Raw genomic sequence first — 110,445 nt, forward strand, 5'->3', positions numbered from 1 at the left:
ATCACGTCCGGGTCCCGGCGGTTGACCTCGCCGATCACCCGCTCCCAGAACACCACCGGCTTGGTGTGCGGATTGTCCACCCGGAAGATCCGCACCCCCAAGGCCATCCAGTGCCGCAGCACCCGCACCGTCTCCTTCACCAGACCGTCCATGTCCGCGTCGAAGGCGATCGGATAGATGTCCTGGTACTTCTTCGGCGGGTTCTCCGCGTACGCGATCGTCCCGTCCGGCCGGTGATGGAACCACTCCGGATGCTTGCGCACCCACGGATGATCCGGCGAACACTGCAACGCGAAGTCCAGCGCCACCTCAAGACCCAGCTCCCCGGCCCGCTGAACGAACCAGGCGAAGTCCTCCAGCGTCCCCAGCTGCGGATCCACCGCGTCATGGCCGCCCTCCGGCGACCCGATCGCCCACGGCACCCCCACATCCTCCGCGTCCGGCGTCAGCGTGTTGTTGCGGCCCTTGCGAAACGTCGTCCCGATCGGATGCACCGGCGGCAGATACACCACGTCGAACCCCATCGCCGCGATCGCCGGCAACCGCCGCGCCGCCGAACGGAACGTCCCGTGCGGCCGCTCCGCCGTCCCCTCCGACCGCGGGAAGAACTCGTACCACGACCCGTACAACGCCCGCTCCCGCTCCACCAGCAGCGGCATCGTGGGTCCGGCGGTGACGAACTCGCGGAACGGGTGGCGGTCGAGGGCCTCCCGCACCGCGGGCGCGAGCGCCGCCGCGTACCGCTCGGCGACCGGCAGCGAGTCGTCGAGCAGCGTCCGCGCGGCCTCCCGCACCACGGTGCGCGCCGGCCCGCGCGGCACCCGGCCCGCGGCCCGCTCCAGCAGGTGGCCGCCCTCCTCCAGGACCAGACCCGTGTCGATCCCGGCAGGGATCTTGATCTCGGCGTGGTGCCGCCAGGTGGCGACCGGATCGCTCCACGCCTCCACCGTGTACGTCCAGCGCCCCGCCACGTCCAGCGTCACGTCGGCACCCCAGCGGTCCGTGCCCGGGGCGAGTTCGCGCATCGGGGTCCACGGTCCGCGGCTGCCGTCGGGCCCCTTGAGGACCACGTTGGCGCCGATGGCGTCATGGCCCTCGCGAAAGACCGTCGCGGTGATCGGGAACGTCTCCCCGCACACGGACTTGGCCGGCCTGCTGCCGCAATCCACGCGCGGATGGACGTCCCGCACCGGGATACGGCCGATCGCTCTGGTGGACCTCACGCTGTACCTCCGCAACTGGGAAGGCGACCGAACACGGCGTCCGTCGCCCGTCGTTCACTGCCCGCCGAGGCGCGGGCGCTGACTGCTAACGCTCGGCGGCCAGGCGCGGTACCGGCCGGGTCGCCGCGAGCCGCGCGACACCGCTCGTCCGGCGGGACGCGCTGCGCCGCACCCGGGTCTCCACCGCCCCTCGCAGGTACTGCTCGGCGGCGTCCGCGGCCTCCCGGGCGCAACGTTTGCCCATCAGCACGCACAGGGTGTATCCGCAGTCCTCGAACGAGGAGCGCACCGCGACGTCCCCGGGGCTCGCGAGCATCGCCCGCTCCCACGCGCGGTAGCCGCGCAGACATCTGGCCACTTCGGTCCTGGCTGGTAGCAGCATGGCGCAGGTCACCTTCCGGGAGTGCGAGAGGTACGTCGCCCCGCCGACGAGCGGGGTCGGCCTTCAGGGGTCCTCGCACCATGCCCGTCCGGGTCGCTCACAGTGCAAGGACCCCTTGGGGCCCCTGCCTCACGAGCGGCAAGGACCCCCGAGCAGAGGTGCGGAACCGTCAAACCTCCCGAGGCCTTCACTTATGGTGCACGGCTCGCCACCCAACGTCCTGTTGGATCTTGGTCGTGGTGTGCTCGTGTTGCACGAATGGCGTAGCGGCCCCACTGTGGTTGTGACTCAGGAGCGATCGACGCTCACGCTTCGTGTTCGGGGCCCCGGCCGTGCGGCCGGGAGGAGCGGGAGCCTCGCCGGTGAGGAGCCAACGACGATGAAGACCGCAGTGCCCTGCTACTACCACCTCGACGTGGACGTGAGTCCGGAGCGGGTCGGACAGGTCAGGCGCATCCTGGCCGCCCACCTCCGGCACTGGGATCTGGAGAGCCTCGTCGAGCCCGTCTGCCGCGGAACGGAGATGCTGCTGAACGCGATCGACGAGCACGCCACGGACAAGCGCACCTCGATCGAGATGTGGTGGAACCGCCAGCATCTGATCACCGCCGTCGGCGGCGGCGACCGCGATCTGCGCCCCGACCAGGACCTGCGCGCCTGCCTGGAGCACCTCGCCGCCACCAGCGACGGCTGGGGCGGCTGCGCCACCGCCGCCGGCAGCACGGTCATCTGGTTCTCGCAGCGCGCCCGCGCCGGGGAACGCGTCCCGCTGGTGCCCACCCGGCCCGTCCCGAGGCTCCGCGAGATGCTCAAGGTGCCCCGCCTGCTGCCCGTGACGTCACTGGCCGCCTCCGCCGGCGGGACGGCCGACGTCGTGGAGGTCTCCCGGTGACCTCACGGACCGACCGGAGCGCAGGGGTGCCCGTCTGGAGCGGGCACCCCTACCCGTTGGGCGCGCACTTCGACGGGGAGGGCGTCAACTTCGCCCTGTTCAGCGAGGTCGCGCAGCACGTCGACCTGGTCCTCGTCGACGACGGGGGAGGCGCCCGCACCGTGCCGCTCAGCGAGGTCGACGGCTTCGTGTGGCACGCCTACCTGCCCGGGGTGCGCCCCGGGCAGCGCTACGGCTACCGCGTGCACGGGCCGTGGGCCCCGGCGGCCGGACACCGCTGCAACCCGGCCAAGCTGCTCCTCGACCCCTACGCGCGCGCCGTCGACGGCCAGATCGACAATCACGCCTCGCTCTTCGAACGCGCCGGCGACCGGCCCGACCCCCAGGACAGCGCCGGGCACACCCTGCTCGGCGTGGTCACCGATCCCGCCTTCGACTGGGGCGACGACCGGCCGCCCAGCCGCTCCTACGCCGACACGGTGATCTACGAGGCCCATGTGCGCGGACTGACCCGCACCCACCCCGACGTCCCGCCGGAACTGCGCGGCACCTACGCGGGTCTCGCGCACCCGGCGGTGACCGGGCACCTCACCTCGCTCGGCGTGACCGCGGTCGAGCTGATGCCGGTCCACCAGTACGTGCAGGACGGCGTCCTCACCGACCGGGGCCTGTCCAACTACTGGGGCTACAACACCATCGGCTTCTTCGCCCCGCACAACGCCTACGCCGCGGACGGCACCCGGGGCAGGCAGGTCGCCGAGTTCAAGGCGATGGTCAAGGCGCTGCACGCGGCCGGGCTCGAGGTGATCCTCGACGTGGTCTACAACCACACCGCCGAGGGCAACGAGAACGGCCCCACGCTCTCCTTCCGGGGCATCGACAACGCCTCCTACTACCGCCTGGTGGACGGCGACTTCGCGCACTACTACGACACCACCGGCACCGGCAACAGCCTGCTGATGCGGCACCCCTACGTCCTCCAGCTGATCATGGACTCGCTGCGGTACTGGGTGACCGAGATGCACGTCGACGGTTTCCGCTTCGACCTCGCGGCCACCCTGGCCCGGCAGTTCCACGAGGTGTCACGGCTGTCGGCGTTCTTCGACCTCATCCAGCAGGACCCGGTGATCAGCCGCGTCAAGCTGATCGCCGAGCCGTGGGACGTCGGCGAGGGCGGCTACCAGGTGGGCAACTTCCCGCCGCTGTGGTCGGAGTGGAACGGCCGCTACCGCGACGCGGTGCGCGACTTCTGGCGGGCCGAGCCCGGCTCCCTGGGCGAGTTCGCCTCCCGCCTCGCCGGCTCCTCCGACCTGTACGCGCACCACCGGCGCCGGCCGCGCGCCAGCGTCAACTTCGTCACCGCGCACGACGGTTTCACCCTGCGCGACCTCGTCTCGTACAACGACAAGCACAACGAGGCCAATGGCGAGGACGACCGGGACGGCGAGAGCGTCAACCGGTCCTGGAACTGCGGGGCCGAGGGCGACACCGACGACCCCGCCGTACTGGAGCTGCGCGCCCGCCAGCAGCGCAACCTCATCGCCACACTGCTGCTGTCGCAGGGCATCCCCATGCTGTGCCACGGCGACGAGCTCGGCCGCACCCAGCGCGGCAACAACAACGCCTACTGCCAGGACAACGAGGTCTCCTGGATCGACTGGCGGCTGACGGCACAGCAGCGCGAGCTGACCGACTTCACCCGCCACCTGGTCGCCCTGCGCGCCGCCCACCCGGTGCTGCGTCGGCGTCGCTTCTTCCGCGGCGAGACCGTCACCCACGCCGGGCAGCCGCTGCCCGACCTGGTGTGGCTGCTGCCGGACGCCCGTGAGATGACCGACGACAACTGGCGTCGCCCCGACGCCCACTGCGTCGGCGTCTTCCTCAACGGCGACGCCATCGCCGAACCCGACGCCCGGGGCCGGCCCGTCGTCGACGACTCCTTCCTGCTCCTGCTCAACAGCTACTGGGAGCCCGTCGTCTTCCACCTGCCCGGCGCCGAGTACGCGGAGCGCTGGACGGTGTGCGTCGACACGGTGAGCCCGCGCGGCGGCCCGGACGAGACGGAGCACAAGGCGGGCGCCGAGGTGACGGTGGAGTCCCGCAGCCTCCTGGTGCTGACCCGGCCGCCCCGCCGCGCGGGGTGACCGGGCCGGGCGCGGTCAGCGCTCGCGGTGGGAGGTGACCGTGAACTGGGCGCCGTCCGGGTCCCGCAGGACCGCCTCGTCGGCGGTCTCCGCCAGGACGCTGCCGCCGTGCTTCTCCGCGGTGCGGGCGCACGCCGAGACGTCCGCGACGGCGAAGTGGACCTGCCAGTGCGGGCGGATCGTCGGATCGGGGGCGGCCTCCAGCGCGCCGGACTCGATACGGGCCACGATGTCGCCCCGGCTGCGCAGCACCACCTCGCCGCCCTCGTAGTGCACCTCGCAGCAGCCGGGCCGGTCCGTCGCCCAGTCGAGGATCTCGCCGTAGAACATCGCCGAGTCGAAGGCGTCCCGGGTGTGCAGTCGGATGAAGGCGGGGGAGGCCTGCCGCCAGGCCTCCCAGTTGCCCATCAGGGACCCTTCCCAGACGCCGAAGGTCGCGCCCTCCCGGTCGGCCAGCAGCGCCGCCCGGCCCGGGGGCAGCGAGATCGGCCCCACGGCCACCGTGCCGCCGCGCTCCCGCGCCCGGGCCGCTGCCACGTCCGCGCTGGGCACGGCGAAGTACGGCGTCCAGGCCACCGCCATCTGCCACATCGCGGCGACGGCGGCGACGCCCGCGACCGGCACCCCGTCGACCAGTGCCGTACGGAAGTGCTCGCCCAGGGAGCCGCGACGCCACTCCCAGCCGAGGACGGCGCCGTAGAAGTCCTGGGTGGCCGCCAGGTCGCGGCTGGTCAGGCTCACCCAGCAGGGCGCGCCGAACACGGAGTGCGTGGAGACGGCCTCCGTCGCACCGGGGGCAGATGTCGGGTGATCGTTCATGGCACTCGCGTTCCTGATCTGTCGGCTGCGACCGGCTCTCCCCCCCAGTGTCCGGCCGGATGCCCGCAAGGCGCCCGCCGAGCGGCCCGGCGGCAAGGGGAGGGTGCCACGAGTACCGCGGGGACCCGCCCGCGAAACTGACCCGTCGGAGTGACGGGCGACGCCCGCCCCCGCGTCGGGGGCGGGCGTCCGGGAAGGCCTTCGCGCGGGCCGCTCACCGCGCGTCGGCGACGACCTCCTCGCGCAGCCGGGCGAAGCAGCCGCTCAGCAGCCGTGAGACGTGCATCTGCGAGATGCCCAGCTCCTCGGCGATGCCGCTCTGCGTCATGCCGCCGAAGAACCGCAGGTACAGGATGGTCCGCTCGCGCTCGGGGAGCGCACGCAGACTGGGGGCCACGGCCACCCGGTCGACGACCGTGTCGTAGCCGGGGTCGGGGTCGCCGAGGGCGTCCTCCAGGGCGTACCCGTCGGTGCCGGGCATCTCCGCCTCCAGGGACAGCGCGGAGAAGCACTCCAGAGCCTCCATGCCGGTGCGCACCTCGTCCTCGGTGAGCTGCGCGTACTCGGCGATCTCGGGGACCGTCGGCGGCCGTCCGGGAATCGTCTGCGACAGGTCCTTGACGGCGTGCCGCACCCGGTTGCGCAGGTCCTGGACCCGGCGCGGCACGTGCAGCGTCCACATGTGGTCGCGGAAGTGGCGCTTGATCTCGCCCGTGATCGTCGGCACCGCGTACGCCTCGAAGGCGCGGCCGCGGCCGGGGTCGTAGTGGTCGACGGCCTTGACCAGCCCGAGGGCGGCCACCTGGTAGAGGTCCTCCAGCGCCTCGCCGCGGCCGCGGAAGCGGACGGCGATCCGCTCGGCCATGGGGAGCCAGAGCCGGACCAGCTCGTCACGCAGCGATCGGCGTTCGGGGCCGTCGGGCAGACCGGCGAGACGGGCGAAGGACTCGGTGGTGTCGGGGGCGTCGTCGTGGGGGTGCTGCCTGGTTCTGACGGTGGTACGCATCGCGCGTGCCTCCCTCAGGGGGTGCCGGGGGATGGACGGACACCGTGGGAAGCGCGCGAACCGGGCGGAGAACATCCGCGGCGGCCCGCACGGCGGGATCCCACGGACGTGCCTCCTGTCCGAAGCACTTCCTGCTGATTCCCGCTGCAGGGGTTATGAAACGATTCTGCCCTATTTGTCCAGATCATTCTTGGCGTGTCCTGTACGCGATCTTGAGACCGGCTCGGATCCCGCCGGCTCTGCCGCAGAGGTTCCCGGAAGAGCTCGCCGACGCGCTCGGCGGCGTCACCCGACTGGACGCCGCCGACCGGGAGGCGCTGCGCGCCGCGCTCCCCGCCCTGACCGTCCGCGCCGGCGAGGGCTTCGGCCTGATCGGCCCGACCGGCGCCGGCAATACCACGGCGATCGGCTCCAACGCCCTGCTTCCCGCCCGCCGACGTGATGTGCGGCACGCCCGGGTGATTGCCTCCGACGGCCCGTCGGGTAATCGTGCCTGCGCAGCGCTTGATCGACGATCAAATGGGGTGAACCGCCTGGCCACAGCGCATTCCGCGCATTTGACAGTGCGCTGAGCGCACGGATAGGAAGCAGCCCGTAGAAGTCGAGAGGTGGACTGTGTACGAGCCGAACGTGGTCGAGGACTGGCAGGAGTACGACGAGCATGCCGGTCTGCGGGTCCGCGTCCACCGACTGGAGCGGGCGGAGCCGCCGCGGGGGCGCGACGACGCGGCGGAGGGGCTGACGTACTTCCGCCTCCGGGTGACCGTGGAGAACCGCGCGGAACGCAGCTTCGGCGTCCACCTGGAGGACGGGCAGATCGACGTGCGGCTCGGCGCCGACGGCGAGAGCGCCTTCATCGACTGGCGCAACTCGCAGTTCATCGAGGGCTTCGACGTCTACCCGCTGCGCCGGGCCACCGCCGTGCTCTACGCCGCCGGGCCGGAGGCAGCGCTCGGCCAGGTCGACGTCCAGATCCAGCTGCGGGTGGACGAGGAGTGGGCCGGGCGCCGGATGTGGGTGGGCGGCGTGGGCCTGCACGAGGGCGCCGCCGGCGCCACGGCGGGCGCCGGCCGGGACAGCCTGGCCCGCCAGGTCAGCAACTTCCTGCGGGACCAGGCCGAGGAAGGCACCGCCTGAGCCGTCCGGGGCGCAGGGGTCCTTTCACTATGAGCGTCTCACTATGAGCGTCCGATCAGGCCGCGCGACCCGGACGGGCGTAGTGAAAAGACCCCTCAGTGCGGGATGCCGTCGATGATCTCGCGGGCGCCCTGGCGCAGCAGCGCCACCGCCACCGAGGTGCCGAGCGTGGCCGCGTCGAGCCGGCCCGCCCACTCGTGGGCGTTCAGCCGGATCTTGCCGTCCGGAGTGAACACACAGGCCCGCAGGGACAGTTCACCGCTGCGGTCCACCCGCGCGAACCCGGCGATGGGGCTGTTGCAGTGGCCCTGGAGCACATGCAGGAACATCCGCTCGGCCGTGGCCTCCCGGTGGGTGGCCGGATCGCCGAGCCCGCTGACGACGTCGATGAGGTCGGCGTCCTCCTGACGGCACTGCAGGGCGAGGATGCCCGCGCCGATCGGAGGCATCATGGCCTCCGGCGACAGCACCTCGCTGATCACGTCCCGCCGCTCGATGCGCTCCAGTCCGGACACCGCGAGCAGCAGCGCGTCGGCCTCGCCCGCCGCCAGCTTCTCCAGCCGCCGGTTGGCGTTGCCGCGGAACGGCACGCACCGCAGCTGCGGATGGGTGGCGGCCAGCTGGGCGATCCGCCGCACCGACGAGGTGCCGATCCGGGTACCCGGCGGGAGCTCGTCCAGCGTGAGCCCGCCCGGGTGGACGAGGGCGTCGCGGATGTCGTCCCGCTTCAGGAACGCGGCGAACACCGTGCCCGCGGGAAGCGGCCGGTCCGCTGGGACGTCCTTGACGCAGTGCACCGCGAGATCCGCCTCGCCGGCCAGCAGCGCCGCGTCCACCTCCTTGGTGAACGCCCCCTTGCCCTCGACCTGCGACAGGTCCCCCATCCACTTGTCGCCGGTGGTCTTCACGGGGACGACCTCGGTGCGCACACCGGGCCGCAGGGCGGAGAGTTCGGCGCGGACCCGCTCCACCTGGGCCAGGGCCATGGGCGAGTCACGCGAGACGATACGGATCACTTCCGGAACGGACATGCGGGACACCATAGACCCTCCGGGAGGACGCCGTTCGCCGGACGGGGCGAAGCGGCCCGCCGCCTTGACAGGGGGCCGGGCGCGGTCCGGGGCGTGACCCGTCGGGGCACCCACCACCCCGGACCGGTTCCGTGCCGACTCCCGGGCGGGGGTCAGGCGTTGGGGTCGAAGGTGATCCCGGCCGGCTTCGCCTTCGTCAGGTTGGAGGCGAAACTGCCGTCCTTGATCCCGAAGTCGGCGCTGCCGAAGTCGTAGGAGGTCAACTTCTCGCGCACGCCCGCCGGGTAGCCGTTCCAGCCGACCAGGGCCGGGTACTGCCAGGCGCCCTTGTGGTTCTCCGGCGGCTCGTCGTTGGAGTTGCCCAGCCGGAAGCAGTGCGTCCTGATGCCGTCCTTGTGGTAGACGGCTTTCGGGTGGGTGCCCTCGAAGCGCACCGAGGACGCGGGGTGCACGGTGAACCCGCCGTGGTTGGAGGTCGAGACGTACTGGACCTTGCCGCTCTGCACCCACACCACGACGTGTTCCCAGTCGTTGCGGTGCCCGCCGATGCCGCTGCCCGCGAGGGCCTGGTCCTTCTCGAAGTACAGGGTGTACATGTACGCGCACCAGCCCTTGTCGCACTTGTAGCGCGAGTAGCTGTTGGTGTTGTCGAGGTCGGAGGCGTCCCGGCAGTCGCCGCTGAGCGAACCGGTCGGCTTCAGGCCGCCGTTGACCGTGCCGTCGGGGCCGATCGCGGGAGTGGGGTAGCAGCCGTCCGTGTCGTAGTCGAAGGCGGGCTGATACGTCAGTTCCGCCGCCTCGGCGTTGCGGGCCAGCGCCCGGGGAGGCGCGGCCCAGGCGAGTGAGGGCACCGCGAGGACGAGCGCCACGGCGCCGGTCAGACCGGTGAGCCATCTCCTGCGGTGGGCTTTGAACGTGGGTGACGCCACTGCGTCCTCCTCCAGATCCGGGCGCAGCCGAACGGCTGGGAGCCAAAAGGAGGTTCAGCTTCCACGCTTTTCATGTCCGCGCCAAGAGGGGGAGGCGTATCGGCGGTGAAGACAGGGCTGACACCGAGTCACCTGATGCCGTGTCATGCCGGTGTGTCCGGAAGGTCGGCCGCCGACTCCTCGGGCGTCAGGTCGGTCCGCAGCCGCAGCCAGGACGGCTGGCGCAGCAGCCCCGCCCGCGTCCGGGTGCTGAAGCGGACCTCGCCCACAAGGCGCGGCACCACCCAATGCGCGCCGGGCGCCGAGGGGGCCGGGTCGAAGGGACACGCGTCGGTCGCGGCGGCCCTCAACAGCGCGGCGAGCTCGCTCCGTTCGGCCTCGCTCCAGCCGGTGCCCACGCTGCCGACGTACCGCAGACGCCGTCCGGCCGCCCGCTGTCCGACGAGGACCGCGCCGGGCAGCCCGGTGAGCCGCCCCTTGCCGGGCTGCCAGCCGCCGACCAGGACGTCGGCGGTGCGCATGTTGCGGATCTTGATCCAGGCACGGGAGCGGACGCCGGGCTCGTACACCGAGTCCAGCCGCTTGCACACCAGCCCCTCCAGCCCGTGCGCACGGGTCGCCTCCAGCGCCTCGCGGCCGTGGCCGACCAGCGCGCTCGGCGTGGACCAGAACGGCCCCTGGAGACCGAGGCGCTCCAGTCTGACCCGGCGCCGCGTGTAGGGCAGGGCTGTCAGGGAGCGGCCCGCCAGGTGCATCACGTCGAACAGCACCAGGTGCACCGGGGTCCTCGCCGCGAGCCGTGCCGCCCTGGCCGGGGCCTGGACCAGCCCCATCCGCTGCTGCAGCAGCTGGAAGTCGGCGCGGCCCTCGTCGTCGAGCGCCAGCACCTCCCCGTCGAGCACGGCGGCCGTGCCGCCCAGCGCCTCACCCAGCGGGCGCAGCTCCGGGTAGGCGGCGGTGATGTCCTCCCCGGACCGGGCCCGCAGCACCACGCTCCCGTCGCCGGGCAGGTAGATCACCGCCCGCTGCCCGTCCTGTTTGGTCTCGTAGGCCCAGCGGGCGTCCTGTGCGACGGGTGGCAGGGCGCCGGGGGTGGCGAGCATGGGGGCGATGAACGGCAGCGTCACGGGTGAGATGTCACCGGGCCCGCGCCCCGGCACGCCCGCGACGTGCGGGGTTCCCCTGAACGGGGGCCGCCGCGCCCGGCGTGGCCCTTCGGTCGGCCCAGGTGCTCCCGCTCACCGAGGAGCCGGGCCGCCCGCCCGCCGAGCCCCGAGGCACGGACCGCTCCCGTCAGGCGAGTTGGGGGAGGGCCCCGCCGCCGGAACGATCCCTACTCTCGCGTAATATCGCGCGCCAGGCCGTCAGAGGGCGCGCCGGGCCGCCTTTGCGCGTGCCGGGCCGCCGGAGGAGGAACCGTGCCCCGGTCCGAACGCTCACCCCTGCTCCTCGCGGGGCTGCTCGCCACCGCGGGCATCGCGCACCTCGCGGTGCCGCGCCCCTACGACGCGACGATCCCGCGCGCGCTGCCCGGTCCGCCCCGCGCCTGGACCTACGGCAGCGGCGTCGCCGAGCTGGCGCTGGCGGCCGGCCTCGTGGCGCCCAGGACCCGCAAGGCGGCGGCGCTCGCCACGGCGGCGTTCTTCGTCGGCGTGTTCCCCGCCAACGTGAAGATGGCCGTGGACCGACGGCACCGCCCCGCCCCCGTCAAGGCGGCGGCGATCGCCCGGCTGCCCCTCCAGGCGCCCCTCGTGCTGTGGGCCCGCAACGTGGCCCGCCGGGCGGACCGGGCCGCCGCGGCCGGCGGCGCGATCCGTACCGTGTCGACGATGAAGGGACAGCCGTGAGCAAGGCTCCGCAGCCAGGTGACCGCGTGGAGGACTTCGCCCTCCCGGACGAGACGGGGACGGTGCGCTCCCTCACCGACCTGCTCGCCGACGGACCCGTGGTCCTCTTCTTCTACCCCGCCGCCCTCAGCCCCGGCTGCACCGCCGAGGCCTGCCACTTCCGCGATCTCGCCGCCGAGTTCGCCGCCGTGGGGGCGCGGCCCGTCGGCGTCAGCGGCGACTCCGTCGACCGCCAGCAGGAGTTCGCCGGCCGCCACACGCTCGGCATGACCCTGCTCTCCGACGCCGACGGCTCGGTGCGCGACCGCTTCGGAGTCAAGCGCGGCTTCTCCCTGGCCCCCACCAAGAGGGCCACGTTCGTCATCGGCCAGGACCGCACCGTCCTGGAGGCCGTCCACAGCGAACTGCGCATGAACACCCACGCCGACCGCGCCCTGGAGGCCCTGCGCGCCCACCGGACCTGAGGCCCCGGCCCCTGGCGGGGCGCGGTCGATGCGGCGGACCGAGGGGAACGTTCCGGACGACATGGAGCAAGTCGCCGCCGTGGCCGTCATCGATGCCCGGGGCGTCGCGACGGGCCGGAGCGAGGGCGCCCGGCTGCTCACCGACTGTCCGGCCGACGAGGCGCCGGGCCGGCCGGAGCCCGAGCTCCTCGCCGACGCCCTGCCCATGCGCACCGACGGGGCCTGGTCCGGCCCCGTCCTCGTACGGCACCGCGACGGAGGCCCGGTCGCAGTCACCGTGACCGCCTGCCCCGTCCTCGGCCCCGGCTGCAGGCTCGCCGGCCTGACGGTCACCGCCCGGCCCCCGGGACCGAGCCGACCCTCGCCGGACTCGCCTTCTGCGCCGCGCCGCGATCACCCAGCGCTGGGGCAGCTGCCGGACGACCCGCGGCAAGACGATCTGGTGCGAGCAGAACCTCCCGCCCAGCGCTCGGCCGGGGTTGACCGGCCGCCGATGCCGGGCAGGTAGCCCGCGGGCGGCACGCACGGCCGCACCCGACGACGACCATGGAGCACCTATGACGACGAAGTCCCCCGTGTCCGAGAGCGGGGCGTGGGAGGAGGCCGCCCGGGCGGCCGGAGTGGAGGTGAACCCGGTCGCCGGGCACATCGGCGCGGAGATCACGGGCATCGACCTCGCCGCCGGCCTCGACGAGGCGCAGACGAAGGCGATCCGGGCCGCGGTGCTGCGCTGGAAGGTCGTGTTCTTCCGCGGACAGAACCTCGACCACGCCGGGCACGTGGCCTTCGCCCGCCGTTTCGGCGAGCCGGTCGTGCTGCCGAGGCGCGGCAGCGCCTCCCCGCCGGGCGTGCCCGAGATCGAGACCACCGCCGACCGGCTGGAGCTGGGCGGCAGGTTCGGCATGGACCACGAGGAGTGGCTCCGGCGCCGCCGCCACAGCCTGCTGCGCGGCTGGCACTGCGACCACGGGGCCCGCGTCGACCCGCCGGCCGCGACGATCCTGCGCGCCGAGACCGTGCCTCCGTACGGCGGCGACACCACCTGGTCCAACCTGGCCGCCGCCTATGCCGGACTCTCCGCGCCGCTGCGGGAGTTCGCCGACGGCCTGCGCGCCGAGCACCGACTCGGCGTCGGCTACCAGCCCCGCCCGGGCGACGACGCCTACGTCCGCCACCTGCTTCAGCGCCAGGTGGCCTCGCTGCATCCCCTGGTGCGCGTCCACCCCGAGACCGGCGAGCGCATCCTCTACGTCAACGGCTACTACGTCGAGCAGATCACCGGGCTGTCCCGCCCGGAGAGCGCGGCGATCCTGGAACTGCTCCTCGAACAGGCGACCAGGCCCGAGTACACGGTCCGCTTCCGCTGGGAGCCGGGCAGCGTCGCCTTCTGGGACAACCGCGCCACCATCCACCTCGCCCCCTCCGACAACGCCCACCTCGACTTCCCCCGCACGATGCACCGGGTGATGCTCGCCGGGGACGTGCCCGTCGGCGTGGACGGGAAGCCGTCGCGACCGGTCACCGGGACCGAGCCGGGCCGCTGGTGAGGCCGGCGCCGCCCGGCCGGGGACGGGCGCTCACTTCAGCGCGTCGTCCCCGGCGGTGCGGGGCCGCCAGCCCAGCGCCGGGCCCGAGGAAGCCGAGCTTGCGCAGCGGGCGTGGGGCGGGCGGCACGGGCTCCTCCAGCGGGTTCGCGCACCGGTCCTGCCGCCGGTTGTCTCAGCCGGACATTGCGGGAGTGTGATCAGTTCAGCGGGATGACGACCTCGTCCTCGACCGGCGGGTGCAGCTCCTGCGCGCGGTTGCCGGTGGCCGCGTGGCAGCGCAGCCGGACGCTCTCGGGGGTGACGTCCAGGCGCAGGAAGCACTTGAAGAACGGCGGGGTGTACGTCGCCGAGCTCGGGGAGAACAGCGAGGTGTAGATCTTGCGCACGGGCAGCCGGAAGCGTGCCGTGCGGTCGGGGCGGCGCCCCGCGCCCAGCAGGCTCGCCACCAACCGGATCCGCCGGGTGAGCCGGACCGGGCCGCCCGGCGCGCGGGTGGGCGGGATGCCGAGCCGCTCGGCGACCACCGCCGTCGCCTCGGCCTCGGTGAGGGTGAAGAAGCGGGGCAGCCGCAGCCGGCGGCCGTACAGGCGGCTGTAGAAGGCGAGGGAGTCGCCGCGCAGCGGGTAGCAGCGGAAGTCCGACTCGGTGACCCCGCCGACGTCGACGCGCTGGATGGTGTGGGTGGCGTGCATGAACGCGCCGCCGCCGCCCGCGACGACGTACTGAAGGGTGCGGCCGTCCGCGAGGCGCACCGGGTAGCGCTGGTAGTTGTGGATGTCGCCGCCTATCGCCGCGACGTAGTGGTGGGCGGGGTCGCGGACGATCTCGTCGACCGTGCCGCCGCCCTCGATGAGGCAGGGGTGGTGTTCGCCGTCGACGTAGAGCGGGGAGCCGGTGATGAGGATCTTCGGGCGGGGCCCGCTCGACACCTCCCGCAGCCACGCGCCCTGTTCGGCGTCCACGGTGCCCAGCAGTCCCGTGTCGATGCCGACGATCCGCACCGGGCCGGCGTCGATCGCCCAGTACGGGCCGGGCTGTACGGCCTGTTGGCCGGGCGCGGACCGCAAGGCCCGTGCTTCTTCCAGGCGTTGACCGTCGCCGTGGCGGGGCCGGTGCCACAGCAGTGAGCGCAGCCAGGCCCGGGTGAGGGGCCGGGGTTCCGGCTCGGCGGGCAGGGGCGGGGCGTCGCCGCAGAAGACGCGCATGAACGCGCCGAGGTCCTCGTACCAGTCGTGGTTGCCGGGTATCGCGTAGATCGGCGCGGGGTAGTCCCGGTACGGCCGGAAGAACTTGGCGTCGTAGTCGTCCGCGCTGCCGACGGGGTAGATGACGTCACTGGCCAGCACCGCGAAGCTGGTGTCCTGAGCGACCTTCAGGAAGCCGGGCACGACCGCGTACTGGGGGTCGTCGCCCTCGCCGGTGTCACCGATGACCATGAAGGAGAAGCGGTCCGGGTCCGGGCGCCGGATCACCTTGTCGGCCGGCGCCCCGGCCGTCGCCCGCTGTGCCGTCCACCGCCCGCGGGTGCGGCCGGTGGGGTCGCCGAACCAGGACGCGAGCACGCCGTTGCGCGCCGCCCAGAGCATCCGGGGGTCCAGCCACGAGATCTTCTCGACCTCGCCGGGCATGAGTCGCTGGTACACGCCGCGTTCGGAACCGCCCCAGCCGGCGCCTTCGGCGGTGTCACGTGAGGAGTTGACCACCGGTGCACCGTAGCAATGATCTACGACCGCCCGAAGGGGCCCGCACGGAAGCCCCGTTCACCGCCCGACGGGGTCGTCCAGCACCCGGGCGATCAGATCGTGGACGAGGAACTGCCCGGGGGACAGGCGCTCTTCGAGCCGGTGCAGATCGGCGGGGCCGAACCAGTCGCAGGCGGAGCGCTTGTCCCACTCCAGGTCCGGCGCGGTCAAGTCGCCCTCGACCTCCGCGAGCCAGTCGGCCTCGTGCCGCAGACCGCCGCCGTCGTCGCCGGTCCAGGTGGTGACGCCGAGGAGGCGCCGCACCGGGCGCAGCCGCCACCCGGTCTCCTCCCGCACCTCGCGGGCGAGCGCCTCCAACAGGCCTTCGCCGGGCTCCACATGACCGCCGACGATGTCCCAGGCGCCGGGGAACAGGGCCCGGTCGGGGGCGCGTCGCTGGGCGAGGGCCCGGCCCCGCTCGTCCAGGACCACCGCGCCGACCGTCCACAGCTCACCCGCCGCGGGGGCGGGGATCTCCACGCCGGGGTCGACCACGACGTGTTCGCCGGTCTCGGGCATGGGCGACAGCCTGGACGCCACTGATCGCGAGCGTGGCCGGCACCGAGGGATATCCCTCGAAGCGGCGAGGCGAGGTGACATGGACTCGACAAGTCTGTCATTCTCCCCAGCGGCAGCCTCGCCCACCGACGCCCCCCACGGGCCGGCGTCCCGTACCCGGATCACCTCCGGGTGCGGGACGCCGCCGGCGCACCCGCGCCGGGGAACGCTCAGAACGTGCGGTCGAGCAGATCCAGCAGCGCCGCCCAGTGCCGCTGCGCGCCTTCCTCGCTGCAGGCGGCGGTGTCGGCCCGGGTGAAGCCGTGCCGGGCGCCTTCGTACACCTCGCACCGGTGCCGTACGCCGGCCTCGGTCAGCGCCTGCTCCAGGCGTTCGATCTGCTCCGGCGGCAGCGAGGGATCGTTGTCGGCGTGGCCGAAGTACAGCTCGGCGGTGACCTTGCCGGCCACCAGGTGCGGGCTGTCCGGCTGGTCGGTGGCGAGCCGCCCGCCGTGGAAACCGGCCGCCGCGGCCACCCGGCCGGGACGGTGACCCGCGGTCAGCAGCGCGAGGCGGGCCCCCATGCAGTACCCCCTCAGCGCGACCGGTCCGTCCGAGACGAGCGGGCTCTCCGCCAGCCACCCCGGATAGGCGTCCGCGCCCCGCATCGCCCGCTCGTCGGTCAGCTCCCGTATGACCGGACCGAGCTTCTCGAAGATCTCCGGACGCGCGGACGGGTCGATGAACTCGGGCAACTCGACCACGGGGGCGCGGCCCTGACGGGAGAACACGTTGGGGACCAGCACCGTGTGACCGGCCCCGGCGATCCGGTCGGCCATCGCCCTCAGATGCGGGCGCAGACCGAAGGCGTCCTGGTACCGCAGCACGCCGGGGCGGGGCGCCCCGTGGGCGGGGTGGGCGAGACAGGCGTCCGCGACGCCGTCCTCGGTCGGGACGTCCACCGAGGATCCCCGTACAGGGGTCATGCGCAGGCGCGCCTCTCTGTGCGGTGCGGGCCGGGCGGCGGCCGCCTCCGGAAGGGGTCCCGAGGGCGGCCCGCGCCCATCGTTGCGCGCACCATCCATGTGCCGGAGGGCGCCTCCACGGCGCACACCGACCTTTTACCCAGGTCACACGAAGGGCGCGCCCGCACTCACTCGAAGCGCGAGGCGTCGCCCGCTCCGTGCCGGATGATCTCCGCCTCGCCGCTGGAGAAGTCGATGACCGTCGTAGGCTCCGTGCCGCAGTCCCCGGAGTCCAGCACCCCGTCCACCACGTGGTCGAGCCGGTCCTTGATCTCCCAGCCCTGCGTCATCGGCTCCTCCTCGCCCGGCAGCAGCAGGGTGCTCGACAGCAGCGGCTCACCGAGCTCCGCGAGCAGCGCCTGGGTGACCACGTGATCGGGGATGCGCACGCCCACCGTCTTCTTCTTCGGATGCTGGAGCATGCGCGGCACCTCCTTCGTCGCCGGCAGGATGAAGGTGTAACTGCCCGGTGTCGAGGCCTTGATGGCGCGGAACACGTCCTTGTCCACCCGCACGAACTGGCCGAGCTGCGCGAAGTCCTGGCACACGAGGGTGAAGTGGTGCCGGTCGTCCAGCTCACGGATGGTGCGGATCCGGTCCACCCCGTCCCGGCTGCCGATGCGGCAGCCCAGCGCGTAGCAGGAGTCCGTCGGGTACGCGATGAGGGCGTCCGCCCGGATGGCGGCCGCGACCTGACCGATGGTGCGCGGCTGCGGGTTGTCGGGGTGCACGTCGTAGTACTTGGCCATTGTCCGAGCTTATGCCGTGCCGGCGGAAGCACACGCCCCGGAGTCCTGGCTCAGACTGCCGCGAAGCAGCGGGGGATCACGCACTCGCCGCGGTGGCGGCCTGCTCTTCGTGGTTACGCAGCATCGGCATGACGGTGGCGGGTGAGGGGTGTTGCCCCTCCTCCACGCCCCTGGCGGATCAATGCCCGTCGTGCTGCATCGCCTGCTCGCGAAGGGTGTCGATGAGCGTCGTGACATCGGGCCGGTCACGGCCGCTGATCGTGGCGACGCCGATGTGCCGGATCGGGCCCGGCGACTTGATCGGGACGATGCTCAGACCCGGGATCCCGGGGGCGAGCGCGATGGAGGGGATCAGGGAGATTCCCATGCCCGCGCCGACGAGGGAGCGGGCGAAGAAGTAGTCGGTGGTGGTCCCGCGGATGTCCGGATCGAAGCCGGCGTGCCGGGCGGAACGGCGCAGGTATGCCTCGGTCTTCAGACAGCCGAGCACCCAGGGTTCGGCTGCCAGATCGGCGAGGTCGAGCGCGTCGTGGTCGGCGAGTCGGTGCCCCTGCGGCAGGACGACGTGCAGGGGGTCCTCCAGGAGCGGCGTCCACTCCAGGCTGGAGCGGGGGCCCGGTCCGACGGGGAGCGGGCCGTCGAAGTGGTAAGCGAGGGCGAGGTCCACGGCGCCTTGACGGACGAGTGGAAGGGTGGCCTCTGGTTCGCCCTCCCTGACGTGGAGCACGGTGCGGGGATGGGCTGCCATGAGCTGGGGCAGAGCGGCGGGCAGCAGAAGCCTGCCGCCACTGGTGAAGGTGGCGACGGTGAGCTGGGTGCGGCCGGTGCTGAGCGCGGCGACCTGCTGTCGCGCATGTTCGAGCTCCGCGGCGACGGATTCCGCCGTGCCGACCATGATCCGGCCGGCCGGGGTGAGGGTGACGCCCCGGGTGCTGCGCGCGACGACCTGGGTGCCGAGGCTGCGTTCCAGGGCAGCCACTTGCTGGGAGACGGCCGAGGGGGTGAGGCGGAGAGCCGCGGCCGCCTGGTTGAAGCTGCCGTGCTCCGCCACCGCCCGCAGGACCCGGAGCCGCTGCACATCGATCAACAGTTTTCCTTCATACGAATGCAGGAAGTCGGGACTTCTGGTGATGACGATAGGTCTTCAAGCTGGGGGGCATGCAACAAAAGATCTGCGTCATCGGCGGAAGCCGGTACTTCGGAAAGCTCCTGGTAGAGCGCCTTCAGGCCGCGGGCCACCGGGTCAGCGTGATCAACCGCGGCTCCACCCCGCCGCCTGCCGGCGTCGAGCACCTCGTCGTCGACCGCAACGACGAGGCCGCCCTGACGGCCGCGCTCGACGCCCGCACCTTCGACGTCGTGGTGGACCAGGTCTGCTACACGCCGGTACAGGCCGCGGTCGCCGCCCGAGCGTTCGCACGCCGCACCCGGCGCTACGTCATGACCTCCACGATCGAGGTCTACGACCCCGTGACCGCCGCCCTGCCGGCCGTGCCCTCGGGGACACCCGTGCCGGAGGACAACGTGGACCCGACCACCTGGCAGGTGGCCATGGACCTGCCCTGGCACGACGACGCCTACCGGGAGACGCACTACGCCGAGGGCAAGCGGCAGGCCGAGGCCGTCTTCGCCCACGCCGGCAAATTCGCCTTCGCCACTGTGCGCAGCGCCCATGTGCTCGGCGGTGGCGCGCGAGAATTCACCGGCCGGCTGGCGCACTATTGCGGGCGCATCACCCGTGGCGAAGAGATCACTGTGCACGCGAAGGCGCTGCCCACGGTCTTCATCCACCACGAAGAGCTGGCGGACCTGTTGTCGTGGGCGACCGCAGCCGATTTCACCGGCCCGGTCAACGCCTGCTCCGACGGCCCGCTCGATGTGTACGACCTCGCAGAGATCGTCGCCACGCAGGCCGGCCGGGAGGCCGTCTACCGGGCAGTCCCGGCGGGTGAGGAGGCTTCGCCGTTCTCCTGCGACCGTCACTACGCCATGAGCAACGCCCGCGCGAAGGCGCTGGGCTTCTCCTTCTCCCGCACCACCGACTGGCTGCCCGGCGCCGTCACCGAAGCCCTCGCCGTATCCGCCGCTCCCACCGACTGAGGAACAAGGCCACCATGCGCTACCGCACCATCGCCCACACCGTCGTCAGCGCCATCGGCCTGGGCGCCATGCCGCTCTCCATCGAGCACCGCCCGGACGAGACGCGGGCCATCGCCACGGTCCACGCCGCCCTTGACGCCGGTGTCACCCTCATCGACACCGCCGACAGCTACCACTGGCACGCCGGCGAGGCGGGCCACAACGAGCTGCTCATCGCCCGCGCCCTGGCCCGCTACGGCGGCGACACCTCCCATGTCCTGGTGGCGACCAAGGGCGGCCGCGGCCGCCCCGGCGACGGCAGCTGGACCGTCACCGCCACCCCCGCCCGCCTCAAGCGAGCCGCTGAAGCCTCCGCCAAGCGCCTGGACGTCGACGCGATCGGTCTGTACCAGTTGCACAAGCCGGACCCGACCGTCCCCTGGGCGGAATCCGTCGGCGCACTGCGCGAGCTTCTCGACGCCGGCACGATCCGTGCCGCCGGCATCTCCAATGTCACCACCGCCCAGATCCGCCAGGCACATCAGATCCTCGGTGACGGGCTCGTCTCCGTACAGAACCAGTACTCGCCCGCCGTCCGCGACAGCGAGCCCGAGCTGCAGCTGAGTGAACGGCTGGGGCTGGCCTTCCTGCCCTGGAGCCCACTCGGCGGCATCTCCCGCAGTTCCCTCGACGGCCCCTCGCGTCCCACCTCCGCCGGCACAGCCTTCCACCGCATCGCCGCCGAACGCGACGTCAGCCCACAGCGGATCGCTCTGGCCTGGTTGCTCGCCCGCTCCCCGGCGGTGATCCCGGTACCGGGAGCCAGCCGCCCGGCTTCCATCACCGACTCCGCCAGGGCCGTGGAGCTCACGCTGAACACACAGGAGCTGGCGGAACTCGAGGACGTTCGGCCGGGCTGAGCCGAGGTGCGGGCCAGGACACCGGGACCGGCACCGGCGGGCCCCGCGCACCGGTATCGCGACCAGGTCCCTCAGGAACCGGCGTCGCCCAGCAGGTGCGTCCAGCTGTCCGCCAGCAGGGCGAGCGCCGCCGCGGAGTCCGTGTGCCAGCCGTGGCGCATCCAGTGCCGGGCCAGCTGGTCCAGCTGGCTCAGCGCCAGGAAGCCCCGCAGACGCCGAGAGGCCGGATCGAAGCGGTCCGCCTGCCGCAGCCCCGTCTCGATGTCGGCGACGACCTCGTCGAACCACCGGTCCACCACAGGACGCAGCTCCGGCTCGACCACCGCCGCCTCGTGCGCGGCGAGGACGTACGGGCGGATCCGGGGCCACCGCCGGGCCGTCGCCCGCAGCCAGTCCTCGATGCCGTCCGGGTCGCCCCGGCGGACCACCGCAGCCAGCTCCCCGCCCGCCGCTCCCGTCCCGCGCCCGAGCAGCTCGTCGAGCTCGTCGACCAGCGCCCTCATGAGCGCCGCCCGCGACGGGAAGTACGCGTAGAACGTCACCCGGGTGGTGCCCGCGGCCTTGGCGATGTCGTCGACCTTGGTCCCCGCGTAACCCCGCTGCTCGAACAGCTCCAGCGCCGTCGACAGCAGCAGCCGGCGGGTCATCTCCTTCTGTGCGGCGCGCAGGTTGGCCACGGCAGGCGCTCCAGGTCGACTGCGAAGGGCTCGCTGACCTGCGAGGTAGCGCTCCCGGTGGACGTCCACATCGTACGCCACGGGCCCTCGGCGCCCCGGCGGCCCGCACACGCGGGTGGGGCACGCCGCGGGGTGCGACCGGAACCGGGGACCGATCGCACCCCGCGTGCTCTCACGCGCGCGTGCGGACCGGGATCTCCTGCCAGCCGAACGCGATGAACGACGGCACCTGCCGCAGCCCCTCGGTCCCCGCCGCGAGACTCAGCTCCGGGAACCGTTCGAACAGCGCGGGCAGCGCGGTCAGCGCCTCCAGCCGGGCCAGCGGCGCGCCGATGCACCGGTGCACGCCGATCCCGAACGCCAGATGGTCGTCCGCACCGCGCGCCGCGTCGAACACGTCCGCGTCCGCCCCGTAGTGAGCCGGGTCCCGGCCCGCCGCCGCGTACGTCGTGATGATGGCGTCCCCGGCCGGGATCGTCACCCCGCCCACCTCCACGTCGCTCACGGCGAACCGCAGCGGCAGCGAGGCGATCGACGGGTGCACCCGCAGCGTCTCGTCCACGACCGCGTCCCAGCCGATCTCCCCGGCCCGCACCGCCGCCAGCTGCCCGGGCCGCTCCAGCAGCGCCACCACCGCGTTGCCGATCAGGTTCACCGTCGTCTCGAACCCGGCGCCGATCACCAGCAGCAGCGTGTACAGCAGCTCCTCGTCGCTGAGCCGGTCCCCGTCCTCGTCGCGCACCCTGATCAGCTCGGTCGTCATGTCGTCGCCGGGGTGCTCTGCCTTGTGCGCGATGAGCCCGCCGAGGACCGTGCCGATCTGCTCCTGCACGTACGCGGCGTGCTCCGGACTCGGGTCCGAGGTGTCCATGATGGCCGCGATCAGCCGGGCCACCGGTTCCCTCGACTCCTCGGGCACACCGAACAGTTCGCAGATGATCCGCATCGGCAGCGGATGCGCGAACCCGGCCTTCAGATCGACCACCGCGCCGTCCGCCGCACTGGCGTCGAGCGCGTCCAGCAGCTCGGCCGTGATCGCCTCCACCTGCTCCCGCAGCGCCTCGGTGCGACGGTGCGTGAAGCTCGGCGCGACCAGTTTGCGCAGCCGCGCGTGGTCGGCGCCGTACGTGGAGAGCATGTTGACCACGCCCACCCAGCCCAGGATCCACCCCCAGGTCGGGTGCTCGCCGATCTCCGGCCACAGCCGCCAGTGCCGCCGCGGATCCTTGCTGACCCGCGGATCGAGGATCAGCTCCTTGAGCGTGTCGTACCCGGTGGGCGCCCAGGCCGGGATGCCGCCCGGCAGTTCCACCGGGACGACCGCGCCGAGGGCGCGCAGCCGGGCGCTCTCGGCGGCGATGTCGGCGCCGAACGGGTCGATGACCCAGCGCTCGGTGCGGGCGGCGGGGTCGGTGCTGTCGGTCACGGTCACGACGGAACTCCTGACTGGTCGGCGGAGCGCGGGCTGAAACGGACGGGCAGTGCGGTCAGCGAGCGGTGGAACGGACCCGGACGCCAGCTCAGGCGCTCACGGGGCAGCACCGGGTCCAGGTCGGGCAGCCACTGGGTGAGCCGTTCGATCGCCTCGGTCACCAGGAGCAGCGCGTGCTGCCTGACCGGGCAGGCGTGCGGGCCCGCGCCCCACGACAGGTGCGAGGCGTCGTTCGGCAGCCGCCCGCCGGCGCCCTCGCGTTCGGAGAAGTGGCCGAGCGCCCCGTACGACACCACCACCGGCACCGCGTCGCGCAGCCACACCCCGTGGAACGACAGCGGGCGGCGCGCGTAGTAGACGCCGTAGTTGGCGAGCGGCGTCTCGTGGTGCAGCACCTCCACCACCGCGTCCGTCACCGGGCGGGCGCCGCTGGTGAGGGTGGAGTAGTAGGCGGGGTTGCCCAGGATCCGGGACAGCGTGTTGGACAGCAGGTTCGCCGTCGGCTCGTAGCCGGCGCCCAGGGTGAGGAACACCTGCCAGGTGACCTCCTCGCGGGTCAGCCCGGCGGGATGGTCGAGAAGCCGGCTCGGCAGGTCGTCGCCCCGCTGCTCCGCCTTGGCGGCGATCAGCTCCAGCACGTACCCGGCGTACTCCGCCTCGCCCTCGGCCGCGTCGGCGCCGCCCTCCATCATCTTGCCCAGGCCCAGATCGAGCCGGTCGCCCTGGCTGTCCGGGAGGCCGAACAGGTCGTTGAACACCAGCGCCATCAGCGGCCGGGAGAAGTCCGCGACCAGATCGGCCTCGCCGCGCGGCCCGATCCGGCCCGCCAGCAGCCGCACCGCGCGGTGCACCCGCGCCCGCAGGTCGTGCGGCTCCACCAGGTCGAACACGTCGATCAGGGTGGTGCGGTAGCGGAGATGGGCGGCGCCGTCGGCGAACAGGGCGTTGGGCCGCCAGCGCATCATGCCCAGCACCGGCGAGTCGGCGGGGACGCTGGTCTCCCACGCGCGCGGGTCGTGCGAGAACGCCTCCGTGTCGCGCAGCACCTCCAGCGCGGCCCGCCGGTCTGTGACGAGGTACGCCGGCACCCCCGGCGCGAGTTCCGCCCAGCCGACGGGGCCCTGGGCGCGCAGCGCCGCGTAGTAGCGGTGCGGGTCCGACGCGAAGCCGTCCTCCCACAGCCGCACGGGCACCGTCCGGGCGCAGTCGTGCCGGTCCGCGGAGCGGGCGCTCACCGGGCCTCCGCCGGGTCGCGGGCGATCAGGTGGTCCACGAGGGCCAGCAGCGCGTCGATCGAGGAGTTCGCGTCTCGCGCGTCGCACGTCACCATCGGCGTGTCCGCCTCCAGGTCCAGGGCCCGCCGCAGCCGTTCCTCGCCGTGGCGGGGCGCGTCGGGGAACGCGTTGAGGGCGACCGCGTACGGCAGCCCGCTCTCCTCCACCAGCCCCAGCACGTCGAACGACGCGTCCAGCCGGCGGCTGTCGACCAGGACGAGCGCGCCGAGCGCCCCGTAGGCGATGTCGTCCCACAGCGACCGGAACCGCTCCTGGCCTGGCGTGCCGAACAGGTACAGCACCACCCCGCCGGGCAGGCTGATCCGGCCGAAGTCGATGGCCACCGTCGTCGTCGCCTTGTCCCGCACCCCGGCGAGATCGTCCACCCGAGCGGACGCCTCACTGAGCGGCTCCTCGGTGTGCAGCGGCTGGATCTCCGACACCGAGTCGATCAAGGTCGTCTTCCCCACCCCGAAGGGGCCCGCGACGAGGATCTTCACGAGCGCGCGGGCGGTGTCGGGGAGGTGGACGGGGGTGCCGCGGGAGGCTGCGGTGGGCGTCTCGTCGCCCTGCGGAGGGGTGCGGGGTGGGGTGCTAGGGGTGCTTGAGGGCGCGGAGGCCATCGGCCACTCTCTTCAGCAGGTCGGGGTCGAAGCGTTCGGCGGGCGGGATCGGCTCGCGGGCGTGGACGAGGTCCCGGTCGGCGAGGTCAGCCGCCAGAACGCGCACCGCGGACACCGGCAGTCTGAGCAGCGCCGCCGCCTCGACCACCGTGAGCGAGCCGCCCTCCAGGGCGTCCAGCAGGGCGAGCCCGGCGGGGGGCAGCCCGTCCGACGGCCCGGCGCGACGCCCGCCGGGCGCGGCCCCCGGGCTGCGGGAGAGCACCGACAGCCGCTCCAGTTGGGGGCGGCTGGGACGGGCCACGCCGCCGGTCGACAGGTACGCGGGCACCAGGGGACGGCCGGCCGGGCGGCCGGTCATGCCGGAGCGGTGTCGTCGGCTCCTCGGGGCGCGGCCGCCATGGCCTTCTCGCCGAGCCGCGCCACCTGGGAGTGCACCCGGTGCGCCAGCAGGTCCAGGCGCACCTCGCCGTCCCCGTAGGCGGCGACGCAGGTGCCGTGGTCCGTCGGCACGATCAGGACGTAGCCGTGGTTCGACTCGATGACGATCTGGCGCACCTCGGCGCGCTCGCGGTCGGCGAACGCGGCCGCCGCCGTGCGGCACGCCCCCTGCACGGTGCTGGTGATGGCGGCCACCCGCTCGGCCGACGGCTGCGAGAGCGCGTCGGTGTACCCCGTCACGAGCCCGTCCCGGGTCAGCATGACGGCGGCGACCACGTGCGGCACCTGCAGGATCGGCTCCAGCACCCATGCGGTGTCGCCCGTGTTGCGGCTGGTCATCGGGCCGCGCCTCCTTCGTCGTCGGTGGTGTCGTGCTCGTGGGTCACGCCGCCGCGCCCGTCCCCGGCGACGGCCGGCTCATCCCGGCCGACAGGATCCGCCCCGGCGACGACGGAAGCCCGGTCGCCACGGATCGCCGCGGCCCCTTCGGCGCCGGCGGGAGTGGCCCTGACCGGGCTCTCGCCCGTGCGGTGGGTGTGGGCGGGGGGCGGCGTGCTCGGGGTTTCGTCCGTGTGCGCGGTGTGCGCGGTGTGCGTGGGGGCAAGGGTCGCGGCCTCGCCCGTGCGCCCGGCCTCGGCGGGAGTCGCTCCGGCCGGGGCCTCGTGGAGAGTCGCCCTCCCCGGGGTTTCGCCCGTGCGCTGGGCGTGGGCGAGGGCTGCCGTGTTCGGAGCTTCGTCCGTGTGCGCGGGTTCGGCCTGAGCCGTCCTGGCCGGGGCCTCGCCCGTGCGCTCGGTGTCGGCGGGAGTTGCCCTGACCGGGGCCTCGCTCGTGTGCGCGGGTTCGGCGGCAGCCGCGCCGGCCGGGGCCTCGCTGGGAGTCGCCCGGACCGAGGTCTCGCTCGTGTGCGCGGCGTGGGTGGGATTCGGTGCCGGGGTCCGATTCGTGTGCTCGGCGTGGGTGGCGGCCGTCTCGCCCGGTTGTTCGGCGTCGGCGCGGGACGGTGCGGTCGGGGGCTGGGCACCGTACATCGCGTCCGCCTCGGCGCGGGCCGCCGCTGTGCCGGATTGCAGTGCGCCCAGCGCGGCCGCGGCGTCCTCCGGGCGGCGCGCCGTCCACTGCGGCTCGGGCCGGCTCGTCCGCTCGGCCGTCTCCGTCGGTTCCGTGGGGACGGCGACCCGGTTGCGGCGGCGGCGCTGCGGCAGCCCGTCGGTGTCGTACGGGGCGTGGTCCTGAGGCGTCTCGGGGACGTCACCCTCGGGGCCGTAGGAGTGGGTGGGCGCCGCGCTCTTCCTGCTCGCGGTGCGGGTGGTGCGCGGCGCGCTCGCCGCCGGCGGGCGGGCCGCCGGGTCGAGCCGGCTGAGCAGGTGGCTGTCGACGCGCAGCACCGCGCGTACCCCGCCGTACGGGGAGGCGGAGGAGACGTCGACGCTCAGGTCGAACTGCCGGGTGAGGCGTCCGACCGCGGCGAGGCCCATCCGGGGCGGGTCGCCCAGGTCGGTCAGCAGAATGGGGGTGTCGCCGGCCACCAGCCGCTGCGCGCGCTCGCGTTCGTCGCGGGTCATGCCGAGGCCCGCGTCGTCGACGGTGACGCACACACCGTGGTGGACGTGCTGGAGACTGACCACGACGTCGGTCTCCGGCGCGGAGTGGCGCAGGGCGTTGTCGAGGAGCTCGGCGACGATGATGGCGACGGGCTCCACGGCGTGCGAGACCAGGGCCGTGCCCGGCTCGAGATGGTTGTGGACCTGCACCCGGTGGTAGCCGGCGAGCCGGGCCTGGCCGCCGGTGACCGCGTCCACGAGGTGCGACTCCTCGCGCGCCAGTCCCACCCAGGCCCCGCACACCACCGCGGTGACCTGGGCCCGGCGCAGGGACTGCTCGTTCTCGTGGTCGAGCTGGAACAGCGTCTGGGCCAACTCAGGGTCGTCGTAGCGCTGTTGCAGACCACGCAAAGCGTCCTGGAGTCGGTACAGGGCGGCCTGGATCTCCCGGGTGGCGCCGCGCATCCCGGCCTGCGCCGCCGCGTCGACGCGGGTCCGCTGGTCGACCACCTCCGCCTGGAGCGCCAGAAGCACGTTCTCCAGCGCGACGCCCACGGGCGTCCCGGCGGTCAACGGCTGGAGGGGCCCCGGCACCTCCACGTGCGGATGGGCCACCTGGCGGGCCGCGGCGGGCACGCGCCGCACCGCGAGATGCTCGACCTCCGCCACGAACGACCGGTGCGTGCCGTCGAGTTGCGTGCGCAACGCGGCGATCTCGGCCCGCTGCCGGTCCCGTTGCCGGCGTGACCGCAGCAGCCCGCCGCCGAGGGCGAGCGCGGACAGTGTCCCGACGGCGAGGCCGCCGGCCACCAGGTCCGGTAGTTCGATCATCGATTCGGTTCCAGGAAGGGTCGGGCGTGCCGGGGCGGGTGAGGGCAGGGGCCCGGTGTGACGGCCGGGTTACCGCAGCACAGTACACACCGTCACCGAGCGATCATGCCCGCTCCCATAAGACTTGGCTCCGAAAGTGACCGGTACTTGTTCGGTTCTGCGTCGACTGTCTGGATTGCCGTATGCGGTAAGCGACTTGACCTGGCCACATTCCGTCCGGAAACCGGTTCGGCCTCCCGGCCGGCCGACAGGGTTCTCAGCCGCCGCCTGACCCACCTCTGGACACCGACAGCGGCGTATCCGTCTGACGCAGCTCCTCCAGCAACTCGTTCTGGCCGGCGAGGAGTTCCGTGAGGATGCGGCGGGCCGCCCGCAGCAGTTCGGCGACGTCGCCGCCGGCGAGGGCGTAGCTGACGGTCGAGCCCTCGCGGATCGACACGACGATCCCGGAACGGCGCAGCACGGCCAACTGCTGCGAGAGGCTGGACGGTTCGATCTCGATCTCGGAGAGCAGGTCCCGCACCGCGACGGGACCGCCCTGGAGCAGTTCGAGGACCCTGATGCGCACAGGGTGACCGAGCATGCGGAAGAACTCGGCCTTGGCCTGGTAGAGGGGCACCTGCATGGCGATCGCACGCTCCCTGCCGCTTCGTGGTCCTGCGTGGTGTCGATCCTGGCGACTGAGGGCTCCGCACGCCCCGCTGATGCACTGATGTGGATGTGCCGAGTTGCAGAAATCTTCAACTCGCGGGCATGCGAAGCCGTCGCCGAACGCCGCCTAGACCTCCAGTTCGGCCTCGATCCGCTTCAACTGGTGGCGGGCCATGGCCAGGTTGGAGCGCTCGCGGTCCAGGACGAGGTAGATGAACAGGCCTGCGCCCTGACGGCCCTTGAGCAGCCGGATGAGGTGGTACTGGCTGCCGAGGGTGATCAGGATGTCCTCGATGTCGCTGGTCACCCCGAGGTGCTCCATGGTGCGGACCTTGGCGCGGATCACGTCGGTGTTGCCCGCCGCCGCCACGTTGAGGTCGAGCTCCTTGCCGCCGCCGAGGGTGCCCAGCGCCATGCCGCTCGTGTAGTCCACGACGGCCGCGCCCAGCGCCCCCTCGATCATGGTCATCGTCTCCTTCAGGGAGATCTCCACATTCGCCAAGGCGACTCCTCCTGCCCGTTGCACGGGACCGGGCTCCTCCGGCCCCGCTCGTGCCCCGAACGTACGAAGCGGGCGGTGCCCGGCGGCGCAGGGCTCCGGGACTGGCGCAAGACGGTTCGGAACAGAGAGATCTCAAGTCGCTTTCTGATCGTGAACCAGCGAAAAACGTCCGAACCGCCTGTGCCGCTGCTTGCGGCGGGGCGGGGGAGCGGGCAGGGTTCCGTCCCGTGGCCACCTTGCTGATCGTCCATCACACGCCGTCGCCGAACTGCCAGGCGATGTTCGAAGCGGTCGTCTCGGGCGCGACGGCACCGGAGATCGAGGGCGTCCGCGTGGTGCGCCGCGCCGCCCTCGCCGCCACAGCTTCCGACGTCCTGGAGGCCGACGGCTGTGTGCTGGGCGCGCCGGCCAACCTCGGCTACATGGCGGGCGCCCTCAAGCACTTCTTCGACCAGATCTACTATCCATGCCTCGACAGCACCCGGGGCCGCCCCTTCGCCTACTACGTCCACGGCGGCAACGACGTCACCGGCGCGGTGCGCGGCATCGAGGCGATCACGACGGGTCTGGGCTGGCGCCGCGCGGCCGAACCCGTCCTGGTCACCGGGGAACCCGGCAAGGCCGACCTGGAGGCGTGCTGGGAACTGGGCGCGGCGACGGCCGCGGGGCTGACGCAGTGACCGTCAGCCCGGCGGTCGACGTGATATGCGGCCCCCTGGGCCGAGGCCCCCGCAGCGCACGCGGCGCACGCGCCTGTCAGTCCCAGAGCGGATACGTCACCACCCGCTCGAACTGGGCGGGACGGTCCCCGGGGTACTCCAGGGTGATCCGGCCGTAGCGCTCCACCCCGGCCCGCTTCTCCCAGAGCTTCGGCTGGTCCAGCCGGACGATCACCCGGTAGGAGCGGAAGGTGCCCGCGGCGCAGTACGGCTTGCAGTCGTTGACGGCGTTGACGCCCGTGGCCCGGGCCGAATCCGCGTCCCAGCGGTCCCATTTCAGCGAGAGGAGGCGGCTGTTGCCGTCGCCGCAGGCCAGGATGAAGTCATGGGGCCGCACCTGCGGGTCCCACAGGCAGTCGACCAGGACGGGCGTCGCGGTCTGCCGCGCGGCGGGCGGCGCGACGGCGGGGGCGGCCGAGGCCGTGCCGAGCGTCGCGGTGACCCCCAGCGCGACGCCGAGCATCACCGCTGTTCTCGTCCTGTGTCCGCCCATGTCCGCTCCCGCACGCCGTCCGGGAGGCGGCCGTCCGCGTCCCGTGGAGGTTCCGTTCCGACGCTACGACGGCGCGCGCACGCGGGCCACTCGAACGGCCCAGGGCCGCCCGGTCCGCACCTCGCCGCCCCGGCGGGCCCGGACGGGCACAGGCGGCGCGCAGCGGCCGAAAAGATGTGCCGGTCAGGGTGAACTCCCAGTGGGCAATGGCCATTTCCAGCCGTTGTCTTGGCAGTCTCATGACAAAAAGAGGCACTCGGTGTCACGCTGCTGCCGGACGTTCACCGTTCCTTCACGCGGACCTCGTCCACACCACCCCCCACCTCTCGCCCCACCTCACCACCTGTCACTCACCCCCCACCTCTCGCCCCACCTCACCCCGCGTTCCTCCTCCGGGCGCCCACAGACCCGCCCGCCTGCCGTGCCGCGCGTCCGGGCCGGATCCGACCCGTCGGCCCGCCCCCGTATCGGCCCACACCCCGGGCCGACCGTCGCAGAAGGAGAACCCCCGTGCCCCGGCGACACCCCACACTCCACCGGCGCAGACGTGCCGCAGTCCTCGCCGCCACGACCGCGGGCGCCCTGCTCACGTTCGGCGCACCCGCGGGCCCGGCCGCCGCCGCCCCCGCCGACCCCGGCCCGGCCAAGATCAACGCCGTGCCACGCGACGGTGCCGCCCCCGTCGCCCTCACCCCCGCCCGCCGGTCCGCGCTGGTGCGCGGCGCACAGGCCGCGGCCGGCGCCACGGCACACCGGCTCGGCCTCGGCGACCGCGAGAAACTCGTCGCCAAGGACGTCGTCCAGGACGCCGACGGCGCCACGCACACCCGCTACGAACGCACCTATGCCGGACTGCCCGTCCTCGGCGGCGACCTCGTCGTCCACGTCCGCGACGGCCGCACCACCGTGACCAAGGCGAGCGATGCCGCCCTCACGCTGCCCTCCCTCACCCCCAAGCAGGCGGCAGCGGCCGCCACCGGCCAGGCGCTCGCCAGCGCCGGGAAGGCCGACGTCGCCCGCGCCGAGGCCGGCGCGGCGCCCCGCCTCGTCGTCTGGGCGGGCCGCGGGAAGCCGGTCCTCGCCTGGGAGACGGTCGTCGAGGGCGTCCAGCGGGACGGCACCCCGAGCGAGCTCCACGTCGTCACCGACGCCGCCTCCGGCAAGGAGATCCTCGCCGCCGAGCACGTCCACACGGGCACCGGCACCGGCCAGTACAACGGCGCCGTCGACCTCGGCACCACCCTGTCCGGCTCGACGTACCAGCTCGTCGACCCGGGCCGCGCCGGCCAGCGCACCTACGACCTGAACCGGGGCACCTCCGGCACCGGCACCCTGTTCACGGACGACAACGATGTCTGGGGCGACGGCACCCCGGCCGACCGGCAGACGGCGGGCGTCGACGTGGCCTTCGGCGCCGCGGCCACCTGGGACTACTTCAAGGACGTACACGGCCGCAACGGCATCCGCAACGACGGCGTCGCCGCCTACAGCCGCGCCCACTACGGCAACAACTACGTCAACGCCTTCTGGCAGGACACCTGCTTCTGCATGACCTACGGCGACGGCGCCGGCAACGCCAAGCCGCTCACCTCGCTCGACGTGGCCGCCCACGAGATGAGCCACGGCGTCACCAGCGCCACCGCCAACCTCACCTACGCGGGCGAGTCCGGCGGCCTCAACGAGGCCACCTCCGACATCTTCGCCGCCGCCGCCGAGTTCCACGCCGGCCTCACCGCCGACGTACCCGACTACCTCGTCGGCGAGAAGATCGACATCAACGGCAACGGCACCCCGCTGCGGTACATGGACAAGCCCTCCAAGGACGGCTCCTCCCGCGACTACTGGAGCTCCACCCTCGGCAGTGTCGACGTCCACTACTCCTCCGGCCCCGCGAACCACTTCTTCTACCTCCTCTCGGAGGGCAGCGGCGCCAAGACCGTCAACGGCGTCGCCTACGACAGCCCCACCTACGACGGCAAGCCCGTCACCGGCATCGGCGTCGAGAACGCCGCCGCGATCTGGTACCGGGCGCTGAGCACCTACATGACGTCCTCCACCGACTACGCCGGCGCCCGCACCGCCACCCTCCAGGCCGCCGCCGACCTGTTCGGCGCCTACAGCCCCACCTACCTCGCCGTCGCCGACTCCTGGGCGGCGGTGAACGTCGGCAACCGCATCGCCCTCGGCGTGAACGTCGCCCCCGTCGCCGACCAGACCAGCGGCATCGGCCAGGCCGTCTCCCTCCAGGTGGACGCCTACACCACCAACGCCGGCGCCGCCCTCGCCTACGAGGCGAGCGGCCTGCCCGACGGGCTCTCCATCAGCGGGACGGGCCTGATCTCCGGCGTACCGACCACCACCGGCACCAGCGCGGTCACGGTGACCGTCACCGACGCCACCGGCGCGTCGGCAACCCTCGCCTTCGACTGGCGCGTCGCCTACGTCTACGCCTCCTCGGCCCGCGTCGACATACCCGACGCCGGCACGGCGGTGGAGTCCCCGATCACCATCAACGGCCGTCCGGGCAACGCCTCGTCGGCCACCGAGGTGTACGTGAACATCGTCCACACCTACCGCGGTGACCTCACCGTCGACCTCGTCGGCCCCGACGGCACCGTCTACGCCCTGCTCAACCGCAGCGGCGGCTCCGCCGACAACGTCGACCAGACCTTCGTCGTCGACGCCTCCGCACAACCGGTCGACGGCACTTGGAAGTTGCGCGTCCAGGACCGCGCGTCGATCGACGTCGGCTTCATCCAGCGCTGGCAGCTGACTCCCTGACACATCGTCAATTCGACGACGGCCGCCCGGGCTCGCCGCCCGGGCGGCCGTCCGGTCCCGCCAGCTCCGCCAACGGCGTCCCCCGGGCCCACAGCCTCAGCCGGGCGCCGTCCATGAGATACGTGCGTCCCTGGCGCGCGGCCCACACCTCGTCGCGGCGCGAGAACGTGCCGCGGTGCACGACCAGCCGCACCCGGGGCCCGGACCGCGCCCGCGACCGGCACGAGCAGGCTTCCTCCTCGTCCGGCAGCGGCTCGGCCACCGGCCGGAACACCACGTCGAGCAGCCGCCCCCGGCCGTCCCGCGCGGCGAGGTGCGGGACGTCGTGCGCCGACGGCGGCAGCACCCGCCAGCCGTCCCGGCGCAGCATCCGCGCCACCGCGAGCACCAGCGCCTGCGGGTCGAGTTCCGCCAACTCCTCCGCCGTGTACCGGCCGCCGCGCCACCGGGCCGGCCGCCGCGACCGGCGGCCCGCCACCCCGGCCGTCGCGCCCAGCACCACGACGGCCAGCACGGGAGCCCACACCCCCACCGCCCGGCCGGCCAGCGCCAGCGCCCCCACCGCCCCGCACACGAGCGCGGCCAGCGCGGACAGACCGGGCAGCGCCTCGCGCAGCCGCGGCCCGTAACGGCCCGTCGCGCGCAACTCGCGCACGGTCCGCCGGCGCCGGGCGCGCGAGGACTCACCCGCCGGCGCACGCTCCGCCTCGTGTCCCCCCAGGGCCGGCACCCCCCAACCCGAGCACCATCCGTGGAGGATTGCTACCCGCAGGGTGACGGCGAGCCCCCCGTCCGGCGCTTTCGCGCCACGGCCTTGGCCGAACACAGCCCCCCGTTGTCAGTGGCGGATGTCAAGCTGCTGGTCATGGACGAGGCAGACTTCATGCGGGGCCGGGTCTACGGCGCCGACCACGACGACTGGGGACCCCGCCCCGACCGCGCGTACGCCGAGCTGGTCGGCGCCCGCTCGACGGGCTGCTGCTGGACGTGACCGACCGCGCCGACGGCGCGCAGCACGAGGTGGCGCTGACGACGGAGATAGGCCGGTACGGACCGGGCGGCCGCGCCCTGTACGCACGCCGCCCGTCGGACGGTCGCCGTTTCGACTGGCGCGGCGACGCTCCGGGCGCCCCCTGACCTGCGATCCGCCCCGGCCGCACGCCGGTGATGCTTCTGGGGCGTAGGAGCAGGAATCCCGGGTAAGCGCGCGGACATGAACGGGGTGATGAAGGCGGTGCGGATGGAACCTGTTCCGCCCGGCGAAGGGTTCTTCGGGCCTGACGAGGGCCTGGTGGAGACGACGGCGGCGCTGGACGGCGAGGACGGCTGTATCGCGGGGGCGCGGCATCTGACGGGGGATTTCCTCGCGCGCGTCCAACGCGAACACGGAGTGCCGGTGTCGGCGCGGACCATGGACCTGTCCCAGCTGGTGGTGAGCGAACTGGTGACCAACGCGCTGCGGCACGCGCCCGGTCCGGTCCTGCTCCACCTGCGCGTCATCGGCGCGGCGGTGGAGATCGCCGTCTGGGACAGCGATCCCGGGATGCCGGCGCCGCGCGACGCCGACCCGACCCGGGTGGGCCAGCACGGACTGGAGATCGTGATGGCCGTGGCCCAGCGCTTCCACGTCGTACGGGAACCGGTCGGCAAACGGATCGTGGCACGCCTGGACCTGCTCGACGGGCTGTGAGCGGGAAGCAGGGGCTCAGCGGGCCGGGGCGGCCCCCCGCTCGACGACGCGGAAGGTCGCCCGCCCGAGGGCGAGCACCCCGTCGGACAGCGGGGTGCACCGAACGCCGCCCTTGCCGCGCAGGGCCCGCTGCGCGCCGGGGCCCACGGTCACCTCCATCCACGCACAGGGGCGCGCCGGCCGGTTGACGCCGAACGTCACGGGACCGTGCCCGGTGTCGAGGACGATCGTCGAGCCGACGTACGCGTCGATGTCCACGCCGCGCAGCAGGACGTTGCGGCGTGTGTGCCGCAGGTCCGCGCCCTCGGCGATGTGGTGGGGGAGGTTCTCGGCGGCCATCAGCGTGACGGCCGCGTCGCGGTGCGCGGCGCGGCCGTAGTAGCGGTCGCCGACGAGCCCGAGACCGCCGCGGACCCGCACGGACGCCACCAGCTCGTCGTCCGGGCCGTCCGCAGGTCCGTCCGAGGGCCGCCCGGCGAGCCGGTGCACCGGCGACACCAGCAACTGCACGACCTCCACCTCGACCGCGCCGTCCGCGCGCTCCATGTCCGCCATGGCGTCAACCCTAGAGGGCGTCGACGCGGGCCCGCCGCCGACGGCAGGAGGGGTGCGGGGGCCGTCGGCGGCGGGTGCGGCGGCTCAGGGGCGCCAGGGCAGGGTGGTGCAGTTGGAGCCGGCAGGCTTGCCGCTCAGCCGGTCGGTCAGCCAGGACAGCGCTTCGCCCTGGTCGGCGAGGAGCGGGGTGACGTGGTTGAGGAGGCTGTTGCCCAACGGCAGCAGGGCGACTGACTTGTATGTGACGTCGACGCCCTTCGCGCACCAGTCGACGGCGAGCCGGCGCGCCTGGCCGTGCGGCACGAGGTCGTCGGCGAGGCCGGTGGCGACCCGCACCGGGGACGTGGGCCGGCCGGCGCCGATGCGCTGGTCGGCCAGGAACGCCTTGAGCAGCGGCTCGGAGCGGATGATGGCGCCGATGGGCTGTCCGTCCGTGGTCCAGGTGCTGCTGCGCACCCCGCTGTACGAGAACAGCGCATCGCCCACACACATGGTCGACAGGTCCTTCAGGGCCGCCTTGCCGACCGCGTTGAGATGAGCGTCGGCGATCGGCCTCAGCTCCGGGTCCGACTGCATGAACCCGTTGACCGACCAGCCCAGCGCCCCGGCCAGGCCGCTGCCGTCGATGGCGTCGGTGACGGCGGCCAGGTCCGCGGGCGGGGCGCCGGCGTATGTGCCGGCGAGCGGGACGTCGGGTGCGTAGGAGGGCTGGAGTTCGGCGGCGGCCGCGGTGGCGCCGCCTCCCTGGCTGTAGCCGTACAGCGCCACTCGTGAGTCGTCCGTGAGCGAGGTTCCGGGCAGGGAGCGCGCCGCACGCACGGCGTCGAGCACAGCGTGCGCCCCGTCGACCCGGTTGACGTAGGTGTGCAGCCGGTCCGTCGCGCCGAGCCCGGCGTAGTCGGTGACCACGACGGCGACGCCCTTGGCGAGCAGGCGGTACATCGCGAGGAGCTCGTAACCCACGGACAGCGTCTTGCCGTTGAGGAGCAGCGGGTGTTGCAGGCCGAGGGAGGCGGAGCACTGGTCGCCCTGACCCATGGTGCCGGGGGCGACGGCGACGAGCGGCCGGGGGCCGGCGCCCCGCCAGGCCGCGCTCGGTTCGATGTACGCGCCGGTGACGGCGACGGGCGCTCCGCCCGAGTCGGTGGACTTGTACATCAGCCGGGTCGCCCTGCCGGGCAGCGGACCGTCGATGCCCGGCAGGCTCAGGGCGAGCGGCAGCCGTTCGCTGCGGACCAGGGCGCCGTCGGCGGCGGGCAGCGAGGCGGGCGGGTTGTAGAAGACGGGGATGGTGACGCCGCGCGAGACGACGGCGTCGTCGGACGGCGACGCGGCGGCGGCCGGGACGGCCGTCGCGCCGAGACAGGCGGCGACCGTGACGGCCGCCGCGAGCAGGCGGGGGGAAGCGGGCATGGCGGACCTCCGGAGGGGGAGAAGGGAGGCCGAGCCTTCCTCTGCGGCTCGGGTGGGGCGGCGGCCCGGTGGGGGTGGGGCCGCCCGGCACGCGTTCGTTTCCGAATGTGGGCATTCGGCTCACTGCTGTTGGACGAACTGTCAGGACCGTAGCGGCAGCGCGGTTACCGGGGGTACTGGCCGGTAGGTTACGGTTCGGTAATATCGCTGTGATCGTCATGTCACATGACTCTGCGTAGATCCATCCGCCGGACGTAGCCGCCGCTGATCGAGTGGTGACGGCACGGGCGGGGGCGTACGGTCGAACGGTGGACCTGACGGCGGGCCCGGACTTCCCGCCGCTTCCTCCCCCAGGGGCCCGCACCCGAGCGGGCGACACGTCATGAGCAGCGCTCCGCAGCACACTTCCGCGACCGACACCGCCGCCCGTCAACAGGGCGGCGGCGCAGGCGTGATGGCGCTGCTGGTCATCGCCTCCTGCCAGCTGATGGTGGTCCTCGACATCACCATCGTGAACATCGCCCTGCCCGACATCCAGCGGTCCCTGGACTTCTCCACCACCAGCCTGTCGTGGGTCGTCAACGCCTACACCCTCACCTTCGGCGGGCTGCTCCTGCTCGGCGGCCGCGCCGGCGACATCCTCGGCAGACGGCGGGTGTTCGTCTTCGGCGTGCTGCTCTTCGTACTGGCGTCCCTGCTCGGCGGGTTCGCCCAGAGCGAGGCCCAACTCCTCGGCGCACGCGCCCTCCAGGGCGTCGGCGGCGCCATCGCCTCGCCGACCTCCCTCGCCCTGATCAGCACCACGTTTCCCGAAGGACCCGAACGCAACCGGGCGTTCGGGGTGTTCGCGGCCGTCTCGGCAGGCGGCGGCGCGATCGGGCTGCTCGCCGGCGGCATGCTCGTCGAATGGCTGAACTGGCGCTGGGTGCTCTTCGTCAACGTCCCCATCGGCCTGCTCATCGCGCTGGCCGCGCCCCGCTGGATCAAGGAGTCCGAACGCCACCCCGGACACTTCGACGTCACCGGCGCGCTGACCTCCACCGCGGGCATGGTCTTGCTGGTGTACGGCTTCATCCGCGCCGCCCAGGACGGTTGGCGCGACCCCCTCACCCTGGCCTCCTTCGCCGGCGCGGTCGTCCTGCTCACCCTGTTCGTCCTGGTCGAGCGGCGCTCCAGGCAGCCGATCACCCCGCTGCACATGTTCGCCGACCGCAACCGCGCCGGCACCTACGGGATCATGCTGTGCCTCGCCGCCGCGATCTTCGGCATGTTCTTCTTCCTCACGCTGTTCGTGCAGAACGTGCTGGACTTCAGCCCGCTGCTGGCGGGCGTGGCCTTCCTGCCGGTCAGCGCGGTGATCGCGGTCGGCGCCGGGCTCGCCTCCCGCTTCCTGCCGGTGTACGGGCCCAAGCCCTTCATGGTGCTCGGCGCCGTCCTGGCCGCCGGGGGCCTGGCCTGGCTGACCCTGACCGACGTCCACTCCACCTACGCGGGCAGCGTCCTCGGCCCGATGCTCGTCTTCAGCCTCGGGATGGGCATGGAGTTCGTCTCGCTGACCCTGATGGCGCTGTCCGACGTGCCCACGCGGGAGACCGGCGCGGCCTCCGGACTGCTCAACGCCATGCAGCAGGTGGGCGGTTCACTCGGACTGTCCATCCTGGTCACGATGTTCGGCACGGCCAGCGGCAACGAGGCGAAGCGGCAGATCCCCGCCTTCCTCGCCCAGGCCACCCCGGTCGAGCGACTGCGCTTCAGCCGCACCGGCGAACTCCCGCCCCCGTGGGCCGACGAGGTCCTCACCGCCGGCATCTCGGCGGCCTTCGTGATGGCGGCCGTCTTCACCCTCCTCGCCGCCGTGATCGCCGTCCTCGTCATCCAGGTACGCCCGTCCGACCTGGAACGACTCAAGGGCGACGCCCCGGGCCCGCTACCGGGAGCGTGACGCCGACCGGTGGGCTCGTTCATTCAACTGTCGCCGGTTCCCCGAGGTGCCCGCGACGTCACTCCGTCATGGGCAGGCACTCGGCGAGCAGGTCGACGACGTCCCGCCAAGCTCGCTGCGCGTGCTGAGGGTGAAAACCGACCCCAGGAAGCACGTCGTGGTCGACCGGTGGGTGATGGAAGGCGTGCAGGGCGCCGCCGTAGACCACGAGGCGCCAGTCCACGCCCGCAGCCTGCATCTCGGCGGTGAATGCGTCCCGTTGCGCGGGCGGCATGATCGGGTCTTCCGACCCGACCCCGGCCCACACCGGGCAGCGAATGCGCGCCGTCTCGCCTGGCCGGCCCGTGGTCAGTCCGTTGACTGTCGCGATCGCGCGCAGGTCGACCCCGTCGCGCCCGAGTTCCAGCGCGATGGCGCCCCCGGTGCCGTAGCCGACGGCGGCGATCCGGTCCGGGTCGGTCCGCGGCTCGGCGCGGAGCACGTCGAGCGCCGCGTGGCCGATGCCTCGCATCCGGCTGGGGTCAGCGAGCAGCGGCATGCAACGGGCCAGCATCTCCTCGGGGTCGTCCACATAGCGCCCGCCGTGGAGGTCGAAGGCCAGGGCCACGTGTCCCAGCTCGGCGAGCGCATCGGCCCGGCGGCGCTCGACGTCGCTGAGTCCCATCCCCTCGGGCCCGACAAGGACCGCGGGCCGGCGGTCGACACCGGCCGGGAGCGCGAGATGCCCGATCATTGTCAGGCCGTCGGCCGCGTATGCGATCGTGCGCGTCGTAACCGTCGTCATGAGCCCGGACTGTAGTGATCGTCGAGCCCGGTAGGACCGGTGTTCTGCCGCCGGCAGAAGCCAGGTCTCCGGCGTGTTCCGGAACCACCCCTGGTCGTTTCACCCACGTCGTGGCGGCCGGCGGGGTGACGGTTCTCCGAGCCAGGAGGCCTGCCTGAGGCCTGTTCGCGGCGCGGCAGTCTCCTGAAGCGGCGTGTGCAGCACGATCGACAGGTCCGGCCGCGCCGGCACCCTCATCACGCTGGACTCGAAGCACAGCAGCCCGAGCACCGGGTGGTCCATCTCCTTGCGGATCTGCCCGGCCCCCTCGATGTCCTCCGGTGATCCAGCATCGAAGCAGTCCTCCGAGAACCAGGGACGCCGCCACGTGCGATACGGCTCCGGTAACACCACCCCGTGCCTTCGCTCTCACATCAGCTCAGGGTCGAGCGCGTTGCTGTCGGGCGTGCCACGCGTCGGCGAAGCGGCGCCGCCGCTATCCCGCCACGGGGTACATCGCCCCGCGCCGCCCTTCCGGCGACGCCAGCCACTCCAGCTTGCCGGGGGTGTCCGCCGCCCTTCCCGCTATTGGTAACAGCCCCAATCGGCACCGTCTTTGCGAGCCTCAAGGTCACGCTTTGCCCAGAACCAGTCACACGCAAGGCTCTTGTCAATCTTCATCTGACATTCCCAATTGTTCCTTGCGGTCACCGCATCGACTCCGAGTCTCCGACCGAAGCGCTTCAGGCAGTAGTCGGACATGTCCCATATCCCACCCTTGAGCGAATTGGTGAAAGTGAAGCATTTGCCGTCGACCCTGTTGCCGGATGTGACGAAATGAAGACCTTTTTCCTCGTATCGCCAGTTGCAAACTTCGTCCATGGCCATGGGTGAATAGCAAGCCTCTTCGGTGTTGTCCCTGAAACCGTAAGACTGGCAGTACCCCGTAAGGTCCATTCCCCCCACGCGATCGTCTTTGACGAGCCGGCTCAGACCAGTCGCGGGAGCGGAGAACCATACGATCAGAGCGACTACCGCGAGCAGCGCCGCAACAGTCGTCGCACTGAATGTTTGCTCCTTCCAGGCATTTTTCACAAGTTCCCGCAGAGATCGCCGCTCAATAGAAGGCGGGATTTCCTTGAAGAGCACGGGTATGACAACGCCCGCCGCGAAGGCGAGAGCGATCAAGAACACTGCACCAGCCGATGCGACCCAGCTCTCGGGTGGCCAGACGCTTGGCGCAAGAGCCCCGCCGACGACAGTGCACAAACTCACGAAAATCGCCGACAGCACAAACAGCAGGACCCGATAGAAAGTTCCGGTCTCTCGCCCACCGACGCTCATTCAAACGTCTTTCTAGGATGTCTTTCCGTGATCCATGCCCGCAGCATGTCATGCGACTATGTGCGAGTTATGGCACGTCTCTTTTTATCACCCAAAAGAGTGACATCGCGTGAGATGTTGACTGAGCTTTTTTCGGCCTGGCTCAGTACCCGGAGTGTGCGCCGCCCGCTCTCGGGCGGACTTGTCACGTCGTCCCGGGCTTGGTGCGGCGGGCGTAGGCGCGGGCGGCGCGGGCGCGGTCGCCGCAACGGGTGGAGCACCAGTGGCGGCGGCCGTGGCGGAGCAGGTAGCGGTTGCAGGGTGGGGAGCCGCAGGCGGTGAGACGCTGCGCGTCGGGACCGGTGAGCAGGTCGGCGGCGTCGGCGGCGAGGGTGGCCAGGGCGTGGTCGACGATCGCGGTGGTGGGGTGGGGGGTGGCGCGGTAGGGGCCGGTGTTGTCGTCCCACTGCAGCAGGGGAGCGGTGGGGACGCGGGTCATGGCGTCGTTGATGGCGCTGACGGCTGCGGGCAGGGCGGGCAGTTCTGCGGTGCGGGAGGCGAACAGGGACCTGATCTGTTCGCGCAGCGACCGCAGTTGTGATGCGCACATGTCCAGCAGGCCGGCGTCGAGGGGGGCCAGGCCGCGCTCGGTGAGCCAGTGGTTGGCCTGTGCGGGGGTTCCCAGGAGGTCCAGCGTGTGGCCGCCGGGAATCGCTATGGCGCTGTTGGCCAGGGCGAGGGAGAGGTGGTCGGCCTCTCCCTGTGCGGGCGGCACGGCGGGTTCTGCGATCACGGTCTCCCTCATACCTCTCATGTTACGGCTTGCCTCTTTCCGTGAGAAAGGACTACTGTCCTCTCACGGTTCAATCACATCTATCCGTGAGGTGTTCTCCATGTCTTCGTCAGCGGTCGACCAGTTCCCCGTCCGTGTCTTCGGCGGCCCGACCGCCCTGTTCGAGTACGGCGGCCTGCGCTTCCTGACCGACCCGACCTTCGACGGCCCCGGCGAGTACGTCACGCCGGGCGGCCCGACCCTGGCCAAGACCGCCCCCTCCGTCGTTACTCCCGCCGACCTCGGACCCATCGACGTGGTCCTGCTCTCGCACGACGAGCACGCCGACAACCTCGACCACTCCGGCCGGGCCTTGCTCGCCGACGTCCCCCTCACCCTCACCACCCCCGGCGGCGGCGAGCGCCTCGGCGATAAGGCGACGGGTCTGGCCGACTGGCAGTCCATCGAGCTCGACCGCCCCGGCGGCGGCACGATCACCGTCACCGGCGTTCCCGCTGTTCACGGCCCCGGCACCCGTGAGGAGATCGAGCCGCTCTCCGGCCAGGTCGTCGGCTTCGTCCTGACCGGACAGGGCCTGCCGACCGTCTACGTCAGCGGCGACAACGCCTCCCTCGACGTGGTCAAGGAGATCGCCGAACGCTTTGCGCCCGTCGACACCGCCGTCCTCTTCGCCGGCGCCCCGCGCTTCCCCGTGTTCCTCGACGGCGCGCTGCTCGTCCTCGACAGCAACGGGGCCTGTGAGGCCGCCCAACTCCTCGGCGCCCGCCGCGTGGTGCCCGTCCACTACGACAGCTGGGCCCACTTCACCGAGGGCCACAACGAACTGGAGGCCGCCTTCGCCGCCGCAGGACTGGCCGACCGCCTCGACTGGGGCCGGCGCGCCTGAGCCGCCCGGCGGACACCACCGCGCCGGCCCACGGCAGGCTCATCGAGTCCGGCCGCCAAGAACCGTGAAGCAGCCGGCACCGCCGCTCGAGGCCCTTCTCGACCTTGCATCCGCCGAGCGCATGACCCCGACCGCGTGAGCGGGCCCCGGCAATGACACCGGGGCCCGCTCACGCGCTGCCTCCCCTCGGCGACGGTTGACGCCGTGCCGCGTCAGCCGCTACCGCTGACTCCCGTTCCGGTACTCCCCAAGGACCCTCAGTCGTCCAGCGCGTCCAGCACCTCGCCGAGGTCGACGAACTTGAAGTTCGTCGCGGTGCGGCCCTCGGCCTCGCCCGCGTCGTCGTGTCCGTCCTGCACCACGAGCAGGCCGCGCGGATACCTGCGCCCCAGCGGCTCGCGCAGTGCCGCCGCGCCGTCGCACTCCTCGGAGCCGTCCGGGCCCGCCGCCGTGGCCCCGACCCGGAAGCCTCCCTCGTACGCGAGGCGGGCACCGCGTCCGCGGCCGTAGGCGGCGAAGGTGTCGTCGCCCTGGCTGGACGCCAGCAGGCGTGACTCACCGCCGTCCGTCCCGGCGACCAGCGTCAGGCCCTCCACGTCCGCCGACAGCCGCTCGCCCCCGTATCCCGGGTCGGCGCCGGGCACGCACTCCTCGGTGGTCTCGTCGTAGACGCCCGGAACGCCGAACTCCCGCACCCTGTCGAGGAGTCGGGGCTTACCGGTGAGGTCGGCGGGCACCCGCCAGATGCCGACGTCCTCCTGGGCTGCGTACAGCGTGCCGCTCGCCGGGTCGACGACCATGCCCTCGACCTGCGGCAGTTCGCCCGGCTCCGAGCACGGCGACCAGGACGTGCCGTCCGGCAGACGGAAGGACGACGGCAGGGTCAGGGTACGCACCTTGCGGTAGCCGACCCTGCCGCCCGCAGCGGCGGTCAGTTCGAGCAGGGCGACGGCGGTGCGCTCACGCCGGCTCACCAGCGCGTAGGCGCGGCCGGTGGTCCGGTCGGTCCAGGTGGCGAGGCCGTAGGCGGTGCGCTGGGCGTCGATCTCGGACTGGTCGACGGAGAAGACCGGCGGGACGGACGGGTCGGTGACGTCGGTGAGAGGGCGGGACGGGGTGCGCGGGTCGATGCGGTAGAAGCGCAGCCGGTCCGTGCCCCGGTCCGTGGTGATCGCCAGGTCGGCCCGGCCGGTGGACAGGCCGAGACCGTGGACGAGGTCGACGTTGTTGAAGCGGCCGGGGGCGTGGCCGGGCCCCGGCCGGGCGGGCGCGGCGATCGACTGGACCAGACGGGCCTCGAGGTCGTAGACCCGCAGGCCGCCCTGCTTCGCGGTGGCGACGACGAGGCTGGCGTCCGGGCGGGCGGGGTTGCGCCAGATCGCGGGGTCGTCGGCGTCCGCGTCGCCGCCCGCCTCGTCGTCGTACAGCGGGGCGGTCTCCGCGCGGGGCGGGACCGTCGGCAGGGCCGGGCCGGTGTGCGCGGTCGCGGGGAGCGCGGCGGTCAGGGCGAGGGACGCCGCGAGCGCGGCGACGGCGAACGGTCGCGGAAGAGGCCTGGCCACGTCGACCTTCTTTCGGTAGCGGGCATGACAATACGATGATCTTGGTGGCGCGGTCCGTCCGTGAGGGGACGGGCGGGTGGCGGACAGGTGCCCGGTCGGGGAACAACTCCTGTGCTGCGTAAGGAGTGTGGACCTATGCCGTGGAGTGCGCCAGCAGGTAGTCCACGGCCGCGGTGACCTCGGTGACCGTGTGGTGGGGGACGGCCAGGCCGTCCGGCCAGGGACGCCCGGCCACCCATATCGTCCTCAGGCCCGCCCGGTGCCCGCCGTCGATGTCCGCCCGCGGGTTGTCGCCCGTCATCCAGTCCCCGGCGGTGAGCTGCGTTCCGCAGCGGGCCGCCGCCAGCTCGAACAACCGGGGGTCGGGCTTGCGGACGTCGATGTCCCCCGAGGCGGCGATGCCGTCGACGAGATCGGCGAGGCCCGTGGCGCGCACCTTCGCCCGCTGGATGTCGGACGCCCCGTTCGTGGCGACGCCGACGCTCCAGCCCCGGTCCTTCAGCCGGGCGAGGCTCTCCAGCACGGCCGGACGGCAGGTGACGGCCGCCGCCATGCGGTCGACGTACACCCGCCACAGGTGCGCGGCCGACTCGCGCAGCCCGAACTCCGCGCGCAGCCGGGCGAAGTCGCCGCGCTCGGCGTGATCGGCCAGTTCCGTCAGCAGCCACCGCTCGATCTCCGGGCCGTATCCGTGGTCGCGACACAGGTCGGCGACGGCGTCCGCGAACGCGGCCGTACGGTCCACCAGGGTGCCGTCCAGGTCGAAGAGGGCGAGACGCATGCGCGAGACCCTACCCCGGTGAACTGCCGTTGCTTCAGGCCGGGATGCCGCTGCGGGGAGACGTGTTTGCCGCACGAGGGAGCGGCAACGCGATGTCCATGAGTGAATCGAACGCCGAGACGAACGAAGAGCGAGAGACGAAGAAGCGGACCACCGCGGCCAAGGCCCGGCAGAGCGCCACGAAGGCGACCGCGCCGGCCTCGCGGGCGGCCGACGGCGCGGCGGCGAAGACCGGTGAGGCCGCCTCCGCGGCCAAGCGGGGCGCCGAGCGGGCGGCCGACGCGACGACCGGCGCCGCGCAGAACGCGGCCCGGACCGTCGAGGCGGGCCGCCAGGCGATCGTCGCGACCTCGGGGCAGGTCGCGGCCACGGCGAAGACGGCGTGGACGGTCATCGCCCAGCGCAAGCTGGTCGCCGCGGCCGCCGGCGCCGGTCTGACCGCGATCACCGCCGCCTCCTACGCGGCCGGCCGCCGCTCGGGCCGCCACACCCACGGCCCGATCACCCGCCTCACCGGGGGCCGCATCTGACCCCACCGGGTGAGTTCACAGTGCACTGGTGGGGGGGGCCCCCCCCCCCCGGGGGGGGGGGGGCCCCCCCGACCGTGTGGCCCCGAGGGCGGCCCCCGCCGCCGACCCGAGCACTCACCCCCGCCCCTCAGCCGAGCCGCCCCCGTCCCCGCGCGGTGAAACCCTCCCCGCTGGGCACGAGCGGGAGTGATCTTCGTCGTCGAGGCCCACCCCGGAGGAACCGCCACCGTGACCGCGCCCACGCGTCCGCTGCCCCCCGCGCCGCGCCGCCGTTTCGATCTCCGGTCGACGGCGCTCTTCTTCGTCATCCTCGCCATCCTGCTGAGCCTCGCCGTGCTGACCGCCCGTACCGCGGCGGCCGCCGCCGAGCGCCGCCCCGGCTGGGCGGTGGCGCTGGCGCTGCTCACGGCCGGGGTCGTCGTGGCCTGCCGGCGCGGCCGTCGGCACTGGTCGGCGCGCAGGATGGTGCGGCGCACCGCCGCCGCCCTCGAACAGGCCGCCGAGACCGCGGTCGGCGAACTGGAGAACACGGCCCCCCAGCCCCCGCCCCTTGTCGTCGAGGCCCGCCGGGCCGAGGAAACCCTCGTCCCGGCCGAGCAGCCGACGGTGATCCCGCGACAGCCCGGCACCGAGCGCACGCTCCTCGATCCCGACCTCGAACCGACCGTCGCAGCGGCGACCGTCGTCGACGTCGTGGACTACGACGCCCTCGACCCCGACGAGTTCGAGCAGGCGATAGCCGATCTGTGCCTGCGCGACGGCTGCACGGACGTGGAGGTGGTCGGCGGCGCCGGCGACCTCGGCGCCGACGTCACCGCCGTCGCGCCGAGCGGCCACCGGCTCGTCATCCAGTGCAAGCGCTACGGCGAGAGCCACAAGGTCGGCTCACAGGATCTCCAGCGCTTCGGCGGCACCTGCTTCACCGTCCACGAGGCCGACGTCGCCGTCATCGTCACCACCAGCGACTTCACCGCGCCCGCCGTCGAGTACGCGCAGCAGTGCGGCATCGTCTGCGTCGACGCCCGGGACCTGTGGGCCTGGGCCGCCGGCGCCGGCCCCCGCCCCTGGGAGCCGCGCCCCTGGGAGACGCCCGCCGCCGAGTGCTGAGCCGGGGCGGCTGGGGGCTGTCCGGCGGATCATGCCGCGGACGCGGGGTCCGGCACGCCCGCCTGCGGCGTTGTCGTCACTCGCCGGCTCCCCCACGCTCGGCTTCGCTCGCGCGGGAGGTACCCCCATCGCGTCGACTCCCTCCTCCGCCCTGCAGCTGGACGCACCAGACCCCGCTCACCTGGGCCGATGAGTCACCGCTGCCTTCCTGCGACTTGATCCGCCGGACAGCCCCTCGGTCCCCGCCGATGGTTCGCCCGCAGCGAAGTGGGCACTTGGCGGTGAGCTGGCGGCGAGCACGGGAGGCTGTTGTGGCTGTTCGGCATCACCTGATCAAGACGGACCCGGCGACGGTGTGGGCCGTCCTGGCCGACGGGACCCGCTACGCGGACTGGGTGGTCGGAACGGCCAAGTCCCGGCCGCGGCGCGGACAGTGGCCGCAGGTCGGCTCGTCGATCGCCTACGAGATCCGGCTTGGCCCCCTCAGCTTCTCCAACGAGACCGAGGTCCGGCGCTGCGAGGAAGGCCGCGAACTGGAACTGGAGGCCAGGGCGGGCGCGCTCGGCACCGCCAGGATCGCCATCGAGCTGCGCCCCTGGGGCGAGCACTGCCTCGTCATCGTGGACGAACACCCCCTCCAGGGCGCGGGCGGCGCCCTGCACAACGCCGGCGTCGAGGTGCTGATCCAGGTGCGCCACCGCGCCATGCTGGCCCGCCTTGCCAAGGTCTGCGCCGCCGAGCGCGACGAGGCCGAGGCCGGAGCCGGCGGAAGGACCTCCGGTCACGGCGGCGGCCGCACGGCGTCCCAGGCGGCAGGGCGAGCCGCCCACGGAGGCGTCGATGCCTGACGCCGTCGTGATCGGAGCCGGGCCGAACGGCCTGGTCGCGGCCAACCTCCTCGCCGACGCGGGCTGGAGCGTGGAGGTTCTGGAGGAACAGCCCGAACCCGGCGGCGCGGTCCGCCACGACCGGGGCGTGGACCCGGCCTTCGTCAACGACCTGTTCAGCTCCTTCTACCCGCTGGCCGCCGCCTCCCCTGTGCTGTCGGGGCTGCGGCTGGGGGACCACGGCCTGCGCTGGAGCCACGCCCCGCACGTCCTCGCCCACCCTCTCAGTGACGGCAGGTGCGCCGTACTGGACCGGGACCTCGACGCCACCGCGGCCTCCCTGGACGTCTTCCACACCGGGGACGGCGACGCCTGGCGCCGGCTGCACGGCGTGTGGGACCGGCTGCGGCCGGACATCCTCGGCGCCCTCTTCACCCCCTTCCCACCGGTCAAGGCCGGCGCACGGCTCGCGCTGCGGCTGCGCGGAGCGGGCGGACTGCGCCTGGCGCGCACCCTGCTGCTGCCGGTGCGGCGCATGGGCGACGAGGAGTTCGGGGGAGAGGGCGGCAGGCTGCTGCTGGCCGGCAACGCGCTGCACGCCGACCTCGCCCCCGAGGCCGCCGGCAGCGGAGGCTTCGGCTGGCTGATGTCCATGCTCGGCCAGACGTACGGCTTCCCCGTGCCCGTCGGCGGGGCGGGCGCCCTCACCGCCGCCCTGGTCCACCGGCTGCGGGCGCGCGGCGGCGCCTTGCGCTGCGGGGTGCGCGCGGACCGGGTCGTCGTCCGGGGCGGCCGGGCCGTCGGCGTGCGCACCGCCGACGGCGAGGCGGTCCCCGCCCGCAGGGCCGTGCTGGCCGACGTGTCCGTCCCCGCGCTCTACGGCCACCTGGTCGAGCCCGAGCATCTGCCGGCCCAGACGCTGGCCGACCTGAAGCGGTTCCAGTGGGACTTCGCCACCTTCAAGGTCGACTGGGCGCTCGACGGCCCCGTGCCCTGGGCCTCCGAGCAGGCCGCGCGGGCCGGCACCGTCCATCTCGCCGACGGCCTCGACGAACTCACCCGCTTCGCCGCCCAGATCGCCATGGGGCGCGTCCCGGACCGTCCCTTCGCGCTGTTCGGCCAGATGACGACCGCCGACGCCACTCGCTCCCCGCGCGGCACCGAGTCCGCCTGGGCGTACACCCACGTGCCACAGGAGGTCAGGGCGGACGCCGGCGACGAGGGACTCACCGGCGCCTGGGACGAGAAGGAGCAGCAGATCATGGCCGACCGGGTGGAACGCCAGGTGGAACGGTTCGCGCCGGGTTTCCGCGGGCTGATCCGGGCGCGCCGCGTCCTCGGCCCGCCCACCCTCGAGGAACTGGACGCCAACCTCCTCGGCGGCGCCATCAACGGCGGTACGACAGCACTCCACCAGCAGCTCGTGTTCCGGCCCACGCCCGGCGCCGGACGCCCCGAGACGCCGGTGCGCGGGCTGTTCCTCGCCTCCGCCGGCGCCCACCCGGGCGGCGGCGTCCACGGCGCCCCGGGCGCCAACGCCGCCCGCGCTGCCCTGCGCCGCAACCTGCCCCCAGGACTGCCCCGTCTCCAGCGCGCCCTGGCCCAGCGCGACCGCACGGGCGACCGGACGCACACCGCCCGCTGAGGCCGGCACCACACGCCCACCTCGGGCCCGCAGTCACCGATCGGAGCGCCCCATGGCGAACATCCCGCCCGCCCGCAGCCCCCTCACCGACCGCACCGTCGTCGTCACCGGCGCGGCCCGCGGTCTGGGCGCGGCCCAGGCGCACGCCCTCGCCCGGCGCGGCGCACGCCTGGCCCTGCTGGGGCACGAGGGGCCGGCACTGGAGGCGGTGGCCGCCGAGCTGCCCACGCCCGCGGTGGCCGTCGAGGTCGACATCACCGACGCGGCGGCCCTCGGCCGGGCCGCCGACACGGTCCGCGCCCGGCTGGGCCCGCCGTCCGTCGTCGTCGCCAACGCCGGCATCGCCGAGGGCGGCCCCTTCGAGACCGAGGACATGGACGTCTGGCGCCGCGTCATCGACGTCAACCTCACCGGCAGCGCCCTGACCGCCCGGACGTTCCTGCCCGACCTGGAGGAGACCGCCGGCTACTACCTCCAGATCGCCTCCCTGGCGTCGATCGGCGCCGCGCCGATGATGAGCGCCTACTGCGCCTCCAAGGCCGGCGTGGAGGCGTTCGCGCACTCGCTGCGGGCCGAGGTCGCCCATCGGGGCGTGGCCGTCGGCGTCGCCTACATCAACTGGACCGACACCGACATGATCCGCGACGCCGACCGGTACGCCGTCCTGCGCGAACTGCGCGCCCATATGCCCCCGCCCGCCCGGCACGTCTTCCCGGCACACGAGGTCGCCGAGCGGCTCGCGCGGGCCGTGGAGCGCCGCCGTACCGCCGTCTATGTCCCCGGCTGGCTGCGTCTCGCGCAGGTGACGCGGGCCGCGCTGCCGCCTCTGGTGCTGCGCCGCTGCCGGCGTGCGCTGCCCCGGCTGGAGGCACGGGAGGCGTTCGGCCGGACGGGGCCGCTCGGTGCGGGGGGACGAGCCGACAGTGAATCCGCTCATCTGAGCAGCATGGGACGCAAAGGGTCGATCTGACGCTTACGCCTGGGCCGTCCGGGGCACTCGGGGAGCCGATCACTCCGCGAGCCGCGCTCCACGGCGCGGCGGGGGCGCCGAAGCAGGGCGAGGGAGACGAACGTGACGGTGCGCATAGGCGTAGAGGAAGAGTTCCATGTGCTGGACGTGGAGAGCGGGCGGCTCGTGCCACGCGCCGACGAACTTCTCGGCCGGGCTGACAGAGACGGCTTCACCCGCGAGCTCCAGCAGACGGTCGTGGAGAGCAACAGCGGCGTCCACGACACCCTGGACGACCTCTTCAAGGACCTGTCGGGGACCCGGGGCAGGCTGGACGCGGCCGCCTCCTCGCTGGGGCTCGCCGTGGTCGCCGCCGGCACCGTCCCGCTGGCCCGCGTCACCTCCCGCGACGTCACCGCCGACCCCCGCTACCGGCGCATGGTCGAGGACTACCGCCGGGTCGCCGACGAGCAGCTCATCTGCAGCGCGCAGGTCCACGTCGACGTACCCGACCGCGACACCGCCGTACGCGCCATGTGCCTGGTCTCGCCCTGGCTCGCGCCGCTCCTCGCCCTGTCGGCCAGTTCGCCGTTCTGGCTGGGAACCGACACCGGCTACGCCAGCTGGCGGACCATGGTGTGGCAGCGGTGGCCCACCGCCGGCCCGGCCGGCTGCTACCGGGACGCCGCCGAGTACGACGCCGCCCTCGCCGAGCTGATCGCCTCGGGCGTCATCACCGACGCCGGCATGGCCTACCACGACGTACGGCCCTCCGCCCACCAGCGCACCCTGGAGCTGCGCATCTGCGACGCCTGCCCCCGGGTGGAGACCGTGGTGCTGGTCGCAGGCCTCTTCCGCGCCCTCGTACGGGACGCCTGCCACCGTCTGGCCCGCCACGACGGGCCGTTGTGCGACGGCCGCCACGACCGGCTGCGCGCCGCCACCTGGCGGGCCGCCCGCTCCGGTCTCGAAGGCGCGCTCGTCCACCCCGAGACGCACCGCGCCGAGCCCGCCGGCACGGTCCTGCGCGCGATGGCGGCCCGGCTGCGGCCCGCGCTGGAGGCCTCCGGCGACCGGAGCATCGTCGAAGCCCTGCTGGAGGAGACGCTCGCCGCGGGCAGCGCGGCCGACCGGCTGCGCCACGCGGCGCAGACCGAGGACCTCCTCGCCAGCATCGACCTGATGGTCGCGGAGACCCGTGGGACCCGGGCGACGCCCCGCCCGCCCATGGCGACCCGCCCCTCACGGCCGACCAGGGCCGCCGCCGCCCGGCACGCGCACCCGCACGCCCCCGCGGCGGCCCCGGCAGGAACGCCCGAGCCGTAGGCCCGCGCCCCCTGCCCGTCCCGTCCTCCACCACAAGGAGCGTCACCCCGTCATGTGCAGCACCCGGCCTTCCTCCAGGGCCCGTCGCGAACGTCCCGCCTGCCCTTCGACCCGCCCCGGACCGGAGGACCCCGACGATCCCGCGCCGACCGGCCGGGCCTGCGCGCCCGGCCCGCACGACCCTTTCCGAGAACGCGTCCCCTGCCCGGAACCCCAGAACCTCACGGGAGGGAGGGCCGTGCGATGTGCGGGCTGAGCGGCGAGATCCGCCTCGACGGCGGCCGGCCCGACATCGCGGCCGTGGAACGCATGACGGACCGGCTGGCGCCCCGCGGCCCCGACGGCCGCGGACTGTGGTCCCAGGGGCCGGTGGCACTCGGCCACCGCAGGCTGAAGATCATCGACCTGTCCGAGAGCGGCGCCCAGCCCATGGCCGACCCCGGCGCCCGGATCAGCGGCGTCTTCAACGGGTGCGTCTACAACTACCGCGAACTGCGCGACGAACTGCGCGGCCTCGGCCACCGCTTCTTCTCCGACTCCGACACCGAGGTCGTCATCAGGGCGTACCTGGAGTGGGGCGCCGACTGCGTACGGCACTTCTACGGCATGTTCGCCTTCGCCCTCGTCGAACAGGACACCGGACGCGTGGTGCTGGCCCGCGACCGGCTCGGCATCAAGCCCCTCTACCTCGCCGAGAGCCCGGAGCGCCTGCGGTTCGCCTCCTCGCTGCCCGCCCTGCTCGCCGCCGGCGACGTGGACACCTCGCTCGACCCCGCGGCCCTGCACCAGTACCTCAGCTGGCACGCCACCGTCGCCGCGCCCCGGACCGTCCTCAACGGCGTGCGCAAGCTCCCGCCCGCCACGGTCCGCGTCATCGAGCCCGACGGCACCCGCCACGACCACCTCTACTGGCAGCCCTCCTACACCCGGCGCCCCGAGTACGCCGCGATGAGCGCCGACGACTGGACCGACGCGGTGCTCGCGGCGCTGCGCACCGCCGTCCGCCGCCGCATGGTCGCCGACGTCCCCGTCGGCGTGCTGCTGTCCGGCGGGCTCGACTCCAGCCTCATCGTCGCGCTGCTCGCCGACGAGGGGCAGAGCGACCTGGCGACCTTCAGCGTCGGCTTCGAGTCCGAAGGCGGCGAGGACGGCGACGAGTTCGCCTACTCCGACCTGGTGGCCGAGCGCTTCCAGACCCGCCACCATCAGCTGATGGTGCCCTCCGACCGGGTCTCCGGCGCCCTGGACGCGGCGGTCGCCGCCATGAGCGAACCGATGATGAGCCACGACACCGTCGCCTTCCACCTGCTGTCCGAGCAGGTCGCCAAGGAGGTCAAGGTCGTCCAGAGCGGCCAGGGCGCCGACGAGGTGTTCGCCGGCTACCACTGGTACCCGGCGATGGCGGGCGTGCCGCGGCAGCGAGCCGCCGAGGCGTACATCGACGCCTACTTCGACCGCTCGCACGCCGACCTGGCCCGCATCCTCGAACCCGGCGTCCTGCCGGAGCACGACGTCTCCTCGGAGTTCGTCCGCGCCCACATGGCGGCCGACGGCGCGCAGACCGCGCTCGACGCCGACCTCAGACTCGACACGCACGTGATGATGGTCGACGACCCGGTCAAGCGGGTCGACAACATGACCATGGACTGGGGCCTGGAGGCCAGGGTGCCCTTCCTCGACCACGAACTGGTCGAACTGGCCGCCGCCTGCCCGCCGGAGCTCAAGCTCGCCGACGGCGGCAAGGGCATCCTCAAGGCGGTCGGCCGCAAGGTCCTCCCGCGCGAGGTCGTCGACCGGCCCAAGGGCTACTTCCCGGTTCCCGCCATCAAGCACATGGCGGGACCGGTGCTCCAGCGCGTCCGCGAAGCGCTGAACGCGCCCGAGGCCAGGGCCCGCGGGGTCTTCCGGCGGGAATACGTCAACGAACTGCTCGCGGCGCCCGACGCGCACCGCACCAGGCGAGGAGCCAACACGCTGTGGCAGATAGCGCTGCTGGAAACATGGCTGCAGACGCACCGGATCCACTGACCGCGGTGGCGGACGGGCCGGGATCCGCCGTCGCCTGCACGACCTCGTCCGACCCCCTCACGGCGGACGGGACGAGGTCGTCCGGCCTCCCGCCGCCCGGCGCGGACCCGGGCGCCCGCCCCGCCCCCGTCGACGGGCCGGGCGCGCCGGGCGGGCCGGACCACGGTCTCGGCAACCGCCCGCCGGACGCGCTGGGCCCCGCGCCCGCGCCCCTGTCTCTCCCCGACACCTCCGCCGCGCACGGCGCCCCGCAGCCCCTGCTGTCCCACGGCTGCTGGTACCCCTCGGCCGCCCCGGACGGCCGGCAGGCCGCGTTCATCTGCGACCGCGCCGGCGTGCCCCAGCTGTGGGCGGGGCCCCTGAGCGGCGAGGACGTGCGTCTGCTGGACGCCGACCCGCAACCGGTCACCGAGGTGTCCTGGTCGCCGGACGGACGGTGGATCGCCTACACCGTCGCCCCCGGCGGCGGCGAACTGACCCAGGTGCTGTGCGTACGGCCCGACGGCACCGACCGGCGCCTCCTGGCCGGCGGCGAGCCCGGCGCCTCCGCCCACCTCGGCTGCTGGCAGCACGACGGCACGGCCCTCGCGGTCACCGTCACCGAACCGGCCCCGCCGGGCCGCCCGCACCCGGGGCACCCGGGCCTGCCCGCCCAGCAGGGCCCGCAGAACCGGGGCGCCGCCGCCGACCACGGACTGGAGGACAGGACCCTGTCGGCGTACCTGGTCGACCCCGACGGGCTGTCAGCTCCCGTCCTCCTCGCCGCCGAACCCGCCGCGCCCACCCTGCGCGTGTGCGACCTCAGCCAGGACGGCCGGCTCGCCCTGCTGCGCCGGGGCCCACGCGGCCGCCGCGAGGCCCTCGTCGTCCGCACCGGCGACCTGGCCGTGACGTGTGTGAAGCGGGTCGCCGACGGAGACCCCTGGATCGGCGCCTTCTCACCCGACGGCCGCACCGTGTGGCTGCGCAGCGACGACGAGCGCGAGTACGCCGCCCTCACCGCGATCCGCCTCGACCCCCGGGGCCAGCCCCTCGGCGCCACCGTCGTCGCCGAACGCGACGGCTGCGGACTGGAGTTGCTGTACCTCGACCGGGAGAGCCGCAACGCCGCGCTGGCATGGAACGCCAAGGGCGTCAGCGAACTCGAACTCACCTCGCTGCCCCCGGCCGCGCCGCCCGACGGGACGGTCCTCCCGCTGCGGCCCGTGCACCTCCCGCACGAGGTCGTCACCCGCGTCGCCCCGCTGACCGGCGACGACGGCCCCGTCGTGGCCCTGTCCGGCTCCCGCCGCCGCCCCGGCATCTGGCACGTGCCGTCCGGCGCGCCCGTGCGCACCCCCTGGTCCTCCCGCGACGAGGACGCCGTCCCGCCGGGCCGGCCGCCCACCCGCCCGGTGCCGATGCGCCCCGTCGCACGGGACGGCCTCACCCTCGGCGGCTGGTACTACCGTGCCCCCGGCCGCTCCCCGGGGGAGCCCGCGCCCTGCGTCCTGCATCTGCACGGCGGACCCGAGGAACAGGAACGTCCGGTCCTGCACCCGCTCTACCACGAGCTGATCAGCCGGGGCCTGGACGTCTTCGCCCCCGACGTCCGCGGCTCGTCGGGTCACGGCCGCAGCTTCGTCGACGCCGACCTGGGGGAGGGGCGGTTCGCCGCCATCGACGACGTCGCCGACTGCGCGGCCCACGCCGTCGCCGAGGGCCTGGCCGACCCGCGGCGGCTCGCCGTGATGGGCCGCTCCTACGGCGGCTACCTGGTGATGGCGTCCCTGGTGTGGCACCCGCACCTGTTCCGCACCGGCATCGCCGTCTGCGGGATGTCCGACCTCATGACGTTCTTCGCCGGCACCGAGCCGTGGATCGCCCGGTCGGCCGCCCACAAGTACGGCCACCCCGAACACGACCGCGACCTCCTGCGCTCGCTGTCCCCGATGAGCCGGATCGACGAGCTCCGGGCCCCGGTGCTGGCCGTGCACGGCGAACACGACACCAACGTGCCCCCGGCCGAGTCCGAGCAGTTCGTCCGGGCGGCCCGCGAACGCGGCCTGGAGGCACGGCTGCTGCTCCTGCGCGAGGAGGGCCACGACTTCCGCCGCGCCGACAACCGCAGGCTCTTCCGCCGCACGGCCGCCGACTGGATGCAACGCCATCTGACCGGCTGACCATCGACCATCCGTGGCGGGGGCGCCGCGACACGTCACGGCACGTCCGCGTCCACCCCGTCGACGTCCGACCTGCGCCGCACCACCATCAGCGCGGTGTCGTCGCCGGGCGTGCCGCCCGAGTGGCGGCGCAGGTCGCGGTAGACGGCGGCCGGCACCTCGCCGGGCCGCACCCCGGCCCACACCGGCGCGCGCTCCTCCAGCGGATAGAACGCGCCGGACGGATCCCGGGCCTCGGTGACGCCGTCCGTGCACAGCAGCAGCGTGCTGCCGTGGGGGAACGCGAACCAGTCGACCGTGCGCGGCGTGGGAGCGAGCGCGTCGAGGCCCAGCGGAACGCACGGCTCGCCCCGCAGCGTCGACTCCGTCTTCTCCCCGTCGAGCAACAGGGGCGCGACATGACCGCAGTTGATCGCCTGGACCTCGTCCTCGGAGTCGATGCCGAGGACCAGCGCCGTCACGAAACGCTCGCTCTCGCCGACCTGCGCGGCGAAGGAGTTGTGCCGCAGCACCGCCTCCTCCAGCGCGTCCACGACCGCGGTGAGCGTGGGCTCGGCCACGGCCGCCTCCCGGAACGCGCTCAGCACCGCGAACGCCGCGCTGATCGCGGGCAACCCCTTGCCCTGCACGTCCCCGATGAACACCCGGCTGCCGTAAGGGGAGGCCACCACCTCGTACACGTCGCCGCCCACCCGGCTGTCCTCCTCCACCGGCTGGTAGAGGCCATGCACAAGGAGCTGGTCCGTCACCAGCGGGAACGGCCGCAGCAACTGCCGCTGCAACGCGGCCGCGGCGGACCGCAGCCGGGCGATCTCGCCCTCGCTGCGCACGCGCTGCGCCGCCCGCGTGATGCTGAGCCCGTTGAAGACGAGCGCGAAGACGACGGTCGCCACCCCGGCGCTGATCGAGTCCTCCGCCCGGTCGAACAGCGCGGCGACGATCGTGAGCGTCACCCACACGGAGGCGACGACGGTCTGCCGCACCGTGCCCCGTCCGGAGAACAGCGCCGGCAGCACCACCAGGAACGGGGCGAGCCGGGTCTCCCGGTCCAGGAAGAGACCGATGACGGCCAGCAGAGCCGTCGTGCCGACCAGCCACCCCAGGACGACCGACCACCGCAACGGAGGCCCGGCCCCGCCCCTCAGGGACGAGGCCTCGGGATCCAGTGACGTACCCACCAACCCTCCCGTCCCCGCGATCCTCCGGCGCCCCCGAGAAACGCCCTCCTCACCCATAATCGGCCCAAACCACCCCGAAGACCCACCCGACCCGACCCGAGGCCCGCCGCCGCGCCCACTCGACCGCCCCAGCCACACCACCGGGCCGCCCGAGCCCCGCCGTGGTGGAGTGGACTGGTGATCGTGCTCGCCGTGCTCTTCGCCGTCCTGGGCGCCGCCAGCAACGCCACCGGTACGGCGTTCCAGCGCAAGGCCGCCTCAACCGTGCACCAAGGGGGCGGTCTCACCCTCCTGCGCGCGCTCGCGCACCGGCCCGCCTGGGCCATCGGTGTCGCCGGCGTCGTGTGCGCCGCGGTGTTCCAGGCGCTCGCTCTGGTCAACGGGGCCATCGCCCTGGTGCAGCCCCTCTTCGTCCTCGAACTGCCCTTCGCCCTGCTGATCGCCGTTCCCCTGCTGCGCCTGCGCCTGTCCGTCGCCGCGTGGCGGGCCGTCGCGGCGGTGGTGGGCGGCCTGGCCGTGCTCCTCTTGTCGGCGGCGCCGCAGGAGGTCCGCGAACAGGCGCCCATGGCCCGCTGGATCCCCGCGCTGACGCTGTGCGTCGCGGCCATGTCCGCCGCCGTCCTCCTCGCCCGCCCCGGCCGCCCGCCCCTGTTCCGCGCGGCCGTCCTGGCGTGCGCCGCCGCGGTCGGCAACGCCCTGACGGCCGCCCTGATGAAGTCCGCCACCGAACGCCTCGCCGACGACGGCCTCGTCGCCTTCCTCACCATCTGGCAGACGTACGCCTTCGCCCTCGCCGGCGTCTGCGCCGTCCTGCTGCTGGAGAACGCCCTCCAGGCCGGCCCGCTCAGCGCCTCCCAGCCGCCGCTCACCATCGGCGACGCGACGATCAGCCTCGTCCTGGGCGTCACCCTGTTCGACGAGCGCGTCCGCACCGGCTGGTGGCTGTTGCCGGAGGCGCTGGGCGCGCTGCTGCTCCTGTGGGGCGTCTTCCGGCTGACTCGCGTGGTGCCGAACCTGGCCGAGGTGGTGAGCTGAGCGCCCGGCGGGACGGCCCCCGCGCCCTGCACACCCCCGCCGACCTGCGCGCGCCCCGCCCCGGTGTGAGACTTGCCGCGAGGACGAGCGGCAGCCGGTGAGGCGGTGGTGCGGTGTGTCGGCCGAGGCCAGCGACGAGCGGCTCAGCGAGTTCCTCGCCGACCCCGTCACCTCCACGCTCGAACTGAGCGCGGCGCTCGACCGCTGCACGAAGGCGCTCGACCTCCCGCACGCCGTCGTCTACCTCGCCGACCTGCAACAGCGCCACCTCGTCCCGCTGACCGACGTGGCGCCGCCCCTCTCCATCGACGACTCCCTTGCGGGCTGGACATACCGCACCCAGTCCCTGCGCGTCCAGGCGCACGGCGCCGGCGGTGTGACCGCATGGTTCCCCCTGCTCGACGGCGCCGAACGGCTCGGCGTCGTCGCCGTGCACGGGGAGGCGCTCACCGCGCGCTCCCTCACCCGGGGCCGGGCGCTCACCGCACTGCTGGGCATGATGCTCACGTCGAAACGGGCCTACAAGGACTCCTACGCCAGCCACATCCGCACCCAGCCCATGGGCCTGCCCGCCGAACTGGTGCGGGCCTTCCTCCCGCCCCGCACCATCGGCGACGGCCGCGTCGTCTCCACGGCGGTCCTGGAACCGGCCTACCAGCTCGGCGGGGACGCCTTCGACCACTGCCTCACCGACACCCATCTGCACGCCACCGTCGTCGACGCCATGGGCCACAACCTGGCCTCCGGGCTGACCAGCTCGGTCACCCTCGCCGCCTGCCGCAACGGCCGCCGCAGCGGAGCCGGCCTCGCGGAGCTGGTCGCCGGCGCGGACCGAGCGCTCGCCGAGTGGCTGCCGGACCAGTTCTGCACCGCCGTAGTGACCCAGCTGGACCTCGCCACGGGCATGCTGTACTGGAGCAACTGCGGCCACCCCGCACCCCTGCTGATCCGGGACCAGCGGCCGGTCGTCGACGCGCTGGAGCGCGAACCGGCACCGCCGATGGGCCTGCCCGCGCTGCTGTCAGGGGAGCCGCGCGTGACCCACGAATACCCCCTCCGGCCGGGGGACCGGGTGCTCCTCTACACCGACGGCGTCACCGAGGCCCGTTTCCGCGACGGCAGCCTCTTCGGCCTCGAACGCTTCGCGGACTACGTCATCCGCGCCACGGCCGCCGGGGAACTCGCCCCCGAGACCCTGCGCCGCCTCATCCACTCCATCCTGGACACCCAGCCGGTGGGACTGCGCGACGACGCGACCATCCTGATGCTCGAATGGCAGCCGCCCGCCCGAGACTGACCGCGCGGGCGGACCGTGCCCCACGGCCGGACCGTCAGGCGTGCGACAGGGCGAAGGAGACGAGGAAACCGCAGACCGTGACCAGCCCGATCGCCAGATGCGCTTCCTCGAACGCCTCGGGGATCATCGTGTCGGCGATCATGGCGAGGATCGCCCCGGCCGCCACCGCCGTCACCGCGGCGATCACGGCGGGGGAGAACGCGCCCACCACGGTGTAGCCGAGCACGGCCGACACGGTGCTCGCGGCCGCGATCGCGCCCCAGACACCGAACACGTACCCCTTGCTCCGGCCGGCCTTGCGCATCCCCGCCGAACTGGACAGCCCCTCGGGCACGTTGCTGATGAACACCGCGGCCACGGTCACCAGGCTCACCGCGCCGCCGTCGAGCAGAGAGACCCCGATCACCGCCGACTCCGGGACGCCGTCCAGCAGCGCCCCCAGGGCCAGCGCGGTACCGGAACCGCCCTGCTCGCTCTCCGAGGGCTGTGTCTCGCCCTCCGCGGACCCGGAGCGCTTGCGATGCCGCGCGCCCCGGCGGGCCAGCCACAGGTTGCCGACGGTGTAGGCCAGCGCGCCGACGAGCGTCCCCACGGCGGCGGGACCGAGCCCGCCCTCGTCGTACGCCTCGCCGACCAGCTCGAAGGAGACCGCTGACAGCAACACGCCCGCGCCGAACGCCATCACCATGGCGATCACCTTCTGCGGGACCCGTACCCCGTACCCCACCAGCGCTCCCAGCAGCAACGCCGAACCCGCCACCAGTCCCCACAACCCCGCAAGCACCACATCGGACATGCTGGTCCGTCTACCCACGGCACCTACGGGGATTCACGGCCGCGGCGCCGGCCGGTAGGAACTGATGACGTACAGGGCTTCGTCGTCGACGGCGTTCTCCGACCGGTCCGCAGTGATCCGCACGGGATGCCCGTCGGCCGCGTACCGGGCCGCCGCCGTGTCCGCCCCCTCACTGCGGGCCGTGCGCAGCATCTCCAACAGGGCCCCGATGGTGGGCACTCGGCCGGTCAGCTCCCGAGTCTGACGGTGGCCGTCCGCGTCCAGCCCCTCGGCCGACGTCACCGCCCCGTCCCGCACACTCACCCGGAACGTCCCGGCGAGCACCTGGGCCGTCGACGTCAACGTGTAGCTGTAGGCGGCCGGTTCCTCCCACGCTGTGACGCCGTCCGGCCGCGAAACGTTCGACTCGCTCCGTTGAAGAGCCCGTCGGCGGGTACGCGGACGGGAGAGAGAACGGCCTCACGGGAGGAGACAGGGATGAGCAGCGTCATTCAGCGCATCAAGGAGTTCGCACGCAGTCCGCAGGGGCGGCGCACCATCGAGCAGGTGCGCCGGCAGGCCGCCGACCCCCGGCGGCGCTCCCAGGCCCGCGGGCTGCTCGCCCGGCTGCGCACCCGGCACTGACACCGCTCGAACGGCTCGGGTGACTGCCTGTTCTACAGTGACTGCCGTCAGTCAGTTCCGGAGGAATCCGGGAACCCGGGGAGGTAGTCGCCCACCATGCCGACGGAAACGTTTGAGTTCCAGGTGGAAGCCCGTCAGCTGCTGCAGCTGATGATCCACTCGATCTACTCGAACAAGGATGTCTTCCTGCGGGAACTCGTCTCCAACGCCTCCGACGCGCTGGACAAGCTGCGTCTGGCGGCGCTGCGGGACGAGGCGCAGGACGCCGACGTGTCCGATCCGCACATCGAGATCGAGACCGACGCCGAGGCCCGCACGCTCACCGTGCGGGACAACGGCATCGGTATGTCCCGCGACGAGGTGGCGGACCTCATCGGCACCATCGCCAACTCCGGCACCGCCAAGTTCCTCGAACAGCTGAAGCAGACAGACGACCCGGCGGGCGCCGAGAACCTCATCGGCCGGTTCGGCGTCGGGTTCTACTCCAGCTTCATGGTCGCGGACGAGGTCACCCTCGTGACCCGGCGGGCCGGCGAGACACACGGCACCAGCTGGTCGTCCCGCGGCGAGGGCACCTACACCCTCGGCACGGTCGAGGACGCCCCGCAGGGCACCACGATCACCCTCCACCTCAAGCCGGCCGACCCCGAGAACCAGCTCCACGACTACACATCCCCCTGGAAGATCAGGGAAATCGTCAAGCGGTACTCGGACTTCATCACCTGGCCGATCCGGATGGCCGCGCCCGCAGGGTCCGCGAACACCACGGACACCGCCGACACCGACGAGCCCGCCGAAGCCCCCGCGCCCGAGACGCTCAACTCGATGAAGGCCCTCTGGTCCCGCTCCCGCGACGAGGTGAAGAGCGAGGAGTACCACGAGCTCTACAAGCACATCAGCCACGACTGGAACGACCCCCTGGAGACCATCCGCCTCCAGGCGGAGGGCACCTTCGAGTACCAGGCTCTGCTGTTCATCCCCGCCCACGCCCCGCACGACCTGTTCACCCAGGGCTACAAGCGCGGCGTCCAGCTGTACGTCAAGCGCGTCTTCATCATGGACGACTGCGAGGCGCTGCTCCCGTCGTACCTGCGCTTCGTCAAGGGCGTCGTCGACGCCCAGGACCTCTCCCTCAACGTCTCCCGCGAGATCCTCCAGCAGGACCGGCACATCCAGCTGATGCACCGCCGGCTGGCGAAGAAGGTCCTGTCCTCGGTCAAGGACATGAGGGGCTCCGCGCCCGAGCGGTACGCCACGTTCTGGCGGGAGTTCGGCTCCGTCCTGAAGGAGGGACTGGTCACCGACTCCGAGAACCGCGAAGCCCTCCTCGCCGTCTCCTCGTTCGCCACCACCCACGACAGCGCCGAGCCGACGACGCTCGCGCAGTACGTGGAGCGGATGAAGGACGGGCAGGACGACATCTACTTCATGACGGGCGAGTCCCGCGAGGCCATCGAGAACTCGCCGCACATGGAGGCCTTCCGGGCCAAGGGCATCGAGGTCCTGCTGCTGACCGACCCGGTCGACGAGGTGTGGACCGACACGGTGGGGGAGTACCAGGGCAAGCGGCTGCGGTCCGTCGCCAAGGGCGAGATCGACCTCGACGGCGACGCCGGGGACGAGCCCGCCGAGAGCCGCGAGAAGCGGGACGAGGAGTACGCCCCGCTGCTCGCCTGGATGAAGGAGCGGCTCGGCGAGGACGTCAAGGACGTACGGCTGTCCTCGCGCCTCACCGTCTCCCCGGCCTGTCTGGTCTCCGACGCGCACGACCTGACCCCGGCGCTGGAGAACCTGTACCGGGCGATGGGTCAGGAGGTGCCCCGCGCCCGGCGCATCCTGGAGCTCAACCCGGAGCACACCTTGGTCAAGAGCCTCGACCAGGCCTTCAAGGTCAAGTCGGAGGACGACACCGCGCTCACCGAGACCGCCGAACTCCTCCATGGCCTCGCCGCGTTGGCCGAGGGAGGCCGTCCGAAGGAGCCGGCCCGGTTCGTCCAGCTGCTGGCCGACCGCATGGAACGCGCGCTCCAGGCGGAGTGAACAAGGGCGTCTTCGACGGAGGCCGGACCGGGGCTCCGGCATCGATGTCAGTGCCGTGGTGGAAGATGCGAAGGAAATGAGATCAACTCCGGCCGGGCCGGGTAGGCGGTCTCGTGACCCTGCCACCGGAAAGGCCTCCGTTGATATCGCCCAACCTCCGTTCCGGCGCTCCGCTCAGCCCGGCCGCAGCCGACGTCCTGCGCATCGTCAACGACTCCGGCACGCCCGTTTTCGTGACCGTCCACGCGGACGGACGCCGCAGGTACAGCTACTGGCAGCCGCTGGACGCGCGCACCGGCCGGGGAGGCTGTTACACGGCCCTCCCCACGGCCGAGTGCGACCGGCTGCACTCCGCCGGCCGCATCACCCTCGGTGAGCCCCTCACCGACCCGACGAGGACGATCTACCGGGTCCGGCCGGCCCGCACCCCGGCGCCCCCCGCCCGCGCGGCGCGGACGGCCGCCCGTCCCGCCGCTCGCCCGAGGTCCGAGCGCGGACGGCTGTGGGCCGCCTGACGGTGGCGGCCCGGGTGCGGCCGGCCCGGGCTCAGAGCCCCGAGCCGAACGACTCCGTGGTGTACGCGCACTCCGTGTACACATAGCCGTTCTCCAGCTTCGCCGTGTCCGAGGCGGGCGTGGAGGAGGAGATGCTGGAGCCGTTCGACTTGTGCACGAAGTACGTGGTGCCCGGCGGCAGGCTGATGGTGCGCTGCGGGTAGTTCTTGCCGCCCTCGCACGGCTTGAAGTACGGGCTGACGGTGCTGCCGAGGGAGTAGGCGCGGCAGCCGCCGCACGCCTTCAGGGTGAGGCTGCCGGTGACCGGCCCGGTGAACAGGACGGTCACCGCGTCCGGGCTGTCGTTCTTCACCGTGACGGAGATGCTGCCGCCGCTGCGCATCGTGGGCAGCTTCTTGCCGGCTTCCGGCACCGTCTGGGCGACCTCCGCCGCGATCGCGATCTTCTTCGCCAACGGGACGTTCTCGGCCGTCCTGTTGGCCGTGACGTACTCGTTCATCGTGGTCAGCGCGGCGTCGAAGTCGCCGTCCCGGTACTGGTCCACGCCGCAGGTGTAGGTGCCCGAGGCGACCTGGGCCGTGGCCCGGCCGGCGTCCTTGGCGAGGGCCGCGTGGATCCCCGCCTTCTCGCCGGGCAGCTCGGTGATCCGGGTGGCGAGGGCGCGCAGCCGCTGGACCGCCGTGCACGGATCCGCCCCGCGCAGCCCCTTCTCCTCCCGGACGACGGCGGCGTTCACGGCCGGCTCCACCTTCGCGGCCGGCGCCGACTTCGGGAACGTGGTGAGCAGTTCGCCGAACTGCGCCGCCCAGGTCGACTGGTCGGCCGCGAGTCCGGCCGAGGCGCACTCGTAGAGCGAGGTCGCCAGCCGGTCGTCGGGCCACTTCTCCAGCTCGCCCAGCTCGGTCTTCTTCACCCGGTCGGGGACCGTGCGCAGATATGTCAGCGGCGCGATCGCCGTGCAGTACTCGCGCTGCTCGTAGGGGGCGCCGACCGTGGCGTAGTACGTCTTCATACGGCCGGGCACCCGTGCCGCCGCCCGCGAGTCCGGGTGATCGGCCACCAGGTCCTCGTAGGCGGTCAGCGCCTCGCGGTAGTCGGCCTCGGCCGCGGTGAACTCCTTCTTGCCCGCCGCCGCGACCAGCCGGTCGGCCTCCTCCAGCCGGTCCAGCAGCATCTGCTGCACCGCCTCGTCCCGCTCGGCGTCGTACCAGACCACGCCCCCGGCCGGCACGGCGAGCAGCAGCAACCCCAGCGCCAGCGCCAGCGGCGCGCGGCCCGGCAGGGCCAGCGGCGTCCGCAGACCCACGCGCGCCCCGTGCGCCGCCGCCAGGACGAGGAACACCGCGTACGCCACGAGCGCCGCCTCGGGGACGCCGTCCGGGTCGGCCGGCAGCGCCGCGGTCAGCAGGACGGCGGTGGCGATCCAGCACAGCGCCGTCAGGGCCCAGCGCCGTGTCAGCGCGTAACCCAGGCCCAGACCGCTGAGGTTGAGGACCGCGACTGCGACCGCCCGTGCGCCGTCCGCGGGCGGCGGCGGAGGGGCCGCCGGCATCGGTGGGACGAAGTAGCCGTTGTCGTATCTGCCGTACCCGCCGTCGGACATGGCGGCCTCCCCCGTCAACTCCGCATGCATGTCTGTGACTTGGCAGTGTAAGGGTAGAGGGGGAAAGCCGACAGAGCGGGGCGGAGCACCCGTTGGGGGCGACTACTGCCAGGTCGTGTCCGATCATGCCCAGGCATGATCATTCGTGCCGAATCAGGTGGACACCGACGACCCGGACCCCGGACCATGGGAACGAGACCGGCGTCCGCCGGCCCTCACCGGACGCGGTACTCGTCCCAGAACGGGCCGAGGTCGTCGTCCGTCGCCGCCTGGGCGGCCCGCTTGAAGTCGGCGGTGGTGGAGACGCCGTACCGGTGGTCGCGGACGTAGCGCCGGAGCATCCCCGCCATGGCGTCGGCGCCCAGGACGGCCTCCAGACGCGCCAGGACGCACGGGCCCACCGTGTAGACGACGTGGTACTCGTCCCGGTGCTCGGACCAGTAGGCCATCGAGCGGGTCAGCTCGGCCTCCTCGCTCGGCCAGTAGATCTCCGAGCAGTCGAAGTCCTGCCAGCCGCGGAAACGCGCGTTGGCGTACTGGGCGAAGCTCTCGTCGAGCCACGGCGCGGCGTACTGGTCGTTGCCCACGATGCCGTACCACCACTGGTGGGCGATCTCGTGGACGACGGCGCCGCCCTCCTCGGAGGTGCCGAGGAGGACCAGCCCGGGGTACTCCATCCCGCCGCCGAAGCCGGCGGTCATCACCAGGTCGACCTCACCGTACGGATAGCGGCCGAACTCCTTCCCGAAGCGGTCCACGGCGGCCACGCCGTCGCGCCGGTTGAGGCGCACGCCCTCGGCCGGAGTGTCCGGCGCCCAGTACGACCGCACGAGCACGCCCCCGGGAGAGGTCTGCGTCGCCGAGCGGAACGGGCCGGCCGCCCAGGCGAAGTCCCGCACCCGGTCGGCGACGCTCAGCGTGACCGTGCGCCCGGGTGCGCCGGGCAGGGTCCGGGTGCGGCCGGTCGCCGGGACCTTCAGGGCCGACGGGTGGTCCAGGCGCACCCGGAAGTCGCCCGCCAGGGAGTAGAAGCTCTCGCCGGTCGCCACGTACGGGTCCAGGTGCCATCCCCCGGCGTCGTGCACGGCGAGCACCGGCAGCGCGTTGCCCAGGAACCGGAACGCGCCCTCCCGTCCGAAGCGGGCATTGCGCTCGGGCACCGTGACGGACACGTCGTAGGCGACGCTCGCGCGCCCGCCGTGCGCCAGCGGCTCCGGCAGTGCGATCCGCAGCGCGGTGCAGCCCACGGTGAGCGGGCCCGGCGTGCCGCCGCGCACCCCGGACACGCTGACGGGGGAGGACGCGTCGGCCGTGCCGCACCCGTCCTCGCCGTTGCCCCACAGCCGCACGTACACCTCGCGCAGCGGCCGGCCGGAGGCGTTGCGGAACGACACCCGCTCGTGCCCGGTCCAGCGGGAGCCGTCTGCGTCGGCCCGCAGTGTCACGTCGTAGCGGAGGAGGTCGGGCGTCGCGGCCCCGGCCGCGCTCGCTGCGACCCCGGGTGCCGCGGCCGCTCCGGTCACCGTGGCGGCCGCCGCCACCAGTGACGCGAGCAGCACGACGAGCAGACGGCGCAGGGGAGTTGACGACCACACGGGTAACGGCGACATGGCAGCGGATCCTGCCACACCACCGCACCGCCCGACCCTGCCGTGACCGATCGGAGACAGTGCCGGCGCGCCCGGCGCCCCTGCTGCGACCCTGGGACCGGACGGGGACGCCGATGCCTGCTTTCGGATGACTCACCCGTCTGTCGCCGAGGCCGCCGGTCCGGCATCCCGCACGATCGCTTCCGCCGCCCTTCCGCCCACTCCCTCAGCAGTCAGCCCTTCCCAGTCGTCCGCCCGCCCTTGCGTCCGTCCGGAGGCAGCAGTGCACATCCTGCTCGTGGCCAGCGCGTTCAACAGCCTCACCCAGCGCGTCCACGCCGAGCTGCGGGACCACGGCCACACGGTGGCGGTGGAACTCGCCCTGCCAGAAAGCTCGTTGACCGAAGTCGTGCGGCGGCACGCCCCGCGCCTCGTTGTCGCGCCCATGCTGAAGACGGCGATCCCGCGGGAGGTGTGGTCGGCGTACACCTGTCTGGTCGTGCACCCCGGGCCCGTGGGTGACCGCGGTCCGTCCTCCCTCGACTGGGCGATCCAGGAGGGCGTGGACCGGTGGGGCGTCACCGTCCTCCAGGCCGGCGAGGAGATGGACGCCGGCGACGTGTGGGCCTGCGTGCCCTGCGCGCTGCCCCCGGCGGGCAAGAGCGACCTCTACCGCAACGAGGTCGCGGACGCCGCCCTCACGGCCGTCCTGCTCGCCGTCGAACGCTTCGCCTCCGGCGCGTACACGCCCCAGCCGCAGGAACCGGCGGCCCCGGGCCACGCCGGGCCGCGCACCCGCCCCTACCTCGACCAGAGCGTCCGGCGCGTCGACTGGGCCGAGGACGCCACCGAGACCGTCCTGCGCAAGCTGCGGGCCGCCGACTCCCAGCCCGGCGTGCTCGACGTCCTGCTCGGCGGCGAGTGGTACCTCCACGGCGGCCACCCGGAGAGCGAACTGCGCGGCCGCCCCGGCGCACTGCTGGCCACCAGAGCGGGCGCGATCTGCCGGGCGACCGCCGACGGCGCGGTGTGGATCCCCGAACTGCGCCCCCGCCGCGCCCCCGGAGCGCCGCCCACGTTCAAACTCCCCGCCGTCCAGGCCCTCGGCGACCGGCTGCCCGCCCTGCCGGAGGCGGGCTTGCCCCCGCTGCCCGAAGTGGCGCACTCGACCTGGGCGGACATCCGCTACCGCGAGGAGGGAACGGTGGGCTTCCTGTCGTTCTCCTTCCCCGGCGGTGCCATGAGCACCGCGCAGTGCCGCCGCCTGCTGGACGCCTACCGGCGGGCGTGCGCGCGCCCCACCCGCGTGCTCGTGCTGGGCGGCGCGCGGGACTTCTTCTCCAACGGCATCCACCTCAACGTCATCGAGGCGGCGGCCGACCCCGCCGCCGAGTCCTGGGCGAACATCGAAGCCATCGACGACCTCGTCGAGGCCGTCCTCACCACGACGGACCGGCTGGTGGTCTCGGCCGTCGCCGGGAACGCCGCCGCCGGCGGGGTGATGCTCGCCCTGGCCGCGGACGAGGTGTGGTGCCGCTCCGGCGCCGTGCTGAACCCCCACTACCGGCTGATGGGCCTGTACGGCTCGGAGTACTGGACGTACAGCCTGCCGCGCCGGGTGGGCCGGGCGGCGGCCGAACGCCTCATGAGCGACGCCCTGCCGGTGAGCGCCGCGAGCGCCGAGCGGATCGGCCTCGTCGACCGCGTCCTCGCAGGCGGCCCGGCGGAGTTCGCCGCCGAGGCCGGCGCTCTCGCCGCACGCCTCGCCGCGCTGCCGGCGACCGCGTCACGGATCGCCGCCAAGAAGGCCGACCTGGACCGCCTGCGGAGCACCACCCCGCTGTCCGAGTACCGCGAGCGGGAGCTGGCCCGGATGCGCGCCATCTTCCACGACCCCGCCGCCCCCTACCACGCCCTGCGCCGCGCCTTCGTCCACAAGGCACGCCCTCCTCGGGCGTCCTAAACCCGTTTCCCGCCCCCGGTTCGGACGTCACCGCAACGGCCCTCTCCGACATCACCACCCGAGCGGTCCGCTGGTACGAAGAACTCTGAGGTCGACATGCAGGCCTTCACCCCATTCCTCCCCAGGAGGCGGTCCCATGACTGAGGCGACGCCGGACACCGTCGGCGCTGCGGACGCCGCAGGCGCGCCCGCCGACGAGGCGCCCCCGATCCACATCCTCTGGATCAACGCCGGTCTGAGCTGCGACGGCGACTCGGTCGCGTTCACCGCGGCCATGCAGCCGAGCGTCGAGCAGATCGTGCTCGGCGTCCTGCCCGGCCTGCCGAAGATCGCCGTCCACTGGCCGCTGATCGACTTCGAGTGCGGTCCGGTCGGCGGCTCCGACACGTTCATCGAGTGGTACTTCAAGGGGGAGCGGGGCGAGATCGACCCGTTCGTGCTGGTCATCGAGGGTTCGATTCCCAACGAGGACATCAAGCCCGAGGGCTACTGGTGCGGCTTCGGCGACAACCCCGAGACCGGCCAGCCGATCACCACCAGCGAGTGGATCGACCGGCTCGCACCCAAGGCCCTGGCGGTCGTCGCCATCGGCACCTGCGCCACCTACGGCGGCATCCACGCCATGGCCGGAAACCCGACCGGCGCCATGGGCGTCCCGGACTACCTCGGCTGGGACTGGAAGTCCAAGGCCGGCATCCCCATCGTGTGCGTCCCGGGCTGCCCCATCCAGCCCGACAACTTCTCCGAGACGCTCACCTACCTGCTCTACCAGGCGGCCGGCGCCGCCCCGATGATCCCGCTCGACGACAAGCTCCGCCCGAGCTGGCTCTTCGGGGCCACCGTGCACGAGGGCTGCGACCGTGCCGGCTACTACGAGCAGGGCCAGTTCGCCCTGTCGTACGACTCGCCGAAGTGCCTGGTGAAGATCGGCTGCTGGGGTCCCGTCGTCAAATGCAACGTCCCCAAGCGCGGCTGGATGAACGGCATCGGCGGCTGCCCCAACGTCGGCGGCATCTGCATCGCCTGCACCATGCCCGGCTTCCCCGACAAGTTCATGCCGTTCATGGACGAGCCGCCCGGCGCCAAGGTCTCCAGCAACGCCAGCGGCGCCTACGGCGCGGTCGTGCGCAAGCTGCGCTCGCTCACCGCCAGGACCGTGGACAAGGAGCCCAAGTGGCGCCACACCGGCGACCGCATCACCACCGGCTACCGGCCCCCCTGGTGACGCACCGGCGCCGGTGCGCCCGCTGAACGGCGTCCCCGCACCACCCCCGACCACCCCCACCAGCTCCCGCGCAAGCGCAACGAAGGGCACGGCACACACGATGGCACCGACGACGAAGACGCCCGGCGACGGCAGCGGCCTGGTGGAGATGGCCTGGGACCCGATCACCCGGATCGTGGGCAGTCTGGGCATCCACACCAAGATCGACTTCAAGCAGAAGCGGGTCGCCGAGTGCTACAGCACCTCGTCGGTCTTCCGCGGCTACAGCGTCTTCATGCGCGGCAAGGACCCCCGCGACGCCCACTTCATCACCAGCCGCATCTGCGGCATCTGCGGCGACAACCACGCCACCTGCTCGGTCTACGCGCAGAACATGGCCTACGGCGTGAAGCCCCCGCACCTCGCCGAGTGGATCATCAACCTCGGTGAGTCCGCGGAGTACATGTTCGACCACAACATCTTCCAGGAGAACCTGGTGGGGGTCGACTACTGCGAGAAGATGGTCAAGGAGACCAACCCCGGCGTCCTCGAACTGGCCGAACGCACCGAGGCGCCGCACGCCGGGGACCACGGCTACCGCACCATCGCCGACATCTTGCGCTCGCTCAACCCCATCGAGGGCGAGTTCTACCGCGAGGCCCTCCAGGTCAGCCGCTACACCCGCGAGATGTTCTGCCTGATGGAGGGCCGCCATGTGCACCCCTCCACGCTCTACCCGGGCGGCGTCGGAACCATCGGCTCGGTGCAGCTGTTCACCGACTACCTCAGCCGCCTCATGCGGTACGTCGAGTTCATGAAGCGGGTCGTGCCCCTGCACGACGACCTGTTCGACTTCTTCTACGAGGCCATGCCCGGCTACGAGGAGGTCGGCCGCCGCCGCGTCCTGCTCGGCTGCTGGGGAGCCCTCAACGACCCCGAGTACTGCGACTTCACCTACGCCAACATGAGCGACTGGGGCCGGCGCATGTTCGTCACCCCCGGCGTGATCGTCGACGGCAAGCTGGTCACCAACGACCTCACCGAGATCAACCTCGGCATCCGCATCCTGCTGGGCAGCTCCTACTACGAGGACTGGCAGGGACAGGAGCAGTTCGTCACCCACGACCCGCTGGGCAACCCGGTGGACCCCCGCCACCCCTGGAACCAGCACACCATCCCCGCCCCGCAGAAACGCGACTTCGACGACAAGTACAGCTGGGTCATGTCCCCCCGCTGGTTCGACGGCAAGGACCACCTCGCCCTGGACACCGGCGGCGGCCCCATCGCCCGCCTGTGGTCGACCGCCCTGTCCGGCCTCGTCGACACCGGGTACGTCAAGGCCACCGGCCACAGCGTGGTCATCAACCTGCCCCGCACCATGACCCGGCCGGAGACCACCTTCGAGTGGAAGATCCCGCGCTGGAGCAACGCCCTGGAGCGCAACCGCGCCCGCACCTACTTCCAGGCCTACACCGCCGCCGTCGCCCTGCACTTCGCCGAGAAGGGCCTCGAGGAGGTCCGCGCGGGACGCACCCAGACCTGGGAGAAGTTCGAGGTGCCCGACGAGGGCATCGGCGTCGGATTCACCGAGGCCGTGCGCGGGGTCCTCTCCCACCACATGGTCATCCGCGACGGCAAGATCGCCAACTACCACCCCTACCCGCCGACCCCCTGGAACGCCAGCACCAGGGACACCTTCGGCACCCCCGGCCCCTACGAGGACGCCGTGCAGAACACCCCCATCTTCGAGGAGAACACCCCGGAGAACTTCAAGGGCATCGACATCATGCGCGCCGTGCGCAGCTTCGACCCCTGCCTGCCCTGCGGCGTCCACATGTACGTCGGCGGCGGCAGGACCGTGCAGACGATGCACGTCCCCACCGGCCTGAGCGGACTGGGCGGATGAGCGCCACCACGGCCCGACCCGTGAACGCCGAGGAGACCGGCCGCCGGATCGAGGAGGTCCTCGACCGGCTGGCCACCTCCACCGACCCGGCGGTCGCCCGGGCGGCCGAGGAACTCGTCCGCTCCCTCATGGACTTCTACGGCGCGGGACTCGCCCGCGTGCTGCGCCTGCTCTCCGCGAGCGGCGAACCCCTCGGGACGCTGCTCGGCGACCGGCTCGTCGCGAGCCTGCTCGTCCTGCACGACCTCCACCCCGAGGACCGCGACACCCGTATCGCCCGCGCCCTGGACGACCTCCCCGAACACGCCCTGGAAGTCGTCGGGTTCGACGAGGACGGCGGCGTCCTGCGGCTGCGCTCCCGCTCGGGCGGCGGCTGCGGATGCGGCGGCTCGGACGTCCGGAGCGCCGTCGAGGAGGCGCTCGCCTGCTTCGTGCCCGAGGTCAGGTCCGTCGAGGTGCAGGCCCCGCCCGCCGAACCCGCCCTGCTCCAGATCGGCGTCCGCCCGACAGCGGCGAAGGCCCGATGAACACGCCCCCGGCGACGACCCGCCGGCCCCCGGGCCTGCGCAGGTTCCTGACCGGGCGCCCGCCCGAGCCCGAACGGTGCGAACTGTGCGCGGTGACCCTCGGCGAGAGCGACCACCGCCACCTCGTCGACACCGAGCGACGCGCCCTGGCCTGCGCCTGCACACCCTGCGCGCTGCTCATGGAACGGCCCGGCGCGGCCGCAGGCCGCTTCCGCGCCGTGCCCTCCCGCTACCTCGCCGACCCCGAGCACCGCCTCGACGACCAGGCCTGGGAAGCCCTGCAGATCCCCGTCGGCGTCGCCTTCCTCTTCCGCAACGCGGCCCTCGACCGGCTCGTCGCCCTCTACCCGAGCCCCGCCGGCGCCACCGAGAGCGAACTCGACCCCGCCACCTGGACGGACGTCCTGGGTGGCAGCCGTCTCGCCGCACTCCTCGAACCCGACGTCGAGGCCCTGCTCCTGCGCCGCGCCGAGGGCCGCTGCGACTGCCACCTCGTGCCCATCGACGTCTGCTACGAACTCGTCGGCCGGATGCGCCTGTTGTGGCAAGGCTTCGACGGCGGCGCCGAGGCCCGCGCCGCCCTGGACGCGTTCTTCGACGACGTCGTACGGCGCGCCCGGCCAGTCGGCGGGACGGACGACGTCGTACGGCGCGCCCGGCCGGTCGGCGGGACGGGGGACGCGTGACGGAGCTGTCCTTCGCCTGCACCGGCGTGCGCGCCGACCGCTACGCCGCCGGACCGACCCTCGTCTTCCGGCTCCGCGTCACGGCCACCGGCGGCGTCCGCGTGCATGCCCTCGCCCTGCGCTGCCAGATCCGCGTCGAACCCGCCCGCCGCGGCTACACGCCCGTCGAGGCCGACGGCCTCACCGACCTGTTCGGCGAGCGCTCCCGCTGGGGCAGCACCCTCCAGCCGCTGCAGTTCGCGGAAGTGCCGCTGATGGTCCCCGGCTTCACCGGCGAGACCGAGGCCGACCTCGTCGTGCCCTGCACCTACGACCTCGACATCGCCGCCGGCCGCTACCTGTCCGCGCTCACCGACGGTGAGGTCCCCCTGCTGATGCTCTTCTCCGGCACGGCGTTCACCGGCACGCGCGGTTTCCAGGTCGAGCCCGTCCCCTGGGACCGGGAGACGGTCTGCAGGATGCCCGTCGCCGTCTGGCGGGAGATGATCGACCAGCACTTCCCCGGCTGCGGCTGGATCCGGCTGCCCCGCGACACGATGGACGCCCTCCTCGCCTACCGCTCCCGGCGCGCCCTGCCCTCCTGGGAGAGCACCGTGCGCGCCCTGCTCGACGACGCCGGCGCCGCCTGCCCGCCCCCGGCCGACCCGTTCCACACCCTCACCGGCACCACCGGAAGGACGGACCCGTGACCGCGACCGCGTTCGCCCCGCACACCGAGGAACGGTTCGCGCTCGCCCGCCAGGTCGCCGACGCCGTCCTCTTCGAGGGCTACGTCCTCTACCCCTACCGGGCGTCGGCCGCCAAGAACCGGCTGCGCTGGCAGTTCGGCGTGCTCGTCCCGCCCGGCTGGGGCGCCGACACCGAGGAGCACGACTTCCAGCACACCGAGTGCCTGATGGAACCGAAGGCCGACGCCACCCTCTCCGTCGAGCTGCGCTTCCTGCACGCCCGCCGGCGCACCGTGCAGCGGCTGCGACCCGACGGCGGCTTCGACACCGTCGACGAACTCCCCCTCGACGACCGGGTCCTGGTGCCCTGGGACGAGGGCGGTGAGGAGCGCGTCGAAGTCGTGGCAAAGGTCGCCGAACTCCTCGGCGACGGCGTCACCGTCCCGTTCGACCGACCCGCGCGCGAGGAGAGCGAACCGGTCCTGGACGCGGCCGGCCGCACCCTCGGCCGGCTGGTGCGCCGGTGCGAGGAGATCAGCGGCGAGGTACGGCTGTCCGCCGTCGAACTCGACGGACCCTACCGGGTGTTGCGGCTCACCGCCGTCGTCCAGAACACCACCGCCTGGACCCCGCTCGACGGCGGCGGCGACCGCGACGCGGCCCTGCCGCACTCCCTGGTCGCCTCCCACCTCCTCATGGCCCTCAGCGACGGATCGTTCCTGTCCATGACCGATCCCCCCGAATGGGCCAAGGGCGCGACCGCCGCCTGCCGCAACCTGCACACCTGGCCCGTCCTCGCCGGCGAACCCGGCCGCGGCGACCTCGTCCTGTCCTCGCCGATCATCCTGGAGGACCACCCGGCGATCGCCCCGGAGAGCCCCGGCGCCCTCTACGACGCCACCGAGATCGACGAGATCCTCGCACTGCGCACCGCCGCCCTCACCGACGAGGAGAAACGCGAGGCCCGGGGCACCGACGAACGGGCCGCCGCCGTCATCGACCTCGCCGACACCATGCCGCCCGAGGTGCTGGAACGCCTCCACGGCGCGGTGCGCGGCCTGCGCGAGGCGACCCGCCCCGCCGCCACGGCCACCGCCGCGCCCGCCTCCGGCGGCTTCCCCGACGAGCACGGCGTGACCCGCCCGGACACCCCCTGGTGGGACCCGGCGAGCGACGCCGGATTCGACCCCGCCCGCGACCGCGTCCTCGTCGACGGCCGGTCCCTCGGCGCGGGCAGCCGCGTCACCCTGCGCCCCGGCCTGCGCCGCACCGACGCCCAGGACCTCTTCCTCCAGGGCCGCACCGCGCGCGTCGAGGCCGTCCTGCACGACGTGGACGGCGCGGTCCACCTGGCCGTGACCGTCGACGGCGACCCGGGCGCCGACATCCGCCGCGAACAGGGCCGGTTCCTGTACTTCCAGCCGGACGAGATCACCCCTCTGGAGGACGACGCATGAGCCTTCCCCGGCAGCCCGGCGCGAGGACCCTCGTCGCCGGCATCGGCAACATCTTCCTCGGGGACGACGGCTTCGGCGTCGAGACCGCCCGCAGGCTCGCCGAGCGGCCCCTGCCCCCGCACACCGAGGCCGCCGACGTCGGCGTGCGCGGAGTGCACCTCGCCTACCAGCTCCTCGACGGCTACGACACCCTCGTCCTCGTGGACGCCACCGCGCGCGGCGAAGCCCCCGGCACCCTCTACGTCATCGAGCACGACGGCCCCGGCCCGGCCGCGCCCGAGGCCGCCCCCGCGCTCGACGGGCACCGCATGACCCCCGACACCGTCCTGGCGCTGCTGCACACCCTGTGCGCCGGCGCCGGCGGCACCCCGCCGCGCCGCGTCCTGATCGTCGGATGCGAACCGGCCTCGGTGCGCGAGGGCATCGGGCTCAGTGCGCCGGTGGCCGACGCCGTGCCGCGGGCCGTCCGGCTGATCGAGGAACTGCTGCGGGACGACCGGCCGAAGGAACCCGCGACGCGGGCCGCCGCCGGCGAGGCATCCAGGTGAGGAGACACACCATGAAGAAGAACATCATCGTCGGCGCCGCCCTCGTCGCCGTGGGCGTCCTGGTCCGGGAATTCCTCCCCGACATCCGGCGCTACCTGCGGATCCGCCGCATGTGACCCCACCCCGCCCCGGAGCGGCACGCCATCGCACCGCGCGGCGAGCGGCTGCGTCGAACGGCGTACCCGGCAGCCGGCGACGGCGCGCCGGGACGCCGCCCGCCTCCCCCTCGCCTCTAATGGGAGACCGCCCAGGCCGGCGCAGGCCGGCCAGGCACCGGGAGGACCGAGACCGATGCACGAGATGTCCGTCGCACTCGCCGTGATCGACCAGGTCGAACAGGCCGCAGCACAGCACGGCGGCGTCACCTCGGTGCGCTCCGTCCGGCTCCAGGTGGGCGAACTCGCCGGCGTCGTGCCCGACTCCCTCTCCTTCTGCTTCGAACTGGCCTGCGCCGGAACCCTGTTGGAAGGCGCCGAACTCGTCACCGAAGCGGTGCCCGGCCGCGCCCGCTGCGCGCCCTGCGCACACGAGTGGGCCGTCGGCATGCCGCCGGCGCTGATCTGCCCCCGCTGCGGCGGGAGCGGCGCCGACCTGGTCTCGGGCCGCGAACTGAAGATCGTCAGCGTGCACTGGGAGGACGGCCTGACGCACGCGCGGACCCGCGAACCCGTCCCCGAGGAGTGCTGAACATGTGCCGTGTGGTCGACCTGCGACAGGCCGTGCTCGCCAAGAACGACACCTACGCGCAGACCCTGCGCACCGACCTGGCGGCGCGCGGTGTCGCCGTCGTCAACCTGCTGTCCAGCCCCGGGAGCGGGAAGACCGCGCTGCTGGAGCGCGAACTGACGCTGGCCCGCGAGCGCCGCGTGCCCGTCGCCGCGCTGACCGCCGACCTCGCCACCGAGAACGACGCCAACCGTCTGGCGCGTTCAGGCGCCCCGGTCAAGCAGGTCCTCACCGACGGTCTGTGCCACCTGGAGGCGGCCATGCTCGCCGGCCACCTGCGCGACTGGCTGCCCGACGACACCCGGCTGCTGTTCGTCGAGAACGTCGGCAACCTGGTGTGCCCCGCCTCCTACGACCTGGGGGAGACCCTCCGGGTCGTCCTCGCCTCCGTCACCGAGGGCGAGGACAAACCGCTGAAGTACCCCACCGCCTTCGGCCTCGCCCACCTGGTCGTGGTCACCAAGACCGACATCGCCGACGCGGTCGGCTTCGACGAGGCCGCCTTCCGCGCCCACGTCGAACAGGTCAACCCGGGCGTGGAGGTGCTGCTGACCTCGGCACGCCACGGCAGCGGGGTCGGCGCGCTGCTCGACCGGGCCATGGCGGCGGCTGAGGGCGCGCCCGTCCACGAGCCGGTCATGGCCCGCTGCACCACCGAGCTCGCCCACGACCACGCGCACGCCCACGAACACCACCACGAACACCACCACGAAAACGAGCACGCGCACGCCCACGAGGACGGCGCCGACGCGCTCGCCCGCACCCACTCGTGAGCGGTCCCCCGCCTCCGGCAGACCTCATCGCCTCCACCGAGGCCGGCGACCCGCCCCGGCGCCGACGGGTCACCGTACGGGGCGTGGTGCAGGGCGTCGGCTTCCGGCCGTACGTCTATGCCCTGGCCACCGAACTCTCCCTCGCCGGGCACGTCACCAACACGCCGGAGGGCGTGGTGGCCGAGGTCGAGGGCGCCGCCTCGGCCGTGGCCCGGTTCTGCGACCGCATCGCCCCCCAGGCGCCCCCGCTGGCCCGGGTGGAGTCCGTCTCCCACCAGGAGGTGCCCGTCGAGGGCGGCGGCCCCTTCACCATCCTCGCCTCCCGGACCGACGGCCCCGTAAGCACCCTCGTCTCCCCGGACACGGCCACCTGCGCCGCCTGCCTCGACGAGCTGGCCGATCCCGCCGACCGGCGCCACCGCCACCCGTTCGTCAACTGCACCCACTGCGGCCCGCGCTTCACCATCGTCACCGGCCTGCCCTACGACCGGGCCCACACCACCATGGCCGGCTTCCCTCTGTGCCCCGACTGCGCCCGCGAGTACGCCGACCCCCGCGACCGGCGCTTCCACGCCCAGCCCGTCGCCTGCCCCGCCTGCGGCCCCCGCCTGCGCCTGCTCGTGCCCGGACCGGACGGCACACCCCGGGAGCATCCCGGCGACCCGCTGACCGAAGCCCGCGCGCTGCTCGCGCGCGGCGCGATCCTCGCCGTGAAGGGTCTCGGCGGCTACCACCTGGCCTGCGACGCCACCGACCGCACCGCCGTCACCCTGCTGCGCCGCCGCAAGAACCGGGGCGACAAGCCGTTCGCCGTCATGGCCCGTGACGCGGCGGACGTCGAGCACCTCGTGCGGCTCGGCCCCGAGGAGCGGGACCTGCTGCACAGCGCCGCCCGGCCCGTCGTACTGCTGCGCCGGCGCACCGACGCCGCCCGCCCGGCCGGCGCTGCGATGCCCGCCGAAGCCGTCGCCCCCGGCGGCCCCGACCTCGGCGTCATGCTGCCGTACACCCCCGTGCACCACCTGCTCCTCGGGCTGCCCGGCGACCCCGAGGGCCCCCGACTGCTCGTCATGACCAGCGGGAACGCGGCCGGAGAGCCGATCGTCACCGACGACGCCGAGGCGCTGGAGCGGCTGGCGCACCTGGCCGACGCCTGGCTCGCCCACGACCGGCCGATCCAGGTGCCGTGCGACGACTCCGTGGTCCGCGTCAGCGACGGCGAACCGCTCGTCCTCCGCCGCTCCCGCGGTCACGCCCCGCTGCCCCTGCCCCTCCCGCTGCCGGTCGGGCCGGCCCTCGCCGTCGGCGGCGACCTCAAGAACGCCTTTTGCCTCGGCGAGGGCCGCCGGGCCTGGCTGTCCGCGCACATCGGCGACATGGACGACCTCGCCACCCAGGCCGTCTTCGAACGTGCCGCCGCGCACCTGGCCTCCCTCACCGGGGTGCGCCCCGCGACGCTCGCCGCCGACCGGCACCCCGGCTACCGCTCCACCCGCTGGGCCGAACGCAACGCGGCCGGGCGGCCCGTCGTCCGCGTCCAGCACCACCACGCGCACATCGCCGCCGCGATGGCCGAACACGGGCTGGACGGCGACCGGCCGGTCATCGGCGTAGCCTTCGACGGGACGGGCCACGGCGAAGACGGCGCGGTGTGGGGCGGGGAGGTCCTCCTCGCCGACTACGACGGCTTCACCCGGTTCGGGCACCTGACGTACGTCCCGCTGCCCGGCGGCGACGCGGCGGTGCGGCGGCCGTACCGCATGGCGCTGTCCCACCTGCGGGCGGCGGGCGTCGACTGGAGCCGCGACCTCGCCTGTACGGCGGCCTGTCCGCCCGACGAACTGCGCGTGCTGGCACGGCAGTTGGAGCGCGGCCTGAACTGCGTGCCCACCTCCAGCATGGGCCGGCTCTTCGACGCGGTGTCGTCCCTCGCGGGCATCTGCCACCGGGCGGGCTACGAGGCCCAGGCGGCCGTCGAGCTGGAGGCCGCCGCCCTGCACGCGCCCGCCCGGGACACCGCCGCCTACACCTTCGACTACGCCACCGAGGACGGCGTCGTACGGGCCGACCCCGCGCCCGTCCTCGCGGCGATCGTCGAGGACCTGAGAACCGGCGCGCCGCGCGCCGTGGTCGCGGCCCGCTTCCACCGGGCCGTCACCGGCCTGGTACGCCACCTGTGCGGCCGGGCGCGGGAACGGCACGGGCTGGACACGGTCGCCCTGACCGGCGGGGTGTTCGCCAACGCCCTGCTCTCCACGGACTGCGCCAACGCCCTGCAACGGGACGGCTTCACGGTCCTGCGGCACCGCCTGGTGCCGCCCAACGACGGCGGCCTGGCGCTCGGCCAGCTCATGGTGGCCGCCCGCGCCACGGCCAGGACCGCGACGAACCACTGAGGAAACAGCGAGGAGAGGCCCATGTGTCTGGCGGTACCCGGCAAAGTGCTGGACATCGAGGAACGCGACGGCACCCGGATGGCCACCGTCGACTTCGGCGGCGTCGTCAAGGAGGTGTGCCTGGAGTACCTGCCCGACCTCCAGGTCGGCGAGTACGCCATCGTGCACGTCGGCTTCGCCCTGCAGCGGCTCGACGAGGAGTCCGCACGGCAGACGCTCGAACTCTTCGCCGAACTCGGCATGCTCCAGGAGGAGTTCGGCGACGCATGGGAGACGGCGGCGGCACAGGCGGGCGTGGACCCGGTGGAAGAGGTGAGCAACCCGTGAAGTACATCGACGAGTTCCAGGACCCGGACCTCGCGCGCCGGCTCCTCGACGACATCCACGCCACGGTCACCCGGCCGTGGGCCCTGATGGAGGTCTGCGGGGGACAGACGCACAGCATCATCCGGCACGGCATCGACCAGCTCCTGCCCGACCAGGTCGAACTGATCCACGGCCCCGGCTGTCCCGTGTGCGTGACCCCGCTGGAGGTCATCGACAAGGCCCTGGAGATCGCCTCCCGCCCCGAGGTGATCTTCTGCTCCTTCGGCGACATGCTCCGGGTGCCCGGCACCGGCCGGGACCTGTTCCAGGTGCGCGGCGAGGGCGGCGACGTGCGCGTCGTCTACTCGCCGCTCGACGCCCTGCGGATCGCCCGGCAGAACCCCGACCGCGAGGTGGTGTTCTTCGGCATCGGCTTCGAGACGACGGCGCCGCCGAACGCCATGACGGTCCACCAGGCCCGCAGGCTGGGCATCCCCAACTTCAGCATGCTGGTCTCCCACGTCCGCGTGCCACCCGCCATCGAGGCCGTCATGGCCTCCCCGCAGTGCCGGGTGCAGGCCTTCCTCGCCGCCGGTCACGTGTGCAGCGTGATGGGCGTGGGGGAGTACCCCGAACTGGCCGAACGCTTCCGTGTGCCGATCGTCGTCACCGGCTTCGAACCGCTGGACATCCTCGAAGGCGTGCGCCGCACCGTCCACCAGCTGGAGCGGGGCGAGCACACCGTCGACAACGCCTACGCCCGCGCGGTCCGCCCCGAGGGCAACCCGGCCGCCCGGGCCATGCTGGAGGACGTCTTCGAGGTCACCGACCGCGCCTGGCGCGGCATCGGCGTCATCCCCGGCAGCGGCTGGCGACTCGCCCCGAAGTACCGCGACTTCGACGCCGAGCACCGCTTCCCGGTCGGCGGCATCCAGACCCGGGAACCGGCCGAGTGCCGCAGCGGCGAAGTCCTCCAGGGCCTGCTGAAACCGCACGAGTGCGAGGCCTTCGGCACCCTGTGCACACCCCGCACCCCGCTCGGCGCCACCATGGTCTCCAGCGAGGGCGCCTGCGCCGCGTACTACCTGTACCGGCGGCTCGACCTGACCGCCGGCACGGCCCGGGAGGCGACCCCCGTTGTCTGACACCACTGAACTGCCCGCCGCCGAGCACGCCGAGAGGCCCTCGATCGACCCCGCGGCCTGGACCTGCCCGGCCCCGCTGCGCGAGACGCCGCGGGTCGTCATGGGCCACGGCGGAGGCGGGGCGCTCTCCGCGGAGCTCGTCCAGCAGGTCTTCGCGCCCGCCTTCGGCGGGGAGACGCTCGCCCAGCTCGGCGACGCCGCCACGCTCTCCCTGGGCGGGGCGCGGCTCGCCTTCTCCACCGACTCCTTCGTGGTCCGGCCGCTGTTCTTCCCCGGCGGCAGCATCGGTGACCTCGCCGTCAACGGCACCGTCAACGACCTCGCCATGAGCGGCGCCCGCGCCGCCTACCTCTCCTGCGGCTTCATCCTGGAGGAGGGCGTCGAACTGAAGACGGTCGGCCGGGTCGCCGAGGCGCTGGGCGCGGCGGCGCGCGCGGCCGGGGTGGAGGTAGCGACAGGCGACACCAAGGTCGTCGAGGCCGGCCACGGCGACGGCGTCTACATCAACACCGCCGGCATCGGCCTCGTCCCGGAGGGCGTCGACCTGCGCCCGCAGCGGGTCGTCCCCGGGGACGTCGTGATCGTCAGCGGCGCCGTCGGCGTCCACGGCGTGGCGATCATGAGCGTCCGCGAGGGCCTGGAGTTCGGGGTGGAGGTCGTCAGCGACTGCGCCGCGCTCGGCACGCTCGTCGAGACGATGCTCGCCGTCACCCCGGACCTGCACGTCCTGCGCGACCCGACCCGGGGCGGCCTCGCGGCCGCGCTCAACGAGATCGCGGCGGCCTCCGGCACGGGCGTGGTCCTCCAGGAACGCGCGGTCCCCGTCCCGGACGCCGTCGCCAACGCCTGCGCCGTCCTGGGCCTGGACCCGATGTACGTCGCCAACGAGGGCAAGCTGGTCGCCTTCGTCCCCCGCGAGCACGCCGACGCCGTCCTCGCCGCGATGCGGGCCCACCCGCTGGGCGCGGACGCGGTGATCATCGGCGAGGCGGTCGAGGCGCACCCGGGCATGGTGGTCGCCCGCACCGGACTGGGCGGCACACGGGTGGTGGACATGCCGCTGGGGGAGCAGCTGCCGCGGATCTGCTGATCCGAGGACGGGACCGACAGGACGGACAGGGCAGGACCCGCTTCAGGGGTCCTGCGGGTCCACGCCGGTCTTCGCCGAGGCGTCCCGGGTGCCGCTGGGGCGCCGGGAGCGGCCCTTGGCGCCGGTGTCCCGCATCCCCGCCTCGCCCTCGTCGCCGTACTCCTCGCCGCGCTTGCTGTCGCTGCGGACCGTGTCACCCGGAACCGACTTCGACTCCTGCGCCGACTTCTTCCGCCCGGGGCCCGGCTCGCCGGCGTGCTCCGCGTGGAAGGAGCGGCGGGCGCTGGGGTTGTCCTGCTGCCTCGTCTCGTCCACGTCGGGGGCCCAGCCGTGCTGTCCTTCGCCCTGGTGGCGGCTCGGTCCCTCGCCGTGCGACGGCTCGGACGAACGTGGTTTCTTCGGCATGGGACGACCTGCCTGTTCCGTGAGGGGACGCCGGTGGAGCGTCACCGCGATACGGACAGTCTCCCACTTGGCGACATATCGGTCATGTCGATGTGATCGCCGCCGGGCCCCGGGCGCTACTGCCGCCGGAAGCCGCTGGTGATGCGCTGCCACGGGGAACGGGTCGCCCCGAAGCCGGTCTCATGGGTCCAGATGTGCGTGCAGGACGGACACTGCAGATGCAGCAGACTGCCCGTGTTCGACAACAGGTAACGCCAGTGCTCGGAACAGGTGCGCCGCTCCTCGCACACCCCGCACCCCTGACCGTCGTCGCACCGCGGGCAGGCCACCCAGGCCCGCCGCCCGACGTCTGCCTGCGGATCAAGAGGCAGCACGGCCGCCCCTTCCCGCGGGCAGCACACCGGCCGACACGAGTTCCTCGTACAGCCGCTGCTGCTCCTCGCTGAGGCCCGAGTACAGCATGTCCTCGGCGGCCTCCTCGTCCCGCAGGACGGCGACGGGATCCCACCCGGGGCCGAGAGCGTCCAGGACGTGGGCGCGCCGCCGCATCTCGTGCGCGGCCAGATCCACGGAGAAGCCGACCGGGTCTTCGGGCAGGACACGATTCTCGGAGCACATGCCCGCGAACGTAGGTAACCCTTGCGGCCCGGGGCAAGAGCCCGTGGGAGAAGTCACAGGAGCCCTGAAGGAGCGTGAGCGCTGTGGACGCCGTGGACATGGACGGTTTCATCGATCGGCTCGATCCCGACATGTGCGTCGTGACCGCCGCGGCCGGCGGCGAGCGTGCGGGGTGCCTCGTCGGGTTCGCCGCGCAGTGCTCCATGCGGCCCGTGCGGTTCGCTGTGTGGCTGTCCAAGGTGAACCGCACCTACCGGGTGGCCCGGAACGCCGAGTTCCTCGCCGTCCACCTGCTGACCCCGCGGCAGTACGGACTCGCGGAGCTGTTCGGCGGCGAGACCGGCGACGAGGTGGACAAGTTCGCCGGCGTGCGCTGGAGCGAGGGGCACGGCGGGGCCGTCGTGCTGGACGACTCCTGCGCGTGGTTCGTCGGCCGGGTGGAGCGGCGCGTCGACGCGGGCGACCACGTCGGATTCTTCCTGGAGCCGGTCCAGTCGGGCGGGGGAGCGGAGGCCGGCGACGAGGAAGGGGGCGCACGTGAGCGGGGGACCCTGCTCCGACTCTCGGACGCCCTCACGATCGACCCCGGCCATCCGGTGGACTGAGTCGCCGGCCGCGGGCCGTCATCCCCCGGTCGCCGGCACCGGCCGCCGCAGCAGATACACCGCCGCCGTCGATACGAGTACGGCCATCACCGCGATGAACACCAGCCCCGCGCCTTCCAGGCCCAGTGGTCCCACCAGCACGCCCACGCCGATCACCGGTACCGAGATGCCCGCGTAGGCCACCAGGAACAGCGTCGAGATCACCGCCGCCCGCCGGTCCGCGGGCGACGCCGCCGCGACCGCCGACAGCGCACCGCGGAACGACAGTCCCTGCCCGGTCCCGCCGACGACCGCGCTCAGCACCACCAGGGCGAACGCGTCCCACCGCAGCGCGCCCGCGAGCAGCGCCAGCCCGGCCAGCAGCAGCGTGCAGCCCAGCGGCAGCGAGCGTCCGACCCCCACCGGGCCCACCGCGAGCTGTCCCGCGGTCGAGGAGAAGAAGGCGAGCGCGACGACCAGACCGCTCACCGCGTGGTCGTGCACGTCCAGGGACTCGGCGAGGAAGGCGGGGCTGACCGACGTGAACACCCCGAACAGCGCGAACCCCGCGAAGGAGGCGGCCGCCGCCGGCCCGAACACCGGCCGCACCTGCGGCGGCAGACCGGGCCGCTGCGGCCGCAGCTCGCTCAGTCGCCGCCGCTCGCGCACGGTCTCCGGCAGCCACGCCAGGACGGCGACCGAACAGGCGATCAGGGCGAGATGGACGACGAACGGCAGATACAGCGGCCAGGGCGCGTACTGCGCGAGGATCCCGGCGAGCAGCGGGCCGCAGCCCAGGCCGCCCAGGTTCGCCGCCGTCGCCACGAACGTGGCCCGTGACGCGCCGCCCGGCGGGCTCAGGTCCATCACGTACGCCGTGGCGGCCCCGGTGAACAGACCGGCGGACAGGCCTGAGAGCAGGCGCCCCGCGTACAGCCAGCCCAGTCCCGTGGCGCACAGGAAGCAGACGGCGCTCGCCGCCGCGAACCCCAGGCCCGTGAACAGCACCGGGCGTCTGCCCACACCGTCCGAGGCGTTGCCCGCGAGGAGCAGCATGCCGATCACTCCGAAGGCGTACACGGCGTAGACGACGGTCACCGTCAGCTCGGAGAAGTGGAACTTGTCCTGGTACAGCCCGTACAGCGGGGTCGGCAGCGTCGTGCCGGCCATGCACACGGCGAACACGGCCCCACTGAGCACACACTGTGTCCACCCTCGGCGATCACCGTCCATGCCGCCGACGGTAGCGTGCGGGCGCGAGGGGCCGGACCCGGCGCGCCCCGGCCGGACGGGGAACCGGCCTCCGGACGCCGCGAAGGCCCGGTCCCCGGCGGACGCGCGCTCATCACGGCGTCCGTGCGGGGCCGGGCCTTCCTCGCCGCTGCCGACGGCCTCCCCGGGATGCCCCGGGATCGGTCAGAGCTGGCCGGAGGAGGCGATGGTGATCTTCGCGGAGGTCGAGCCGCTGCGCGAGCCGAGCGCCTCGATCTTCTTGACGAGGGCCATGCTCTGCTCGTCGGCGACCTCGCCGAACACCACGTGCTTGCCGTCCAGCCAGTCGGTCACGACGGTGGTGATGAAGAACTGCGAGCCGTTGGTGTTCCGGCCGGCGTTGGCCATGGACAGCAGGCCCGGCCGGTCGTGCTTGAGGGTGAAGTTCTCGTCGGCGAACTTCTCGCCGTAGATGCTCTTGCCGCCCGTGCCGTCGCCGCGGGTGAAGTCGCCGCCCTGGAGCATGAAGGCGGGGATGACGCGGTGGAAGGAGGAACCGGCGTAGCCGAAGCCCTTCTCGCCCGTGGCCAGCGCGCGGAAGTTCTCCGCCGTCTTGGGCGTGACGTCGTCGAACAGGTTGAAGTTGATGCGCCCGGCGGGCTCGTCGTTGATGGTGATGTCGAAGTAAACCTTGATCGTCATACCCCTATCCTGCACGCTCCCGCGGTGCCGCCGCACCGCGGGTGCCTGATAAGCCCGCGAATCCACCGAAAAAGGCCCCGATGAGATGCGTCTCGCGCCAGGGCCTGTCTGACAAACCCCCGCCTGCTCTGCGGGCGGACGGCGGGGATTTGTCAGACAGGCCCCAGTGCGTCATACGGCGTCGCCGTCCCGCCCGTCTGCTGGGTGGACGCCGCCCGCCCACTACTTCGGGAGACCTCATGCGCCTCGACCCACGCGCCGCACTCGCGGTGCTGACCGCTGCCCTGCTCACCGGCTCCGCCGCCGGACAGGCGACCGCCGACGGCTTTCAGGGCCCGCCGCGCGACCGCACGACGGCACCCCGGACCGCGGCGGCCGACCGGATGTACCACACCTGGGCGACCGACGTGAACCTGCGGGCCAACGAAGCCGACCAGGTGACCTGCAGCCGCTATCCCTCCGTCGGCACCTGTCCGGACGTCCGCCAGCGGGTCCAGCCCCACCACCAGCTCTACGTCTACTGCCAGCAGCCGGGGCAGACCATCGGCGGCAACCCGTACTGGGTCCTCGTCAACGACTACACCGACTCCAACACCGGCTGGCTCGCCGGTTACTACATCGACTACCCGGACGACCGGCTGCCCGACGTCCCCGACTGCTGAGCGGGCCGGGGCAGGAGCGTGCCGTCGACGCGCAGATCGACGCGCTCGTTGTAGAACGCCACCATGCCCGCGATGTCGGCTACCGCGGGCGTGGGGAAGTCGTACGCCCAGGCGATGTCCTCGTGGGTGAGGACATCGCCGTCGAACGACCAGTAGTCGCTCGTCGTGCCCTTGTACGGGCAGCGGGTCACCGTGTCCGAGTGGCGCAGACGGGTGAAGTCGACATGTGTGCGGTCGAGGTAGTAGCGGGTAGGCAGGCCGGTCTCGAACAGCTTCACGCAGTGCGGCGCGTCCGCGAGGACGACCCCGTCCAGCTCCACACGCACACCGCTGGAGGAGCGCAGCGCGTCGACGCGGGAGTAAGGGCTTCGGGGGTGGACGAACACCTGCTCGTCCTCCTCGAACCAGGCGTCCAGCGCGTTCCACCGGAAGCGGGCGGTGCCGTGAAGGGCCTCGGGCGCGCCGTCGCCCCACAGCCAGGCCGCGCCCTCGCACACCTGGTCCCCGAGGCGCAGGGAGTGCCGTCGCGCGGGGCCGGGGCCCAGCCGGTCGACATGGCCGTCGTCGGTCAGCTCACCGGCGATGTCCTCGACGGGGATGCTGAACTGGGGATAGGGCGGCCACTCCCACACATACAGCGCCCGCCGGGTGTCGAGGGCGACCCGCCCGCCGATGAATCCCCGGATCCGCCGGGGGACGGGCTCGACATGCCCCACCGGCACGATCAGTCCCGGATGCTTGACGCCCTCGTCCGCCATCGCTGATCCCCTCACGCGGAAGCAGTATCACCCGAAATGCTACCGACCCGACGGCGATCGAGCCCTTGCGACGCCCCCGCCACGCCCCAGGACGTCGGATTCGCAGGGGGGCGGCGCGTCCCTCGCCGCCCACCCCAACTCGCCCTGTGCCGGGCCGGATCGAGGCCTTCCTACGCCTCGGCGGGGACGGCCTGGGCCGCGTCCTTCTGCGACGACCCGGACGCCTCGGGCCCGTCGGTGGCGGTGTAGAACACGGACGTCCCCTGCTTGGAGCGGTGCGCGTGGTTCCTGGCGACGAGCCCTTCGAGGGTCGTGCGGATCACCGTCGTCTTGACGCTGCGCTCCGGGTGCGCCTGGGCGAGGGCCGTGGTGACCTCGGCGGCCGAGCGCGGCTCGCTCTGCTCGCCGAGGTGCCGGCGCACCAGGTCGACCAGCGTCGGCTGCTGCGCCGTCTTCGCGGCGGGCGCGGCCTTGCCCGCGGGCTTGGCGGAAGCGGCCTTCCCGCCTGCGACGGCACGGGACTTGGCCGACGACTTGGCCTGCGACTTGGCCGCGCCGGAACGCTTGCCGACGGCGGGCTCGGCCGACTTGGCCTCCCTGGCGCTCTTGGTCGCCTTGGCACCCTTGGACGACCTCGCGTTGGAGGAGGTCTGCTTGCGGGGAGCCGGAACGGTGACGGCGTCGTCGGACTTCTCCGTGGTGTCCGTGGGAGCGGGCACCGCGTCGATGGCCTGCTGGATGCTGACGAGCACCGCGTGGTTGCGCTGCAGCGCCGCCAACTGCTCGTTGAGCGCGGCGATCTCGCCGGCGATGCGCTCCTGTTCCTTGGTGTTGCGTTCGAGGTCGGAGGCCACCTGCGCGGTGTACTGCGAGGACAGTTCGGTGATGGACGTGTTCTCGGACATGAGGCACACAACCCTTTCCGGTTCGGGGCGGGACATGAGGAACTGCCGCACATGTGTGTCCTCCCGGCTGACGCCGGCGGCAGTGACAGTCGACTCACGAAGCCTTGCCGTAGAGATAGTACGGACAACCGGAGCGAATCGTTCTCCTCTGTCACATCCCTGTCGCCCGCGATCGACCCTGCACACACCGACAACCCGCCTTCGCCGACTGCGCCGTTGTCCCTGCGCATCGACCCGAACGGTTGCACGCACCCGTGCCGACTCACTCACCGGGGACCGTGTCGGCTTTTGTGCCGCCCAGGGGGCAACCCAGTTCGCTTTCGTTCTGTCTTCAATTGGTGACGGCTCTCAAGTGATCCGAACTGGGGGGAAACCACTCGGTGAACAGCTCTCACAGACCGACGGTCTCTGTGATCATTCCGGTCCACAACGCCATGCCCTACCTGGAGCGCACACTCGCCTCCGTCGCCGGACAGACCATCGGTCTGGAGGCACTCGAAATCATCGCCGTGAACGACGGCAGCACCGACGACAGCGGCGCCGTCCTCGAAGCATGGGCCGCGGGCAAACCGGTGAAGGTCATCCACCAGGAGGCGTCGGGCGGCCCGAGCCGGCCGCGCAACGTCGGACTCGACCACGCGACCGGCACCTACGTCTTCTTCGTGGACGCCGATGACGCCCTCGGGCCCGAGGCGCTGGAACGACTCGTCGCGCTGGCGGAGAAGAACGGCTCCGACGTCGTCCTGGCGAAACTCATCGGCGTCGGCAGGCGCGTGCCCCGACAGGTGTTCGCGAAGACGGTCGACAAGGCCGACCTGTCCAAGGGCGACGTGTACTACACACTCATGCCCTTCAAGCTCTTCCGGCGCAGCATGCTGGAAGAGCACGGGCTGCGCTTCCCCGAGCACATGCGCATCAGCGAGGACCAGCACTTCGTCGCCCGTGCCTACCTGCACAGCGCGGTCATATCGATCCTGGGGGACTACGACTGCTACTACGTCGTCCAGCGGGGCGACGAGGGAAACATCACCGCGAACGGCCTCGATCTGAAGACGGTGCTCGAACAGGCCGACGAAATGGTCGAGTTGGTGACCGGCATGACGGAACCGGGGCCACTGCGCGACCATCTGGTCGGACGTCATGTCAGGGTCGAGCTGGTACGCCGCTTCGACCGGCGCTTCCTGGACGAAGACGCCGCCACCCGAAGAGAGTTAGCCAAGCTGGCCCGCCCCTACGCCGAGAAGTGGATCAGCCCCGCCATCACGGCCGGGATGGAGGTCCACGAGAAACTGATCAGCCACTGTCTGCGCGAAGGACTCACCGACGAACTCACGTCGGTCGTGGAGTGGCAGCTCGCCGGCCGCCCCGGGAAAGCGATCGTGAGGCACGGCAGGCTGTACGCGTCGCCGCCGTTCCCGGCCCCCGACTCGCCCCTTCACACGGAACTCTGCGACATCACCTCAGAGATGCTCGCCGTCAGCCCGCGCCGCCGGGTGGACCGCCTCGCCTGGCACGGCACCGTCCTCGAACTCGCCGGGTACGCCTACCTCGACCAGGTCGACACCGACGACCTCAGCACCGAGATCGTCCTGCGCCACGCACGCAGCGGCAAGGAGATCGCCGTCACCGCCGAACAGGTGCCCTCACCGCACCTGGCGGTCGCCCGCGGCAAGGAGACCTACGACTACGGGCGGGCCTGCTTCCGCGCACAGGTCGACCTCGCCACCGCCGACGGCGGCAAACCCCTCCCCAAGGGCGACTGGCATCTCTCGCTGCGCTGCACCGCACATGGACTGACGGCACGCGGCGCCCTCGGAACGGCCCTCGGCGGCAAGGTCAGCCGGCGCGGCGACGAACACGCGCTGTCCCTCTCCGGGGCCGAGAAGCGCCTGCACACGGCTCGTGTCGGTCCCCGCGACGGAGAACTCGTCCTCCGGCTGAAGCCGGCGCCGTCCGCGGTGTCCGCCTACGCGTTCAGCTTCGGCTGGAAAGCGGCACGCGCGGTCCGCGCCCGGATCAACTGGTAGGGGGAGGGCATGAAGCGCACCGCCGGGCCGCGCGCGGATCGGTCAGGAATCGAGAAGCGGGCGCCGGCGGCCGCGCCTAGCCTGACGAGCATGGACATCACCATTCACACGAGCGTTCTGCCGCACGACGACCCGGACGCGTCCGTCGCCTTCTACCGCGACGCCCTCGGCTTCGAGGTCCGCAGCGACGTCGGCCAGGGCAAGATGCGCTGGATCACGGTCGGCCCCGTCGGCCAGCCCAGCACGTCGATCCTCCTGGCGCCGCCGGCCGCCGACCCCGGGATCACCGAGGACGAGCGCCGCACCATCGCCGAGATGATGGCCAAGGGCACCTACGGCTGGATCCTCCTGGCCACCCCGGACCTCGACAAGACGTTCGAGCAGGTCCAGTCCGGCGACGTCGAGGTCGTCCAGGAGCCGACCGAGCAGCCCTACGGCATCCGCGACTGCGCCTTCCGCGACCCCGCGGGCAACCTCGTCCGCATCCAGGAGCTCCGCTGAGCCCTCTTCCGGTCATCGGTCCGGCCACCACGGCCGGCGTCAACTGAACCCCGCACGGCGGTCGGTGCTCCCGGCCGCCGTGCCCGCGTTCGCCCTCCCACCGACACACCCTCGACGAGACGGAGTGCCTCCATGTGTCACCCCTCCTGGGGTCCCGCACGCATCGCCGCCCAGCACCTCCACGACCTCGCCCGTCTGCGCCGCGTCCGCGACCGCATCGACCGGGAGCATGCGCGGCCCCTGGACGTGGAGGCCCTCGCCCGGGACGCGCACATGCCGCCCGGGCACCTCAGCCGCCGGTTCCGGCAGGCCTACGGCAAGTCGCCGTACGCGTACCTCATGGCCCGCCGCGAGGAACGCGCGACGGCACTGAGGCGGCGCGGCACCGCCGGCGTCACCCGGGCCCGACCGGTCAGGAATCGAGAAGCGTCCGCACCGCAGCCGCGCCTAGCGTGACCGTCATGACTTCCCACCTCACATCCCTCACCCTCGACGTGGCCGACGTGACGGCCGCCGCCCGCTTCTACTCCGCCGCCTTCGGCCTGGACGACACCCGGGTCCGGCTGCGGGCCGCGCAGGCGCCCACGGAAGGGTTCCGGGGCTTCACCCTGTCGCTCACCGTGTCCCAGCCGTCCACCGTCGACAGCCTCATCGACTCCGCGCTCGCCGCCGGCGCCACGGCCCTCAAGCCCGCCGCCAAGTCCCTCTGGGGCTACGGCGGCGTCGTACAGGCCCCGGACGGCGCCGTCTGGAAGGTCGCCACCTCGGCGAAGAAGGACACCGGACCCGCCACCCGGGACATCGACGAGATCGTGCTCCTGCTGGGCGTCGCCGACGTGACCGCGAGCAAGCGTTTCTACACCGGTCAGGGCTTCACCGTCGGCAGGAGCTTCGGCCGTGTGTACGTCGAGTTCGCCGCCGGGGACGCCCCCGTCAAGCTCGCCCTCTACCGGCGCCGCGCCCTCGCCAAGGACGCCGGAGTGCCGCCCGAGGGCAGCGGTTCGCACCGCCTCACCCTCGCCGGCGGCTCCGGGGCCGGCGCCTTCACCGACCCCGACGGCTTCCCCTGGGAAGCCGCGGCGCCGGCGCCGGCGCTGTGACGACGTGCTCCGGCGGGGCCGCTCACTCCTTCCGGGCCCGCTGGAGTTCGCCGGTCACCGGCCGCTCGTCGCGGCCCCGCACCACCTTCTCCGGGCCGTGGTCGTCCGAGCGGGAGAAGCGTTCGGCCAGGGCGACGTCCTCCTCGTCGAGGACGCGCCCGCACCACTCGCCCCGGCCGACGGTACGGTCGTCGAAGGGCACGGCGGTGCCCTCGCCGAGCACGCTCCATCGGCCCGCGCCGCCCTCCCGGCGCAGGGCGAGAAGGCAGGTGTGGCCGGGCTCCAGGCGGGGTGCCTCCGGGGTCGTTCTCTACACACGGCCGCCGCTCTCCCGGTACACGCTCCAGCCCGCCGCCACCATGTCGAACCCCGCACGATGTCACGGCCCGGCCGCAGTCCTTCGAACGGCGCCCGGAGAGGGCCCCGCCCCATATCTCCACGCCGCCGGGGCACTCGTCCACCAGGACACGGATCCCGCAGGAGCGACCGGACGTGACGGCGGCCGGCCGCCGGGGCTGGAGGCGGCGGACATGGCGGTGAAGCGACTCGGCCTGGTCGTGCACGGCGGGCGCGCCGAGGCCGTGGCGGCGGGCGGTGTGGTCCGGGCCTGGTGCGAGGAGCACGCCGTGCGGTGCACGGACATCGACGTGTGGCAGGAAGGCGCGCGGCGCGGCGCGCGCGAGGAGGTCGAGGCCGCCGGCGATCCCGACCTCGTGGTCACCCTCGGCGGGGACGGCACCTTCCTGCGGGGCGCCCGGCTCGCCGTGGAGAACGACGCGCTCGTCCTGGGCGTCGACCTGGGGCGCGTGGGCTTTCTGACACAGGTGTCGGCCGCCGGCGTGCGGTCCGCGCTGGACGCGGTGTGCGAGGGCCGGTTCGGCGTCGACCGCCGGATGCTCCTCGCCCTGCGCGCCTCGCGCCGCCTTGAGGTGCCGCCGGCCATGGAGGCCCTCATGGAATACGGCCGCGGCCCGCTGCTGCCGCCGCCGAGCGTGCGCCCGGACTGCCGGGTCGACGACGAGTGGGGCGTCCCCCTCGACGTGACCGCGCTCAACGACATCGTGCTGGAGAAACTCGCCAGGGACCGCCAGGTCTCCGTCGGGGTGTACATCTCCGGCCGGCTGCTGGCGTCCTACTCCGCCGACGCGCTGCTCGTGGCCACGCCGACCGGCTCCACCGCGTACAGCTTCGCCGCCGGCGGGCCCGTCGTCTCGCCGCGCGCGGAAGCCCTCGTCTTCACCCCGGTCGCCCCGCACATGGCGTTCGACCGATCCGTCGTCACCGCCCCCGACGAACCCGTCGGCCTGCGCATCCTCGAACGGTCCGGGCAGGCCGCCGTCAGCGTCGACGGCCAGGTGCGTGGCGTGCTCGGCCCGGGGGACTGGATCGGGGTGTACGCCGCCCCGCGCCGGCTGCGGGCCGTACGGCTGGAGCGCACGGACTTCTACGGCCGGCTGCGCGAACGCATGAACCTCACCGACGCACCGGCCGCGGTCGCCGACGGCTCCCCGGCGCCGCTGTGGTCGGTGACCACCACGCCCCCCGGCGACCTCGCCCACCTCGCCCTGCTCACCGCCCCGGACGGCCCGTCCCCGCTGCACTGAGTCCGGTGCCGCGCCGGGCATCGGGGGCCTGCCCGGCGGGTCGTGCCGGCGTGCACATCGCGGGCATGCACGCGTTCTCCCCGCCGGACGGGGCACGCCCTCCTCCGACATGCCCCGCGCTGTCGCCGGCCCGCGACCCGCACCGCCGGACAGGCCTCAGCCGATCCGCTGCATCGCCTTGCGGTGCCGTTCCGCCATCGCGGCCCCCGACTCCCGGCGGGCCATCCTGCGCAGGACGGACGGTGCGAGGAGCAGCCCCGCGACCGCCCAGACGCCCAGCGCGGCCGCCGTCTCCGCGGCCCGCCACGAGTCGCCGACCTCGGCCGCGACCGCAGCCGCCGGCAGCAACGCGGCCCTCAGGCCGAGGCCGAGCCAGTACACCGGGAAGACCTGTCCGACGATCTGCAGCCACTCGGGCATCTTCGACAGGGGGTAGTAGATCCCGGAGATCCCGATGAGGCCCATCACCGGGAGCATCAGCAGACCGACGGTGCGCGGGCTGGCGACCAGCGAGCCGATGACGGCGCCGATCGGCAGCGGGGCCAGCAGACCCAGCGGCACTATCCACAGCAGCGTCAGCAACGCGCCGCCGCCGCGCGGGGCGACCCCGTCGACGAGGAACACGCCCACGGCGAAGGGGAGCGCCATGGACGCCAGCGCCGTACCCGACAACATGACGATCTTGCCGACCAGATGGCCGACCATGCCGTTGGGCACGGCCTTGGCCCGCAGCAGGGTGCCGTCCTCACGCTCGGTCGCGAGCAGCTGCGCCGTGGTCATCATCCCGGTGAACGCCAGCGTCATCCCGAGCATGCTCGGCAGCATGAACGCGCCGGCCGAGATGCCCGCGCCCTTCAGCGGATCGTTTCTGCCCAGGAACAGCGGCACCATCAGCAGGACCGTCCACAGCACGTACCCGAACAGCTCCTGCCCGGTGGTGAAGCTCTGCCGCAGCTCCGTCACGCCGCGCCGCAGCCCCACCCTCGCCGCGTACCACACCGGACTCATCGTGCTTCCTCCCCGAAGGCGTGCCCCGCCTGCCCGCCGGCGACCCGGCCGGCCTCCAGCTCCCGCACCGTCGTCAGGTACGTGTCCTCCAGGCTCGCCCGGCGCACCTCCAGGCCGCCGATGGCCTCCCCGTGCTCCTCGAACAGCCGACGGACGAAACGGGTGGGCTCGGCCGTCGACTCCTCGAAGGACCGCCCGTCCCGCGTCCAGCGCACGGTCGCCTCGGCCGACGCCTGCCGCGACAGCTCCTCGGCGGATCCGTCGGCCACGATCCGGCCGCCGGCCAGGATGAGGATGCGGTCGGCGAGCTTCTCCGCCTCCGCGAGGTCGTGCGTGGTCAGCACAATCGTGGTGTTCTCGTCCGCGAGGCCGCGCACCAGGCCGTGGAACTCGCTCCTGGCCTCGGGGTCCAGGCCGGCTGTCGGCTCGTCCAGGAACAGCATCTCCGGTCTGCCCACGATGCCCACGGCCACGTCGAGCCGCCTGCGCTGCCCGCCGGACAGGGTCCCGACCCGCTTGCCCGCCTGCTCGGTCAGCCCCACCGCGGCGATCAGCTCCTCGACGTCCCACGGCCGCCGGACGAGCTCGGTGGAGTACGGCGCGTAGTACGAGCCGAGGTGGGCCAGCAGCTCCCGCACCTGCCACTTGCCGTGATCACGCCACGACTGCAGCACGATGCCCAGGCGTGCACGCCACTGCTCGTCCCCGCGGGCCGGATCGCAGCCGAGGACGCTCACGTCCCCGGCCGAGCGCATCCGGAACCCTTCGAGGATCTCGATCGTGGTCGTCTTGCCCGCCCCGTTCGGTCCGAGCAGCACGACGACCTCGCCGCGCCGGGCCGTGAGGGAAACCCCCTTCAGCACGTCCTGGGTGCGGTAGCGCATCCGCAGATCCCGCACCTCGATGACCGTGTCGCTCGCCGGCGGCGGGCTGCCCTCGGCCTCCGGCGAGGCGTGAGCGGTCGTCATCCATGTCCCCGTTCGTCTTGTGGCCGATGCCGGGGACGGCCGAACCGGCGCAGCACGCTGCCTCGTCCGTGGTCGCAGGACGTGTCAACCGCTGCTCCGGACAATGCCGTTGGCGTCCGGAACCGGTCGTTCAGGTCCCCTTGGCGAACACATTACCGAACGGATCAGCGGCGGCTGACCGTCCGCCGCTCTCACGAACCGGTCAGGACCACCAGCCGCTGCGTCGCCCGCGTCATCGCGACATAGCGGTCCACCGCTCCCCGCACGCCGTCGCCGAACCTCTCCGGCTCGACCAGGACCACCAGGTCGAACTCAAGTCCCTTCGACAGCACGGGAGTCAGCGACCGTACGCGGGGCGTCGCACGGAACGCGGGATCACCGATGACACAGGCGACGCCTTCGGCGTGCTCGGCGAGCCAGCCGTCCAGGACCGAGGACAGCTCGGACACCGAACCGTGCACGACGGGAACCCCGCCGCTGCGGATGGACGTCGGCACGTTGGCGTCCGGCAGCACCGCACGGATGACCGGCTCCGCCTCCGCCATCACCTCTTGCGGCGTACGGTAGTTGACGCTCAGCGAGGCCGACTCGATGCGGCTGAACCCGACCCGCTCCAGCCGCTCCCGCCACGACTCCGTGAAACCGCCCCGAGCCTGCGCCCGGTCCCCGACGATGGTGAAACTCCGCGACGGACACCGCGAGATCAGCATCCGCCACTCCGCGTCGGTCAGTTCCTGCGCCTCGTCCACGACGATGTGCGCGAACGGCCCGGCCAGCAAGTCGGGCTCTACGTAGGACAGTTCGTTCTCGTCGACGAGACTCACCTGCGCGTCCTCGCCGCGCAGCATCGTCACCAGGCCCTCGCCGTCGTCGCCGTCGGCGCCGGAGTCGGCCACGGCCGCGATCAGATTGTCGACGACCTGCGTCATCCGCTCGCGCTGGGCGGCGAGAACGGCCGCCTGCCGGCGTTTGCGCCGAGCCGTCTCCGGGTCGCCGAGCCGCTGCCGCGCCGCGTCCAGCAACGGCAGGTCCGACACCGTCCACGCCTTCGGGTCCGCCCGCTGCAACCTCCGTACCTGGTCGGCTTCCAGCCAAGGAGCGCACATCCGCAGATACGCGGGGACGGTCCACAAGTCGCCCACCAGATCGGCCGCTTCGAGCAGCGGCCACGCACGGCTGAACGCCGTGAGCAGCTCCCTGTTCTGCCGCAGCGCCCTGCGGAGCAGATCGGGCGAGACGTCTCCTTCGCCGTCCCGCGCCGAGGACTCGTCCTCGTGCTTGTCCACCAGGATCGTGAGCAGTTCCTCCCAGACCTGGCCGCGTGCCTCGTTGTGCGGGGCGCCGGGTTCCGCCGCGGCGAACGCCACGGCCCAGTCATCGGCCCCGAGACGCACGTCGGACCAGGGGGTGGTGACCGTCATCCCCTCGCTCGGCGGCTCCTCGTAGAACCCGACCGCCTTCTCGATCGCCTTCACCAGGTCCGCGGACGACTTCAGCCGGGCCACCTCCGGGTCGGCTTCCACGGCCGCGGCGGCGCCCTCCGTGACGAGGTCCCGCAGCGTGCACGTCTGCACGCCCTCCTCGCCGAGGCTCGGCAGGACGTCGGCGACATAGGCCAGGTAGGGCCGGTGCGGGCCGACGAACAGCACACCGCCCCGACGGTGGCCGAGACGCGGGTCGGAGTGCAGGAGGTAGGCCGAACGGTGCAGGGCGACCACCGTCTTGCCCGTCCCCGGACCGCCGTCGACGACGAGAGCGCCACGCGAACTCGCGCGGATGACGGCGTCCTGGTCGGCCTGGATGGTGCCCAGCACGTCCCGCATCCGCGCCGAACGGTTGGCGCCGAGACTGGCGATGAAGGCGGACTGGTCGTCGAGCGCGGCGTGCCCGACGAGCCCGTCCGGGGTGAACACCTCGTCCCAGTAGTCGCTGATCCGGCCGCCGGTCCAGCGGTACCTGCGCCGGCTCGCCAGACCCATCGGGTTGGCGTGGGTGGCCCCGAAGAACGGCTCGGCGGCGGGGGAGCGCCAGTCCAGCAGCAGCCGGCGCCCGGTGGTCGCGTCGGTCAGGCCGAGCCGGCCGACGTACACCGGCTCGGAGCCGTCCGCCTCGACCATGTGCCCGAGGCACAGGTCCAGCCCGAAGCGGCGCAGGGCGCGCAGCCGACCGGTCAGCCGGTGGATCTCCGCGTCCCGGTCCATCGCCTGCCGTCCCGTGCCGCCCGGCGCCCGCCGTTCGGCGTCGAGACGCCCGGTCAACTCCGCGATCGTCTCCTCGAGACTTCGCGCGATCGCCGCGAAGTGCCGCTCGTCGTCGGCGATCAGCGCGGGGTCGGCCTTGGTGGAGAGACGGTCGGGAAGGTCGAAGGCGCTGGTGGTGGTGGGGGGTGTCACGTCACTGGCTCCGCATCTGGTGCGCGGACGGGGGGCGATGAAGCGCGACTGAACTGCCCCCCTGTGTCCGCAGGTTCCGGCCTCGGCCGGAGATTCTGTGCCACGAGGGGGGCCTTGCCACAAGCCCCCCGGTGCGCTATACGTTGAGAGTGGAAAGGAGCGACAGCCTCCCTTCCCTTTTTCTTTTTTCGCGCCCAGCTGCGATGGCGCCCCTCGCGAAACCGCTTCGAAGGACCCCGCGCTCAAGCGCCCATGGCGCTCTCCCTGTCCGGGTGGAGGGAGAACACCTGGTCCAGGCCGACGATGCGCAGGACGCGCAAGGTGTTGGCGGGGACGGCGGCGAGGGCGATGTCGGCGCGGGCGGCCTCGGCGTGGTTACGGGCGGCTATCAGGGCGCTGATGCCGCTGGAGTCGCAGAACTCCATGCCGCCCAGGTCCACGACGAGCCGCTGGCCCGCTCGCAGGGGCAGGGCGGGGAGCAGGTCGCGCAGTCCGGCGGCGCTGGCGTAGTCGAGTTCGCCGCTGATCTCCAGGACGGGACCGGTCGCGGCGTCTCGAGTGGTGATCTTCAGCGGGCTCATCGTGTGCTCTTCGGTGTCCGGTCGGGGTCGGGGTCGGTGTCGGGGTCGGGGTCGGTGGTCGGGGCCGTCGCGGGGGCTCCGAGGGCGAGGAGGGCGGTGTCGTCGTCGAGGCCGTCGCCGAACTCGTTCAGCAGTGCGGTCAGCGCCTGGACGACGGCTCCGGGGGGCCGGCCGGCATGGCGGGCGGCGAAGGCGCGCAGGGCCTCGTCGCCGTAGAGCCTGCCGTGGTCGCCGGTGCGCGCCTCGGTGATGCCGTCGGTGTAGAGGAGGAGGGTGTCGCCCACGCCGAGCGTGGTGGTGGCGGTGGTGAACCGCGCCTGCGGCAGGACGCCGACGAGGACGCCACCGGGGGTGGGCAGGAAGTCGGCGGTGCCGTCCGCGCGCAGGACGAGGGCCGGCGGGTGGCCGCCGGAGGCGAGACGGACAGCGACGCCGCCGGTCACCGGGTCGGGTTCGAGGACGCCGAATATGGCGGTGCAGTAGCGCGGGTCGTCGCCGGTGTAGCGCTCGTGGAGCACCGTGTTGAGGGTGGTCAGCGCCGAGACGGGGTCGGCGTCGTGCAGTGCGGCGGCACGCAGCGTGTAGCGGGTCAGGGAGGTGACCGCGGCGGCCTGCGGCCCCTTGCCGCACACGTCGCCGAGGAAGAACGCGAAGCGTTTGCCGTCCACGGGGAAGACGTCGTAGAAGTCGCCGCCGAGCCGGTCGGGCGAGGCGGTGTGGTAGTAGGCGGCCGTCTCCACACCCGGCATCTCGGGCAGCGCGGCGGGCAGCAGGGAGCGCTGGAGCACGACGAGGGCGTCCTGGAGCCGCGCACGGTCGGCCTCCGCCTGCTTGCGCGCTTCCTCGGCCGCCTTACGGCCGCGCAGGAGCTCCTCCTCGTAGGCGCGCCGGTCCCGGGCGTCGAAGACGGTGGTCCGGATCAGCAGCGGCTCGCCGGTGCTGCCGTGCTTGACCACCGCGGAGACCAGGACGGGCATACGGCTGCCGTCCGCCCGCTTGAGGTCCAGGGCTATGCCGCTGATCTCCCCCCGCATGCGCAGCAACGGGGCGAAGTGCGTCTCGTGGTACAGCTTGCCGCCCACGGTCAGCAGGTCCGTGAACCGCATCCGGCCCACCACGGCGTCCGGCGCCAGCCCGAGCCAGTTCAGCAGCGTGGCGTTGATCTTCGCGATCGTGCCGTCCATCAGCGTGGACAGATATCCGCACGGCGCGCTCTCGTACAGCTCCTCGGCGCTGTCCTCCAGCAGCGAGGCGAAGACGGCCTGCCGGGTCGTCTCGTCGCCGGCTCCGTGCGGTTCGGGCTCCTGCCCGGTGCGGCACATCACCGCAGCTCCGCCAGGAAGCCGGTGAGCGCCGCGTTGGTGGCATGTGGCGCGGACAGGTGCGGGCAGTGCCCGGTCGCGTCCAAGGTGACCAGCGTGGAACCGGGGATCGCCTCGTGGACGAAGGCGCCCACCTCACGGGGCGCGATGACGTCCTGGACGCACTCCAGCACCAGCGTCGGCACCCGCACCGTCTTCAGGTCGTCCCGCGAGTCCGACAGGAACGTCGTCCGGGCGAAGACCCGCGCCATGTCCGGGTCCGTGGCGCAGAAACTGTTCGTCAGCTCCTCGCCCAGCTCCGGGCGCTCGCCGTTGCCCATGATCACCGGCGCCATCGCCGCCGACCAGCCCAGGTAGTTCGACTCCAGCGACTCGAGGAGCTCGTCGATGTCCTCGGCGCTGAACCCGCCCCGGTAACCCTCGTCGTCGATGTACCGCGGCGAGGGGGCGACCATCACCAGCGACCCGATGCGCTCCGGCGCCATGCCGGCGGCCAGCACGCCGACCATCGCGCTGACCGAGTGCCCCACGAAGGCCGCGTCGCGCAGATCGAGGGCCTCGCACACCTCCACCACGTCCCGGGCGTAGCCGCTCAGCGAGGCGTACCGGTCCTCGGTGAACGCGGACAGGTCGGAGCGGCCCGAGCCGACGTAGTCGAACAGCACCACCCGGTAGTCCTCGACGAGCGCCGGCACCGTCAGTCGCCACATGTTCTGGTCACAGCCGAACCCGTGCGCCAGCACCACCACGGGCCCCTCGGGGTTGCCCGTGACCGTGACGTTGTTCCTGCGCCGAATGTCCATGCGAGCCATCCTCGCAGGTGACGCCGACAGCCGAACCCTGCCCCCCTCACCGCCGGAGCATGTCGGCGTCCTGAAGGGAGCTCACGCCCGTCGGTCGGCGTGCAGCACGACCTCGATGGTCTTGCCGGTGGTCGTCGGCGTGACCGTGACCTTCCGGCTGAGCTGCTGGATGAGGGGCCAGCCGAAACCGCCCGGGGCGGCGGGGTCGCTGCGGGGCACGGTGTGCGGGAGCGCGGGCGAGGCGTCGGTGACGCTGACGGTGAGGACGTCGCCGTCGAGGCGGGCGTCGAAGCCGGCCAGGCCGCCGCCGTGCCGTACGGCGTTGGTGACCAGCTCGGTGACGACCAGGAGGGCGTCGTCGACGACGGTCCGGGGCGAAGGAGTGGCCCGCGTGTCCAGGAGCCGGCGTACGCGGGCGCGGGCGGTCGCGGCGGTGAACGGCTGCCGCAGCCGACCGGCTGCGGGATCCATGGTGGTCACTGCTTCCTCACCCTCCCTCTGGTGCGTGGTCCTCGTGCGGCGGGTGTCCGGTCACGACGTTCGGGACCGGCCGCCGCCGTGGGCGCGCACCAGTTCCACGGCGTCCGCGAGGGAGTCGGTGAGGGTGAACGCGCGGGCGGTGTCGGTCAGGTCCAGCAGGCGCCGTACCAGCGGGCTCACGTCGGCGAGGACGAACGGCAGCCCGGCTCGCTCGTGGTGCTGCCGGGCGGTGAGGAGCGAGTGGAGCAGGGAGGAGTCCGCGAAGGTGACCCCGGAGAGGTCGACCACCGTGGCGACGGCCGATCTCGCGGAGGCCGCCGGTCTCTCCGAGGGAACGGCGAGACTTCGGGCCGCTGTGTCGGCCTCGTCCGCGTCGAACTCACCGCTGACGCGTACGATCCGCACGTTCTCGATCATGTCCACGGTGATCTCGGCTTCGTCGTCCATTCGCGCATTCTCACAGGACGCCGGGCGGGTGAGGAAGCCGGGGCACGGACTGTCGCCCGATCATGCGAACAGACCGGCGGACGCCGGCCCGGCCCCTGCCGGTCACGGGCCGAGCCGGCCGGTCCGTCAGGAGCCGTGAGGCGACCGGGGCGGCCGTGCCGACTCGGTCCGCTCCGGTTCGTCAGCGGTCGCGGCACCCGCGCTCTCACTCTCGTCGGTGAAGACGTGGGCGGTGCCGGTGACCTCCAGGAGGCGTTCGAGGTGCGCGGGACGGTCGTCCAGGTGCAGCCGGGCGCCCACCGCGGTCGCCTCGCGCCGCACCATGAGCAGGGCGGCCAGGCCGAGCGAGTCGCACAGCGTCATCGCGGCGCAGTCCAGCCGCAGCCGGGGCGGCGGCGGGTCCGCCCGCAGACACGCGCGGGCCGCCTCGGTGAGGTCGTCCGCGCTGTCCCAGTCCAGGTCGCCGGTGATGCGGATGCGGGCATCGCCGGCGGCGTCCACGGCGGTGGACAGGTCGAAGGTGTCGTCGGGTGGCGTGGTCATACGTCGTCGTCGGGTCCGGGGGCAGGGGGACGGGTGCCGCGCCGGCGCAGGGCGGCGCGGCCCAGGGAGAGGAAGTCGAGGGCTCGGGGGAAGTCCTTCAACTCCTCCTGGAGGAGGGCGAGGCCGGGGTCGAGAACCTGGGCGGGCACGCGCCGGGCCTCGAGGATGCCGCCCGTCCAGTCCAGGAAGCCGGTGAACAGCGCGCTGTCGTCGGTGTACAGGGCGCAGGCGAGGAAGTCGACGATGTGCGCGATGTCCTCGGCGGTGCGTTCGCGCTGGGCGTCGGTGTAGGCGCGCATCGCGGGCAGCCGTTCCTCCAGCCCCGCCAGGGTGCCGCGGACCATCCGCCGCTTGCCGCGCGCCACGAGCGTGTACTCCTGGTCGCTCAGATGCGGCAGGTCCTCGACGGTCTGCCGGACGGCGCCGGGCGACGGCCGGGTCAGTCCGCGGGCGAGCAGGCCGGCGGCGGCGCGGGCGTCGGGGGCCCAGGCGTCCGCGCCCAGCAGCCGGGCGTAGCGGCCGTCCGCGCCGAAGGCGGCGCCACCGGCGAGCACCGGGATGCCGACCGCCTGCACGGCGGTGATCGCGGTGTGCGCGGTGGGCAGACGGGTGGGGATGGAGGAGGACAGGGCCACGACGGCGGGCGCGGTCCGGTGCAGATGTGCCATCAGATGCTGGGCGGGGACCTGCGCGCCGAGGAAGTCCACCCGGTGGCCGCGATGGCGCAGGACCTCGGCCAGCAGCCGGGCCGGCAGCGCGTGCCACTCGCCGTCCACGCACGCCACGGTCACCGTCGCGGCCGTCGCGGAAGCCGGCGCCGCCGGGGTGCGGTGGGCCATGGCGGCGATGATCCGCTCGTGGATCGCCGTCGCGGCGTGCTCCTGAGCCACGGTGAACCGGTCCGCCGCCCACTCGGCGCCCACCTTGTGCTGCACGGCGGCGATGACGTCCAGCAGGACGTCCTCCGCGTCGGCGCCCTCGTCCAGGGCGGCGAACACGACCCGGCCGGCGGCGAACTCGTCCCGCTCGCACACCGCCCGCCACAGCTCCTCACGGGCCCGCGCGAGCAGCGCGCCCGCCTCCCTGACCATGGTGGTGTCCGTCATGCCGTGTACCTGCCCGGGGTGTGTCCGTCCACCGCCGTCAGATGCGTGGTGCGGGGCGCGGTGATCGCCAGGACCGCTATGTCGTCGTGCCGGTTGTCGCCGATCCATTCCGCGGTGAGCATCTGGATCCGCTCGACGACGGCCTCGGCGGGCATGCCGGCGCACTCGGCGAGCGCGGCCCTCAGCCTCGCGTCGCCGAACAGCACATCGCCCAGCGGACCGCCCCGCGCCTCGGTGACGCCGTCGGTGAACAGCAGGCACGTCTCTCCGGGCTGCAGATCGACGTCGACGGTGTGCGCCCTGACGTCCGCCAGGGCGCCGATCAGCGTGCCCGAGGTCGGCGCCTCCCGGACCGTGCCGTCGTTGCGCACGACCAGCGGCGCGGGGTGGCCGGCGCTGGTCAGCCTGAGATGCGTGACGCCTCCGCGCCGCCGGACCGACGCCAGCACCAGGGTGGCGAAGCGGGTGTGGTGGCTGCTGAGCAGCGCCCCGTTGAGCAGGCGCAGCAGATGCTGGTGATCGTCGGCCAGCGGCAGCAGCGCGTGCAGCGTGCTGCGGATCTTCCCCGTCAGCACGGCGGCCTGCAGCCCCTTGCCGCACACGTCGCCCAGGACCGCCAGCGTCTCCTCGCCGGGGCCGGTGCCCGGATGGACGTCGTAGAAGTCCCCGCCGACGCGGTCGGCGTCCTGCGAGGCCCGGTAGCCCGCGGCGAACTCCACGCCGTGCACCTGCCGGAGCGTCGGCGGGAGCAGCTCGGCCATGAGCGTCGCAGTGATGCCGCTCTGCTCCCTGTACAGACGGGCCGCGGACAGCGCGGCGCCCGCGCGGGCGGCGAACACCCGCGCGAAGACCTCCTCGGAGGCGTCGAAGGCGGCGTGGTCGTCGCGCCGCAGCAGGATCATCGCTCCCGCGGGGACCCCGTGGCCGGGCAGCGGAGTGACCACCACCGACCCCACGGGCCCGTCGAAGTCGTCCGGCGTCACCCAGTGCGGCAGCGAGGCCGGGTCGATCCACCGCGACGGCACCGGCGGGAACCCCTGCAACGCCTCGGCCAGCCCCGGGACGGCCGCCGGGTCGATCCGCGCCGACCGGCGCGTGACCTCGCCGCCGACACAGGTCGCCACCGGGTGGCGCTTACCGGAGGCGGGCGCGATCAGGACGGCGGCGTCGGCCAGATACTCGGCCGCCAGCTCCACCGCCACGTCCATGCACCGCTCGACGTTCAGCGAGGCGAGCAGCCGGCTGGACGCCTCGGCGAGGAAACGGGTGCGCTCCTGCTCGCTGCGCAGCGCCGCCTCGGCCAGCGACCGGTCGGTGTCGTCGACGAGCCACCACACCACCTGCCCGTCCGCCCCGGGCGTCGCGTGCGCCTCCAGCGTCCAGGGACCGTGCCGGCCGCGCACGGCACTCACTGTGTCCTCGCCACCGGCCAGGGCGCTGCGGTGCCCCTCCACGAGCCACTCGGGCGCGACCTGTGCGAGCCGCGCTCCGGGGGCCGCGTCCGGGAAGAGCCGGGCGGCCTGTTCGTTGGCCTCCACGATGACGCCCTTCGCGTCGGCGACCAACGCCGGATAGGGCGCCCGCATCCACGAAGCGCCCACGGAGGACAACAGGCCCTGCGCCGTGCGCGAGGAGCCATCCACACTCGTCATGATCATCGGCCCCGCACTCGGCGGGGCCGGTCACCTTCCCACTGGAGGAATGCCCCACCCTCTCGCACAACGGACCGGCGCATCAACCGGCCTCCCGGTTCTTCACGAATCGGTCACATGGGGCGGGCAGGGAGGGGCCGGGGCCGGTTCCACCGGCCCCTCCCTCTCACCGGGTGTCAGCCCTGGCCGAGGAGCTTCTTCATCTCGGCGATCTCCGCGGTCTGGCCGGTGACGATGTCGTCGGCCATGGCCTTGGCGGGTCCGTGGACGCCCTTCTCCTTCTGGGTGGCGGCCATCTGCACGGCGCCCTCGTGATGCTCGATCATCAGGGTCAGGAACATGGTGTCGAAGTCCGCGCCGGACGCCTTCTCCAGCCGGTCCATGTCCTTGCCGTCCATCATCCCGGGCATGTCATGGCCTCCGGACGTCCCGCCCTGCCCCGAGTGGTCCATGCCCGGCATCGAGCCGGCGCCGCTGGGAGCCTCCTGCCCCCAGGACCTCAGCCAGCCGGTCATGGTCCTGATCTCCGGGTCCTGTGCCTTCTCCACCCGGGCGGCGAGGTCCTTGACCTGAGCGGAGGACGCCCGGCCGGCGGTCAGACGGGCCATCTCCAGGGCCTGCCGGTGGTGCGGGATCATGCCCTGCGCGAAGGCCACGTCCTGGTCGTTGTGCGCGCCGGCCGCGGCGTCGGCGCCCGCCGAGGACGAGGAGCTCGCGGACGGCGCCGACGACGCGGAGTCGTGGCCGCCGCCGTGCCCACTGCTGTGGCCCCCGCTGTCGCTCCCGCACGCGGCGAGGACGAGGGCGGCGGTGACGGACGCGGCCGCGACGGCGGCGCGACGGGTGAGGGTGGTACGGGTGGTGCGCATGCTGGTACTCCTGCTGTGCTTCAGGGTGTGATCAGGACGTTCCGGTGAGCGCCGCGTCGCAGAGCCGTGGACGTGGCGCCGTGCGGTGTCTAGATCCGCAGGAGTTGGAGTTCCGCCAGGGACGGGGGCGCGCGGGCCCCGTCCGGGGGTGAGGTCGCGTACGAGCCAAGGGTGCTGACGCGTACCGGCACGGCCGCCGGGTCGGGCACGAGGCCCGGCAGGACCGGCCCGCCGCTCACCGCCCCCGACGCGCAGGTGGGGTCGGCGTGTTGGGCGTGACCGGTGCCGCAGTCCCCGGAGCAGCCGTCGTGGCCTGCGCTGACGACCGTCATCTCACGTGCGTGCGCGGCGTGTTCGTGGAGCCCGCCGCCGGGGGCCAGCGCGTGCATGCCGAACAGCCCCGCCAGCAGCCCGAGCACGAGCAACGCCCGCCATCGCCCGAGGGGCGGTCGCTGGCTGCGCTGCGGCGCGCGGGCTGTCATGGCGCTCATCGTACGCAAGCCGGCTCGGCATTCCTGACGGTGGATCGACGTCCGGCGTCGTGCGGCCCGCTGCGGGCCTGTTCGATCCGGTGGCCGTCAGTGGTAGGCGTGGACGACCGCGTGGCCCTTGCCGCGGCCGATCATCCACTTGTTGACGGGCGTGGTGACCAGGAACGCGATGGCGAAACCGCCCAGCAGCGCCGACCAGAAGAGGCCGTCGGAGAGCTGGGCGTCCATCGCCCCCGGAGTGACGGCGATGATGGCGTTGTCGACCAGCTCCATGACGGTGATGGAGACGGTGTCGGCGGCCAGCGCCACCTTGATCGCCGACCTGAGGTCGAGGCCGGCCCGGCGGACCGCGAACAACGTGAGCGAGTAGCCGAACACGAACGCGAGCGCGATCGCGAGGATCATCGTCGGCACATTGCCCCACAGCAGCGCCGTGCCGACGGCCATCCCGAGGATCTCACCGATGGCGCACCCGACCAGGCAGTGCGACGTCGCCTTCGCCGCCGTGCTCCATGAGGCCCCGCCTCCCTTCGCGTGGCCGCCGAGATCGCCGCCGTGTGGGTCGGCGGCATGGACCGTGTGGTCGTGCGCTGTGCCGGTGTGGTGATCGCCGTGAGTCATGGCTTCTCCCGTTCCCATCCATCGTGCGTGGCTCGGACCCGTTCTTCCACACACGGAACGAGATACCCCCAGGGGGTATTCCCATGCTCCGGAGTCTCCGGGTCAGCCGATGATCGGCGCCACCGGCGGGGGAGTGCCGCACAGGGTGTGCACCGCCGTGCGGGTCGCCCGTTCCACCGCCGAGATGCCGTGGGACATGGTCGGGCTGCCGTGGGAGAGGACGGCGACGTAGAACGTGCTTCCATGGGCCTTGACCCGGCCCATGCTGTTGATGGCCCAGCGCTGGGACCGGGAGCGCTGCAGCCAGCCGTTCTTGAGCTGCCAGCGGCTGCCTTCCGCGGACACCCCCCAGGCCTGGTCGGGGTCGATCCGTCCCATGAATCCCTGGATCAGGTGGCGTGAGGCTTCGCTGAGCGGTGAGCGGTCCTCGAACACGGCTTTCAGCAGGGTGAGTTGATCGGCCGCAGTGGTCCGCGTCAGACCCCAGTGGCCGTCGGGCCCCGGTCGGGTCGAGGTCAGTCCCAGGGTCTTGTTCGCCTCGGCGAGTCCCTCGGCGCCGCCGATACGCCGCCACAGGGCGTCCGCCGAGTCGTTGTCGCTGCTCTGGATCATCGCGGCCGCGGTGGTGGTCTCCCACTCGGTGAGCGACCGCCCCTCGCGCTGGGCGAACAGCAGCAGGGCCGCCAGGATGTTCACCTTCGCCACGCTCGCCGTGATGTGCGTCTGCGGGCCGTACACCGCTTGCCGGCCGGTGCTGGGCTCCAGTACCGCGACCGACACCTGGGTGCCGCCGTGCGCCCGCACCGGCTCGAGGGACCGGGCGAGCACACTGTTCGCGTCCCTCGGGTTCGGCCTTCGTCGGCCGGGCCCGGCCGGGCCGTGTCTGCCGGGCGAGGCCGAGGCCGACGGCTTGCCCTGGGCCGACCGTCCGGCCGCCCGCTCCTGCGCCGAGGTGCTTGCGCCCCGGTCGCCGGTCGCGCCGTCACCGCCGGCGAAGCAGCCCGTGAGTATCACTCCGGCCGCCGAGCAGGCCAGCGCCAGGCGTATCCGTCCCCCGCGCGGGCGGGCGCCGCCGTTGCCGCAGGCGGCGGGCGGGACGGAGCCGTGCCCCGTTCCGTGAGGCGGGCGGGCGGCGGGGCGCGGAGTCATCGGGAACCTCGATCGCATGAGGGGGCGGAAGCCGGAGGGGGTGAGCATGCCGACAGTCTTCGCCGGGGTGAGGCGCGCCGCATCCCGGAAGGGTTTCCCCCGAAAGGCGCAACAGGTCTGCGACCGAACCCGTCTGACGCCCCCTCGGAAACCGTGCGCCGCACCCGTGTTCCACGCCTCCGCCCACCTGCCCGCGCCACCCCCTCGGCACTCCGCGGACTCCTCCGGTCGTGGACGCCGACACCCGTCCGCGCCACTCTTGCCGGTGAGCGCCGGGCGGCGTTTGGGGGAGTGGAACGGCGTGGCGACGCGCGAGGGCGGGGTCGATGGGCTCAGTGCGGCGCAACGACTCGTCAGCGAGCGGGAAAGCAGTGAACGACGCCCTCGCTGCCCGGAATCGGGCAGAAAGGTGGATGTCCGGTTGCTTCATCCGTACGGTGAGCGACCATGATCGCCACGAACTCCTCGTGGACCCCCGTGCACGACCACCGACGGAAGGACACGCGCATGCGCCCGCTCCCCACCGGCCCGGAAGCTGTCGTCTTCGACTGCGACGGCCTGCTGGTCGACACCGAGCCCTGCTGGACCGTGGCCGAGGCGGCGCTCTTCGCCGCGCACGGCCACCCCTTCGGTCCGGAGCAGAAGGCGCTGGTCCTCGGCCGCACCCTGGAAGGGGCGGGCGAGGTGATGGCCGACTGCTTCGGACGGCCCGGAGCCGGCCCCGAACTCGCCGCGGAACTCCTCGATCGGGTCAGCGCGGAACTCGCCCGGGGTGCGGCCGCGCTGCCCGGCGCGGTGGAGCTGGTCCGCGCCTGCCGGGCCGCGGTGCCCGTCGCGGTCGCGAGCAACAGCCCCCGGAACCTGCTGGACCGGGCACTGCAATCGGCAGGCCTGGCCGACTGCTTCACGCACACCTTCGCCGCCGACGAGGTGAGCCGCCCCAAGCCCGCGGCGGACCTCTACCTGACGGCGTGTGAGGCGCTCGGCGCACGGCCGGAGCGTTCCGTCGCCTTCGAGGACTCGGCGACGGGCGTCTCGGCGGCCCGGGCGGCCGGCCTCTACGTCGCGGTCGTACCGTCCCTCCCGCACACCGTCCTCGACCACGACTGGTCCGGCCCCACCCTCGCCGACCCCTCCCTGCAGGCCTGGGCCGAAACCCTGGGCACACATCCCCCGGCCCACCCGCTCCCGTCCGCCCAGTGACCGCCAGGGCATCTTCTCGGGGGTGAGTCAGACGAGGTCACTCGCCTCCCCGCTCCCGGGCGCCGACGTCGAGGAGTGCTGGAGGGCGACGGGAGCGGACGGTTCGCCGTGCTCCCGCTGCCACGTCCTGAGCGCGGACAGACGGTGGTCGATCGCGAAGCCAGGCCCGGGCGGCGGTCCCACCCGTTCGATTGCCTCGCCGGCCCGCGGATCGTCCCGCCGGACGAGTACGTAAGCAGCGTTGAGCCGGGTGAGGAAGTCCTCTTCGTCGAGCAGGGCGACGAGGGCGTCTGCGGCAGCCCCTGGGGGGCCCGCGCAGACCCCGCAGCCGCCGTCGCAGTTCCTGAGGTCCGCAAGAGTGTCCGCGACGGCGCGCCGCACCGACGCCTCCGGATCCCTCAGCGACTTGACGACGGCGGCTGTGACCGTGTCGCTCTTGTCGTGAGCCGAGCACAAGACCGAGCCAGCTTCGGCGCGCACGCTCGCGTCCCGGTCCGCGGCGAGCGTCAGGAGGGCGGTCCGCGCCGCGACGTCCAGGGAAGGCCGCGCGGTGCCGCGATCGAGCAGAAGGGGGGCTACGCGGGCGCGGACGCGCGGATCCCGGTGCCCGACGAATCGCAGTCCCACCGCAGCTGACTCGGGACACATCGTCTCGCTCAGGGTGTACAACAGCTCGGCGAGGACCTCGGAGTCCTCCTCCCCGTCGTCGGCCCACGACAGGAGCAGGTGCGTCATCTCCTGCTCATGGGAGTCCGGTGGCTGGTGCCAGGAGAGCATGGACATGTTGAGGGCATCGAGGACGAAGAGCCGCGCCTCGCGGGCCGGGGCACGGCGGTACGCCGTCAGGGCCGACCACGTCTGCCTGCTGCGGCGTCGCGAGAAGACCGACTGGACGGACGACCAGTCGACATGGTGCCGGTCGCCCGCCCTCACGGCCCGGGCGACCAACTCGTCGACGGGCGTCAGGATGCGGAAGGCCCATTCGAGGTCCGTCAGGATCGCGCCGTGTCCGGCGCGTACCCTGTGGCCGCCGAGCGTCAGCTCGGTCACATGGTCGAACTCGTCGTCCATGACCCGTACGTGTGTCGCCGGGCCGTTCGCGTTCGTTCTCTCCCTGAGCACCTCTTCCGCGCCCCGCTCGTACCAGTCCCGGGTCACGGCGAGCAGCTGTGCTCTGTCGGCCTCAGGCAGGCGCAGCCGTGGCTCGCGGCCCAGCACGGCTGCCACCAGGGAGGGAGAACCGCTGTCGACCGCTCGGAGCAAGGGAGTCGTTCCGTCCGGCAGCCTGCGGTCCTGATCCGCACCGCCCTCGACCAGCACTTCGGCGACGGCGGTGTCATAGCCGGCGACCGCCAGGCACAGCACCGGCAGCCCGTCCTCCGCAGCCGCGTCCGGGGACGCACCCCCCTCCAGCGCGCGTGTCACGGCCCTGGCGTCGCCCCGCCTGACCGCCGTCACGAGCTCCCCGTCGTCCATCCGCCGCACTGCCCCCGCCCTCGTCCCAAGTGGCGCCGACCGCCCGGCCCGGTCGCCGTCCGGTCAACGCCCCGGTCGGGGTGTGGGTTCCCGTCTCTCCCGGGCTCCCGAGGTTCGCCGTCAGGGACAGGAGCACGGAGAGGGCGATGAGGGTGCAGACGGCGGTCCAGCCCAGGCCGGTGCAGGCATGGGCGCCGAGCCAGGAGCCGGCGCTGCCGCCGAGGAACGCGCAGGTCATGTAGGCCGTGTTCAGGTGGTCCACCCGACGCGCGGCCAGAACATGCTGCCCGCCCCTGTCAGCGCACCTCCGTGCCGACGTTTCCCGGTCCGTACGGGCCCTGCCGGCGGCAGGTGAGCCGAGCCCGGGACAGAAGCAACCCCGTCGGTCGCCGCACAGGCCCTCGACGCCGACGTCTCACCGTCAACTCGCCGCACCGCGCCATCGGATGACCCTGCCGACACATGCCCCCTCACCCGCCCGGGTGAATCACGGGCCCAGTCACGCGGCCCACCACATAACCGGGTCGCGCGAGGGGAGAACACCGGCATGCGATGCAGTACCTCTTGACGGAGGGAGGCTGCGATGAGCGCAGTCGTCTTCACAGCTGATTTCGCCTCCGAGCGCCAATGGGTCGCCGGACGCTCCTGGGCCTATCCGGGCGGCGGTCCCACCAATCGGGGCGACAACAAACTCGACTATCTGACCGCGGACCCGTCGTACTCCCGCACCGGCACGTTCAGAGCCACGCGCAGACCCGACGGCCTGTGGGACACGGGCCTGCTGACCACCGAGGGAAGCGCCGACGGGTTCATGGTCCGCACCGGCGACCGCCTCGACGCCCGGGTGCGTCTGCCCGCCGAAGTGGGCGCCTGGCCGGCGATCTGGACCTGGCGGGACGGCGACAACGAGGTGGACGTCTTCGAGTACCACCCCGACAATCCCGACCTGCTGGAACTCACCAACCACGTGCGGCCCGCGAACCGCTACCTGCGCGACCGGACCGTCCGCCCCGGCGGCATCGTCGATCTCAGCGTGACCTTCGGCCGGCGCAGCGTCGTCTGGTCGCTGAACGGCAAGCAGGTCTTCGCCGACGGACAGGGCGTCGGCCGCGAGTGGCGCGCCTACCTCATCGTCAACCTCTCGGTGTGCGCGGGCCGTTACCACCCGGCTCCGGGCCCCGCCACCACGAAGATGTCGTACGAGGTGAAGAGCCTCGTGGTGTACCGCACCCTCGACCGGTACTCCATCCCTGCGAGCGACGACCGTGACCACGACGGCGAAGGCGACGGCGACACCGACGCCACGAGTCGGGAGACCTCACCGGAAGAGGTCTGAGTCACCGGCTCTCAGGCCGCCGGGCCCTTCCCGTCCCGCGTCAACTCCCACACCCGCGCGAACAGTTCGGGCAGTGCGCCGGGCAGGAGATCGAACTCCCGCACCTCACCCCCGTCGGGGCTGAGCCGCGCCCCCAGCACGGGCGCCTTCCATGTCTCCATCGGCGGCA

General features: G+C 73.0%; 110 protein-coding genes and 4 pseudogenes (1 of these 114 only partly in view). 53 read left to right on the top strand and 61 right to left on the bottom strand.

Translation table 11 applies throughout. The annotated features are described in order from the left end of the window. Positions 1 to 1,223: maltotransferase domain-containing protein (locus ACIOC0_RS15515; RefSeq protein WP_402155525.1), on the bottom strand; the 1,223-nt coding region annotated here is incomplete at its 3' end. Positions 1,224 to 1,308: 85 nt separating this feature from the next. After that, positions 1,309 to 1,605, bottom strand: coding sequence for a DUF5133 domain-containing protein (locus ACIOC0_RS15520; protein ID WP_402155526.1), 297 nt, complete (start codon positions 1,603 to 1,605; stop codon positions 1,309 to 1,311). Between the two features lie 379 nt (positions 1,606 to 1,984). On the opposite strand from ACIOC0_RS15520, the gene ACIOC0_RS15525 reads away from it, so the two are divergent. Beyond that, entirely contained in the window at positions 1,985 to 2,497 is a 513-nt protein-coding gene (locus ACIOC0_RS15525) for a pep a2 (RefSeq protein ID WP_402155527.1), read from the top strand. Further along, a complete protein-coding gene (gene glgX, locus ACIOC0_RS15530; RefSeq protein WP_402155528.1) occupies positions 2,494 to 4,641 on the top strand; it encodes a glycogen debranching protein GlgX in 2,148 nt (715 codons plus the stop codon). Before ACIOC0_RS15525 ends, glgX begins: the two co-directional genes overlap by 4 nt. A gap of 15 nt (positions 4,642 to 4,656) precedes the next feature. On the opposite strand, the gene ACIOC0_RS15535 is transcribed toward glgX, so the two are convergent. Together ACIOC0_RS15535 and ACIOC0_RS15540 are read right to left on the bottom strand one after the other, a co-directional pair. Continuing rightward, the gene (locus ACIOC0_RS15535; protein ID WP_402155529.1) at positions 4,657 to 5,460 is read right to left on the bottom strand and encodes a VOC family protein; all 804 of its coding nucleotides are present in this window, start codon (positions 5,458 to 5,460) and stop codon (positions 4,657 to 4,659) included. A gap of 214 nt (positions 5,461 to 5,674) precedes the next feature. Further along, entirely contained in the window at positions 5,675 to 6,466 is a 792-nt protein-coding gene (locus ACIOC0_RS15540; protein WP_402155530.1) for a SigB/SigF/SigG family RNA polymerase sigma factor, read from the bottom strand. A gap of 212 nt (positions 6,467 to 6,678) precedes the next feature. Between ACIOC0_RS15540 and ACIOC0_RS15545 the strand changes: the two genes are divergently transcribed. Further along, on the top strand, positions 6,679 to 7,038 hold the full coding sequence (locus ACIOC0_RS15545; protein WP_402155531.1) for a hypothetical protein: 360 nt from the start codon (positions 6,679 to 6,681) through the stop codon (positions 7,036 to 7,038). Positions 7,039 to 7,081: 43 nt separating this feature from the next. Then, positions 7,082 to 7,603, top strand: coding sequence for a hypothetical protein (locus tag ACIOC0_RS15550; RefSeq protein WP_356681262.1), 522 nt, complete (start codon positions 7,082 to 7,084; stop codon positions 7,601 to 7,603). A gap of 95 nt (positions 7,604 to 7,698) precedes the next feature. Here ACIOC0_RS15550 and hemC read toward each other — a convergent pair whose 3' ends face one another. The 3 genes from hemC to ligD form a co-directional block, all read right to left on the bottom strand. Next, a complete protein-coding gene (hemC, locus tag ACIOC0_RS15555; RefSeq protein WP_402155532.1) occupies positions 7,699 to 8,634 on the bottom strand; it encodes a hydroxymethylbilane synthase in 936 nt (311 codons plus the stop codon). Between the two features lie 152 nt (positions 8,635 to 8,786). After that, a complete protein-coding gene (locus ACIOC0_RS15560) occupies positions 8,787 to 9,563 on the bottom strand; it encodes an NPP1 family protein (RefSeq protein WP_402155533.1) in 777 nt (258 codons plus the stop codon). A 143-nt stretch (positions 9,564 to 9,706) separates the two neighbouring features. Then, the gene (ligD, locus tag ACIOC0_RS15565) at positions 9,707 to 10,666 is read right to left on the bottom strand and encodes a non-homologous end-joining DNA ligase (protein WP_402155956.1); all 960 of its coding nucleotides are present in this window, start codon (positions 10,664 to 10,666) and stop codon (positions 9,707 to 9,709) included. Positions 10,667 to 10,981: 315 nt separating this feature from the next. On the opposite strand from ligD, the gene ACIOC0_RS15570 reads away from it, so the two are divergent. The 4 genes from ACIOC0_RS15570 (at position 10,982) to ACIOC0_RS15585 (ending at position 13,421) form a co-directional block, all read left to right on the top strand. Further along, positions 10,982 to 11,410, top strand: a complete 429-nt coding sequence (locus ACIOC0_RS15570; RefSeq protein WP_402155534.1) for a DoxX family protein — start codon at positions 10,982 to 10,984, stop codon at positions 11,408 to 11,410. After that, the gene (locus ACIOC0_RS15575; RefSeq protein ID WP_402155535.1) at positions 11,407 to 11,874 is read left to right on the top strand and encodes a peroxiredoxin; all 468 of its coding nucleotides are present in this window, start codon (positions 11,407 to 11,409) and stop codon (positions 11,872 to 11,874) included. The genes ACIOC0_RS15570 and ACIOC0_RS15575 overlap by 4 nt, the downstream gene beginning before the upstream one ends. Before the next feature lie 61 nt (positions 11,875 to 11,935). Next, positions 11,936 to 12,382, top strand: a complete 447-nt coding sequence (locus ACIOC0_RS15580) for a hypothetical protein (RefSeq protein ID WP_402155536.1) — start codon at positions 11,936 to 11,938, stop codon at positions 12,380 to 12,382. Positions 12,383 to 12,431: 49 nt separating this feature from the next. Beyond that, on the top strand, positions 12,432 to 13,421 hold the full coding sequence (locus ACIOC0_RS15585) for a TauD/TfdA dioxygenase family protein (RefSeq protein ID WP_402155537.1): 990 nt from the start codon (positions 12,432 to 12,434) through the stop codon (positions 13,419 to 13,421). A gap of 197 nt (positions 13,422 to 13,618) precedes the next feature. Here ACIOC0_RS15585 and ACIOC0_RS15590 read toward each other — a convergent pair whose 3' ends face one another. From ACIOC0_RS15590 to ACIOC0_RS15610, 5 genes are all read right to left on the bottom strand, one after another. Next, entirely contained in the window at positions 13,619 to 15,124 is a 1,506-nt protein-coding gene (locus ACIOC0_RS15590) for a metallophosphoesterase family protein (protein WP_402155538.1), read from the bottom strand. A gap of 57 nt (positions 15,125 to 15,181) precedes the next feature. Beyond that, the gene (locus ACIOC0_RS15595) at positions 15,182 to 15,682 is read right to left on the bottom strand and encodes an NUDIX hydrolase (protein WP_402155539.1); all 501 of its coding nucleotides are present in this window, start codon (positions 15,680 to 15,682) and stop codon (positions 15,182 to 15,184) included. A 209-nt stretch (positions 15,683 to 15,891) separates the two neighbouring features. Beyond that, a complete protein-coding gene (locus tag ACIOC0_RS15600) occupies positions 15,892 to 16,647 on the bottom strand; it encodes a dienelactone hydrolase family protein (RefSeq protein ID WP_402155540.1) in 756 nt (251 codons plus the stop codon). A gap of 167 nt (positions 16,648 to 16,814) precedes the next feature. After that, entirely contained in the window at positions 16,815 to 17,435 is a 621-nt protein-coding gene (locus ACIOC0_RS15605; protein WP_402155541.1) for an L-threonylcarbamoyladenylate synthase, read from the bottom strand. Positions 17,436 to 17,613: 178 nt separating this feature from the next. Continuing rightward, a complete protein-coding gene (locus tag ACIOC0_RS15610; RefSeq protein ID WP_402155542.1) occupies positions 17,614 to 18,522 on the bottom strand; it encodes a LysR family transcriptional regulator in 909 nt (302 codons plus the stop codon). Positions 18,523 to 18,593: 71 nt separating this feature from the next. On the opposite strand from ACIOC0_RS15610, the gene ACIOC0_RS15615 reads away from it, so the two are divergent. Next, positions 18,594 to 19,535 (top strand): NAD-dependent epimerase/dehydratase family protein, encoded by a 942-nt coding sequence (locus tag ACIOC0_RS15615; RefSeq protein WP_402155543.1) that lies wholly within the window; start codon positions 18,594 to 18,596, stop codon positions 19,533 to 19,535. 14 nt (positions 19,536 to 19,549) lie between these two features. Next, the gene (locus tag ACIOC0_RS15620; RefSeq protein WP_402155544.1) at positions 19,550 to 20,434 is read left to right on the top strand and encodes an aldo/keto reductase; all 885 of its coding nucleotides are present in this window, start codon (positions 19,550 to 19,552) and stop codon (positions 20,432 to 20,434) included. A 71-nt stretch (positions 20,435 to 20,505) separates the two neighbouring features. On the opposite strand, the gene ACIOC0_RS15625 is transcribed toward ACIOC0_RS15620, so the two are convergent. From ACIOC0_RS15625 to ACIOC0_RS15665, 9 genes are all read right to left on the bottom strand, one after another. Then, entirely contained in the window at positions 20,506 to 21,111 is a 606-nt protein-coding gene (locus tag ACIOC0_RS15625; protein ID WP_402155545.1) for a TetR/AcrR family transcriptional regulator, read from the bottom strand. Positions 21,112 to 21,283: 172 nt separating this feature from the next. Beyond that, positions 21,284 to 22,543 carry a cytochrome P450 gene (locus ACIOC0_RS15630; protein ID WP_402155546.1) on the bottom strand — a complete coding sequence of 420 codons (1,260 nt, stop codon included), beginning with the start codon at positions 22,541 to 22,543 and terminating at the stop codon, positions 21,284 to 21,286. Next, positions 22,540 to 23,778, bottom strand: coding sequence for a cytochrome P450 (locus ACIOC0_RS15635; RefSeq protein ID WP_402155547.1), 1,239 nt, complete (start codon positions 23,776 to 23,778; stop codon positions 22,540 to 22,542). Before ACIOC0_RS15635 ends, ACIOC0_RS15630 begins: the two co-directional genes overlap by 4 nt. Continuing rightward, positions 23,775 to 24,440, bottom strand: coding sequence for a GTP-binding protein (locus ACIOC0_RS15640; protein WP_402155548.1), 666 nt, complete (start codon positions 24,438 to 24,440; stop codon positions 23,775 to 23,777). Before ACIOC0_RS15640 ends, ACIOC0_RS15635 begins: the two co-directional genes overlap by 4 nt. After that, positions 24,412 to 24,798, bottom strand: coding sequence for a DUF742 domain-containing protein (locus ACIOC0_RS15645; protein ID WP_351099420.1), 387 nt, complete (start codon positions 24,796 to 24,798; stop codon positions 24,412 to 24,414). Before ACIOC0_RS15645 ends, ACIOC0_RS15640 begins: the two co-directional genes overlap by 29 nt. Beyond that, complete coding sequence (locus ACIOC0_RS15650) at positions 24,795 to 25,217, bottom strand: roadblock/LC7 domain-containing protein (protein WP_402155549.1); 423 nt, start codon at positions 25,215 to 25,217, stop codon at positions 24,795 to 24,797. The genes ACIOC0_RS15645 and ACIOC0_RS15650 overlap by 4 nt, the downstream gene beginning before the upstream one ends. Further along, positions 25,214 to 27,250: an ATP-binding protein gene (locus ACIOC0_RS15655; protein WP_402155550.1), complete on the bottom strand. Its 2,037-nt coding sequence runs from the start codon at positions 27,248 to 27,250 to the stop codon at positions 25,214 to 25,216. The genes ACIOC0_RS15650 and ACIOC0_RS15655 overlap by 4 nt, the downstream gene beginning before the upstream one ends. 256 nt (positions 27,251 to 27,506) lie before the next feature. Next, positions 27,507 to 27,875 (bottom strand): ArsR/SmtB family transcription factor, encoded by a 369-nt coding sequence (locus ACIOC0_RS15660; protein ID WP_402155551.1) that lies wholly within the window; start codon positions 27,873 to 27,875, stop codon positions 27,507 to 27,509. Positions 27,876 to 28,028: 153 nt separating this feature from the next. Beyond that, entirely contained in the window at positions 28,029 to 28,403 is a 375-nt protein-coding gene (locus ACIOC0_RS15665; protein WP_402155552.1) for a hypothetical protein, read from the bottom strand. Between the two features lie 227 nt (positions 28,404 to 28,630). Between ACIOC0_RS15665 and ACIOC0_RS15670 the strand changes: the two genes are divergently transcribed. Then, positions 28,631 to 29,083, top strand: coding sequence for a flavodoxin family protein (locus tag ACIOC0_RS15670; RefSeq protein WP_402155553.1), 453 nt, complete (start codon positions 28,631 to 28,633; stop codon positions 29,081 to 29,083). 76 nt (positions 29,084 to 29,159) lie between these two features. Here the strand turns inward: ACIOC0_RS15670 and ACIOC0_RS15675 are convergent, their stop codons facing one another. Then, positions 29,160 to 29,615, bottom strand: coding sequence for a hypothetical protein (locus ACIOC0_RS15675; RefSeq protein WP_402155554.1), 456 nt, complete (start codon positions 29,613 to 29,615; stop codon positions 29,160 to 29,162). A 510-nt stretch (positions 29,616 to 30,125) separates the two neighbouring features. Between ACIOC0_RS15675 and ACIOC0_RS15680 the strand changes: the two genes are divergently transcribed. Next, on the top strand, positions 30,126 to 32,396 hold the full coding sequence (locus ACIOC0_RS15680; protein ID WP_402155555.1) for a M4 family metallopeptidase: 2,271 nt from the start codon (positions 30,126 to 30,128) through the stop codon (positions 32,394 to 32,396). A gap of 7 nt (positions 32,397 to 32,403) precedes the next feature. Here the strand turns inward: ACIOC0_RS15680 and ACIOC0_RS15685 are convergent, their stop codons facing one another. After that, on the bottom strand, positions 32,404 to 33,051 hold the full coding sequence (locus tag ACIOC0_RS15685; RefSeq protein WP_402155957.1) for a hypothetical protein: 648 nt from the start codon (positions 33,049 to 33,051) through the stop codon (positions 32,404 to 32,406). Between the two features lie 210 nt (positions 33,052 to 33,261). Here ACIOC0_RS15685 and ACIOC0_RS15690 point away from each other — a divergent pair. Next, a pseudogene (locus ACIOC0_RS15690) lies at positions 33,262 to 33,533 on the top strand (hypothetical protein). A 76-nt stretch (positions 33,534 to 33,609) separates the two neighbouring features. Continuing rightward, positions 33,610 to 34,086, top strand: coding sequence for an ATP-binding protein (locus tag ACIOC0_RS15695; RefSeq protein ID WP_402155556.1), 477 nt, complete (start codon positions 33,610 to 33,612; stop codon positions 34,084 to 34,086). Between the two features lie 15 nt (positions 34,087 to 34,101). On the opposite strand, the gene ACIOC0_RS15700 is transcribed toward ACIOC0_RS15695, so the two are convergent. After that, positions 34,102 to 34,641, bottom strand: coding sequence for a molybdenum cofactor biosysynthesis protein (locus ACIOC0_RS15700; protein ID WP_352250804.1), 540 nt, complete (start codon positions 34,639 to 34,641; stop codon positions 34,102 to 34,104). 84 nt (positions 34,642 to 34,725) lie between these two features. Further along, positions 34,726 to 36,054, bottom strand: coding sequence for a lipase family protein (locus tag ACIOC0_RS15705; protein WP_402155557.1), 1,329 nt, complete (start codon positions 36,052 to 36,054; stop codon positions 34,726 to 34,728). A 454-nt stretch (positions 36,055 to 36,508) separates the two neighbouring features. Between ACIOC0_RS15705 and ACIOC0_RS15710 the strand changes: the two genes are divergently transcribed. Next, entirely contained in the window at positions 36,509 to 37,996 is a 1,488-nt protein-coding gene (locus tag ACIOC0_RS15710) for an MFS transporter (protein WP_402155958.1), read from the top strand. A 58-nt stretch (positions 37,997 to 38,054) separates the two neighbouring features. Here ACIOC0_RS15710 and ACIOC0_RS15715 read toward each other — a convergent pair whose 3' ends face one another. The 4 genes and pseudogenes from ACIOC0_RS15715 to ACIOC0_RS15730 all read right to left on the bottom strand — a co-directional run bounded on the left by ACIOC0_RS15715 (position 38,055) and on the right by ACIOC0_RS15730 (position 40,887). Then, positions 38,055 to 38,780 carry a dienelactone hydrolase family protein gene (locus tag ACIOC0_RS15715; protein ID WP_402155558.1) on the bottom strand — a complete coding sequence of 242 codons (726 nt, stop codon included), beginning with the start codon at positions 38,778 to 38,780 and terminating at the stop codon, positions 38,055 to 38,057. Positions 38,781 to 38,879: 99 nt separating this feature from the next. Beyond that, positions 38,880 to 39,095 (bottom strand): annotated as a pseudogene (locus tag ACIOC0_RS15720) (hypothetical protein); the annotation flags it as partial. Between the two features lie 249 nt (positions 39,096 to 39,344). Then, entirely contained in the window at positions 39,345 to 40,103 is a 759-nt protein-coding gene (locus tag ACIOC0_RS15725) for a hypothetical protein (protein ID WP_402155559.1), read from the bottom strand. 184 nt (positions 40,104 to 40,287) lie between these two features. Next, positions 40,288 to 40,887 carry a CGNR zinc finger domain-containing protein gene (locus ACIOC0_RS15730; protein WP_402155560.1) on the bottom strand — a complete coding sequence of 200 codons (600 nt, stop codon included), beginning with the start codon at positions 40,885 to 40,887 and terminating at the stop codon, positions 40,288 to 40,290. Positions 40,888 to 40,975: 88 nt separating this feature from the next. Between ACIOC0_RS15730 and ACIOC0_RS15735 the strand changes: the two genes are divergently transcribed. Beyond that, positions 40,976 to 41,761: an MBL fold metallo-hydrolase gene (locus ACIOC0_RS15735; protein ID WP_402155561.1), complete on the top strand. Its 786-nt coding sequence runs from the start codon at positions 40,976 to 40,978 to the stop codon at positions 41,759 to 41,761. Positions 41,762 to 42,018: 257 nt separating this feature from the next. On the opposite strand, the gene ACIOC0_RS15740 is transcribed toward ACIOC0_RS15735, so the two are convergent. Together ACIOC0_RS15740 and ACIOC0_RS15745 are read right to left on the bottom strand one after the other, a co-directional pair. Then, complete coding sequence (locus tag ACIOC0_RS15740) at positions 42,019 to 43,323, bottom strand: phytase (protein ID WP_402155562.1); 1,305 nt, start codon at positions 43,321 to 43,323, stop codon at positions 42,019 to 42,021. Positions 43,324 to 43,456: 133 nt separating this feature from the next. Continuing rightward, entirely contained in the window at positions 43,457 to 44,104 is a 648-nt protein-coding gene (locus ACIOC0_RS15745; RefSeq protein WP_402155563.1) for an HAD family hydrolase, read from the bottom strand. Between the two features lie 92 nt (positions 44,105 to 44,196). Here ACIOC0_RS15745 and ACIOC0_RS15750 point away from each other — a divergent pair, with 92 nt between their 5' ends. From ACIOC0_RS15750 to ACIOC0_RS15785, 8 genes are all read left to right on the top strand, one after another. Continuing rightward, positions 44,197 to 44,634, top strand: a complete 438-nt coding sequence (locus ACIOC0_RS15750; protein ID WP_351099473.1) for a hypothetical protein — start codon at positions 44,197 to 44,199, stop codon at positions 44,632 to 44,634. A gap of 228 nt (positions 44,635 to 44,862) precedes the next feature. Continuing rightward, on the top strand, positions 44,863 to 45,741 hold the full coding sequence (locus ACIOC0_RS15755; RefSeq protein WP_402155564.1) for a restriction endonuclease: 879 nt from the start codon (positions 44,863 to 44,865) through the stop codon (positions 45,739 to 45,741). A 311-nt stretch (positions 45,742 to 46,052) separates the two neighbouring features. Beyond that, complete coding sequence (locus ACIOC0_RS15760; RefSeq protein ID WP_402155565.1) at positions 46,053 to 46,589, top strand: SRPBCC family protein; 537 nt, start codon at positions 46,053 to 46,055, stop codon at positions 46,587 to 46,589. Further along, positions 46,582 to 48,213, top strand: coding sequence for a phytoene desaturase family protein (locus ACIOC0_RS15765; protein ID WP_402155566.1), 1,632 nt, complete (start codon positions 46,582 to 46,584; stop codon positions 48,211 to 48,213). The genes ACIOC0_RS15760 and ACIOC0_RS15765 overlap by 8 nt, the downstream gene beginning before the upstream one ends. A gap of 52 nt (positions 48,214 to 48,265) precedes the next feature. Then, on the top strand, positions 48,266 to 49,183 hold the full coding sequence (locus ACIOC0_RS15770; protein ID WP_402155567.1) for an SDR family oxidoreductase: 918 nt from the start codon (positions 48,266 to 48,268) through the stop codon (positions 49,181 to 49,183). 102 nt (positions 49,184 to 49,285) lie between these two features. Further along, the gene (locus ACIOC0_RS15775) at positions 49,286 to 50,488 is read left to right on the top strand and encodes a glutamate--cysteine ligase (RefSeq protein ID WP_402155568.1); all 1,203 of its coding nucleotides are present in this window, start codon (positions 49,286 to 49,288) and stop codon (positions 50,486 to 50,488) included. Between the two features lie 243 nt (positions 50,489 to 50,731). Then, a complete protein-coding gene (locus ACIOC0_RS15780) occupies positions 50,732 to 52,516 on the top strand; it encodes an N-acetylglutaminylglutamine amidotransferase (protein WP_402155569.1) in 1,785 nt (594 codons plus the stop codon). Further along, positions 52,489 to 54,678 (top strand): S9 family peptidase, encoded by a 2,190-nt coding sequence (locus ACIOC0_RS15785; RefSeq protein ID WP_402155570.1) that lies wholly within the window; start codon positions 52,489 to 52,491, stop codon positions 54,676 to 54,678. The genes ACIOC0_RS15780 and ACIOC0_RS15785 overlap by 28 nt, the downstream gene beginning before the upstream one ends. Positions 54,679 to 54,713: 35 nt before the next feature. On the opposite strand, the gene ACIOC0_RS15790 is transcribed toward ACIOC0_RS15785, so the two are convergent. Next, positions 54,714 to 55,856, bottom strand: coding sequence for a PP2C family protein-serine/threonine phosphatase (locus ACIOC0_RS15790; RefSeq protein ID WP_402155571.1), 1,143 nt, complete (start codon positions 55,854 to 55,856; stop codon positions 54,714 to 54,716). 177 nt (positions 55,857 to 56,033) lie between these two features. On the opposite strand from ACIOC0_RS15790, the gene ACIOC0_RS15795 reads away from it, so the two are divergent. Beyond that, complete coding sequence (locus ACIOC0_RS15795) at positions 56,034 to 56,891, top strand: DMT family transporter (protein WP_402155572.1); 858 nt, start codon at positions 56,034 to 56,036, stop codon at positions 56,889 to 56,891. A 115-nt stretch (positions 56,892 to 57,006) separates the two neighbouring features. Continuing rightward, a complete protein-coding gene (locus tag ACIOC0_RS15800) occupies positions 57,007 to 58,188 on the top strand; it encodes a PP2C family protein-serine/threonine phosphatase (protein WP_402155573.1) in 1,182 nt (393 codons plus the stop codon). A 34-nt stretch (positions 58,189 to 58,222) separates the two neighbouring features. Here the strand turns inward: ACIOC0_RS15800 and ACIOC0_RS15805 are convergent, their stop codons facing one another. Next, positions 58,223 to 58,984, bottom strand: a complete 762-nt coding sequence (locus tag ACIOC0_RS15805) for a ZIP family metal transporter (protein WP_402155574.1) — start codon at positions 58,982 to 58,984, stop codon at positions 58,223 to 58,225. Positions 58,985 to 59,017: 33 nt separating this feature from the next. Continuing rightward, positions 59,018 to 59,338: pseudogene (locus ACIOC0_RS15810) on the bottom strand (DUF6174 domain-containing protein); the annotation flags it as partial. A 123-nt stretch (positions 59,339 to 59,461) separates the two neighbouring features. Between ACIOC0_RS15810 and ACIOC0_RS15815 the strand changes: the two are divergent. From ACIOC0_RS15815 to ACIOC0_RS15825, 3 genes are all read left to right on the top strand, one after another. Then, positions 59,462 to 59,608 (top strand): hypothetical protein, encoded by a 147-nt coding sequence (locus ACIOC0_RS15815; protein ID WP_352250756.1) that lies wholly within the window; start codon positions 59,462 to 59,464, stop codon positions 59,606 to 59,608. A gap of 96 nt (positions 59,609 to 59,704) precedes the next feature. Further along, a complete protein-coding gene (gene htpG, locus ACIOC0_RS15820) occupies positions 59,705 to 61,648 on the top strand; it encodes a molecular chaperone HtpG (RefSeq protein WP_402155575.1) in 1,944 nt (647 codons plus the stop codon). A 140-nt stretch (positions 61,649 to 61,788) separates the two neighbouring features. Then, entirely contained in the window at positions 61,789 to 62,163 is a 375-nt protein-coding gene (locus tag ACIOC0_RS15825) for a hypothetical protein (RefSeq protein ID WP_402155576.1), read from the top strand. 31 nt (positions 62,164 to 62,194) lie between these two features. Here the strand turns inward: ACIOC0_RS15825 and ACIOC0_RS15830 are convergent, their stop codons facing one another. Both ACIOC0_RS15830 and ACIOC0_RS15835 read right to left on the bottom strand, forming a co-directional pair. Beyond that, entirely contained in the window at positions 62,195 to 63,766 is a 1,572-nt protein-coding gene (locus ACIOC0_RS15830; RefSeq protein ID WP_402155577.1) for a MerC domain-containing protein, read from the bottom strand. Between the two features lie 215 nt (positions 63,767 to 63,981). Beyond that, positions 63,982 to 65,376: a M1 family metallopeptidase gene (locus ACIOC0_RS15835; protein ID WP_402155578.1), complete on the bottom strand. Its 1,395-nt coding sequence runs from the start codon at positions 65,374 to 65,376 to the stop codon at positions 63,982 to 63,984. A 262-nt stretch (positions 65,377 to 65,638) separates the two neighbouring features. Between ACIOC0_RS15835 and ACIOC0_RS15840 the strand changes: the two genes are divergently transcribed. The 15 genes from ACIOC0_RS15840 to hypE all read left to right on the top strand — a co-directional run bounded on the left by ACIOC0_RS15840 (position 65,639) and on the right by hypE (position 80,750). Beyond that, positions 65,639 to 67,318, top strand: a complete 1,680-nt coding sequence (locus tag ACIOC0_RS15840; RefSeq protein WP_402155579.1) for a hydrogenase maturation protein — start codon at positions 65,639 to 65,641, stop codon at positions 67,316 to 67,318. Positions 67,319 to 67,454: 136 nt separating this feature from the next. Next, a complete protein-coding gene (locus tag ACIOC0_RS15845; RefSeq protein ID WP_402155580.1) occupies positions 67,455 to 68,543 on the top strand; it encodes a hydrogenase expression protein HypE in 1,089 nt (362 codons plus the stop codon). A 100-nt stretch (positions 68,544 to 68,643) separates the two neighbouring features. After that, positions 68,644 to 70,428 carry a nickel-dependent hydrogenase large subunit gene (locus ACIOC0_RS15850; protein WP_402155581.1) on the top strand — a complete coding sequence of 595 codons (1,785 nt, stop codon included), beginning with the start codon at positions 68,644 to 68,646 and terminating at the stop codon, positions 70,426 to 70,428. Continuing rightward, complete coding sequence (locus ACIOC0_RS15855) at positions 70,425 to 70,955, top strand: hypothetical protein (RefSeq protein ID WP_402155582.1); 531 nt, start codon at positions 70,425 to 70,427, stop codon at positions 70,953 to 70,955. The genes ACIOC0_RS15850 and ACIOC0_RS15855 overlap by 4 nt, the downstream gene beginning before the upstream one ends. Then, positions 70,952 to 71,641, top strand: a complete 690-nt coding sequence (locus tag ACIOC0_RS15860) for a DUF5947 family protein (RefSeq protein WP_402155583.1) — start codon at positions 70,952 to 70,954, stop codon at positions 71,639 to 71,641. The genes ACIOC0_RS15855 and ACIOC0_RS15860 overlap by 4 nt, the downstream gene beginning before the upstream one ends. Then, positions 71,638 to 72,330: a DUF6084 family protein gene (locus ACIOC0_RS15865; RefSeq protein WP_402155584.1), complete on the top strand. Its 693-nt coding sequence runs from the start codon at positions 71,638 to 71,640 to the stop codon at positions 72,328 to 72,330. The genes ACIOC0_RS15860 and ACIOC0_RS15865 overlap by 4 nt, the downstream gene beginning before the upstream one ends. After that, a complete protein-coding gene (locus ACIOC0_RS15870; RefSeq protein ID WP_402155585.1) occupies positions 72,327 to 73,766 on the top strand; it encodes a hypothetical protein in 1,440 nt (479 codons plus the stop codon). The genes ACIOC0_RS15865 and ACIOC0_RS15870 overlap by 4 nt, the downstream gene beginning before the upstream one ends. Then, positions 73,763 to 74,314 carry a hydrogenase maturation protease gene (locus ACIOC0_RS15875; protein WP_402155586.1) on the top strand — a complete coding sequence of 184 codons (552 nt, stop codon included), beginning with the start codon at positions 73,763 to 73,765 and terminating at the stop codon, positions 74,312 to 74,314. The genes ACIOC0_RS15870 and ACIOC0_RS15875 overlap by 4 nt, the downstream gene beginning before the upstream one ends. 11 nt (positions 74,315 to 74,325) lie before the next feature. Further along, positions 74,326 to 74,430, top strand: a complete 105-nt coding sequence (locus ACIOC0_RS15880) for a DUF6893 family small protein (protein WP_388485073.1) — start codon at positions 74,326 to 74,328, stop codon at positions 74,428 to 74,430. A gap of 175 nt (positions 74,431 to 74,605) precedes the next feature. Further along, on the top strand, positions 74,606 to 75,001 hold the full coding sequence (hypA, locus tag ACIOC0_RS15885) for a hydrogenase maturation nickel metallochaperone HypA (RefSeq protein ID WP_402155587.1): 396 nt from the start codon (positions 74,606 to 74,608) through the stop codon (positions 74,999 to 75,001). A gap of 2 nt (positions 75,002 to 75,003) precedes the next feature. Further along, positions 75,004 to 75,813 (top strand): hydrogenase nickel incorporation protein HypB, encoded by an 810-nt coding sequence (hypB, locus tag ACIOC0_RS15890; protein WP_402155588.1) that lies wholly within the window; start codon positions 75,004 to 75,006, stop codon positions 75,811 to 75,813. Continuing rightward, positions 75,810 to 78,209 carry a carbamoyltransferase HypF gene (gene hypF, locus ACIOC0_RS15895; protein ID WP_402155589.1) on the top strand — a complete coding sequence of 800 codons (2,400 nt, stop codon included), beginning with the start codon at positions 75,810 to 75,812 and terminating at the stop codon, positions 78,207 to 78,209. Before hypB ends, hypF begins: the two co-directional genes overlap by 4 nt. Before the next feature lie 21 nt (positions 78,210 to 78,230). Further along, entirely contained in the window at positions 78,231 to 78,536 is a 306-nt protein-coding gene (locus tag ACIOC0_RS15900) for a HypC/HybG/HupF family hydrogenase formation chaperone (protein ID WP_402155590.1), read from the top strand. Further along, entirely contained in the window at positions 78,533 to 79,660 is a 1,128-nt protein-coding gene (hypD, locus tag ACIOC0_RS15905; protein ID WP_402155591.1) for a hydrogenase formation protein HypD, read from the top strand. Before ACIOC0_RS15900 ends, hypD begins: the two co-directional genes overlap by 4 nt. Further along, positions 79,653 to 80,750 carry a hydrogenase expression/formation protein HypE gene (gene hypE / locus ACIOC0_RS15910; protein WP_402155592.1) on the top strand — a complete coding sequence of 366 codons (1,098 nt, stop codon included), beginning with the start codon at positions 79,653 to 79,655 and terminating at the stop codon, positions 80,748 to 80,750. Before hypD ends, hypE begins: the two co-directional genes overlap by 8 nt. A gap of 42 nt (positions 80,751 to 80,792) precedes the next feature. Here hypE and ACIOC0_RS15915 read toward each other — a convergent pair whose 3' ends face one another. From ACIOC0_RS15915 to ACIOC0_RS15925, 3 genes are all read right to left on the bottom strand, one after another. After that, entirely contained in the window at positions 80,793 to 81,155 is a 363-nt protein-coding gene (locus tag ACIOC0_RS15915) for a hypothetical protein (protein ID WP_402155593.1), read from the bottom strand. A gap of 116 nt (positions 81,156 to 81,271) precedes the next feature. Next, complete coding sequence (locus ACIOC0_RS15920) at positions 81,272 to 81,529, bottom strand: hypothetical protein (RefSeq protein ID WP_356680217.1); 258 nt, start codon at positions 81,527 to 81,529, stop codon at positions 81,272 to 81,274. Next, complete coding sequence (locus ACIOC0_RS15925; RefSeq protein WP_402155594.1) at positions 81,516 to 81,773, bottom strand: DUF6400 family protein; 258 nt, start codon at positions 81,771 to 81,773, stop codon at positions 81,516 to 81,518. Before ACIOC0_RS15925 ends, ACIOC0_RS15920 begins: the two co-directional genes overlap by 14 nt. A gap of 98 nt (positions 81,774 to 81,871) precedes the next feature. Here ACIOC0_RS15925 and ACIOC0_RS15930 point away from each other — a divergent pair, with 98 nt between their 5' ends. After that, the gene (locus ACIOC0_RS15930; protein ID WP_402155959.1) at positions 81,872 to 82,378 is read left to right on the top strand and encodes a flavin reductase family protein; all 507 of its coding nucleotides are present in this window, start codon (positions 81,872 to 81,874) and stop codon (positions 82,376 to 82,378) included. Between the two features lie 18 nt (positions 82,379 to 82,396). On the opposite strand, the gene ACIOC0_RS15935 is transcribed toward ACIOC0_RS15930, so the two are convergent. Continuing rightward, entirely contained in the window at positions 82,397 to 83,590 is a 1,194-nt protein-coding gene (locus tag ACIOC0_RS15935; RefSeq protein WP_402155595.1) for an MFS transporter, read from the bottom strand. Between the two features lie 183 nt (positions 83,591 to 83,773). Then, a complete protein-coding gene (locus tag ACIOC0_RS15940) occupies positions 83,774 to 84,271 on the bottom strand; it encodes a peptidylprolyl isomerase (RefSeq protein WP_356680223.1) in 498 nt (165 codons plus the stop codon). Positions 84,272 to 84,510: 239 nt separating this feature from the next. Between ACIOC0_RS15940 and ACIOC0_RS15945 the strand changes: the two genes are divergently transcribed. After that, positions 84,511 to 84,933, top strand: a complete 423-nt coding sequence (locus tag ACIOC0_RS15945; protein ID WP_402155596.1) for a hypothetical protein — start codon at positions 84,511 to 84,513, stop codon at positions 84,931 to 84,933. On the opposite strand, the gene ACIOC0_RS15950 is transcribed toward ACIOC0_RS15945, so the two are convergent. Further along, entirely contained in the window at positions 84,894 to 85,691 is a 798-nt protein-coding gene (locus ACIOC0_RS15950) for a DUF427 domain-containing protein (protein WP_402155960.1), read from the bottom strand. The genes ACIOC0_RS15945 and ACIOC0_RS15950 overlap by 40 nt on opposite strands. Positions 85,692 to 85,861: 170 nt before the next feature. Then, the gene (locus tag ACIOC0_RS15955) at positions 85,862 to 86,596 is read right to left on the bottom strand and encodes a hypothetical protein (protein ID WP_402155597.1); all 735 of its coding nucleotides are present in this window, start codon (positions 86,594 to 86,596) and stop codon (positions 85,862 to 85,864) included. A gap of 410 nt (positions 86,597 to 87,006) precedes the next feature. On the opposite strand from ACIOC0_RS15955, the gene ACIOC0_RS15960 reads away from it, so the two are divergent. The 4 genes and pseudogenes from ACIOC0_RS15960 (at position 87,007) to ACIOC0_RS15975 (ending at position 90,224) form a co-directional block, all read left to right on the top strand. Next, complete coding sequence (locus ACIOC0_RS15960; protein ID WP_402155598.1) at positions 87,007 to 88,623, top strand: glycosyltransferase family 2 protein; 1,617 nt, start codon at positions 87,007 to 87,009, stop codon at positions 88,621 to 88,623. Between the two features lie 90 nt (positions 88,624 to 88,713). Continuing rightward, on the top strand, positions 88,714 to 89,124 hold the full coding sequence (locus tag ACIOC0_RS15965; RefSeq protein ID WP_351094116.1) for a VOC family protein: 411 nt from the start codon (positions 88,714 to 88,716) through the stop codon (positions 89,122 to 89,124). Positions 89,125 to 89,256: 132 nt separating this feature from the next. Then, positions 89,257 to 89,523, top strand: a pseudogene (locus tag ACIOC0_RS15970) (AraC family transcriptional regulator); the annotation flags it as partial. A gap of 62 nt (positions 89,524 to 89,585) precedes the next feature. Continuing rightward, complete coding sequence (locus tag ACIOC0_RS15975) at positions 89,586 to 90,224, top strand: VOC family protein (RefSeq protein ID WP_402155599.1); 639 nt, start codon at positions 89,586 to 89,588, stop codon at positions 90,222 to 90,224. Positions 90,225 to 90,246: 22 nt separating this feature from the next. Here the strand turns inward: ACIOC0_RS15975 and ACIOC0_RS15980 are convergent, their stop codons facing one another. After that, positions 90,247 to 90,447, bottom strand: coding sequence for a hypothetical protein (locus ACIOC0_RS15980; RefSeq protein ID WP_402155600.1), 201 nt, complete (start codon positions 90,445 to 90,447; stop codon positions 90,247 to 90,249). 307 nt (positions 90,448 to 90,754) lie between these two features. Between ACIOC0_RS15980 and ACIOC0_RS15985 the strand changes: the two genes are divergently transcribed. After that, complete coding sequence (locus ACIOC0_RS15985; RefSeq protein WP_402155601.1) at positions 90,755 to 91,828, top strand: NAD(+)/NADH kinase; 1,074 nt, start codon at positions 90,755 to 90,757, stop codon at positions 91,826 to 91,828. Between the two features lie 156 nt (positions 91,829 to 91,984). Here ACIOC0_RS15985 and ACIOC0_RS15990 read toward each other — a convergent pair whose 3' ends face one another. The 15 genes from ACIOC0_RS15990 to ACIOC0_RS16060 form a co-directional block, all read right to left on the bottom strand. After that, positions 91,985 to 92,836 carry an ABC transporter permease gene (locus ACIOC0_RS15990; protein ID WP_402155602.1) on the bottom strand — a complete coding sequence of 284 codons (852 nt, stop codon included), beginning with the start codon at positions 92,834 to 92,836 and terminating at the stop codon, positions 91,985 to 91,987. Beyond that, positions 92,833 to 93,804 (bottom strand): ABC transporter ATP-binding protein, encoded by a 972-nt coding sequence (locus ACIOC0_RS15995; protein WP_402155603.1) that lies wholly within the window; start codon positions 93,802 to 93,804, stop codon positions 92,833 to 92,835. The genes ACIOC0_RS15990 and ACIOC0_RS15995 overlap by 4 nt, the downstream gene beginning before the upstream one ends. 191 nt (positions 93,805 to 93,995) lie before the next feature. Further along, positions 93,996 to 96,197: an RNA polymerase recycling motor ATPase HelR gene (helR, locus tag ACIOC0_RS16000; protein ID WP_402155604.1), complete on the bottom strand. Its 2,202-nt coding sequence runs from the start codon at positions 96,195 to 96,197 to the stop codon at positions 93,996 to 93,998. Between the two features lie 242 nt (positions 96,198 to 96,439). Then, positions 96,440 to 96,778: an STAS domain-containing protein gene (locus tag ACIOC0_RS16005; protein ID WP_402155605.1), complete on the bottom strand. Its 339-nt coding sequence runs from the start codon at positions 96,776 to 96,778 to the stop codon at positions 96,440 to 96,442. Further along, positions 96,775 to 98,100, bottom strand: coding sequence for a PP2C family protein-serine/threonine phosphatase (locus ACIOC0_RS16010; RefSeq protein ID WP_402155606.1), 1,326 nt, complete (start codon positions 98,098 to 98,100; stop codon positions 96,775 to 96,777). Before ACIOC0_RS16010 ends, ACIOC0_RS16005 begins: the two co-directional genes overlap by 4 nt. Continuing rightward, on the bottom strand, positions 98,100 to 98,903 hold the full coding sequence (locus ACIOC0_RS16015; RefSeq protein ID WP_402155607.1) for an alpha/beta fold hydrolase: 804 nt from the start codon (positions 98,901 to 98,903) through the stop codon (positions 98,100 to 98,102). Before ACIOC0_RS16015 ends, ACIOC0_RS16010 begins: the two co-directional genes overlap by 1 nt. An 81-nt stretch (positions 98,904 to 98,984) precedes the next feature. Beyond that, the gene (locus tag ACIOC0_RS16020) at positions 98,985 to 99,374 is read right to left on the bottom strand and encodes an ATP-binding protein (protein ID WP_402155608.1); all 390 of its coding nucleotides are present in this window, start codon (positions 99,372 to 99,374) and stop codon (positions 98,985 to 98,987) included. A gap of 60 nt (positions 99,375 to 99,434) precedes the next feature. Continuing rightward, on the bottom strand, positions 99,435 to 99,830 hold the full coding sequence (locus ACIOC0_RS16025) for an STAS domain-containing protein (protein ID WP_402155609.1): 396 nt from the start codon (positions 99,828 to 99,830) through the stop codon (positions 99,435 to 99,437). Between the two features lie 126 nt (positions 99,831 to 99,956). Then, positions 99,957 to 100,373, bottom strand: coding sequence for an STAS domain-containing protein (locus tag ACIOC0_RS16030; RefSeq protein ID WP_402155610.1), 417 nt, complete (start codon positions 100,371 to 100,373; stop codon positions 99,957 to 99,959). Then, entirely contained in the window at positions 100,370 to 101,479 is a 1,110-nt protein-coding gene (locus ACIOC0_RS16035; protein WP_402155611.1) for a B12-binding domain-containing protein, read from the bottom strand. The genes ACIOC0_RS16030 and ACIOC0_RS16035 overlap by 4 nt, the downstream gene beginning before the upstream one ends. Next, entirely contained in the window at positions 101,476 to 103,131 is a 1,656-nt protein-coding gene (locus tag ACIOC0_RS16040) for a PP2C family protein-serine/threonine phosphatase (RefSeq protein WP_402155612.1), read from the bottom strand. Before ACIOC0_RS16040 ends, ACIOC0_RS16035 begins: the two co-directional genes overlap by 4 nt. Before the next feature lie 176 nt (positions 103,132 to 103,307). Further along, positions 103,308 to 104,000: a DUF305 domain-containing protein gene (locus ACIOC0_RS16045; RefSeq protein WP_402155613.1), complete on the bottom strand. Its 693-nt coding sequence runs from the start codon at positions 103,998 to 104,000 to the stop codon at positions 103,308 to 103,310. Between the two features lie 89 nt (positions 104,001 to 104,089). Then, positions 104,090 to 104,482: a DUF6153 family protein gene (locus ACIOC0_RS16050; protein WP_402155614.1), complete on the bottom strand. Its 393-nt coding sequence runs from the start codon at positions 104,480 to 104,482 to the stop codon at positions 104,090 to 104,092. Between the two features lie 96 nt (positions 104,483 to 104,578). Then, positions 104,579 to 105,112 carry a DUF4396 domain-containing protein gene (locus tag ACIOC0_RS16055; RefSeq protein WP_402155615.1) on the bottom strand — a complete coding sequence of 178 codons (534 nt, stop codon included), beginning with the start codon at positions 105,110 to 105,112 and terminating at the stop codon, positions 104,579 to 104,581. A 102-nt stretch (positions 105,113 to 105,214) separates the two neighbouring features. Beyond that, positions 105,215 to 106,261: a serine hydrolase gene (locus ACIOC0_RS16060; RefSeq protein WP_402155616.1), complete on the bottom strand. Its 1,047-nt coding sequence runs from the start codon at positions 106,259 to 106,261 to the stop codon at positions 105,215 to 105,217. A 447-nt stretch (positions 106,262 to 106,708) separates the two neighbouring features. Between ACIOC0_RS16060 and ACIOC0_RS16065 the strand changes: the two genes are divergently transcribed. Next, entirely contained in the window at positions 106,709 to 107,464 is a 756-nt protein-coding gene (locus tag ACIOC0_RS16065; protein WP_402155617.1) for an HAD family hydrolase, read from the top strand. Between the two features lie 27 nt (positions 107,465 to 107,491). On the opposite strand, the gene ACIOC0_RS16070 is transcribed toward ACIOC0_RS16065, so the two are convergent. Further along, positions 107,492 to 108,940, bottom strand: coding sequence for an ankyrin repeat domain-containing protein (locus ACIOC0_RS16070; RefSeq protein WP_402155618.1), 1,449 nt, complete (start codon positions 108,938 to 108,940; stop codon positions 107,492 to 107,494). Between the two features lie 583 nt (positions 108,941 to 109,523). Here ACIOC0_RS16070 and ACIOC0_RS16075 point away from each other — a divergent pair. Further along, entirely contained in the window at positions 109,524 to 110,276 is a 753-nt protein-coding gene (locus ACIOC0_RS16075) for a beta-glucanase (protein ID WP_402155619.1), read from the top strand. 11 nt (positions 110,277 to 110,287) lie between these two features. Here ACIOC0_RS16075 and ACIOC0_RS16080 read toward each other — a convergent pair whose 3' ends face one another. Next, positions 110,288 to 110,445, bottom strand: the 3' portion of a protein-coding gene (locus ACIOC0_RS16080; protein WP_402155620.1) for a hypothetical protein. It continues 1,642 nt past the right edge of the window; only the last 158 of its 1,800 coding nucleotides appear in the window; the start codon falls outside the window, past its right edge; the stop codon is at positions 110,288 to 110,290.

The sequence above is a fragment of the Streptomyces sp. NPDC088254 genome, from assembly GCF_044740925.1.
Classification (GTDB): Bacteria; Actinomycetota; Actinomycetes; order Streptomycetales; family Streptomycetaceae; genus Streptomyces.

What these genes read in the sequence shown, in the direction of transcription:
- ACIOC0_RS15915 (WP_402155593.1), bottom strand. Translation starts at nt 81,155, where the DNA reads ATGCCGAAGAAACCACGTTCGTCCGAGCCGTCGCACGGCGAGGGACCG.
- ACIOC0_RS16010 (WP_402155606.1), bottom strand. Translation starts at nt 98,100, where the DNA reads ATGTGCCGCACCGGGCAGGAGCCCGAACCGCACGGAGCCGGCGACGAG.
- ACIOC0_RS15765 (WP_402155566.1), top strand. Translation starts at nt 46,582, where the DNA reads ATGCCTGACGCCGTCGTGATCGGAGCCGGGCCGAACGGCCTGGTCGCG.
- ACIOC0_RS15940 (WP_356680223.1), bottom strand. Translation starts at nt 84,271, where the DNA reads ATGACGATCAAGGTTTACTTCGACATCACCATCAACGACGAGCCCGCC.
- ACIOC0_RS15745 (WP_402155563.1), bottom strand. Translation starts at nt 44,104, where the DNA reads ATGCGTCTCGCCCTCTTCGACCTGGACGGCACCCTGGTGGACCGTACG.
- ACIOC0_RS15675 (WP_402155554.1), bottom strand. Translation starts at nt 29,615, where the DNA reads ATGGGCGGACACAGGACGAGAACAGCGGTGATGCTCGGCGTCGCGCTG.
- ACIOC0_RS16060 (WP_402155616.1), bottom strand. Translation starts at nt 106,261, where the DNA reads ATGACTCCGCGCCCCGCCGCCCGCCCGCCTCACGGAACGGGGCACGGC.
- hypA (WP_402155587.1), top strand. Translation starts at nt 74,606, where the DNA reads ATGCACGAGATGTCCGTCGCACTCGCCGTGATCGACCAGGTCGAACAG.
- ACIOC0_RS15620 (WP_402155544.1), top strand. Translation starts at nt 19,550, where the DNA reads ATGCGCTACCGCACCATCGCCCACACCGTCGTCAGCGCCATCGGCCTG.
- ACIOC0_RS15835 (WP_402155578.1), bottom strand. Translation starts at nt 65,376, where the DNA reads ATGTCGCCGTTACCCGTGTGGTCGTCAACTCCCCTGCGCCGTCTGCTC.
- ACIOC0_RS15850 (WP_402155581.1), top strand. Translation starts at nt 68,644, where the DNA reads ATGGCACCGACGACGAAGACGCCCGGCGACGGCAGCGGCCTGGTGGAG.
- ACIOC0_RS15715 (WP_402155558.1), bottom strand. Translation starts at nt 38,780, where the DNA reads ATGACGACGGTTACGACGCGCACGATCGCATACGCGGCCGACGGCCTG.
- ACIOC0_RS15700 (WP_352250804.1), bottom strand. Translation starts at nt 34,641, where the DNA reads ATGGCGGACATGGAGCGCGCGGACGGCGCGGTCGAGGTGGAGGTCGTG.
- ACIOC0_RS15595 (WP_402155539.1), bottom strand. Translation starts at nt 15,682, where the DNA reads ATGCCCGAGACCGGCGAACACGTCGTGGTCGACCCCGGCGTGGAGATC.
- ACIOC0_RS15925 (WP_402155594.1), bottom strand. Translation starts at nt 81,773, where the DNA reads ATGTGCTCCGAGAATCGTGTCCTGCCCGAAGACCCGGTCGGCTTCTCC.
- ACIOC0_RS15965 (WP_351094116.1), top strand. Translation starts at nt 88,714, where the DNA reads ATGGACATCACCATTCACACGAGCGTTCTGCCGCACGACGACCCGGAC.
- ACIOC0_RS15975 (WP_402155599.1), top strand. Translation starts at nt 89,586, where the DNA reads ATGACTTCCCACCTCACATCCCTCACCCTCGACGTGGCCGACGTGACG.
- ACIOC0_RS16015 (WP_402155607.1), bottom strand. Translation starts at nt 98,903, where the DNA reads ATGGACATTCGGCGCAGGAACAACGTCACGGTCACGGGCAACCCCGAG.
- ACIOC0_RS15935 (WP_402155595.1), bottom strand. Translation starts at nt 83,590, where the DNA reads ATGGACGGTGATCGCCGAGGGTGGACACAGTGTGTGCTCAGTGGGGCC.
- ACIOC0_RS15995 (WP_402155603.1), bottom strand. Translation starts at nt 93,804, where the DNA reads ATGACGACCGCTCACGCCTCGCCGGAGGCCGAGGGCAGCCCGCCGCCG.
- ACIOC0_RS15780 (WP_402155569.1), top strand. Translation starts at nt 50,732, where the DNA reads ATGTGCGGGCTGAGCGGCGAGATCCGCCTCGACGGCGGCCGGCCCGAC.
- ACIOC0_RS15725 (WP_402155559.1), bottom strand. Translation starts at nt 40,103, where the DNA reads ATGAGCGTCGGTGGGCGAGAGACCGGAACTTTCTATCGGGTCCTGCTG.
- ACIOC0_RS15585 (WP_402155537.1), top strand. Translation starts at nt 12,432, where the DNA reads ATGACGACGAAGTCCCCCGTGTCCGAGAGCGGGGCGTGGGAGGAGGCC.
- ACIOC0_RS15535 (WP_402155529.1), bottom strand. Translation starts at nt 5,460, where the DNA reads ATGAACGATCACCCGACATCTGCCCCCGGTGCGACGGAGGCCGTCTCC.
- ACIOC0_RS15855 (WP_402155582.1), top strand. Translation starts at nt 70,425, where the DNA reads ATGAGCGCCACCACGGCCCGACCCGTGAACGCCGAGGAGACCGGCCGC.
- ACIOC0_RS16075 (WP_402155619.1), top strand. Translation starts at nt 109,524, where the DNA reads ATGAGCGCAGTCGTCTTCACAGCTGATTTCGCCTCCGAGCGCCAATGG.
- ACIOC0_RS16050 (WP_402155614.1), bottom strand. Translation starts at nt 104,482, where the DNA reads ATGACAGCCCGCGCGCCGCAGCGCAGCCAGCGACCGCCCCTCGGGCGA.
- ACIOC0_RS15860 (WP_402155583.1), top strand. Translation starts at nt 70,952, where the DNA reads ATGAACACGCCCCCGGCGACGACCCGCCGGCCCCCGGGCCTGCGCAGG.
- ACIOC0_RS15805 (WP_402155574.1), bottom strand. Translation starts at nt 58,984, where the DNA reads ATGTCCGATGTGGTGCTTGCGGGGTTGTGGGGACTGGTGGCGGGTTCG.
- ACIOC0_RS16025 (WP_402155609.1), bottom strand. Translation starts at nt 99,830, where the DNA reads ATGGACGACGAAGCCGAGATCACCGTGGACATGATCGAGAACGTGCGG.
- ACIOC0_RS15985 (WP_402155601.1), top strand. Translation starts at nt 90,755, where the DNA reads ATGGCGGTGAAGCGACTCGGCCTGGTCGTGCACGGCGGGCGCGCCGAG.
- ligD (WP_402155956.1), bottom strand. Translation starts at nt 10,666, where the DNA reads ATGCTCGCCACCCCCGGCGCCCTGCCACCCGTCGCACAGGACGCCCGC.
- ACIOC0_RS15750 (WP_351099473.1), top strand. Translation starts at nt 44,197, where the DNA reads ATGTCCATGAGTGAATCGAACGCCGAGACGAACGAAGAGCGAGAGACG.
- ACIOC0_RS15650 (WP_402155549.1), bottom strand. Translation starts at nt 25,217, where the DNA reads ATGACCAGCCGCAACACGGGCGACACCGCATGGGTGCTGGAGCCGATC.
- ACIOC0_RS15645 (WP_351099420.1), bottom strand. Translation starts at nt 24,798, where the DNA reads ATGACCGGCCGCCCGGCCGGCCGTCCCCTGGTGCCCGCGTACCTGTCG.
- ACIOC0_RS15600 (WP_402155540.1), bottom strand. Translation starts at nt 16,647, where the DNA reads ATGACCCCTGTACGGGGATCCTCGGTGGACGTCCCGACCGAGGACGGC.
- ACIOC0_RS15520 (WP_402155526.1), bottom strand. Translation starts at nt 1,605, where the DNA reads ATGCTGCTACCAGCCAGGACCGAAGTGGCCAGATGTCTGCGCGGCTAC.
- ACIOC0_RS15830 (WP_402155577.1), bottom strand. Translation starts at nt 63,766, where the DNA reads ATGTCCGACGGCGGGTACGGCAGATACGACAACGGCTACTTCGTCCCA.
- ACIOC0_RS16040 (WP_402155612.1), bottom strand. Translation starts at nt 103,131, where the DNA reads ATGACGAGTGTGGATGGCTCCTCGCGCACGGCGCAGGGCCTGTTGTCC.
- ACIOC0_RS16045 (WP_402155613.1), bottom strand. Translation starts at nt 104,000, where the DNA reads ATGCGCACCACCCGTACCACCCTCACCCGTCGCGCCGCCGTCGCGGCC.
- ACIOC0_RS15735 (WP_402155561.1), top strand. Translation starts at nt 40,976, where the DNA reads ATGTCTTCGTCAGCGGTCGACCAGTTCCCCGTCCGTGTCTTCGGCGGC.
- ACIOC0_RS15880 (WP_388485073.1), top strand. Translation starts at nt 74,326, where the DNA reads ATGAAGAAGAACATCATCGTCGGCGCCGCCCTCGTCGCCGTGGGCGTC.
- ACIOC0_RS16005 (WP_402155605.1), bottom strand. Translation starts at nt 96,778, where the DNA reads ATGAGCCCGCTGAAGATCACCACTCGAGACGCCGCGACCGGTCCCGTC.
- ACIOC0_RS15785 (WP_402155570.1), top strand. Translation starts at nt 52,489, where the DNA reads ATGGCTGCAGACGCACCGGATCCACTGACCGCGGTGGCGGACGGGCCG.
- ACIOC0_RS15525 (WP_402155527.1), top strand. Translation starts at nt 1,985, where the DNA reads ATGAAGACCGCAGTGCCCTGCTACTACCACCTCGACGTGGACGTGAGT.
- ACIOC0_RS15930 (WP_402155959.1), top strand. Translation starts at nt 81,872, where the DNA reads ATGGACGGTTTCATCGATCGGCTCGATCCCGACATGTGCGTCGTGACC.
- ACIOC0_RS15845 (WP_402155580.1), top strand. Translation starts at nt 67,455, where the DNA reads ATGACTGAGGCGACGCCGGACACCGTCGGCGCTGCGGACGCCGCAGGC.
- hemC (WP_402155532.1), bottom strand. Translation starts at nt 8,634, where the DNA reads ATGTCCGTTCCGGAAGTGATCCGTATCGTCTCGCGTGACTCGCCCATG.
- ACIOC0_RS16030 (WP_402155610.1), bottom strand. Translation starts at nt 100,373, where the DNA reads ATGACCACGCCACCCGACGACACCTTCGACCTGTCCACCGCCGTGGAC.
- ACIOC0_RS15730 (WP_402155560.1), bottom strand. Translation starts at nt 40,887, where the DNA reads ATGAGGGAGACCGTGATCGCAGAACCCGCCGTGCCGCCCGCACAGGGA.
- ACIOC0_RS15875 (WP_402155586.1), top strand. Translation starts at nt 73,763, where the DNA reads ATGAGCCTTCCCCGGCAGCCCGGCGCGAGGACCCTCGTCGCCGGCATC.
- ACIOC0_RS15640 (WP_402155548.1), bottom strand. Translation starts at nt 24,440, where the DNA reads ATGGCCTCCGCGCCCTCAAGCACCCCTAGCACCCCACCCCGCACCCCT.
- ACIOC0_RS15990 (WP_402155602.1), bottom strand. Translation starts at nt 92,836, where the DNA reads ATGAGTCCGGTGTGGTACGCGGCGAGGGTGGGGCTGCGGCGCGGCGTG.
- htpG (WP_402155575.1), top strand. Translation starts at nt 59,705, where the DNA reads ATGCCGACGGAAACGTTTGAGTTCCAGGTGGAAGCCCGTCAGCTGCTG.
- ACIOC0_RS15655 (WP_402155550.1), bottom strand. Translation starts at nt 27,250, where the DNA reads ATGATCGAACTACCGGACCTGGTGGCCGGCGGCCTCGCCGTCGGGACA.
- ACIOC0_RS15540 (WP_402155530.1), bottom strand. Translation starts at nt 6,466, where the DNA reads ATGCGTACCACCGTCAGAACCAGGCAGCACCCCCACGACGACGCCCCC.
- ACIOC0_RS15605 (WP_402155541.1), bottom strand. Translation starts at nt 17,435, where the DNA reads ATGGCCAAGTACTACGACGTGCACCCCGACAACCCGCAGCCGCGCACC.
- ACIOC0_RS15900 (WP_402155590.1), top strand. Translation starts at nt 78,231, where the DNA reads ATGTGTCTGGCGGTACCCGGCAAAGTGCTGGACATCGAGGAACGCGAC.
- ACIOC0_RS15580 (WP_402155536.1), top strand. Translation starts at nt 11,936, where the DNA reads ATGGAGCAAGTCGCCGCCGTGGCCGTCATCGATGCCCGGGGCGTCGCG.
- ACIOC0_RS15705 (WP_402155557.1), bottom strand. Translation starts at nt 36,054, where the DNA reads ATGCCCGCTTCCCCCCGCCTGCTCGCGGCGGCCGTCACGGTCGCCGCC.
- ACIOC0_RS16070 (WP_402155618.1), bottom strand. Translation starts at nt 108,940, where the DNA reads ATGGACGACGGGGAGCTCGTGACGGCGGTCAGGCGGGGCGACGCCAGG.
- ACIOC0_RS15615 (WP_402155543.1), top strand. Translation starts at nt 18,594, where the DNA reads ATGCAACAAAAGATCTGCGTCATCGGCGGAAGCCGGTACTTCGGAAAG.
- ACIOC0_RS15945 (WP_402155596.1), top strand. Translation starts at nt 84,511, where the DNA reads ATGCGCCTCGACCCACGCGCCGCACTCGCGGTGCTGACCGCTGCCCTG.
- ACIOC0_RS15815 (WP_352250756.1), top strand. Translation starts at nt 59,462, where the DNA reads ATGAGCAGCGTCATTCAGCGCATCAAGGAGTTCGCACGCAGTCCGCAG.
- ACIOC0_RS15695 (WP_402155556.1), top strand. Translation starts at nt 33,610, where the DNA reads ATGAACGGGGTGATGAAGGCGGTGCGGATGGAACCTGTTCCGCCCGGC.
- ACIOC0_RS16020 (WP_402155608.1), bottom strand. Translation starts at nt 99,374, where the DNA reads ATGGATCCCGCAGCCGGTCGGCTGCGGCAGCCGTTCACCGCCGCGACC.
- hypB (WP_402155588.1), top strand. Translation starts at nt 75,004, where the DNA reads ATGTGCCGTGTGGTCGACCTGCGACAGGCCGTGCTCGCCAAGAACGAC.
- ACIOC0_RS15955 (WP_402155597.1), bottom strand. Translation starts at nt 86,596, where the DNA reads ATGTCCGAGAACACGTCCATCACCGAACTGTCCTCGCAGTACACCGCG.
- ACIOC0_RS15770 (WP_402155567.1), top strand. Translation starts at nt 48,266, where the DNA reads ATGGCGAACATCCCGCCCGCCCGCAGCCCCCTCACCGACCGCACCGTC.
- ACIOC0_RS15710 (WP_402155958.1), top strand. Translation starts at nt 36,509, where the DNA reads ATGGCGCTGCTGGTCATCGCCTCCTGCCAGCTGATGGTGGTCCTCGAC.
- ACIOC0_RS16065 (WP_402155617.1), top strand. Translation starts at nt 106,709, where the DNA reads ATGATCGCCACGAACTCCTCGTGGACCCCCGTGCACGACCACCGACGG.
- ACIOC0_RS16055 (WP_402155615.1), bottom strand. Translation starts at nt 105,112, where the DNA reads ATGACTCACGGCGATCACCACACCGGCACAGCGCACGACCACACGGTC.
- ACIOC0_RS16035 (WP_402155611.1), bottom strand. Translation starts at nt 101,479, where the DNA reads ATGACGGACACCACCATGGTCAGGGAGGCGGGCGCGCTGCTCGCGCGG.
- ACIOC0_RS15950 (WP_402155960.1), bottom strand. Translation starts at nt 85,691, where the DNA reads ATGGCGGACGAGGGCGTCAAGCATCCGGGACTGATCGTGCCGGTGGGG.
- ACIOC0_RS15660 (WP_402155551.1), bottom strand. Translation starts at nt 27,875, where the DNA reads ATGCAGGTGCCCCTCTACCAGGCCAAGGCCGAGTTCTTCCGCATGCTC.